Origin of the sequence: Nocardia sp. 348MFTsu5.1, from assembly GCF_000383535.1 — a bacterium.
In the GTDB taxonomy this organism is placed as follows: Bacteria; Actinomycetota; Actinomycetes; order Mycobacteriales; family Mycobacteriaceae; genus Williamsia; species Williamsia faeni.
In genome coordinates this window covers 173,015-288,357 of record NZ_KB911515.1, presented here as the reverse complement: position 1 = coordinate 288,357, position 115,343 = coordinate 173,015, and the positions used below count along the sequence as shown (strand labels likewise).

Genomic DNA, 115,343 nt, shown 5'->3' with positions numbered 1-115,343 from the left:
AACTGGCATTCGGGAGACGGCTGCAGCCCGTTGCCGGCCTCCCGACTGCCGATTTCCGAGCATGGAGGTGCGCATGACCGACGAGCAGATCTACACCACAACCGATGCCGGTGCCCCGGTGGCCAGCGACGAACACTCGTTGACTGTTGGTGCCGGCGGCCCGATCGTGTTGCATGACCACTACCTGATCGAGCAGATGGCACAGTTCAACCGGGAGCGTATTCCGGAACGGCAGCCGCACGCCAAGGGCAGTGGCGCATTCGGTGTCTTCGAAGTCACGGCTGATGTGTCTGCCTACACGTGCGCATCGGTGTTTCAGCCCGGTGTGACCACCGAGATGGCAGCACGATTCTCGACTGTCGCCGGTGAACGTGGGAGCCCCGACACCTGGCGTGATCCCCGTGGCTTTGCGCTGAAGTTCTACACCAGCGAGGGCGTGTACGACATGGTCGGCAACAACACCCCGGTGTTCTTCATCAAGGATCCACTCAAGTTCCAGCACTTCATCCGCTCGCAGAAGAGGCGAGCGGACAACAACCTTCGTGACCACGACATGCAGTGGGACTTCTGGAGTCTGTCCCCGGAGTCCGCGCACCAGGTGACATGGCTGATGGGGGACCGGGGCATCCCTCGGACTTGGCGGCACATGAACGGGTACAGCTCCCACACCTACCTCTGGGCCAACAGTGAGGGTGTCAAGCACTGGGTTAAGTACCACTTCATCACCGACCAGGGCCACGAGTTCTTCACGCAGGATGAAGCCGATCAGATGGCCGCGATCGATACGGACTATCACACGCGAGATCTGTTCGAGCACATCGCCGATGGCGAATTCCCGTCGTGGACGTTGAAGGTGCAGTTGATGCCGTTCGACGACGCGGCCGCGTACAGGTTCAATCCTTTTGACCTGACCAAGGTCTGGCCACACGGGGACTATCCGCTCCATGAAGTCGGACGGATGACGCTGAACCAGAATCCAACCGACCATCACACACAGATCGAGCAGTTGGCATTCGAACCGAACAATCTGGTGCCGGGGATCGGCCTGAGCCCGGACCGGATGCTGCTGGCTCGTGGCTTCGCATACTCAGATGCGCACCGTGCCAGGATCGGCGGGAACTACCGGCAGATTCCTGTCAATGCTTCCAAGTACCCGGTGCATTCGTACTCCAAGGACGGCGCGATGCGGGTGATCAATGCGGTCGATCCGGTGTACGCGCCCAACTCCAAGGGCGGTCCGGCGGCCGCGACTGGCTTCCAGATCGAACCGGGGTGGGCAGCAAGCGGAGAGATCGTCAGGTCCGCATACGTTGATCATCCCGAGGACGACGACTTCGGGCAGGCCGGGACGATGGTGCGTGAGGTCCTCGACGACGCCGCGCGAGAGCGGCTGACCGACAACATCGTTGGCCACCTTCTGAACGGTGTCAGCGAACCGGTGCTGGCCCGGGCTTTCGAGTACTGGAGGCGGGTCGATCCGGACCTGGGAAGCGCGGTCGAAGCCGGTGTGCGCGCCAAGGAGAACGAACTCGATCCGAAGGCTGCAGAGCAGAGCAATCCGGCGCGGACCGGCGCTCAGCACAAGGCGTAGTGAGGTGGTGGACGGGGGCGGGAGTGGTCGGGTGAAAGACGGGCAGATCGCAATCCTGTTCGACATCGACGGCACGCTTGTCGACTCCGTCTACACCCACGTTGTGGCCTGGCATGAAGCGTTCTGCCAGGCGGGGCTGACGGTTCCGCTCTGGGAGGTCCATCGACGCATCGGCATGGATGGTGGGCTCTTGGTTGACGAACTGCTGACGCTCGCCGGTGTCGAGGACAGCGATCCCAAGCGATCCGAACTGGCCGACGACATGTCGGAAGGACACAGTCGGATCTATCGAGCGGCTGCTCAGAGATCACTGCGGGTGCTGCCCGGTGCACGCGAGGTCGTCGAGAGAGCGAAGACGTTGGGGTTTGTGGTGGTGCTTGCATCATCGGCACCGCCGGACGAACTCGAGCTGACGCGTGGTCTGCTGGATATCGAGGAACATGTTGATGCCGTCACTTCCGGCGAGGACGTCGACACCGCGAAACCCGATGCGACACTGGTCAAGATCGCGATAGAGCGTGCGGGTGTGACCCCGTCCAACGCGATCATGGTCGGGGATGCGACGTGGGATGCAATTGCAGCCACGAAGGCCGGTGCCCGGCCGGTCGGGGTGCTGACCGGCGGCGTCAGCGCTTGTGCATTGCGCGATGCCGGCGCGAGTCTGGTGTTTCAGGATTGTCGGGACCTGGCCCTTGACCTGGAGAATGCGGTGCAGAGCCTTACCTCCGATTCGGGAGGTGGGGTGTGATGGCAGCCGCGAGACCACGACCGGAGAGCATTGTTGTCGTCGTTCCTGCCCACAACGAGATGGATGTCCTGCCTGCCTGTTTGAGCTCGATCGATGTTGCTGCCGAAATGGTGGATGTACCGGTCCGGGTGGTGGTTGTGCTCGATGACTGCACGGACGAAACGGCGGCCTGCGTCCCTGACGGTATGGAGTCGATAGCGGTGAGCGGGCGATCTGTCGGTCAAGCCCGCAAAGCGGGTTTTGACCACGGTTTCTGGGATGACCACACCTGGTTTGCCACCACAGACGCAGATTCGGTGGTGCCGCCGAACTGGCTGAGCGAGCAGCTGTCGGCCGCCGCCGACGGATGGGATGCCTTCGTCGGCACGATCGCCGTGCGCACTTGGCCGGATTGGCCACCCGAGGTCGCCGCGAAGTTCTCGGCCGAATACCAGCCCGCAGAAGGCCACCGTCACGTCCACGGCGCAAATCTGGGGATGTGGGCGTCGGTGTACTTCGGTGTCGGTGGGTTTGCGCTCATCGACCATGACGAGGATGTGGATCTCGTGGCGCGCCTGCGGCTTGCGGGAGTTCGCATACGTTGGAGCGCTCGGGCGCCGGTGCTGACATCGACTCGACGGGATGGCCGGGCAACCGGCGGCTTCGCCGACTATCTGGTCGGCCTCCTCGACACCGGAGAGGCGTCGTGAGTTCGGGAGCGATCACTCGAGCGTTCGGCATCGTGTCAGCGTCCGAGTTCGGTCTCCCGCTGCCGGGAGAAGGAGACACGATCGGGCGGTTCCGGCAGTTGGCCGATCTCACCCGCAGCGATATCGCGGTGGGACGCATGGTGGAAGCGCACTGTGATGCCGCCGCAATTCTCCACGAACTCGACGGGCCGCCGATGGGGCCCGGGGAGCTGTGGGGTGTCTGGGCCGCGGAACCACCGGCACCGCTGGTGACGGCACAAATCGAGTCGGGTATCTGGACACTGACCGGGACCAAGGTCTGGTGTTCGGGCGCCTCGGGGTGCACACACGCGTTGGTGACGGCGAGGGCTGATGGATGTCGACGGTTGTTCGCCGTTGATCTTCGGCAGAGCGGCGTGCATCCGTCGGCGGTCGAGTGGTGCAACCGCGGAATGGCCGAAACGAATACTGCAGCGGTCGAATTCGTGGACGTCGAGGCCCGGCCCGTGGGAGAGCCCGGAGGATATCTTGACAGGGCCGGCTTCTGGCACGGCGGTGTCGGGGTTGCCGCGTGCTGGTTCGGCGGTGCGGCCAAGGTGGCACAGGCCTTGTACCGCAAGACCCGTTCCGACAGTGACGACATCACCCTGATGCACCTGGGTGCGGTCGATGCCCAACTGGCCACCGGTTGGGCGGAGCTGGCTCAGGCCGCTGCCGACATCGACAAGAAGCCCGGTGATCTCGCTGACGCACGTCGTCGAGCCTTCAGAGTGCGCTGGTCGATCGAGCAGATCGCCGCCGGTGTACTCGATCGGGTGGCACGCGCACTCGGGCCGGCTCCCCTTGTCGGAAACCCGGATCACGCGCAGGCGGTCGCAGATCTGAGCATCTACATCAGACAGTCCCACGCGGACCGCGATCTGGTGGAACTCGGGCGGCTCGCAGCGGGAGAAGATGCCCGATGAGGTCGTCTGAGCGGTTCAGTGCCGTACCCATCGATGAGCGGGGGACCACGGAAGAGCAGTGGCAGAGCTGGCTGTCGACACGCGAGTGGCCGCAGCTCGAAGTGAAGGTGGATCGGCTGATCGTGCTCGCCGCCCACCCTGACGACGAGGTGCTGGGCGCCGCAGGCATGATGATCGCCGCCGCGGCAGCTGGGATCGAGGTGGTGCCGGTGTGTTTCTCCGACGGAGCGGGTTCCCATCCCGGATCGCCGACCTTGTCGCCCGAAGAACTTGCCACCCGACGGCAGGAGGAACTCGATGTCGCCACGAAGGTGTTGGGAATCAGCAGGTCTCGCTGGTTCGGCCTGCCCGACGGAGGTCTCGATCGCGAGCACGATGCGATGACATCGATCATCAACGACATCTGCGACGAATGGCCGGAGGAAACCCTGGCTGTACTTGCGGTGTGGGAACACGACGGCCATCCAGATCATGAAGCGGTTGGCCGATGCGCGCGTGAGGTCGCTGCAGACCGTGGCATCGAATTGTGGCAATACCCGATTTGGATGTGGCACTGGGCAACTCCGGGTGAATCGAAGATTCCCTGGGAAGACATGCGACGGCATCAGCTCTCGAATACGGCGCTCGCCACCAAACGAATCGCGATCACCGCGTTCGACACGCAGATCAACCCGTTGTCGCCGGATGCCGCCGACCGACCGGTGCTCCTGCCACACATCCTCGATCGGCTGACCCGCACACACGAGTACGTCTTCGGCTGAGGAGCGTTGTTGGACAACAAGTATTTTGACGAGATGTATCGCGACAGCGATGATCCCTGGGGTTTCACCACCCGCTGGTACGAGGAAAGAAAGTATCGGCTGACATTGGCGTCATTGCCAAAACAGCGCTACCGCAATGCCTTCGAAGCCGGTTGTTCGATAGGTGTGTTCACCGAACTACTCGCGGACAGATGCGATAAATTGTTGGCCGTTGACCTCAGCGAGCGGGCGACCGCGATCGCCGCCGGGCGACTCGCATCGGTGGCCGACCGGGTGCAGGTTCAGGCCCGCGACTTCGTCGACGACTGGCCGAATGGGACGTTCGACCTGATCGTGCTGAGCGAGGTGCTCTACTACCTTGATCCGGCACAGTTCGAGACGGTGCTCGAACGATCTCTGGAGACCCTCACCGATGATGGCGATCTGGTTGCCGTTCACTGGCGTCGTCAGGTGGACGAATATCCGACGAGCGGTGATCATGTCCATCACCGGCTGTCGCAGACCGATCTGACGCATGTCGCGGGTTACGCCGATTGCGACTTCCGACTCGACATCTTTCGCAAGACACCAGGGCACACGGTCGCCGAACTCGAGGGACTTGTCTGAGCCGGGCTCAACGATCTTCGGGCCCGGCGTCGACCACACGCTGTGCCACATCGACCAGTTTCACATTGGAATCCTGCGACAGCTTCGCCAGCAACCGAAACGCCGCAGTCGAATCGAGGTGGTAGCGCTCCATGATCATGCCCTTGGCCTGACCGATCAGATCCCGGCTGTTGAGAGCGGTGCGTAGTTGTTCTTTTTCGCGCACGCTCGACAGCGCGACGCTGGCGTGATCGGCGAAGAGTTGCCCGATGGAGCGTGCTTCGTCGTCGAAAATCGAGGGGGTGGTGCTGTGGAGGTTCAATGCGCTGAACTGGTCGCCCTCGACGTACAAACTGAAGCAGATCATCGAGGCGATACCCAGTGCATCGGCGGCAGCGGCAAAACGGGGCCAGCGTGCCTCGTCCCGCATGTCGTCGATCCACACAGTCTTTTCGCCGATGGCCGACCGGATACAGGGCCCTTCGCCCAGTTCCTGTTGCAGCGCATCGGATCTGCCCGCGAGATCGCCGATCGCCACCGGTGTCTCGACCCGAGATTTACCGGTGACCAGGGTGACACTCGCGTATTCGGTGCCTGGGATCGAATCGATCGCCGCCTTCGAAATCGCACGTAGAACGGTTTCGATGTCATCGCTTTCGGCACGCAAACTCCTGGCCACATCGGCCATTCGTCGAGACAGCTCCAGTTGTGACGTTTGCATCGACGCGCCCCCTTTCGAGTGACAGATAAGACTTCCTACCATAGACCGCAGAGCATCCTAGGAGATTCGGTTGCGACGGTTTTCGGGGGTATCTGTCATGGCGTCGATAGCTGCTTCAAGAGTCGTGTAGATGGTCATCGCCTGGTCCAGGCCGACCAGTCGCATCGGCCGAGCAGTCGACGGGCCGTCGGCCACAACGCCGAACCATCCGGACGGAGCGATTGCTTCCTGCGCGGCGATCAGCACAGTCATGCCGGCGGACGACAAGAAGTCCGCAGAAGTCAGATCGATGATGAGGCCGGGGGGCTGTTTGGAGAGCGCCTCGCCGACAGCCTCGGACAACGCAGGCGCGGTCAAGACGTCCAGGCTGCCCGCAACAGTGAGAATGGCCAGCTCCCCGTGATGAGAAGTGACCACCGACACCGCAGCACTTCCAGCATGGGTTCCACTGGTGTCAACGAATTTCGAGTTCTCTGGGTGCTGCACAGCTGCGAGTCCTTTCGACCACGACGAAATAGAGAACGATCGCGGTGAAAATGGTTCCGGATCGGATCTCGCGGCTGCTGTCTCGACCGGTTCTTCTAGTTTGTCACACCTCAGACCCAATCGTGGCATCTGTATGGGCACAGGCACGATCTCTGGATAGTGAACATTAAGCAGTGTTGATCAGGGCCGATGCCTAATGATTGCGGAGCTCATCGATGAGGTCACCCTTATTCAGTTTCGAGTACCCGCGGAGCCCGAGTTCTTTCGCCCGGCTCTTGAGTTCGTCGACGGTCCACTCGTCGTATGAACCGGACTTGCCGCCTTTTCTGCCCACGCTGCTGCGTCCCCGCTTCGCTGCGGCATTCGAGATACGTGCAGCCTTCTCTTTGGATGCCCCTTGCTCGCGCAGATCTTCGTAGAACTTCTCGTCTTTGAGCTGAGGCTGCGAACTCTTGGTAGCCATGTCTCCATCCCTCCGTCAACGCCCGATTTGTGATCACAAACCACAGTCGGCACATGCCTTCAGTTGCCCCCCCGCGAGTACCCACTCCCCGGAACCCACACACCTGGTCAGGTGTGCGCGGCAACGGAATGTGTTCGGAATGTGTTTAAGCCGTTGCAGTCTGGGTAATCGGACAAAACGGGGTTTACGGCACGCCCGTGCTGAAACAGTCAAGGACCCCGCGAGTGGAGACGGACGAGTTCTCGTCCATCCAGTCCCACCGCATGTCAGTCTGGAGTTCATGTGATCATCATCGGCGCAATACTGCTCATCCTTGGACTGCTCTTGGGCATCCAAATTCTGTGGATCGTCGGCGCGGTCCTGCTGGTAGTCGGTGCGGTGCTCTGGATCCTCGGTAGCACCGGACGCAAGGTGGGCGGGCGAGCTCACTATTACTGATCGACTGCTACTGAGTCGACAACTGCTGACTTGACTCCACTAACCGCACCATCCTCGAGGACTGCCTCGAGGATGGTGCGGTCAGTCCACTGGGTCGTTTGACCCACATTAATTCGCCGGCCGGGTTAATATTCCGGCCATGTCCAACCACGAACCCTTCAGCGCTGGTCACCGCCCACTGACCGGAGTGCCGATGACGCGTCGGCGACTCCTGGGCGGTGCCGCGCTGGGGGCCATTGGACTCTCTGTCGGCGGCACTCTCCTGGGCACTGCGACGTCCTCGGCGTCGACGAATGGTGCACCGGGGGGCGCCCCTGGGACAGAGACGTATGACGCGGTGGTCGTCGGAGGCGGGTTGTCGGGGCTCGCTGCCGCAAAACAGATCGCCGCATCCGGTAGATCGGTCCTCGTTCTCGAGGCCCGTGAGCGTGCCGGCGGGCGGGTGCACAACATCTCCACTCCGAAGTTGGGTGTGACCCTGGACGCCGGAGCCGAATTCATCGGACCGACCCAAAACCACATCGCCACGCTCGCCCGCGAATACGGCATCGCCACACTCCCGACATACAACGAGGGTGACAGCGTCTACTGGAACAGCGGACAGCGTTCCACTATGCCCAGCGCGCTCGGCCTCCCGATCGATCCGGCCACGCCGGAGGCGGCGCTTGCGCTGGCACAGGTAGAACTGCAAGCATTTCTGAACTTTCCGGTGGGTGAACCCTGGAAACATCCCGATGCCGCATATCTGGATTCGGTGACCTGGGAGCAGTGGCTGGAAAGCCGGACGATGTCGCCGACCGCGCGCATGCTGCTCGGTCTGGCGAGTTCTGCCGCCTTGTCAGTGGAAGCGCACGAATTGTCGGCTCTCTACTTCTTCAACTACGTGGCAGCCGCCGGTGATGAGGCCAATCCGGGCAGCCTGATCCGCTTGCTGAGCACTTCCGGGGGCGCGCAAGAACAGTTGTTTGTCGGTGGGGCAGCGCTGATTCCGCTTGCGATGGCCGCCGAACTCGGGGACCGGATCGTCTACAACGCCGCAGTCCGTTCGATCGGGTGGGCAGATGGCGTCGCCACCGTGTGCAGCGATGTCGGAACTGTCAAGGCGCGCAAGGTGATTGTTGCCATGTCACCGGCCATCAGCGGCGACATCGAGTATCTGCAAGGCTTGTCCACGGAGCGTCAGGGACTGCACGCCGGCTACCGGATGGGCGCGATCAGCAAGTTTGCCGCGGTGTACAGCACGCCGTTCTGGCGGGCGAAGGGTCTGTCGGGTCAGGTGATCGGCAATGGTGAACCGATCGACGTCTGCTTCGAGAACTATGCCGAGGGCAATCACGTCCTGATGGGCTTCATATCCGGTGATGCAATGCGGCGCCTGGACCACGCTCCCGAGGAACAGATCGTCGCCGAGTGCACCCAGAACTTTGTCGACTACTTCGGTCCCGAAGCACGCGACCACCTGGACTACGGCATCTTCAAATGGGACCTCGAGCCCTGGTCACAAGGCGGACCGGTGGCGGTCAGCCGTCCCGGCACTCTCACCCGATACGGGACGGCGTTGCGCGCGCCCGTCGGTCCGATCCACTGGGCGGGCACCGAGACGTCCGACTACTGGACCGGATACATGGATGGGGCTGTGCGGTCCGGGCAACGGGCTGCCGCTGAAGTGTTGCGCAGCCTGAAGTAGGAGTCGCTGAAGTATCGGGCAGCCCGATGAGGTGATCCTTTTCTCGGAATTAGCCGTTCGACGACTCCAGCGGCTATTCTGGTCAGCGGCCATTCGGCCATTCCAACGAAACTACATAGCGTGAATCCATCGATTCTGCGGTCTTCGCAGGTGGTGTGATCGTGGCGAAGAGGCAGACGTGAACGACCGACCTATCGGCAACGGCAGTGGTAACAGCCGAGGCAATTCCAACAGCGGACGGCCCTCCGATCGCCGTGGTGGATCAGACCGTGGCGGATCAGACCGTGGTGGATCTGATCGCGGCGGCCGTAACTTCCGGAACGACTCGAACGCTCGCCGCGGCACCGGCTCGGCCAACCGCCCACCCGAGCCCCCGCTTCCCGAAGATGTTCTCCCGCAAGACCTCGACACCGAGGTTCGTCGCGATCTGCTCAGCCTCGACCGGGTGAACGCAGACGCGGTTTCGCGCCACTTGATCATGACGTTCCGCCTGCTGGACGAAGATCCACCCTTGGCTCTGGAACATGCCCGTGCGGCACGACGCCGTGCCGGACGCATCGCCATGGTTCGCGAAGCCGCCGGGCTGGCCGCCTACAACGCTCAGGAATGGGCCGAGGCACTTTCCGAACTGCGCGCTGCAAAGCGGATGTCGGCCGGTAACGCACTGCTGCCGATGATCGCGGACTGCGAACGCGGCCTGGGCCGTCCCGAGCGAGCGATCGACGTGGCACGCAGCGACGACGGTCGGGCGCTGACCGGTGAGGTTGCCGCTGAGATGCGGATCGTCGAATCCGGCGCACGCCTGGACCTCGGCGATTTCGACAAGGCCATCGTCACACTTCAGACCAGTGATCTGGATCCGTCGCGGGTCGGCACCGAAGCTGCCCGCTACTTCTACGCCTACGCCGCAGCCCTGCTGGCCGGCGGGCGTCGCGACGAAGCGATCACCTGGTTCATGAATGCGGCCTCGGCCGACGAGGACGACATCACCGACGCCGAAGAGCGCTTGATGGAGCTGTCGGAGCCCGAAACCGAGCCCGAGACCGAGCCCGAGACCGAAGCCGGGACCAAAGCGGAGCCCGGGGCCGCGGATCTGCCATCCGAGGTGCAGGCACCGGTCCGCTCCGAGGCCCGCGCTGCCCAAGTCGCCCCGGTTGCTGTTGCCGAACCGGTCCGGCCCACGCTCGTTCCGGCGGCGCCGGCCGCGGCCGGTGATCGTTTGCGCGATGCCTACGATGCCCTGTTGCTTGATCTCGACGGCACGGTCTACGCCGGCAAGCTGGAGATCCCGGGTGCAAAGGACGCGCTCGACCGAGGTGACCAGAAGAACTACTACATCACCAACAACGCGAGCCGTTCGCCGGAGACCGTCGCAGAACATCTGCGCGACTTGGGATTTGCGGCAGATCCCGACGAGATCGTCACCAGCGCGCAGACCGCTGCGCGGTTGTTGTCGGAGCGTTTGCCGATGGGTTCGCGAGTGCTGGTTGTCGGCACCGAGGCGCTGGTCCACGAGGTCCGCTCGGTGGGACTCGGCGTGACCCGCAGCGCGGATGATCGTCCGGCCGCTGTGGTGCAAGGACATTCGACCGAGACCGGCTGGGAGATCCTCTCCGAGGCCGCTCTCGCCCTGCGTGCCGGAGCTCTCTGGGTGGCCTGCAATGTCGACGCCACGGTGCCGACCGAGCGTGGGCTGCAGGTGGGCAACGGTTCGATGGTCGCCGCAGTTGCCCATGCCACCGGCCGACAGCCGCTGGTCGCCGGTAAACCTGCCGCGCCGTTGATGATCGATGCCGTGAACCGCAGTGGCGCCAAGACCCCGCTGGTCGTCGGTGATCGTCTCGACACCGACATCGAAGGTGCCAACGCGATCGAGGCCGACAGCCTGTTCGTCCTGACCGGTGTCAACAACGTTGCCGACGCGCTCAATGCGCCCGAGGCGCAGCGCCCGACGTTCGTCTCCGCCGATCTGAGTGGACTCAATGCCACCGCCGACGACATCATCGTCGGACCTCGTGCGGGCTGGCACGTCAGTGCACTCGACAGCACCTTGACCGTGGTGGCCACCGACGACGACGCCGACCCGGCAGCAGCGCTCTACGCGGTTCTGCACGCCGGCTGGTCGAACGAACGCACCGCAGCGACGTGGACTGTCGAAGCCGCCGAAGAGAAAGCGCAGAACGCGCTGAAGAGTGCAGGTCTGCTCGCCTGATCCGGTTGGCCTCGGGGTGACTTCAGTTTCTGGAGAACTCCGAGGCAGCGGCGACCTGCGCGTCGGTGGGTCGCACTCCGGTGTAGAGCACGAACTGCTCTGCGGCCTGGAGCGCGATCACCTGCGCACCGGTGATCACCGGCTTACCGGTTGCGGCGGTGATGAGCGGTGTCTGTGAGGGCATCGCCACCACGTCGAACACCGCCTGCGCTGCCCCGACCGCCGCAGCGGAGAAAGGCATGCCCTCGACGTCGGGGCCGCCCGCCATCCCGATGGGTGTGGCGTTGACCAGCAGGTCCGGTGTCTGGGTTCCGAGCTCGGGTTGCCAGGTGAAGCCGTATCGATCCGCCAGTGCCCGCCCCGCCGATTTGTTGCGGGCGACCACGACGGTGTCCGCAAATCCCTCGTCGCGTAGCGCGGCGACCACTGCTTTGGCCATACCTCCGCTGCCTGCGATAGCCACTGAGCTGCCGGTGGAGATTCCGCTGTCGCGCAACAGATTTGCCGCAGCCTGGTAGTCGGTGTTGTAGGCGTGGAGCGTTCCGCCGTCGTTGACGATCGTGTTCACCGAGTCGATCGCGGCCGCTGAATCGTGCATCACGTCCACCAGATCGATGACCGCCTCCTTGAACGGCATCGAGATTCCGGCTCCCCGGATGTCGAGCCCCCGGATCCCGGCGATCGCGGACGGCAGATCCGTTGTGCTGAAGGCCTTGTAGACGTAGTCGAGATCGAGCACGTTGTAGAGGTAGTTGTGGAATTTGGTGCCGATATTGCTCGGCCGTCCCGACAACGATATGCACAGCCTGGTGTCGCGGCGCAGGACTCGAGCGTCGGGTGCAGTCGGATCCGGGTGCGGTCGCGTGGTCGAGGTCATCACTCGACGCTAACAATCGAATAGCCCCCGAGATCGACTAACCTTGGCAGGCGATGAACCAACCCCTTCCCGGCCCCAGACCCACACCCGGCCCCACTCCGGGATCCCGACCGACCCCGGGCCCCGTCCCGGGCGCGGTCCCACCCACCGCTGCCGTCGATCCCGACTCGATCCGGCGTGAGGTTGCCGCGTTGCTCGAACAGGCCGACAACGTGGCCGTGACAGGCAACGACACCGTCGGCGACGAGAGCGCGGGCGACGTCGTGACCGGTGGTGAGTCGCTGATCCAGCTGGCCAAGCAGGCGCATCTCCTCGAACAGGCGCATACGGTGATCACCGACGCCCTGGAGAAGGTCGACCGTGTCTGACGTTGTTCTCGGGGTCGTTTCCGGCCGTGTGCGCCATGGCGCGTAGGGCTCGCCTCGATGCCGAGCTGGTCCGGCGGGGGGAGGCCCGATCTCGGGAACATGCCCGGGAGCTCATCGAAGCGGGTCTGGTCAAGGTCAACGGCACCGTAGCCGGCAAGCCGGCCACCAACGTCGATCTCGGCGCGCCGATCGTGGTGGCGGCGAACAACGATGAGGGCTGGGCGTCACGTGGTGCCCACAAACTGCTCGGTGCGCTGGCTGCGTTCGAGCCACACGGTGTTTCCGTCACCGGAAAACGGTGCCTCGATGCGGGTGCCTCCACCGGCGGTTTCACCGACGTCCTGCTTCGCCGGGAGGCCGCAGAGGTCGTTGCCGTCGACGTCGGCTACGGCCAGCTGATCTGGCGTATTCAGAACGATGACCGGGTCCACGTGCATGATCGCACCAACGTCCGCAGCCTGACCGCCGAGCAGATCGGTGGTCCGGTGGATCTGGTGGTGGCCGATTTGTCGTTCATCTCCCTCAATCTCGTCCTCGCCGCGTTCGCCGATTGCGCCAAGCCCGGTGCCGACCTCCTTCCGATGGTCAAACCTCAGTTCGAGGTGGGCAAGGACCGCGTGGGATCAGGCGGAGTGGTGCGCAGTGCCGAGCTGCGCGCAGAAGCAGTGACCGATGTGGCCGAGACCGCGGCGAGCCACGGCCTGCAGACGCTCGCTGTCGTGGCGAGCCCGTTGCCGGGTCCGTCGGGCAATGTTGAATACTTCCTCTGGCTGCGTAAACAGAGCGAACCCGCTGTCGTAGATGACAATGTGCGTATGGCAATTGCCGAGGCGATCGAGAAAGGGCCCCAGTGAGTGATGTGGTGGGTGTCCCCGCTGTAGAGGTTGTGGAGGCGGGTCCGCACGAACGTGAGTTCCTGGTTGTTGCCCACACCGGCCGCGACAACGTGCAGGAGACCATGGCGGTCATCGCGAAACGCTGCGCCGATGCCGGTATCGGATTGCGGGTCGTCGATCACGACATCATGTCCAGCCATCCCGAGCAACGGTATGTGAGCGCGGTTTATCCGCTCGATCCCAACGAACTGCGCGAGATCGGTGCCGACGTTGCCGTGACAGCCGGCGACGACCAGTCGGCCGTCGGTTGTGAGGTCGTCATCGTGCTCGGTGGCGACGGCACATTCTTGCGGGCCGCCGAACTCGCACACCCGGTGTCGGTGCCGGTACTCGGAATCAACCTGGGGCACATCGGGTTTCTCGCCGAAGCGGAAGCGAATCGCATCGACGAGGTGATGGCGAAACTCGTCGACCGCGACTATGAGATCGAAGACCGGATGACGCTCGACATCAGCGTCCGGGTCGACGGAAAGGTCATCGCGCAGACCTGGGCCCTGAACGAGGTGAGCATTCAGAACCTGTCGCGGCAGGGTGTTCTGGAGCTGATCACCGAGGTCGACGGACGCCCGGTCTCGGCGTTCGGTGCCGACGGCATCCTGGTGTCGACACCGACGGGTTCCACCGCCTACGCGTTCTCCGCAGGGGGACCGGTCATGTGGCCCGACCTGGAGGCCATCCTGCTCGTTCCCTCGAACGCGCACGCACTGTTCGCCCGGCCGATGGTGACGAGCCCCCGCTCGCTGGTCGCGGTCGAGGTGATGGCTCGTGGGCAGGATGCTCTTGTTTCCTGCGACGGGCGACGCAACATCGACGTACCGGCCGGCGGCCGCATCGAGGTCATCCGTGGAGCCAAGCCGGTGCACTGGATCCGGATCGACTCCGATCCATTCGCCGACCGGCTCGTGCGCAAGTTCGAATTGCCGGTCACGGGGTGGAGGGGAAGGCAAACCTAGTGCTCGAAGAAATCTCGATCAGCGGTCTGGGCGTCATCGACAAGGCCGGCGCCGAGTTTCATGAAGGCCTGACCGTGCTCACCGGCGAGACCGGTGCGGGTAAGACGATGGTGGTCACCAGCCTGCATCTGCTGTCCGGTGCCCGGGCCGATGCCGGCCGCGTCCGTACCGGCCAGAGCCGGGCAGTGGTGGAAGGCCGTTTCCGGATCACCGGCACCGAGGCCGCGGAAGTGCTCGATTCATCGGGTGCCGAATTGGACGACGACGGCACGGTGATCGCGGTCCGAACGGTCAACGCCGACGGCCGATCCCGGGCTCACCTCGGTGGCCGGTCCGTCCCGGTTGGACTGCTCGGGCAGTTCACCAGCGGCCAGTTGGCGATCCACGGACAGAACGACCAGTTGCGGTTGCTGCGCGCGGAACATCAGCGCGATGCACTCGACCGATTTGCCGCCGATGCCGTGACCAAACCGCTCAAGGCTTACCGCGAAGCACGCGACCGGTGGGTCACACTGGCCGATCAGCTCCGGGAACGACAGGCCAACTCCCGCGAGATCGCGCAGGAGGCCGACCGACTCCGGTTCGGCCTCGACGAGATCGACAAGGTCGCGCCGCAGGCCCGCGAAGACGAAGAGATCGCGATGACGGTGCGCCGGCTCGGTGATCTGGAAACTGTCCGCGCTGCCGCGGCCGCCGCGCTGGTGGCGGTCACCGGCGCCGACCCGAACCACGATGGACAGCTCGGCGGCTCGGTCCTCGACGGGCTGGGCGTTGCACGGACGAGTGTGAGCACGATCAACGACGAGACCCTGCGTGGTCTGCTGCCGCGGATCGAGGAAGCGCTGAATGTCGTGGGCGACATCGGTGAGGAGCTCAGCGGTTTCCTGTCCGGTCTGCCCGCAGATGCGGCCGAGCTCGAGCAGTTGCTGCAGCGTCAGTCCGAACTCAAGTCACTGGTCCGCAAGTACGCCCCGGACATCGATGGTGTGATCGCCTGGGCCGACGCCGCCCGCTCACGGCTCACCGAGATCGGCGACTCGTCGGAATCGCTCGAAGACCTCTCGGCCCGGGTCACCGCTGCCCGCGACGACGTGGGTGTGGCTGCAGGCAAGCTCACCAAGGTGCGCGTGAAGGCGGCAAAGTCGCTGGCGACGAAAGTCAGTTCCGAACTGACCGGTCTGGCGATGGGAGATGCGCAACTGGAGGTCATCGTCACTCCAGACCCGGCAACCGACAACGATCGCCGGTCGCTCGAGATCGCGGGCCGTCAGGTCCATGCCGGCCCCGACGGTACGGACAGGGTGGAGTTCGGACTGGTGGCCCACGCGGGCGCGCCCGTCCGGCCGATCGCCAAATCGGCGTCGGGAGGTGAGCTCTCCCGCGTGATGCTGGCGCTGGAGGTGGTCCTGGCCGGTCCCGGTGGCGGATCGACGATGGTGTTCGACGAGGTCGACGCCGGTGTCGGCGGTCGCGCTGCGGTCGAGATCGGTCGGAGGCTGGCCCGCTTGGCGCAGGCGCATCAGGTCATCGTGGTCACGCACCTGCCGCAAGTTGCGGCATTTGCCGACAATCACCTTCTGATCGGAAAACAGACCTCGGCGGGTTCAAAATCGGCCAGGGGTGCGTCGGTGACGAGTTCTGTGGCAGTTCTCGACCGTGAGGAGCGCGTGGCTGAACTGGCCAGAATGCTTGCCGGACTTGGTGATTCGGATACCGGGCGGGCTCATGCCGAGGAGCTCCTGGGCACTGCGGAGCAAGAGAAAGCGGCATTCTGAGCGCGATACACGTGTTACTCGTGTGACAAAAGAGGCGTGTGTTACGGCGCGCCTCCGACAAAAGTATCGAGTTGTGGTTCAGTGTTTTCCGCATGAGGATGCCTGCCCTGCTATCACGCACAACCGAAACTCTGCCTGGGATCAGCGGTATCGCCAGGATCGACAAGAACACCAAACGACTGCTGTCCAGAGTCGGCCCCGGGGACATCGTGATCCTCGACGAGGTCGACCTGGACCGCATCACGGCCGACGCACTCGTCGCCGCTGATGTGCTGGCCGTCGTGAACGCTTCGACGTCCATCTCCGGTCGTTTCCCCAACCTCGGACCCGAGCTGCTGGCAGCTTCGGGCATCACCCTGATCGACGACGTCGGAGTCGAGGTCTTCCAGCGGATCAAGGACGGCGCCAAGATCCGCGTCGACGAAGGTGGCCTGTACTCGGGTGAGCGCCGGCTCGCCAAGGGCACCGAACTCGGTGAGCGTGAGATCGCCGACCTGATGATCGATGCCAAGGCCGGTCTGGTCGATCACCTCGAAGCCTTCTCGGGCAACACCATCGAATTCATCCGGAGCGAGTCGCCGCTGCTGATCGACGGTGTCGGTGTCCCGGATGTCGACGTGCGCATCGAGGGCCGGCACGTGGTGGTCGTCGCCGACGGACCCGATCACGCCCTGGATCTCAAGCGCCTCAAGCCGTTCATCAAGGAATACCAGCCGATCATGGTCGGTGTTGATGGCGGCGCCGACACCCTGATGGCGATGGGCTACCGACCAGACCTCATCGTCGGTGATCCCGAAGGAATGAAGTCCGCCACGCTCAAGTCCGGCGCCCAGGTTGTCCTGCCTGCCGACCCCGATGGCCACGCCCCGGGACTCGAGCGGATCCAGGACCTCGGAATCGGCGCGATGACGTTCCCGGCCGCCGGATCGGCAGCCGACCTCGCGCTGTTGCTCGTCGACCATCACGACGCCGCACTCATCGTCACGGTGGGCCACCCCGCCTCGATCGACGAGTTCTTCGACCGCAGCCTGCGTGAATCGAACCCCTCGACCTTCCTCACCCGGCTCAAGGTCGGTGCCAAACTCGTCGACGCCAAAGCAGTTGCGACCCTGTATCGTTCGCGGGTTTCCGGCGTTGCCATCGCACTGCTGATCCTGGCCGCACTGGTGGCCGTCGTCGTCGCGGTGATGATGTCGAGCAGCGGCAACGAAGTGGCCGACTGGATCGTCGACCAATGGAACCGCCTCACCGACTGGGCTGCGCGCGTGTGGAATGAATGATCGCCGCCGGTGACCTCTGGGCGTCGTTGCCTCTGAGGGTTCTTCGGCTGGTCCGATCTAATACTCCTGGAATGAGATTTTTGTGATTTCGCTTCGCCAGCACGCTATTTCGCTGGTCGCGGTGTTCCTCGCCCTCGCTGTCGGTGTGGTGCTGGGATCCGGATTTGTTGCTGACACGTTCGGATCGGCCAGTGGCGCCGAAGACAATCATGAGCAGGAACTGCGCGACGAGAATCAGCAGCTGACCAACAATGTCAACTCCGCCAACAACTTCGACACCGCGATCGCGGGTCGCCTGTTGGCCGACTCCCTCACCGACCGTCCGGTGCTGATCATCACCGCTCCGGGCGCCGACGAGGGTGATGTCGCGACCGTCAAAGACAACCTGAACAAATCGGGAGCCATCGTCAGCGGACAGCTGGCACTCACAGACAGCTTCGTGAGCGATCAGAATGCGGAGAAGATGCGTTCGATCGTCGACCAGTCGATTCCGCCCGGCAGTACCTTGAAGACCGAATTGACCGACTCCGGCGGTCGGGCCGGTGATCTGTTGGGGCTGCTGCTCAACTTGTCGCCGGAGGATGCGGAACCGCAGGTGGACGCCGCTGCCACCGAGGCCGGCCTGGCCGCACTCAAGCAGGGTGGGTTCATCGACTACGCCGACGGTGCGGTGGCTCCCTCTCAGCTCTCGATCATCGTGACGGGCAACAAGTTTGCCGACGACTCCGGTGCCCGCGGACCGGTGATCGCCCGCTTTGCGTCGGCTTTCTCCGAACGCGGTGCCGGCACCGTCCTGGTCGGCCGGACCGGATCTGCGGACGGCTCGTCACCGATCGCGGTGGTCCGCGCCGATCCGAGTCTGAACGCAAAGGTCTCCACCGTCGACAACGTCAATCAGACCACCGGCAACATCACCGCCGTACTGGCGCTGATCGACGAGCTGGGCAACAAGAACGGTGCCTACGGCACCGGACCCGGTGCGACGGCAATTGCGCCGGAGAGCTGATCGAACTCGCCCGACCGCTCTGAAAGTCTGACTGCGATGCCACGTGTCATCTGCGCCACATTGGCGTGCGGCTCGTGGCGTTCGTGTCTGTGACGTCTGGTTCTGAGGAATCGCCGAGTTGTGTCAACAGTAGGAAATCTGTCCATTGGTGTTACCGTGGAGTCCCGTAGGTAGGCAAGGATTTCTTGCCGCAGTACTGACAAGTCGAGCTTTGTGTTCGGCTTCGTCTTACAACCGGCGGGCCGAACGATGAGTTCGGCTCCGTCGCACGCCGAAACGGGAGAAGCGTTGCGTCCACTACGTCATGTGCGGTCAGGCACAAAGCACATCTTCGTGACCGGGGGCGTCGCATCGTCACTCGGCAAAGGTCTGACGGCTTCGAGCCTCGGCCAGTTGCTCACCGCGCGCGGTCTGCGGGTCACCATGCAGAAGCTGGATCCGTACCTCAACGTTGATCCCGGAACGATGAACCCGTTCCAGCATGGCGAGGTGTTCGTCACCGAAGACGGCGCCGAGACCGATCTCGATGTGGGCCACTACGAGCGCTTCCTCGATCGTGATCTCTCGGGTTTCGCGAATGTGACCACCGGACAGGTGTATTCCACCGTCATCGCCAAAGAACGCCGCGGCGAGTATCTCGGCGACACGGTGCAGGTCATCCCTCATATCACCGATGAGATCAAGAGCCGCATCCTGGCGATGAGCCAGGCGGACAACGACGGCGAGATCCCCGACGTGGTCATCACCGAAATCGGTGGCACGGTCGGCGACATCGAATCGCAGCCGTTCATCGAGGCCGCGCGCCAGATCCGTCACGACGTGGGTCGCGACAACGTCTTCTTCCTGCACGTGTCGCTGGTTCCGTACCTCGCGCCGTCGGGCGAGCTCAAAACCAAGCCCACCCAGCACTCGGTGGCCGCGCTGCGCAGCATCGGTATCCAGCCTGACGCGCTGATCCTGCGCTGTGATCGCGACGTGCCGGAGGGCCTGAAGAACAAGATCGCACTCATGTGTGACGTCGACGTCGAAGGTGTCATCTCGACGCCGGACGCTCCGTCGATCTACGACATCCCCAAGGTGCTGCACTCCGAACAGCTCGATGCCTACGTAGTCCGCAAGCTCGGTCTGCCATTCCGGGACGTCGACTGGACTGTGTGGGGCGAGCTGCTCAAGCGCGTCCACGAGCCTCGCGAAGAGGTCACGATCGCGCTGGTCGGAAAATATGTCGAGTTGCCCGATGCGTACCTGTCGGTCACCGAGGCCATTCGCGCCGGCGGTTTTGCCCATCGGGCCCGCGTGAACCTGGTGTGGGTGCAGTCGGATGACTGCGCCGAGGACGCCGGTGCCCAGGCCGTGCTCGCCCAGGCAGACGGCATCCTGATCCCCGGTGGATTCGGCATCCGCGGCATCGAGGGCAAGGTCGGCGCGATCCGGTATGCCCGCACGCACAACGTCCCGCTCTTGGGACTGTGCCTGGGCCTGCAATGCATCGTCATCGAGGCCGCACGCGTCGCTGGACTCGCCGACGCGAGCTCCACCGAGTTCGATCCCGACACGCCTTACCCGGTGATCTCGACGATGGCCGATCAGGAAGATGCCGTCGCCGGTGACGCCGATCTCGGCGGGACAATGCGATTGGGCGCCTACCCGGCGAAGCTGGAACGCGGCTCTGTCGTGGCGAATGCCTATGGCTCCGTTGATGTTTCCGAACGCCACCGCCATCGCTTCGAGGTCAACAACAGCTACCGCGACAAGATCGCCGAAAGTGGGCTGGTGTTCTCGGGTACCTCGCCGGACGGTCACCTGGTCGAGTTCGTCGAGTACCCGCGTGAGGTGCACCCGTTCCTGGTCGGAACCCAGGCCCACCCTGAGCTGAAAAGCCGGCCGACGCGTCCGCACCCGTTGTTCAGTGCATTCGTGCGGGCGTCGCTGCGGTACAAGATGGCCGAGCGGTTGCCGGTGAACGTCCACGGTGACGACGATCCCGATCCTGATCTCGATTCCGATCTCGATCAGGCTCTCGACGTGACCGCTGCAGAGGCGGGCGCGAAAGAGGCCGGCATTTGAGCGAGCGTCATGAGTTCCGGACCCTCGGAACCGACGTTCGGTACGACGGGGCGATTCTGGCGCTCCGCGTCGACGAGGTCGCGATGCCCGGAGGGGGTTCCGCCAAACGCGAAGTGGTCGAACACCACGGCGCCGTTGCGGTCGTGGCCGTCAACGATCGGGACGAGATCGCGCTGGTGCTGCAGTACCGCCATCCGATCGGACGGCGCCTGCTCGAACTACCGGCGGGGCTTCTCGACGGGGGACCGCAGGAGAGCCCGGTCGACGCGGCCCGCCGTGAACTGCTCGAGGAAACCGGTCTTGCCGCCGAGCGGTGGCAGGTGCTGGTCGACGTCGACGTCTCACCCGGATTCACCGACGAGGCGCTGCGGATTTATCTCGCCACCGGGATAACCGAAGTGCCACAACCGGATCCGGAACACGAGGAAGCCGACATGACATTGCACTGGGTTGCTCTCGGCGATGCGGTCCAGAAGGTCCTCGCCGGTGAGATCGTCAATGCGACGGCGGTGGCCGGCATCTTGGCACTGGGTGCCTCGCGCGCGCAAGCGGTTCCGTTGCGCGATGTCGATGCTCCGTGGACCGACCGGCCCGTGGCGTTCGCCGAACGTCGAGCCGCCCGATCATGACCACGCGCCGAACCTCATGACGCTCGCAGACCAGGTGCAGATCTACCTGGATCACCTGGAGGTCGAACGAGGTTCGGCGCGAAACACTTTGCAGTCCTATGCCCGCGACCTCCGCCGCTATCAGGACTACCTGGCCGCGCGGGGGATCGATACGCTCGCCGACGTCACCGAAGCAGACATTCGCGAGTTCCTGGTCGCACTGCGCCGCGGTGACGCAGACAACGGCAAACCGCCGCTGGCCGACAGTTCGATCGCGCGAACCCTGGTGGCCACGAGAGGTTTTCACAAATTTGCCGCGGTCGAAGGGTTCGTGCAGGCCGACGTCGCACACGCTGTGGCTCCGCCCAAGGCTCCCCGGAGACTTCCGAAGAGCCTGCCGGTCGACGAGGTTCTCGCGATTCTCACCGCCAGCGGGGGAGAGGACGCCGCCGACGACTCGAGGTCGTTGCGGAACCGGGCACTGCTCGAACTGCTGTACAGCTGCGGGGCCCGCATCTCGGAAGCCGTCACACTCGACGTCGACGACATCGACACCGAGTCGCGGTCTGTTGTGCTGCGCGGCAAGGGCGGAAAAGAGCGGATCGTCCCGGTGGGGCGACCGGCGATCGCCGCACTCGACGCCTACCTCGTGCGTGGCCGGCCCGCGCTGGTCTCCAAGTTCAACCCGGCACTGTTCCTCAACACCCGAGGCGGCCGGCTGAGCCGCCAGAGCGCGTGGCAGGTACTGGTCGACGCATCCGAGCGGGCCGGACTGGACAAGGCGGTCTCGCCGCACACCCTGCGGCACAGCTTTGCGACCCATCTGCTCGACGGCGGTGCGGATGTCCGTGTGGTGCAGGAATTACTCGGCCACGCGTCGGTCACGACCACGCAGGTGTACACACTCGTGACGGTCGGAACCATGCGTGAGGTGTACGCACTCGCACATCCCCGAGCCCGGTGAGACCCGAAAAGAGCAGGTGCGGACCCGCTTCGCGGTGAGCCTCCGCGTTGCCAGGGCAGTGACCCACTAGGCTCGTGGTGTGACAACGCCGCAGCCACCTGAATACGGGCGCGGGCGTGATGCGAATCAGTTGATGCTCTCGACGCCGCACCGCGGCACCGAGGAATTCGACCGCGAAAAGCCCAGCGCACCCGGAGAGCTCGGGCCGACCGGTCGTGAGCTGCGTCCGGTCCCCGAACCGTTGCCGCTCGATCGGCACGGTCCCGCCACGGTGGTCGCTGTCTGCAATCAAAAGGGTGGCGTCGGTAAAACCACATCGACCATCAACCTGGGTGCGGCCCTGGCCGAGTGCGGTCGTCGGGTACTGCTTGTCGATCTCGACCCCCAAGGTGCGTTGTCCGCGGGTCTCGGAGTGCCCCACCACGAACTCGATCTGACCGTTCACAACATGCTGGTCCCGCCTCAGGTCTCTGCGGACGACGTCCTGATGCGGACGCGGGTCGACGGCATGGACCTGTTGCCGTCCAACATCGACCTGTCGGCAGCCGAGATCCAGCTGGTCAACGAGGTGGGCCGCGAGCACACACTCGGACGTGCGCTGCATCCGCTGCTCGACCGCTACGACTACGTCCTCATCGATTGCCAGCCGTCGCTGGGGTTGCTCACCGTCAACGCGCTTGCCTGCGCCGACACCGTTGTGATCCCGATGGAGTGCGAGTACTTCAGCCTGCGCGGTCTGGCGTTGCTCAACGACACCATCGACAAGGTCCGCGACCGACTCAACCCCCGGCTGACGCTCGGCGGAATCCTGGTCACGATGTTCGACGCCCGCACCCTGCATTCCCGAGAGGTGATGCAGCGCGTCGTCGAGGTCTTCGGAGACAAGGTCTACGACACCGTCATCAGCCGGACCGTGCGGTTCCCGGAAACCAGTGTCGCCGGTGAACCCATCACCTCGTGGGCACCGAAATCAGGCGGCGCCAGGGCATATCGGGCGCTGGCTCGCGAAGTCATTTACCGCACGCGCTAGATGACCGAGCCGCAGTCACCGACGCCGACGCCGGAACCCGAGGTTGTCGGGAAGTCGCGGTTTCAGGTCAAGCTGACCAACTTCGAGGGCCCGTTCGATCTGCTGCTCAACCTCATCGGCCAGCATCGGCTCGACGTCACCGAGGTGGCGTTGCATGAGGTGACCGACGACTTCATCGCGTACACCAAAGCACTCGGTGCCGAGATGGAACTCGATCAGACCACGGAGTTCCTGGTGGTGGCCGCGACATTGCTCGACCTCAAAGCGGCCAGGCTGCTGCCCTCTGGTGAAGTCGAGAACGACGAGGATCTGGCGCTGCTCGAAGCCCGAGACCTCCTGTTTGCGCGTCTCCTCCAGTACCGGGCCTACAAGCAGGTCGCGATGTTATTCGCGGAGCTGGAAGCGGCAGCGCTGCAACGCTATCCGCGCGGGGTATCGCTGGAACCGCGGTTCGAGTCGTTGCTTCCGGAGGTGACCATCGGCGTGAGTCCGGCGGTGTTCGCCGAGGTGGCGGTGTCGGCGATGACCCCCAAACCGGTCCCCAAGGTGGGGCTCGGGCACTTGCACATCGAGAAGGTGTCGGTACCCCAGCACGCGGTGCGGGTGGGGGAGATCTTGCGGAACGCCGGAGCGGGCGCCTGGGTCAGCTTCACCGACCTGGTCGTCGAATGCGAGAACGGCCTCGAGGTGGTCGCGCGGTTCTTGGCACTGTTGGAGTTGTACCGCGAACGGGCTGTCGCCTTCGAGCAGCCCGAGGCCCTCGGATCGTTGTTGGTGAGCTGGACGGGCGAGCTCGAAGACGCTCAGGTGATTGTCGAGAAGGGCGAGGACTATGGCTGATGACACGCCGGCTGACGAGACGCCGGCTGGAGAGACGCACGAGGTTCCTGGGACGGACACCGACGAGGTGACCGACGTGCGGGCCGACGCTCTGTTCGAAGACGACGCCGACAGTGACGCGTCGGACGCCGACCTCCCGGTGGAAGACCTCCTCGCGGACGACGAACTTCGTTCGGCGCTCGAAGCGATGCTGCTCGTCACCGATACACCGGCTGCCACCGACCAACTGGCGTCCGTGCTGGAAGAAAAGGCATCGCGGGTCGAGGCGATGTTGCGGCAAATGTCGAATGAACTGACCGACCGCAACAGCGGCATGGACCTTCGCTATGCCGGTGACGGCTGGCGGCTCTACACGCGCAATGAGTACGCGCCGTATGTCGAGCGACTTCTCCTCGACGGTGCCCGGACCAAACTGACCAGAGCCGCGCTCGAAACCCTGGCCGTGGTGGCCTACCGGCAACCGGTCAGCAGGTCGCGGGTGAGTGCGGTGCGTGGGGTCAACGTGGACGGTGTTGTACGCACCTTGCTGGCTCGTGGGTTGATCGCCGAAGTCGGAACCGACCCGGATTCGGGTGCAGTGACGTACGGCACGACGGAACTATTTTTGGAACGTCTGGGGTTGGCTTCTTTGGGCGAGCTACCGGATCTCGCGCCGTTGCTCCCCGACGTGGACGTCATCGATGCCCTCGGAGATGAGCTACACCGCGACCCGCGATTCGCCAAACTGGCAGGTAACCCGTCAGACTTGAAGAACAAAACCAACAACATCACCGTTGATGACGACTGATCCGCGTGCTGCGGACCGATCGATTCAATGGGAATTAGGGATAGAGAATGGCACCCGCTAGCCGAGACGGCAGACCGGACAGAGACAAAAACAAAGGCAATAGGCGCACACCGCGTGAGGACGGACATTCGTTCGACAACCGCGACGCCAAGCCCTATTCAGAGCGCGGAGGCCGGCCGACCGGAGAGCGCGGAGGCAGGCCGACCGGAGAGCGCGGAGGCAGGCCGACCGGAGAGCGCGGAGGCAGGCCGACCAGTGATCGTGGTGGACGCCCCAGTGCTGAACGTGGTGGACGTCCCGCGAGTGATCGTGGTGGACGTCCCAGCGTCGAGCGTGGCGGCAGGCCGACCGGCGAACGCGGCGGACGCCCCAGCGGCGAGCGTGGCGGCAGGCCGACCGGCGAACGCGGCGGACGCCCCAGCAGCGAACGCGGTGGCCGGCCCACCGGAGATCGTCGCGAATACTCATCCGGCGACCGCCGCGAGCATTCGTCCGGCGACCGCCGCGAATACTCATCCGGCGACCGCCGCGGAAACCCGTCCCACGATCGTGGCTCCCGCCCCACCGGAGAACATGCCGATCGGCCGACCGGAGACCGTTCGACGAAACCGGGTGGAAAGCCGACTGGTGGCAAGCCCGCTGGTGGCAAGCCCGCTGGTGGAAAGCCCACGAAGGGTGCAGCAGAGGCGCGTTTCAAGAAGACTCACCGCAAGGGCTTCAATCCCGAGCGCGGACCGCGTTCGGCACCGGATGTCAAGAGCGGTCAGGTTCGTCTGAACAACGCCAAGCCGGCACGCGACCAGAATCCGCTTGACGCCGCCAATGACGGGGCAACGTATGTCGAGGGCGGATTGCGCCTGCAGAAGGTGCTGGCTCAGGCCGGCGTGGCTTCGCGACGCGGCGCCGAGGAACTGATCGCTGCCGGCCGTGTTGAGGTCGACGGTGAGATCGTCCTAGAGCAGGGTCTGCGCATCAACCCGGAGACCGCAGTGGTCCGGGTTGACGGCCTCCGCGTGGTCATCAACGAGGAGCATCAGTACCTCGCCTTGAACAAGCCGAAGGGCTGGCAGTCGACGATGTCCGACGAGTTCGGACGTCCGTGCATCGGTGACCTGGTCGCCGAGCGGGTCATGTCCGGGCAACGGCTCTTTCACGTCGGACGTCTCGACGCCGACACCGAAGGCTTGATTCTGCTGACCAACGACGGTGAGCTGGCGCATCGCCTGATGCACCCGTCGTTCGAGGTTCCCAAGACGTACATGGTGACCGTGAAGGGCGAAGTCCATCGCAACCTGGGTCGCACCCTGCGCGATGGCATCGAACTCGATGACGGTCCGGCAAAAGTTGACAAGTTCGCATTGCTGGACGTCAACCAGGGCATCTCGTTGCTGCGTCTGACGCTGCACGAAGGCCGCAAGCGCATCGTCCGTCGTCTTCTCGCCGAGGCAGGCTACCCGGTTATTCGCCTGGTACGCACCGACATTGGCGCTGTCAACGTCGGTGAACAGCGTCCCGGAACCTTGCGGGTCATGGGCAACGATGAGGTCGGCGCGCTCTACAAGGCGGTGGGAATGTGACCACGCTTGGTGTGATCGCCATCGATGGTCCGGCGGGAACCGGTAAATCGAGTGTGTCGCGCCGCGTGGCCGCCGCGTTGGGTGCCAACTACATCGACACCGGAGCCATGTATCGGGTTGCGACCCTGCGTGCACTGCGGGCCGGTGTGGCATTGGACGATCCGGAAGCGATCGACAAAGCCACTGAAGGCGTGCGTATCTCGGTCACCAACGATGCTGAGAAGCAGGTCGTGCTGATGGACGACGACGACGTCTCTGACGAGATTCGACGCGACGAGGTCACTCGCGCGGTATCGGCCGTGTCGGCTGTGCCCGCCGTGCGTGCTCGTCTGGTGCAGGCCCAGCGTGATCAAGCGCAGACCGGGCTCAGCGTGCTCGAGGGCCGCGACATCGGAACCGTTGTGTTCCCCGATGCCGAGCTCAAGGTGTACCTGACCGCGACGCCGGAGGCTCGCGCGCAGCGGCGACATGAACAGAACATCGCCGCAGGTATGGACAGTGATTACCAGACGGTGCTCGCGGACGTGATCCGCCGGGACCATCTGGATTCGACACGGTCGACGTCGCCCTTGCGACCGGCCGATGATGCAGTACAGGTCGACACCACAGACCTGGGCATCGAAGAGGTGATCGCCAAGCTGGTCGAGTTGGCGCGCAACCGGATTGGGGTAGAGGCATGAGTGACAACTTTGATGGGGCGGCAATTTCGTCCGACGGAATGTGGACGGACGAATCCGACTTCGAGCTCGTGGAGCTCGCCGACCTCGGGGTCGATGGTGCGCCGTTGGCGGTGCCCACCGTTGCGATCGTCGGACGCCCGAACGTGGGCAAGTCGTCGCTGGTGAACCGAATCCTGGGACGCCGCGAAGCGGTGGTCGAGGACATCCCCGGTGTGACCCGTGACCGCGTCTCGTACGAGGCATCGTGGGCCGGACGTCGATTCATGGTGCAGGACACCGGTGGTTGGGAACCCGACGCCAAGGGCCTGCAGCAGTCCGTGGCCCGCCAGGCCGAGATTGCGATGAAGACCGCCGACGCAATCGTGTTGGTTGTCGACACGACCGTGGGCGCCACGGCCACCGATGAAGCAGTCGCCAAGGTCTTGCGTCGCTCGAAGACTCCGGTCTTGTTGGCCGCCAACAAGGTTGACGACGAGCGGCTGGAAGCGGAAGCTGCGTCGCTGTGGTCGCTGGGTCTGGGGGAACCGTTCACGGTGTCCGCCGCCCACGGTCGCGGTACCGGTGATCTGCTCGACCGGATCCTCGAAGCACTACCCGAAACGCCGCGTGAATCCACTCTGACGGGTGGCCCGCGTCGAGTTGCGTTGGTGGGCAAGCCCAATGTGGGCAAGAGCTCGCTGATGAACAAGCTCACCGGTGAAGACCGAGCTGTGGTCGACAACGTCGCCGGCACGACCGTCGACCCTGTCGATGAACTCGTCGAACTCGGTGGACGGGTGTGGAACTTCGTCGACACCGCAGGTTTGCGCAAGAAGGTGTCGCAGTCGAGCGGTCATGAGTTCTACGCGTCGTTGCGTACCCGGTCGGCCATCGAGGCCGCCGAGGTCGCGGTGCTGCTGATCGATGCGTCGGAGCCGATCACCGAGCAGGACCAGCGTGTTCTGACGATGATCATCGAGGCCGGCCGCGCATTGGTGATTGCGTTCAACAAGTGGGACCTCGTCGATGAGGATCGCCGGCTGCAGTTGGCCAAGGAAGTCGACCGCGACCTGTCGCGGGTGCCCTGGGCGCGCACGGTCAACATTTCGGCGCATACCGGTCGGGCAGTGGCAAAGCTTGTGCCCGCACTGGATACGTCGTTGGCATCGTGGGACAAGCGAGTGTCGACGGGGCAGCTCAACACCTGGCTCAAGGAAGTCATCGCCGAGACTCCGCCGCCGATGCGTGGTGGACGCCTGCCGCGGGTGATGTTCGCGACCCAGGCAGCTACTCGGCCGCCGACGTTTGTCTTCTTCACTACGGGCTTCCTGGAGGCCGGTTACCGTCGGTTCTTGGAGCGAAAACTGCGCGAGGCCTTCAACTTCGACGGCTCGCCGGTTCGGGTGAACGTCCGAGTGCGCGAGAAGCGCGAGCGTAAGAAGTAGCAGCAACAGTCAGTGTGCGACCTGCCCCGATCAACAACAGTTGGTCGGGGCAGGTTCGTTCAGGCAGCGTGATACTTGGCACGGCGCCATCCGAAGTCGACCTTGTACACCGGTGCCTCGGCTGCCTTCTTCTCGAATGCCGCGCGGGCGCGTTGTTTGAACCATTCGGCGTCGGCGTCGCTGTCCGGGTTCCACATCTCCGGATTCGTGAAGTAATTCTCCGGGAAGTGAGTGTTGTTGGGCCGCGGCGGATCCAGGGTTCCGCGTTGGCGCCACCCGACCCGACCCTGCCAGCCGGGTGGGCCGGTGCCGTCGTTGATGATCTCGGTGATCCAGCCGGTGTCGCCGTCGTGGATGTGGCCGTGATCGGGTCCGCAGACCAGGGTCAGGACGGTGATGTCGGTGCGTCCACCTTTGGAGTACTCGACCATGTGATGGACCGCTGTTTCCGTCGCGGGCGCATCACAGCCGGGCCGGGAGCAGCCCCGTTCGGCGGCGATCAGCGCCAGGCGTTGATACGCGGTCGCCAAACGTTTTTCACGACCCAGGAACAGGGGGCGATGTTTGTCGTCGAGCAGTGCCAGGAACTTACGACTCACACCGGCCAGGCGCAGGGCATCGCGGACCGGCACCACGCCACCGGAGGCGGTGGTCGCCAGACCGGCTTCGGCCTCGAGTTGCTCCAGGGTCATCGTGACGATCACCTGAGCCGGTAGCCCACGGTGCTGACCGAGGATGCCTTGACCGACCACCATTTCCATCAACCGTTTGAACGCGTCATGATTGCGTTGTCCTGGCGTGCGGGTGTCGCGCTTGGCTGCGGCCTTGAGCGTTTCGGCGTCCGCTTTGTCGGCACTTCCGGTAGGTGAGTCCGGATCGTCCGGGTTGTTCATTCCTTGCGCGGCCCATTTCGCGGCCACGATGTCCCACAACGCTTTGGTCGTCGGATCCAAAGTGCCTTTGATCCCCGCCATATGGTCGGCACCCTGCTTGGACACTTTCAGGTCGCGTTTTTGCGCCCGGTCGACGTCATCGAACTCACCATCCGGGTTCAGGTACGCATCCAGATGCAGACCCACCCTTTTCAACTCGTCCGGATCCATCGTCCGGGCGGCTTCGGCCATCAGGCGTTCACCCTCGGACCACGACGCCAGGTCACTACGAATAGTGCCCGGCAGCGCCCGCAGCACTTCATCGATCACGTTGTAGTGGGCGATCCCGATCGCACCGTCCCGCAACGCCAGCCAAGTCGTGGGATACACCGGCGACGTGATCTCACCTGATGGTGTGTGCCATTCACCCACGCGTTCAGCGCGTTTCGACCGCGCACTGGCCTGGGTCGCCGAGATGCGTAGCTGGTGACGCAAGAACTTGTTGTGCTTGAGACCCTGCTTCGCGGCCACCGACCGCTCCCGCAACTCCACCGCTATCCGGACCTTCACGGCTTCATCACGACGGCTCTGCATCTCCACAACTTGCGCGAGTTCGACGGTTTCTTTGTCCGACAACATCGCCAGCGATACATCAACGAGTCTGCGGGACAATGTCTCCCGGACAGCAACGATCTCCTCCGCATCAAGAGCCATGCCCTCGATACGGTCGATCAGATCTGCCACCCCCGAACCCATGGAATATTTCTATCAGCACCCTAAGACAAATCCGTTACCAGCGGTTTTTGCGTCAAACCTGGCTCACGTCAGCCGATCCGAGCGTGTACGTCATCGATCGATTCGATGAACCACACGTGGCGGCCGCGATTGGATTCGCGCACAAAGGCTGCCAACGATTCGCTGCGCGCGATCTCGATCGAAATGTCTCCGATGATCGCGATCACGATTTGGTAGGTCACCATCTTCTGCAAATACTCGCCCGCGACACCGGTGCGGAGGTCCAGGAAGCCGTCAGGCAGTCGAGTGAGGGGTATGATCACAGCCGCCACCCGTCGGCCCCACGTGGCTCCGACGGCGTCCAGGGCGGCGATGGACTCTCCGGTCTCGCCGTAGACCATCAGTTCTTCGCCGTTCGAGGTTTGCTGGAATGTAGTCACGAGAAATTCCCTCCTTCGGTGATGTCGCGGAGCAGAGTGAGTACGTCGGTGGTATCGCTGATGCTGCCCTGTGCAATGACTTTCAACGATCGGCGGGTCCGGTCTGGCGCTGCGGTGAGGCGTAGGGGAGTGACGCCACTCCGTCCACCCACCGCGCCGTTGAGCACTGTGATGATGCGGTCGGAGTCGTCGGCGCCGATGTTGTCGAAGTCGATGACAACGGTGCTGTGTGCGGTCAGGCCGCCCTCGGTCTGCGGCGCTGGAATCTGGACGGTCGGGTTGGGCTCAACACCCGTCACAAATGCCTCCAGGTCTGGTCTCGTGATCCGGTACTGCTTGCCCACCCGTGCGGCGCGTAGGCGTCCATCGCGGATGTATGCGCGGATGGTCCGCACATGGAGCCCGAGTTCGTCGGCCACCTCTTCGGCGGATAGGAAATTCGCAGTGGTCACAATAGGGAAATATACGTGATTATAGGGAAGTATGCGGAAGGATTGCGTATCCGGCGGGGAGAGACGTGGTGAACGTCTGCGAGCGCCCGTTTGCCGCCTGTGTCGTGTGCAAATTGGGCTTCTACCAGCCGATTTTCGTTGGGGGTGGTGCCTGAGGTAATCTCATTCAGCACCCTTCGCAGGGAGTGCCACGGGCTGTGGCGCAGCTTGGTAGCGTACTTGACTGGGGGTCAAGTGGTCGCAGGTTCAAATCCTGTCAGCCCGACAAAGAAAAGCCTGGTCAGAGATCATCTGACCAGGCTTTTTTGGTTCTGCGATGGTATCCGGTGCTGTCGCGTAGTCGCGGGTGATCGGGCGACAGAACCGCTGCTCAGGGTTGTTCGATCGGCACGCAATCGTGCAGGCAGTTCGGGTTCGTCGACGGCGACTCCGCAGTCGCCTTCCGGTGCAGCACCGCGCGCGTCGGAACAACCTCCAGCGTTTCGGCGGAGAGGCGGGCCGTGCCATCGACGATCAACGTGTAGCCCCCGGGTTCGCGCGGTGGCCAGATGACCGTGACGTCGCCGTGGCTCGACACGTTGGTGCGTGTGGTTCGTCCGATCGTGCCGAGGTCGAGGGCGCCATCGGCGAGCACCGGGTCCACGGCGACGGTATGCGCGCGGAAGTCGTCGCCGACGGTCACCAGATACGCAAAGGCGAAGTCGGCAAGGGTATCGGCCAGCTGATCGAGATCTACCTTGACGCTCATGACGCCATTCTATGTTCGCCGTCGCTGTCGACCCAACGGCCGCATTTCCGCGGGCACCGACAATCCGCTAACCCAGCTTGACCGGGCCCAGCGCCGAATTGATCGCCGCCGTGTATGCCTTGTAGCCGTTGATGTTTGGGTGGAAGGGAGCCGGATCGAACGGCCCCAGGATCCAGGCAGCCGGCGCGTTGACGCCGTGGCCGTCGAAGCGCGACGCGACGTCGACGAATTGGAAGCCGGCCCTGTCCGCCGCAGCCTTGATCATGGTGTTGAGCAGGTTGGCGCCGGCGTTGAGCGCGTCTTGCTCGTCAGGGGACGCACCGAGGAAGGCGCCGAACTTCGGCGAGAAGAGCCGCGGGTAGCCGGTCACCACCACGTGCGCGTTCGGCGCCGCCGCGGAGACCTGGGCGTAGACCGTGTCGAGCAGGACTGGCAGTTGGTTCGTGATGCGAGCGCTGACAAGTGCGGTGGCGCCGGCGCACTGCGCGTCGGTGCCACCGAGGCAGGCGGTCACCGCCTGCGACCAGCCGATGTCGTTTCCGCCGATGGTGAGCGTGACCAGGTCTGTGTCGGCGTCGAGTGCGGTGAGCTGTCCGCCCGAGACCAGCGAGACTGTGGTGGCACCGGCGCACGCGACGAAATCATCGAGCGCGATCTTCTGCCGGCCGTCGAGCTGAACGGCGTATGCCGAGGACGAGCGACCGCAGGGCCCGTAGGGCGGCACGCCGTAACCGGACGCGTAAGAGTCTCCTAGCGCGTCGTACACCGCGTCCGGTGGTGGAGCGGCAGTGGCCGTCGGCGACGCGATGGTCCCACCGATTAGGAGGAGGAGCACGAGGAGGAAGGCGGACGACCATGTCCGAAGGTAGTGCATCATAGTGTGACCATAGTCACACTTATGCTCGGTGCGCCAGCATCGCTTCGAATGCCATCGCCGCCGGAGGGCAGGTCGCACGACATCGATGCGCGAGTGCACGGGAAAGCGGTAGGGCGAGCAGGCTCTTCGAGCACTGGCCATTCATCCGGTCGCCGTAGCGCGAACGCTTGAAATCCCTCAAAAGCCCTCTCGCGCTTGGGCGAAATGGCTCAAGCGTTTGCGGCAAGCGATACCGTCGTCGTACGCCGCCCGCTTCTCGATCAAGCGGCTCCAAGAGGGTCGAACCAGCCAAGGGGCAACAGATGAACAAGAAGATGACTACGATTCTCTGTGGCTCAGCAGTCGGGTTTGCGTTGCTGGCGACCCCAATCGCCAACGCCGGCCCGGCCACGGGACCCAATTGGGGTCAAACAGTCAAGGAATGCAACTTGAACTCGTGTTACCCGAACGGCGAAAGCCGCGGTGCATTCGTGTCGGGTGTAGCTCAGACCAACCCGAATGGATACGCCACAAACATCCATGACCCGAAGCTGAATGCGACTCCGGGCAACTCCCAGGCCGGTCTGGCGAAGGGGAAGTCACCCTTCTCCTGACCCGTTCGCAACCGGGACGCTATTCGGAACACAACTTCTGTATCAGTCCACCTCGAGTGAGCTAGGTTCGAGCCATGTCATTCGACGTGGCGCCTGACGACTACACCAGGTTCATGGGCCGCTACTCCGAACCTCTGGGTGCATTGTTCGCTGACGCAGCCGGAGTTTCTGGTGGACAGCGTGTTCTCGATGTCGGATGTGGACCGGGTGCCCTGACCAGTCATCTCGTGGCGCGCGTCGGAGTCGACCGTGTGAGCGCAGTCGACCCGTCGTCGTCCTTCGTTGACGGCACGAGAGCAAGGTTTCCGGGTATCGACGCACGCCAGGGCGTAGCCGAGGACTTGCCGTATGAATCCGATTCGTTCGATGTCGCGCTGGCTCAGTTGGTGGTGCATTTCATGACTGATGCCGATCGAGGGGTGGCTGAAATGGCCCGCGTGACCCGGTCGGGCGGCACCGTCGGGGCATGCGTCTGGGATCTCGGACCAAACGAGCGGGGGCCTATTTCGTTGCTGTGGCGGATGGTTCGCGAACTCGACCCCGAAGCCCAAGACGAATCCCAGCTGGCCGGTGTCCGGGAAGACGAGTTGGTGACACTGTTCACCAACGCCGGACTCGGTGATATCGACTCCAGTGAACTCACCGTCCGGGTGGCGTATACGTGTTTCGAAGAATGGTGGGAGCCCAATACGTTCGGTATCGGCCCGGCAGGGATCTACGTCGCCAGTCTTTCACCCGAGCGACGGGCCGCACTGCGTGAGCGCTGTGCCGCGGAACTCCCGGACGGACGGTTCGAACTCGAGGCAACCGCATGGTGTGCGGTGGGCCGGTCCTGACAATCGGTCCTGACAATATTTGGGGCCTTCACTTGTCGACGGCTGTGCCGAACCACCGGGGCAGATGATGAATCAGATCCTGCTGGTCCTCACCGACCCAGGCCACATGGCCGTCGGGCCTCAGTAGGACCGCAGGAACATCCAGTTCGTCGCTCACCTCGACGACGTGTTCGATCCGATCTCCCCAGCCCTCCACCGAGAGTTGAGCAGTCTGGTCGAGCAGTAGCCCACGGCCGCTGTGCATGCGCTCGTAGAGTCGACCGTTCTGCAACACCACGTCGCGCAACCGCCGGCCGAGAAGTTCGTGACCGTCACCGAAGTCGTAGCGGATCCCGGTGGCAGTGATGATCTCGGTGACATGGGTGTTCACCTCATCGAACTCCATCAATTCCGAGAACAGTGCCCGCAGCGCTCTGGAGCCGGGATCGGTTGCCATGAGCGCCATCTGGGCGCGGGTATTCCGCAAAACTCGAGCACCCACCGGATGCCGTTCGGTGTGGTAACTGTCCAGCAGGCCGCTTGGTGCCCACCCGGCGATCTCGGCGGCCAATTTCCATCCGAGGTTGAATGAGTCCTGGATGCCGAGGTTGAGGCCCTGTCCACCGGTGGGCGGATGGATGTGCGCGGCGTCGCCGGCCAACAGCACGCGGCCGACCCGGTAGCGCTCGGCTTGTCGGGTGGCGTCGCCGAATCTGGACAACCAGCGTGGTGAGTGCACACCGAAGTCGGTACCGGCGGTCGCTATCAGTTGCTGTCTGAACTCGTCCATCGTCGGCGGGTCCCTGCGGTCGTCGGAGACTCCTGCCGCGGGAACGACGACGCGGTAGAAGCCGTCACCGAGCGGCATGGCGCCGAACCGCAGCTGGATCTTCCTGACCTCCGCCGTCACGGCGTTCAGCACGTCGGGTCCTGCAGTCAGCCTCATCTCGCCCAATAGTGTGTCTGCGCTGGAAGGTTCGCCGGGAAAACCGACGCCGATGAGCTTTCGTATCGTGCTGCGTCCACCATCGCAGCCGACGACATATCTCGAGCGCATTGAATTGCCGTCGGCCAATTCGACAGTCACTGCGTCGTCGTCCTGGTTCAGTCCGACCAGCTCACATCCGCGCCGGATTTCGGCGCCGAGATCGGTGGCGCGTTCGGCCAGCAGCCGGTCGGTCACGGGCTGCGGGATCCCGAGGACGTATGGGTGCGTGGTGTCGAGGTGCTCGGGTGGAGGTTTCGGGATGGCGGCAAAGAACCCGCCGACCGGATACTGCTGACCGAGCTTCAGAAACTGTTCGAGCGCACCGCGCTGATCAAGGATCTCGATGCTGCGCGCATGAAGGCCAAGTGCGCGAACAACCTTCGTGGGCTCAGGTTCCTTCTCCACGACCACCGTGTGCACACCGTGCAGGCGCAACTCGGCGGCCAGCATCAAGCCCGTCGGTCCGCCCCCGGCGATGATCACATCAATCATGAATCCCCTTCGACCACCAATGGAGCGGGTTCAGTCATCATGTTAGACATCCGCGGCGCCATCGGTTCCGAACCTGAGGTGACTGAAATACGCACCCCGAGCGAACGAGGTATGCATGACCGACGATCTGGTGGTCTTGGCCGACTCCGATGGGCGACCGTGTGGAACCGCCGACCGGACGACAGTGCACACCACGGACACACCCCTGCACTTTGCGTTTTCCTGCCATCTGGTCGACGCCGACCGCCTCCTGATGACGCGACGGGCGTTGAGCAAGCGCACGTGGCCCGGTGTGTGGACCAACTCGTTCTGTGGCCATCCACGCCCCGGTGAATCGGTCGAGGATGCCATTCACCGATATGCGGGGCGTGAGCTGGGTATCGACATTCAGGGACTGCGGTGTGTGCTTCCGGACTTCCGCTACCGAGCGATCGACGCCAGTGGTGTGGTCGAGAACGAGATCTGCCCGGTGTACGTCGCGAGTCCGGTCGGAGTGCTGCATCCGGATCCCGACGAGGTTGCGGAATACGCCTGGTCCGACATTTCCGATGTGTGGGCGCTCGCTGAACGCACTCCCTGGGCAGTGAGCCCCTGGTTCGTTGAACAGGTCCGCTCATTGCCGGGACCAGATCCATACGGACTTGCTGCCTCGTGAGCCCCATCCGGATCGCCTGCCGGCCCGAATAGAGGGCAGTAGGTGACCGAGGCAGGCGAACCGAGGGTGAGGACTGGTCATGGTACAAACACGGAGGCGCGCAGACGCCTTGCAGCCCTATCTGCGGTACGACGCGGCGGCAGACGCCAGTGCAGCGTTGGTGATCCGTTGGTACTCATCATCTTTCGGTCTCGCGACGCGGATGCTCGGCGGGCAGGTCCGCCAAGATGTGTGCAACATCTACGCGTTGGTACGGGTGGCCGACGAGGTCGTAGACGCACCTCGGCCCGGTCAGGGCAGCGTTGACCGGTTGATCGAACTCGACAAGCTCGAACAAGAGACATATACGACGTTGGAGACCGGGTCGAGCACGAACCTTGTTGTTCACGCGTTCGCACGCAGTGCGCGTCGGGTCGGTATCGGAGAAGAACTGATCGCTCCTTTCTTCGCGGCGATGCGCACCGACCTCCGGCGCACCGACCATGACTTTGCGAGCCTCGCGGCCTACATCTATGGCTCTGCCGAGGTGGTCGGCCTGATGTGCCTGCGTGCCTTCGTCGCCGGTGAGGCGAACCCGTCGCAACGCTACGACGAGCTCGCTCAAGGGGCCGCGCGACTCGGCGCGGCGTTTCAAAAGATCAACTTTCTGCGAGATTTCGGCGACGACAGCGACGGACTCGGGCGGCGCTACCTCGTCGGACTCCAGCCGGATGACCTCGATGACGTGATCTGGAACAACTGGCTCGATGACATCGAAATGGACCTGGATGCGGCCGCCGAGGCCATTCCCCAACTACCGCGCAACTGCCGTGTGGCAGTGTGCACCGCCCACGATCTGTTCGCCGAACTGACTCGCCGTCTGCGGGCGACTGCGCCCGCCGAGGTGCGGTACTGCAGAGTGCGTGTGCCCACGCCAGAGAAAGTACGCATCGCTGCCTCGGCCGCACTTCGCCGCGGTCGACCTCTCAATGTCGACAAGGGGCACCACCTGCCGTGACGGCCGCACCGAAAAAAGTAGTCATCATCGGCGGTGGTGTTGCCGGGTTGGCGACTGCCGCCCTACTCGCGCACGACGGACACGATGTCGACCTGGTCGAGAAGAACGACGACCTCGGTGGGCGCGCCGGCTCGTGGGCACACGAGGGATTCCGCTTCGACACCGGTCCTTCCTGGTGGTTGATGCCGGACGTGTTCGACCACTTCTTCGAACTGCTGGGAACCTCGACAGCGGAACAGGTCAACCTGGTCCGGCTCGAACCGGGATATCGCGTGTTCTTCGAAGGTGTGGACGAGCAGATCGACATCGTGGGTGACGAACAACGCAATCGCGCAGTGTTCGAAAGTGTTGAGCCGGGCGCGGGTTCGGCATTGAGCGCCTACCTCGACTCCGCTCGCGAGGCATACGACGTCGCCGTCAGGCACTTCCTGTACACCAGTTTCGACTCTCCTCGCGCTTTTCTCAATCGTGAGGTGCTGCGCAACGCTCCGACCCTGGCGGTGTTGCTGACCCGATCCCTGGAAAAGTTTGTCTCGCAACGGTTTTCCGACCGTCGACTGAAACAGGTGCTCGGCTATCCCGCGGTATTCCTCGGCTCATCGCCGGAGCGCACTCCGGCGATCTATCACCTGATGAGCTGGCTCGACCTGGCCGACGGGGTCCGCTATCCCGATGGCGGCTTCACCACGTTTGTCGACGCGTTGTCCAGGCTCGCAACAGAACACGGTGTCCGGGTACACGCCGGAACGTCGGCGACCGAGATCCTGACTCGTCCGCGACGTGGAGGTCGTGGCAACGGTCGTCACCTCGGGCGTCGGCGCAATGAGGTTGTCGGGGTCAGGGTGCACGATCGCCGTGGCACCGAACGCATCATCGCCGCCGACATCGTAGTCGGGGCCGCGGACCTGCACCACGTTGAGACCCGACTGCTGCCGAGAGATCTGCAGACGTTTCCCCAACAATGGTGGGACAAGGCAACATCGGGGCCCGGCGCGGTCCTGGCATATCTCGGCGTGCGTGGCGATTTGCCTGAACTGTCCCATCATTCGCTGTTCTTCGCCGAGAACTGGACGACCAACTTCGATGCAATCTTCGAAACACCAACCCACATACCCGATCCGGCATCGTTGTACGTGTGTCGGCCGTCGGCGACGGACGACTCGGTGGCACCGGCCGATCACGAGAACATCTTCATCTTGGTGCCGGTGCCCCCGGACCCGGACCTCGGGCACGGAGGAATGGACGGCACCGGTGATCCCGACATCGAGAAGGTCGTCGACCGCGCGATCGCGACGGTGGCGCAGTGGGCCCGAATCCCGGATCTTGCCGAGCGGATCGTGGTCCGCCGCACCGTGGGACCGGCCGACTTCGTCGACGACGTCAACTCGTGGTCGGGTGGTGCGCTCGGACCGGCACACACGTTGCGCCAGAGCGCATTTCTTCGCGCCACCAACCGGTCGCGGAAAGTCGAGGGCCTGTATTACGCCGGATCGAGCACGCGTCCGGGGATCGGCCTGCCGATGTGCCTCATCAGCGCCGAACTGATCCGCAAGAGACTGCGGGGCGACCGGTCGGTGGGACCGTCCACCTGAGTCACTCGGCCGTCACGATGTGCGCGACACGCATCGTTCGACCAGACCGGTCAACGCGGTCCGGGTGATCTCATCGACGGGCAGCGACTCCACGATCCGTAGCGCTTCGGCGGTCAGCTCGCCGATCCTCTCCTCGATGGCCTGGTCGGCGCCGGTTGCGATGAGCACGGACCGGAGCGCCTCGACTTCCGCATCCTCAACCGCGGGGTTACCCAGACAATGTGCGAGTAGTTCCCGTTGCGACCGGTTGGCCCGTGATTCGGCCTCGGCCATCAACAGGGTGCGTTTGCCTTCGCGGATGTCGTCGTTCGCCGGCTTCCCGGTGACCAGGGGATTGCCGAAGACACCCAGGAGGTCGTCGCGGAGCTGGAATGCCTCACCGGCGGTCAGTCCGATCTGGTCGTAGAGATGCAGGAGTGCGCCGTCAGCTCGCGCGATGGTGCCGCCGAGGCGGAGCGGATGGCTGATGGTGTACTTGGCGCTCTTCAGTCGGAGGATGAGGTCGGTGCGGGACCGGGACGTGGTGGCCTCGGTTTGACTGAGCATGTCCAGATACTGGCCCGCGTAGGCCTCGTCGCGCATCTGCGTCCACATGGCCCGGACCGCACGACGCGAGTGGAGGTCGAGGTCGTCCGTCGCCATGGCGGCCAGATCGTCGGACCAGGACAGGCACATGTCGCCGACGAGAATTGCGACCGCCGAACCATGATTGTTGCTGTCTCCCAAACGTTGCTCTCGGACGTGTTCATCGGTGAACTGCCGATGCATGGTGGGGAGCCCGCGACGGGTGTCGCTGTTGTCCATGATGTCGTCGTGGATCAGTGCTGCGAAGTGGAAGAGTTCGATCGCTGCGGCCATCTCCGGGATCCCTGTCACCAGATCACCACCGCTCGCGCCGTAGGCGCCCCACAGACAAAACTGTGCCCGGATCCGCTTTCCGCGCGCGAGGGTGTCCGTGATCGCGGTGGTCATGGGAGCGACTTCGGGGCTCAAACCACGCAAGAAGTCAGAGTGTTCGGCCACGTGAGCGGTCAGAACATCGTTCACAACCGCAATGGTCTTGCGCTGGCGTCGGCGGACAAGATCGTCCACGATCGGAGCCTCGGTCTGTTGCATGATCGACTGCATGTGGCGTTCTCCGTGTCCGGGCGTCAGTTCAGCTGTTACTGGGTGCACTGAACGTTCGGAACAGATCGTGGGTTCGGATGGGTGCAGACCACGATGGAGATGGCGACAGTGATGTCGGACCGACTGCTTGGGCGCAACGACGTATGGGCGCCGCCACCATGAACATGAGTTCAAGGTGGCGACGCCCATACCGGCCGGTGAATTGCCGGCGAAATCCTTAGGAGCTCAGCGCCTTGGCTTTGAGTTGTTCGAATTCGGCGTCGGTGATCGTTCCGTCGGTGTGCAGTGCCTTGGCAGCTGCGATTTGATCAGTCGCCGAAGCACCGGCCACCTGGCGGATGTACGTGTCGGACTGTTCCTTCGCCACCTTCTGTGCTTCCACGGTGCGCTCTGCCATCCCGCGGCCCCGTGCGATGAGGTAAACGAAAAGTGTGATGTACGGCACGATGATGAGGAAGAAGATCCAAACACCCTTGAGCCACCCTGATGTGCTGCGATCACGGAAGAGATCGGCAAGCACATAGAACAGGATCATCAGGTACGCCACGAAGGCGAAGATCACAATCGAATACCAGATGAAGTCCCAAAACGAATCCCACATTGATGAATCTCTCTTCTCAGTTGTTGGCAGACCCGACGGGATGGATGGCAGATCCGTCGGATGATGCTTCGAAAATGTGTCGCTCCGAGGAGTTTGCACTACTCGCCCAGTGTGCGCAGTGTGAATTGCAGATGTTCCTGCACACGAGATGACGGCGACGCCAACAGATCCTACGGCGAGGGCATCGTCAGCGGTTGGTCAGGTCTGATCGGCCGGTGGTTTGCTGTTCAGGAAGATGTCGGCCCACCGGGTTGCCGGGTCGATGTCGACGAGGAACGCCTTCGCCATCAGCGTCAACGGAACCGCGAGTATCGCGCCGAGTGGACCGAGCACCCACGTCCAGAAGATCAGCGACAGAAATGTGAGTGTCACCGACAGTCCAACGGCGTCGCCGACGAACTTGGGTTGGATCACTGACTGGATGACCACGTTGAGGACGCAGTAGACCGCGATCACCGCGAGCATCAGTTCCGGTCCGCCTTCGAGGAGACCGAGCAGAGCGGGCGGAATCAGACCCAGAACGAAGCCGATGTTCGGGATGTAGTTGGTGATGAAGGAGAGCGCCCCCCACAGGAGTGGCAACGGAACGCCCAAGGCCCACAGTGCCGCAGTGTCGAGGACGGCGACGATCAGACCGAACACGGTCGTCACGACCAGGTAGCGGCGGGTACCTGTGGCGAACGACGATACTGCAGAGGCGATATCGGCCCGCGATTGTCGGAGTGACTCGAGCCGAGGTGAGTAAGACATCCCATCGACGGCCATGAACAGCAGCAACGTCACAATGAAGACGAGGTTTGTGATCTTGCCCAGAAAGCCCTTGACGAGGTCTTCGACGAATCCGAAAACCTTGGTCGAATCCACGTCCGCGAGCATGTTGTTCACCTGATCGGGGTGCACCCCACCGGCCTGCAGCGCGTCTTTGGCATTTGCCACCAGGTCGTTGAACTCGTCGGTGTACGTGGGCAGCAGGTCCGCGAGCTGTGAGATCGAGACCACCAAGGACCCGACGAGCGCGAAGACCACTGCGTAGACGGTTATCAACGCCACGATGAGCGCCAGAATGCGTGGCATCCCTTTGCTTCGCAGCCAGTCCGGCAAAGGATGAACAGCCACCGTCAACATCAGGGCCAGCATGACCGGGGCGACGATCTCGGCGAACGACTTGATTCCGGCAACGGTGACGATCAAACCGGCCGTCCCCAACAACACGATCACTCCGCGGGGTAGCAACCAGGCGGGGGGTAGACCGATGTTGTCATTGGTGGTGCGTGGCATTGGCGGCTCTCCCTCGACCGGAACAGCGCAAACCTATAACAACTCCTGTCACACCAGCACGGTTGGGCAGCTTTTCGTCAACGAATCGACGTTGTCTGTTCAGCGTGTCGACTCACTGAAGTTGGTATAGTTGCGCAAGTACGCACGTATTGGTGTTGCCGATGCCGGGCGAGGCGGTCGAATGTGTTTGAAGTCTTGGCAGTACGGACGTTTCGCACGCTGTTCGCTGCGCAGGTGGTCGCCCTGCTGGGCACGGGTTTACTGACGGTCGCCCTCGGTTTGCTGGCGTACGACGTGGCCGGCGGCGGTGCCGGTGCCGTGTTGGGGACCGCTCTGGCGATAAAGATGGTCGCCTACGTCTTCGGTGCGCCGGTGATGTCCGTGGTCACGGCCAGGGTTCCACGCCGGACCCTGTTGGTTTCTGCTGATGGCGTGCGGGCTGCGATCGCGGCACTGCTCCCGTTTGTCGATCAACCGTGGCAGATCTATGTCCTGATTTTTGTTTTGCAGGCGGCATCGGCGACGTTCACGCCGGCGTTCCAGTCGATAATTCCGTCGGTGTTGCCCAGGGAACGGGACTACACACGGGCGTTGTCGTTGTCGCGGTTGGCATATGACCTGGAATCGTTGGCGAGTCCGGTGCTCGCGGCGATGTTGTTGACGGTGATCAGCTACAACTCACTGTTCGTGGGCACGGCACTTGGATTCGTACTGTCGGCCGGTCTGGTGGCCACCACGATTCTTCCGCGGGTGCCGGTGCCGGACTCGTCGGGATCGATGGTGCAAAGGATTGCCCTGGGGTCGCGAATCATGTTGGCAGATCCGGTCTTACGTGCATTGTTGGCATTGAACATGGCGGTGGCCGGCGCGTCGGCGGTCGTCCTGGTGAACACGATTGTCTATGTGCCCGGGCTCCTCGGTGGTTCCAGCGCAGGAATAGCGCTTGCGCTGGCCTGCTTCGGCGCCGGATCGATGGCGGCGGCGCTCTGGGTACCCCGACTGTTGAACACGTATGCGGAGCGACAGGTGATGCTGTGTGGCGCGGCGACGTTGCCGGTGGGTTTGGGAGTGACTGTGCTGCTGTTGGTCTCATCGCCCGCGATGGCGGTCGGATGGACGGTTCTCGGCACCGCGTGGGTGCTGTTGGGTGCCGGTACTTCGCTGGTGAACACTCCGGCGGCACGATTGATTCGCGATGGGTCGACGCAGCAGGACCGGCCGCAGGTCTTCGCAGCCCAGTTCTCGTTGTCGCACGCGTGTTTTCTGCTGACCTACTTGATCGCGGGCTGGGTAGGAGCACAGGTGAGTCAGGTCGCTGCCGCAGTTGCGCTGACCGTGATCGCTACACTTGCCACCACTGTCGCCGCACTGACGTGGCCGACGGCGGTGATCCGGAGCGGGGCGTGGAATCCTGCCCCGCGCACGCAGTGGCACGGAGCGAGAGGACGATGACTGCGATGGCCAAGAAATCGTCGGCAGCACAGGGTCTTCCAGCAAGCCTGGCGCATCCGGTTGCTCCGGATCAGGCCCGACTCGATGCCGCGACCAGTACCTTTCGCATGCTCTCTGACCCAACTCGTCTGCACATCTTGTGGTTGTTGACCCACGGTGAGGCCGACGTCACGGCCCTCATCGAGTCCTGCGGAGCATCGCGCACGGCGGTCAGCCAGCATCTGGCGAAGCTGCGGTTCACCGGGTTGGTCGACACCCGCAAGGACGGCCGACGTGTCATCTACCGGATCCGCGATGGTCACCTGGCCCGTCTTGTCGGCGAAGGTATCAACCACGCCGATCACGTCGTCACCGGCGAGCCCCCTCACGAGTAGATACGCCGACAGGTCATTGGTCTCGACCCGCGAGTGTGTGCGTGGCACGATTGGACGCGTGACCAGCGCGCCGAACCACACGCAGAAGCTCACCGACCTTGCTCTGCTGCGCCGCGTTCGCGACCGTATCGACCGCGAGCATGCGCAGCCGTTGAATGTGGGAGAACTCGCGCGCGGCGTGAACATGTCAGCCGGTCATCTCAGCCGTGAGTTCAAGCGGGCTTACGGCGAATCGCCGTACTCGTACTTGATGACCCGACGGATCGAGCGTGCGATGGCGCTGCTGCGCCGCGGGGACATGAGCGTGACCGATGTCTGTTTCCAGGTCGGATGCTCATCGCTCGGCACGTTCAGCACGCGGTTCACGGAGTTGGTCGGCGTGCCGCCGAGCGTCTATCGGCGCGAGGCGGCGAATGCCTCCGCCGGTGTGCCGTCATGTGTGGAAAAACAGGTGACCAGACCGATCAGGAATCGAGAAGCACGTACCGCTTACCCGCAACTAGCGTGAATGCCATGGACATCACCATTCACTCAAGTTTTCTCCCGCACAACGACGCCGAAGCCGCGCTCGCGTTCTACCGCGACACTCTCGGCTTCGAGGTCCGTAACGACGTCGGCTACAACGGCCTGCGCTGGATCACCGTCGGCCCGGTCGGTCAGCCCGAGGTGAACATCGTTCTGGCCCCGCCCGGCGTCGATCCAGGAACGACCGACGAAGAGCGGCGCACCATCGAAGAGATGATGGCCAAAGGCACGTACGCAAGTGTGTTGCTCGCGACAAGAGATCTCGATGCCACCTTCGAAAAGGTGCAGGCCGGCGGCACCGAGATCGTCCAGGAGCCGACCGAACAACCCTACGGAGTTCGTGACTGCGCGTTGCGTGACCCGTCGGGAAACATGGTGCGGATCCAGGAACTGCGCTGAACTCCGGGTGCCGCGCCACCGACTTCAGCTGATGGCGACCGGCATCGGGACCTGGACGTCGGCCCCGCCTTCCTCGGTGATGCGTGCACCCATCTGGGTGAACGTCGGGGTATTGATGAACCCGCCAGCGAACAGCGCCTGTCCTTGCCGGAACTCGGGGGACTCGGCGAGCATGTGTTCGGGCACGAACCCGAACACATCGGCGAGCTCCGCGAGGTCGCGGGGAGCGTTCATGCGCATCAGGCACAGGTTGTCGCACTGGGACAGCACATTCGGGTGAATTTTCGTCGGCCGCTGCGTCGACAGGAGCAACCACAGTCCGAACTTGCGTCCTTCCGCGGCGATCTGGACGATCTGATCGATCAGGGCCTTCTCGACAGCAGAGTTGGCGACCGGCGGACAGATGTTGTGCGCTTCGTCGATGACGATCAGGATCGGACGCCGTTCTTCACGGTGTGCCCACAATTGCTCGAGCACGCTGAGCGCAGCCACTTTTGGCGCTGCGGAGTGCGGGAAGCCGCCGAGGTCGAGGACGGTCGCGCGGGGCCGCGAGGCGACGATGTCGGTGGCCGGTACGGCACCTCGGGACCACAGGTCCCACTCGAGCACCTCCAGGTTTTCGATGCGGGTGGCCAGTCGTTGTTTACCGGGATCACCGGAGTCGCGCAATGAGGTCAGCAACGATTGCTCATCAACGACTCGGGCGGCACCTGCAGCGGCATGCAGCAGGACGTTGTACTCATCGGCATCCGCAATCGGATCGATCTGGAGTACAGCCGCTTTGGCCGCCGACGACAATCCCAGGAACCGTGTTCGAAGCTGCTCACCCTCTTTGTCGATGGAGTGCAGGACCCGAATGTCGGAGTCGGTGATCTTGCGGGCGGCGTCCGGCGGACCCGTCGCGGATGTCCCGCAGGCGGGTGAAATCTGCGTTCGGGTCAAGGATGAGAAGCGGCGTTGTGCCCTTTCTCCAACCGTGTACCGCATCGATATGCCCTTGGGTTCCCTCGTCGAGGTTTCGTAGGACCGACAATGCGGCGTCACCGCAAATACTGTTGGCCTGGGCAGTCGTCGGGCACCATGGTCCATATCCTCACATAGCGCCATCCCCACGTGGTGCCGAACAGTCGCAGCGTCGCTTGACCGCAGAGATGGAGACTTGAACGATCATGGCCACCAGGACGCAAACGGAGACACCGGAATTGCACGTCGCAGACAGCCACGACCTGATCCGCGTGCAGGGCGCGCGGGTCAACAATCTGAAAGACATCAGCGTCGAGATTCCGAAACGCCGGCTGACGGTGTTCACCGGAGTGTCCGGATCGGGCAAGAGTTCGCTCGTGTTCGGCACCATCGCTGCCGAGTCCCAGCGGATGATCAACGAGACCTACAGCGCATTCGTGCAGGGCTTCATGCCGACTCTTGCGAGGCCTGAGGTCGACGTCCTCGATGGGCTGACCACCGCGATCATCGTCGACCAGCAACGGATGGGCGCCGATCCGCGGTCGACGGTCGGCACCGCCACCGATGCATACGCGATGCTGCGAATCCTCTTCAGCCGAATCGGTAAGCCGCACATCGGTTCACCCCAGGCGTTCTCGTTCAACGTTGCCTCGATCTCCGGCGCGGGTGCGGTCACCATCGAGCGTGGTGGCCGCGAGACGAAGGAACGAAAGAGCTTTTCGATCACGGGCGGGATGTGCCCACGGTGTGAGGGCCGCGGATCGGTGTCCGACATCGACCTGACCGCACTGTATGACGAGACGAAGTCACTGAACGAAAGTGCCATTACCATCCCGGGCTACAGCATGACGGGTTGGTACGGCCGAATCTTCCGTGGGTGTGGGTACTTCGATCCGGACAAGCCGATCAGCAAGTTCACCAAGAAGCAGCTGAACGACCTGCTCTACCGGGAGCCGACCCGGATCAAGATCGACGGGATCAACCTCACCTACTCGGGTTTGATCCCGCAGATCCAGAAGTCGTTCCTGTCCAAGGACGTTGACGCGATGCAGCCGCATATCCGGGCGTTCGTAGAGCGAGCAGTCACCTTCGCCATCTGTCCCGACTGCGATGGCACCCGACTCAACGAAGGTGCGCGCTCGTCCAAGATCAACAAAGTCAACATCGCTGACGCCTGTTCCATGCAGATCAGCGACCTCGCCGAGTGGGTGCGTGGCCTCGATGAACCGTCGGTTGCGCCGCTGTTGAGATCAATACAGCGGACGCTCGACTCGTTTGTCGAGATCGGACTCGGATACCTCTCGCTGAATCGGCCGTCGGGCACATTGTCCGGTGGTGAAGCCCAGCGCACCAAGATGATTCGTCATCTCGGGTCATCGCTCACCGACGTCACCTATGTCTTCGACGAGCCGTCGATCGGTTTGCACCCACATGACATCGAGCGGATGAACGCCCTGCTGTTGCATTTGCGGGACAAGGGAAACACGGTGCTGGTGGTCGAGCACAAGCCGGAGACCATCTTCATCGGTGACCACGTGATCGACCTCGGTCCGCGCGCAGGAAGCGAGGGCGGCCAGGTGATGTATGAGGGCACCGTCGAGGGATTGCGGGCCAGCGACACGATCACCGGTCACCACCTCGATGACCGGGCCCAACTCAAATCCGAGGTGCGTACGGGCTCCGGCGTATTGGAGGTGCGCGGTGCCGACACCAACAACTTGCGCAACGTCGATGTAGACATCCCGCTGGGAGTGCTGGTCGTGTTCACCGGTGTGGCGGGTTCGGGTAAGAGTTCACTGATCAATGGATCCGTCGTGGACAAGGAAGGCGTCGTGACGGTCGATCAGGCCGAGATCCGTGGTTCGCGGCGCAGCAACCCGGCGACGTACACCGGACTCCTCGACCCCATCCGTAAGGCATTTGCCAAGGCCAACAAGGTGAAGCCGGCACTGTTCAGTGCGAACTCGGAAGGTGCCTGCCCCAACTGCAAGGGCGCGGGAGTCATCTACTCCGATCTGGCGATGATGGCCGGCGTGGCGACCCTCTGTGAAGAGTGCGAGGGCAAGCGTTTCCAGGCCGCCGTCCTCGACTACCACCTCGGGGGCCGAGATATCAGCCAGGTGCTGGAGATGTCGGTGGCCGAAGCCGAGGAGTTCTTCAACGACGGTGAGTCGAAAATACCTGCGGCACACAAGATTCTGCATCGACTGGTGGATGTCGGGCTCGGCTACATCAAGCTCGGGCAACCGCTCCCGACGTTATCCGGTGGTGAACGGCAGCGGCTCAAGCTGGCCACCCAGATGGCCGGCAAGGGCAGTGTCTATGTGCTCGACGAGCCGACTACCGGTCTGCATCTCGCCGACGTCGAGAACTTGCTCGGTCTGCTCGACCGCCTGGTCGACTCCGGTAAGTCGGTCATCGTCATCGAACACCACCAGGCGGTCATGGCCCACGCCGACTGGATCATCGACCTCGGCCCCGGTGCCGGTCACGCTGGCGGCACGATCGTCTTCGAAGGCCCACCGGCCGACCTCATCGCCGACCGGTCGACGTTGACCGGCCAGCACCTCGCGGCGTACGTGCAGAGTTGAGCGGTCCGCCCTGACCGGCGAGTGCCGGCGTGATTCAATCGCGCTATGCGTAGAGGCCTTCTTGTTGTGGTACTGATCGGCGTCTGGCTACTCGCCGGGGCTGTGCCGGCAACAGCAGCCGGTCCGACGTGGTCCGGCGACTACTCGTTGAAACGGTTTGCCGCCACCAAGTGGGGGTCGAGTTTGGCTGCAACGCAATGGGAACCGGATTTCGCCGATACCTACCGATTTGTGGTGAGCTGCGGCGGCCCCTGCACGGCGACCGTGGTGGACGGGCCGACCCCGGCCAATCCCACGCTGCCGCAGCCGCCGCGATACACCTGGGACGGAACCCGCTGGGTTCACGAGTACGACTGGCAATGGGACTGCTGGCAAGGCGAAGGAGTACCCAAAGTGTGGGCGCCGGCTCATTCCGTCGCCTACTACACACCGCAGATAGATGGCACGCTGACCGGTGTGTGGCGCACCGATATCGACAGCGGTCCGTGCCAGGGGACCGTCTTCATGAATGTTGCCGCATACCCGGTCGGACCGCCGCCGGGGACGTTCGGCAGCAGCTGACTAGTGTTGTAGGGAGTTCGAGCGCCGGCCTATCGGGGAGTTTCTGAAGTGAACAACGAAGTGCCGGGCGATCGTGTCCCCAGCAAGTGGGAAGAAATCACGGCTGCAGATCCGACCCATTCGGAGCGCTACGCGCAGCGTTTCCGGTCGATGGCGGCGAGCGGGCACGACATCGTCGGTGAGGCGCGGCTGATCGACGCCATGGTCGGCCGCGGCGCCCGCGTCCTGGATGCGGGTTGCGGACCGGGCCGCCTCGGCGGGCATCTGCACACGACCGGGCATGAGGTTGTCGGGGTCGATGTCGATCCGGTGCTCATCGCGGCGGCGGAAGCGGACTATCCGGGCCCGACGTGGGTTGTCGGCGATCTGGCCGAACTCGACCTGCCGGCCCAGGGGATCACCGCAGACTTCGATGTAATCGTGTGTGCGGGCAACGTCGTGACGTTCGTGGCACCGTCCACCCGGCGTGCGGTGATCGGCGGGTTCGCGCGACATCTGGCTCCGAATGGCCGGGTTGTCGTCGGCTTCGGTGCCGGTCGCGACTACGAGTTCTCCGACTTCCTCGCCGACGCGAACGCGAGTGGTTTGGTGGTCGATGTGTTGCTCTCGACCTGGGACCTACGTCCATTCACCGAGGACTCCGACTTCCTGGTGGCGGTGTTCTCGAAAGCGGAGTGACCGGCAACGCTATGTGGGGCACTTCCCGCTGTACTTGTTGAGCCCAAGCCCCTTGAAGGCCTTCTTGCTACGGCCTTTTGGCCCGTCGGCGGGCGAACGCACCCACTTGCTGTTCGAATCCAGTCCGGGCATCTTCTCGCTTCCGATCCGGCTGTAGCGGGTCTCGCCGTCGACCGTCAGAACACCGTCTTGGACGTCGATGTGTGCGACGGTCGCCCAGTACGAGTTCTTGCTGTTGCCGACATATACGAGGATCTCGTCGGCGTCCGCGTCGGGAAGACCACCTTTGCCGGGACGGCCGTAGCGAATGGCCACGCGGGGTCGACCGAACTTGTCGATGGCGCCGCCACCGTTGTCGACGCTTTGATAGATGTTGACGAGGAGGTCGCCGTTTTCGTTGGGGATGACCCGAACCTGTTCTGTAGCAGGCTTGTTGCCGTTACCCGGCCCTTTGCTGTCTCCGTAGTGGTGCATGAACGGCCACTCCTTCAGGTTTCCCTGATGGCCCTTGTCGCCGCTGATGACCTTGTAGTCGTTGGTGACTTCGTTCCGGCAGAAGAAATACACATCGAGGTCGCCTGTGCCGTACTTCTTGACGTTGCCGTTCCTGTCGTAGGTCGCGCCCCGGCCATCCCACTCGAGTCCGACTGTGAGCACCCAGCTGGTGTCTCCCTGGGCTTTTCGGAGGTCGATCGTCGCGATCTTGCTGGGGGAGTCCTTGGTGAGCGCGACCTTCACCTTGTCGAATGAAATCGTCGAAGGTGCTGTCGGCCGCTGCGGTTCTGCGGAGCCGGACACCACAGGCGGGACCACATCAACCGCTGTTGGTTGTTCGACTTCGCCGGGTGAATCGACCTCGATGCCGTGCTCGATGGCCAGGGCAGAGAGGCCCTGGCTGTATCCCTGTCCGATCGCATCGATCCGCCACCCTGGCCCGCGACGATAGAGCGCGACGACCTGAAGGACGGTCTCGGTGGTCAGGTTCGGAGGGGCGAAGCGAAACTGTTGTGAACTGCCGGCCACCTCGACCGAGAGCCCTTGAACCGCACCGAAATCGGTGTTCTGGGCCTCGGTGCTGGCCGTGAGGAGGACGCGGTGGACGTCACCTGGGATCGCTGCGAGATCGACAGAGATGCTGTCGTCCGACGTCAGTGCAACGCCGAGTGCGGTCGGGTTGTTGAAGAACACGAAGTCATCGTCCGTGCGCACTTTGCCGCTGTCGGCGAGCAATACCGCGGCAAGGTCGACCAGGCCGGATTTCCCGGGTGTGGAAATCCGGACGGTGTATCGATCGTCGACCAGATCTGTTCTCGAGCCCTTTGCCATTTCCCGCACAGTCAATCCCGTTCCGTGTGTCGCTGCCGGCCGTTCGTCGGCCTTGTCATGTTGGCACACCGCCGTCGGCCGCCGTCAGGTTGCTTCGGTAGGGTTCACGGGGTGATATCGAGCCCAGCTGTGAAGTCCGTGAACGCCCGTATTGCCGACGAACTGGCTGTTCGGGAAGAACAAGTGGCGGCAGCGGTGAAGCTGCTGGATGAGGGTTCGACGGTGCCGTTCATCGCCCGGTACCGCAAAGAGGCCACCGGCAGCCTCGATGACGCCCAGCTCCGTACCCTCGACGAACGTCTGCGCTACCTCCGTGAGCTCGACGAGCGGCGCAGCGCAGTCATCGCGTCCATCGAGGAACAGGGCAAGCTCACCGATGAGCTCAGGGCCGCGTTGAACGCTGCCGAGACCAAGTCGCGGGTCGAGGACATCTATCTGCCGTATAAGCCCAAGCGGCGGACCAAAGCCCAGATCGCCCGCGAGAACGGGCTGGCGCCGCTGGCCGAGCAACTTCTGGCCGATCCGTCGTTGGTGCCCGAAGAGGTCGCTGCCGGATTCGTCTCCGAGAACGTTGCCGACGCCGCAGCTGCCCTCGAAGGCGCACGCCACATCCTGATCGAACAGGTCTCCGAAGACGCTGAACTCGTCGGTGCCGTTCGCGAGAAGTTCTGGAACGAAGGTTCCCTGCGGACCACCGCCAAGTCGGAGGCCGTGGCGAATACCCCTGCGGCACAGAAGTTCCGCGACTACTTCGAGTACGGCGAACCTCTCGACAAGATGCCGTCGCATCGTGTCCTCGCTGTCATGCGCGGCGAGAAGGAAGAGGCGCTCTCCCTCACCCTCGACGGAGGTGAGGACGACGGCTACCAGGCGATGGCGGCCGCCGCCCTCGGCGTCGACGTGGCGAACTCCGGTCCGGCAACGCCGTGGCTCATCGGAACGGCCCGACTGGCGTGGCGCACCAAGCTCATGATCACCGCGATGGTCGACGCCCGCGTGCGGCTCCGTCGCGCCGCCGAAGAAGATGCGGTCGCTGTGTTCGCCCGCAACCTCGGTGACCTGCTCCTGGCCGCACCCGCCGGCGCGCGCACAACCCTGGGCCTCGACCCGGGCTTCCGGACCGGCGTGAAGGTCGCCGTGGTCGACGGCACCGGCAAGGTTCTCGACACCTGTGCGATCTTCCCGCACCAGCCGCAAAACCAATGGGACAAGTCCAAGGCCACACTGGCGGCGCTGGTCGCCCGGCACGGCATCGAGCTGATCGCGGTGGGCAACGGAACCGCCTCTCGCGAGACCGATGCGCTGGCCGGTGAGCTGATCACCGAGATCACGAAGGCCACCGGCAAGGCCCCCGCCAAGGCGATGGTGTCCGAGGCCGGCGCTTCGGTGTATTCGGCGTCCGAATACGCCTCACACGAACTGCCTGACATGGACGTCTCGTTGCGCGGCGCGGTGTCGATCGCCCGCCGGCTTCAAGACCCGCTGGCAGAACTGGTGAAGATCGAGCCGAAGTCGATCGGTGTCGGTCAGTACCAGCACGACGTGACGCCGGGCATCCTCGCCCGCAGCCTGAACGCCGTCGTCGAAGATGCCGTGAACGCGGTGGGCGTCGACCTCAACACCGCTTCGGTGCCGCTGCTCTCGCGGGTGTCCGGTGTGACCAACACATTGGCCGAGGCGATCGTCGCTCATCGGGATGCCACCGGACCGTTCCAGAGCCGCAAGGGCCTGCTGAAGGTTCCGCGTCTGGGGCCCAAGGCATTTGAGCAGTGCGCCGGCTTCCTCCGGATCCGTGAGGGGGACGACCCGCTGGATGCCTCGGGTGTACACCCGGAGGCGTACCCGGTGGTGCGAAAGATCCTCGATCGCGCGGGTGTCACCCTGGCCGAACTGATCGGCAACGAACGCACGCTGCGATCGCTGCGTCCGGCGGAATTCGCCGACGAACGTTTCGGCGTGCCGACGGTGACCGATATTCTCGCCGAACTCGAAAAGCCGGGTCGTGACCCGCGTCCCGCGTTCACCACCGCAACCTTTGCCGCCGGAGTCGAGAAAGTCGCCGACCTCAAGCCGGGCATGGTGCTCGAGGGTGTTGTCACCAACGTGGCCGCATTTGGGGCGTTCGTCGACGTGGGCGTTCACCAGGACGGCCTGGTCCACGTTTCCGCGATGGCCGACAAGTTCGTGTCCGACCCGCACGAAGTGGTCAAGTCCGGACAGGTTGTTCGCGTCAAGGTGATGGAGGTCGATGTCGACCGTCAGCGGATCGGTCTGTCGCTGCGTCTGAACGACGAGCCCGGTGCCGGTAAGTCCAAGCCGCAGCAGCGCGGCGGCAGCCAGGGTGGTGGCAATCAGGGCGGCGGCCAACGCCGCGGGCCGCGCCCCGATCAGCGTGGCAATGCCAAGCGCGACAACAACTCCGGACGGAAGTCTGCCACACCGGTCCCGGCGAACGGATCGCTCGCCCAGGCGCTGCGCGACGCGGGGTTCGGTAACAAGTAGTCGCGACCACGGTTCTACCAGCGGAGCGAGTCGCCGGGCTCCAATTCGGTTGCACGCAATCCGGTCTCGGTGGCGAGTCGTACGAACTCGCCGCCGGGTCCGAAGAACCTTTCGGGCCGGACTCTGCCCAAACCGATCGGCCACAGGGTGCCGAAATGGATGGGCACCACCCGGCGGGCCGACACGATCTCCGCAGCGCGCACGGCCCGTGCCGGATCCATGTGTCCCGCACCCAAAGTCGGCCCCCAACCCCCGACCGGGAGCAGAGCCAGGTCGATGTCGGTGACCCAGTCGGCCAGTGCCGGATAGAGGTCGGTGTCGCCGGCGAAGTATGTCCTCTGGTCGCCGGTGATCACGTATCCCAGCGCCGGAATGCGCCGTGGGCCCCGTCGCCACCGTCGGCCGTCGTGATCCGCGGGTACCGCCTGGATCGAGACCTCACCGATCGACACCGTGTCACCGGGTTGCACCTCGATCAGACGGTCGCCGACGTCGCGAAGAGCCGGGAGCGCATCGGGCGCACCCGCCGGGACCACGACCGGCACGTCCTCGGACAGCTGTCGCAGCGACGGTAGATGCGTGTGGTCGGCGTGCAGGTGGGAGAGCAGGACAACATCCGGATTGAGCACCGCGGGACCGGAGGGCACGGGACCCCGTCTGCGTCGCAGATGCGCGACCCGCGAGGTGAGTACCGGATCGGTCATCACAACCGTGCCGCGGTCCTCGATCACGGTGCTCGCGTGGCCGAGCCAGCGAAGTGATCGACCGATACGACCCACGTCGTCTGCACCCGATGTCGCACCCACACACACTACGATTCCAGAGATCAGGCGAAAGGGATGCTCTATGCGCACTACAGCTCGACTGATCGGTCTCATCATCGAGTTCGTAGTGTTGTGGCTGTCGTCCGCGGTGGCGATCCTGGTGCTCGACGCGGTATTCGACGGAATCACCCTGGATCCAGTGGACTACGGGATCCCGGCGTTGTCCCGGCTGCCGTCGGCGTTGCTGGTGGCGCTGGTTTTCGGACTGCTCAGCGCGGTGTTGTGGCCGTTGTTCGTCCGGTTGATGTCGTGGATCGGGCCGGCGCTGCTTTTCTTGCTCGTCTTCTTCGCCGGCGGCGCGATCATGTTGCTGACACTGCACATCGTCCCGGTGGCGTCGGTCGACAAGCTGTGGGATGCAGTACTGATGGCGATGCTCCTGTCGTTGTTCACGTCGTTTGTCGGCGGGGCGATCGCGTCTCGCTCGAACACCGCCTATCGATTGATGCAGGTGCGCCGTCAGCGGCTGAAGCGCAATCACGAGCCCGTCGCCGATACCCCCGGATTGCTGTGTATTCAGATCGACGGTCTGGGCCACGATGTTCTGCGCCGTGCGATCGCGGACGGTGTCACTCCCGGGCTGGCCGCGTTGGTGCGTGAGAGCCACACGTTGATCCCGTGGCACACGGACTGGAGCAGTCAGACCGGGGCGAGCCAGCTCGGCATCTTGCACGGGTCGAACCACAACGTGCCCGCGTTTCGCTGGTACGACAAGAACACCGGCAAGGTCGCGGTCTTCAGCAATCCGCGAGACAACGAGGATCGCGAGATCGAACGTGCCGACCTGACGGCACTTTTGGCCGTCGACGGTGCCAGCCGCGGCAACCTGTTCACCGGTGGCGCGGAGGACAACGTCCTCGTCGTCAGCCGGATGCACGGCGCCCGTCTGGGTGGTGGTTCGGGATATTCGTCGTATTTCCTTGATCTTTCGAGTGCGCTGCGCACAGTGATCCGGATGGTGGCCGAGGTGAACCGGGAGTTGCGCCAGGCGTGGCACCAGCGTCGCGCCGACATTCGGCCCCGAGTACACCGCGGCGGAAGCTATCCGCTGGTGCGGGCGTTCACCACGGTGCTGGCCACGGATGTCACTGTGGCGGCTGTTGTCCGCGACCTCATCCAGGGTCGGAGCATCATCTACGCCGACCTCATCGGCTACGACGAGGTGTCGCATCACTCGGGGATTTCCCGCCCCGAGACATTGAAGGTGCTGACGAAGATCGACGAAGAGATCCAGCTCCTCCTTGCGGTTGTCGCGCAGGCCGATCGGCCGTACCACGTTGCGATCCTGTCGGATCACGGCCAAAGTCAGGGCGCGACGTTCCTGCAGCGCTACGGAATGGACCTGCAACAGTTTGTCTTGCGCCTGTGTGGGGAAGCAGCACCCAGCGCGTCGCTCGGCAAGCACACCGGTGCCGAGGGAGCCGACTATGCGGCGGCAAGCGTGCGCTCACCGAAAAGCTCGGAGTCACCGACGCCAGACGAGGGGTTGCCGGTGGTACTCGGCTCGGGCAATCTCGGCTTGATCAGCTTTCCCCGGATTCCCGGACGTGCGGATGTAGACACGATCGAGGCCGCCCACCCGGGTCTCCTCGACGGGCTGCGCTCCCATCCCGGCGTCGGATTCCTGCTTGTCTCCCGGTCATCCGGCGGATCGGTTGTCCTGGGTGCCGGCGGCACCGTGGATGTCGCCACAGGCACCGTCGAGGGCATCGACCCGTTGCTGCACTTCGGACCCGACGCGCTCGAAAAGATCCGCCGGACTGACGCATTCGACAACGTTGCCGACATCATGGTGGGTGGCGCGTATTGGCCGGAGACCGATGAGGTTGCCGCGTTCGAAGAGCAGGTGGGCTCACACGGTGGGATGGGCGGTCCTCAGAGCACGCCATTCCTGCTGTGGCCGAGCGTCTTACCGCCGCCGCCGGATCATCTGCACGGCGCCGAAGCCGTCCATCGCGTGCTGGCCGGCTGGCGGGATCTGTGACATGACGATGTCGGTCGACGGGAACGTGCATGTGGTGGCGGAATGTCCGCCGGCGATCGGTGCGGCCCTGCCCGCGCTGGCCGAACCGGCGCAGGTTCGGACTGTAATCGACCGTGTCGGAACACAATTGCGCAATAACGGCCTCTACGTCATCGGGGGCTGCGGAGTCGGTGCAGTGTTAGGTGCGACGACGGGTCTCGGCGTGGCCCGGGGAGCGTTGGTCGGGACGACCACGGGGGCGGTGTTCGCGATACGGGCAGTTCGAGTCCGGCTGCGCCCGCAAGTCGTGGCAGTGGGGGCAGGCTCGGTGCCGGCAGTCACTCCGGTCGCGACGGAAACGTTGCGCGTGATGGAGTTCAACGTGCACGGCGGCATGGGCGGACCGGGGAAGTACTTTGCCACGCCCGCCAAACTCGATCTGCTGGCCGAGACGATCAGGCAGGAACGGCCCGACATCGTGCTGCTCCAGGAGCTCGACAACTGTGCAGTGCGGTCGAACTTCGTCGACACATTGCGCCGGCTCGTGAAGCGGCTACAACCCACCGGCGCCGTGATGACCCCGGCGATCGAAAAGGTCAACGGCCGGCGTGAGGGCACCGGGGTGATGACCTTCAATGGCGCCACGATCACCGCTGCCCGAGGTCTGCGAATCGGAGATGCACTCGGCGACAACACCGCTCGACGGTTCCGGGCGACCGCTGATGCCTGGGCCGGTGTGGTGGGCGGCAAGCTGGGACGGACGTGGCTGCCGTTCGGGGGTATGAAGGAGTATCAGCCGCGCGTGGCAACCGACGCGATGGTGCATACTGCCGGCGGCAATCACGTCCGGGTGCTGTCCGGGCACTTCAGTCCGCCGCAACACGGGATCGACGAACCGAAACGTCAGATCGAACCGGTGGTCGCAACTATCGGAACCTGGCAGGGGCCAACGATATTCGGTGCCGACTTCAACATCCGCGACGGCTCGCCGGAGTTCGTCAGGGAGCACGAGGTATATGCCGCCGCCGGATTGAGCGAAGCCACCGCAGGGGCACCGCCGGGCAGTGATCGCGTGTACACGTCGACCCACTTCACGGCGGCGAATCCACAGAAGTTGGTCCTCCCGCAGGGAGCGGTCCGGGCCAGCGACCACTATCCCGTTGTTGTGGATCTGACCCTTCGCCAGTGACAGATCAACCGGTTGCGCCTGGGAGCACCGATTGGGACAGGTTGACCCAGTAGGTGGCATGCGCTTCTCCGACTGCGCGTGCGGAATCGATATCGCCGGTGGTCGCCAATTCCGTGGCGGCCGCTTCGGCGGTTTCGGTCGCACCCAGCAGCAACCATTCGGGGGCCTGGAAGACCACCGCCGACCCCGCATTGATTCCCTCGACGGCGGCGACCTGCGAGTCGGTGGTGGCGATGGCAGTAGATGGCGGGTTCGGCGTGATCGGCGCGTTGAGGGCATCGAGAATCCGGGTGCGCCCGGTGTCGAGATCCTGCCCACCCGCAGTCTTCATTGCTTCGACCACGGCGACAGCGAGCGCGTTCTGTGCGCGGGGGAGCACCTTTATCAGGTCGTTCACGATGATCCCCGTCGTAGCCGCGTATGCGGGATGGGTCACCGAATGGGCTGCGACACCGAACGAGGTCGGAACCGAACCCGTCGCGCCGTACGCGGAGACAAAGACTCCGGGGGATTGGACGGCCGCAATCGGGACGGTGGTCGCGAACTGTAGGAAGTACGGACAGATGATGCTGCAATACAGGAACTGGTTCGAAATCACGGTCAGCGGTATCTCGCCGGTGATCACTGCCGCGGGTCGGACCTCGTGCGATACCGACGGGAGGGATCGGTCGGTATCTGGCGCCGCGATGCCTCCGAACGTGACTGCGCCGACGGCTGCGAGCGTCGCGGCGAGACTTGTGAATGCGCGAACTGTCGTGTGCATGTCCGACCCCCAGATGGATTGACGGCAGATGCTGGACTGCACTGAAATTTACTCTCGTGGCAGAGCGCTCACCTCGTATCGCAAGTATCCGGAGAGGGCGAGAATTGCGTCGGCGATTCTTGGGCCTTCCGATTGCATCCGTCGATGGTCGCAGTCCGATAGCGTGGATCCCGAAACTCCAACGCCACGATGTGAAAGAGGGTCAAAGGATGGACGTCACCGATTCCACCCTGGAAGTGCTCTCAGACAAGCACCTGGCCCTGGCGCATGACGACGCTCATGGACGAAGTGCCGACATGCTTGTGCACGACGGGCCACTGAGGCAGACCCTCGTGGCAATGGTCTCGGGTTCTGAACTCCGGGAACATAACTCACCTCCTGCTGCCAGTCTGTTGATCCTTCGTGGTTCTGTCAGGGTGGTTGCTGCGCAAGAGGATGTTGTCCTGAAATCAGGGGAATTCCGTGGGCTGCCTCATCACCGGCACAGCGTCACCGCGCTCGAAGATTCCGTCTTCATTCTGACCACGGTCACCGGGACCGGCGAACCGTCCCGCCGGTGACCAATACTGAGCCCTTGCGCTAAGTATGGAGATTTGATACTTTTCCTTATGGCTCAGTATCAACAGGAATTGAACAGCGTGTTCCAAGCCCTGGCCGACCCGACCCGCCGGGCGGTGCTGGGCCGACTGGGCCAGGGGCCGGCGAGTATCAGCGAGCTCGCCGAACCGTTCGACATGGCGTTGCCGTCGTTCATGAAGCACATTCGTCTGCTCGAAGCGAGTGGATGGATTCGTACGAACAAAGCGGGGCGAGTGCGAACCTGCGCGATCGAGAAAGAGCAGTTCGCGGTCGCCGAAAGCTGGTTGGCGGAGCAACGCGCGGTCTGGGAAGGCCGCACCGACAGGCTCGAACAATTTGTCACGTCCGACCACCACAACACGTCTGATAACAACAAGGAGACTGGATCATGACCACCACCGATACCGACCTCGACCTCACGGTGTCCCGAATCATCAAGGCACCGCGTGACGTCGTGTGGTCTGCCTGGGCCGACCCCGCGAAGTTCGAGCAATGGTGGGTGCCGTCGCCCACGACATGCAAGGTCGTACAGATGGATTTGCGCCCGGGTGGCGCGTTCGAGACGGAGATGAGTGAGGACGGCGGCGACTTCGGTCCGCAAATCAACGGCTGCTTTCTCGCTGTCGACAACCTCGAACGCATCGTGTTCACCACCGCCCTGGTCGCCGGGTGGCGGCCGGCGCGCGAACCGTTCATCACCGCGGTCATCACGTTCGCCGATCATCCAGAGGGCACCGAGTATGTCGCCACCGCGATGCACAAGGACGGCGCGGAACGAGATAGGCACATCGACCTGGGTTTCCACGACGGGTGGGGAACAGTTACCCGCCAGCTCGCAGAACTTGTCGAGCGAGGAGCCTGACGGATTCATCCAATGAATGTGTGCCGGAAGGTTCTGTGCGCGTTGGCCAAATAACGCTCCCGGGCCGGGTCTTCCGCGATGGCGTAGGCGAAGTCCTCGATCCACTTGCACCTCGCCAAGAATGCGGCGCGCTCGAGAAGGCCGGGTTCGGCGACCTCGGCGCCACGTGCCACCGCGGTTGCAGCGTCGGGTCCGAGGTCGCGGTAGATCAACGCGATATCGCGAGCCGGGTCCGTCAGTGCGGCATCGGTCCAGTCGATGATGCCGATCAAGGCTCCTGATGTCGGGTCGATAAGGAGGTGCTCTGCGCCGAGGTCGTTGTGGCACAGAGTGTTAGAGGTGACATTCGCCGGCGGAGGTGTGGCGAGGAACCGTCGGATGTGAGCACGTTGGTCCGCCGGAAGGCTGGGCTCGATCCGGGTCGCGGTGGCTGTCGCCTCGACGAGCCAATATTCGATCCGATGGTGGTCGTGGGGGAGATCGACTTCGTCGGACAGGCGGTGCAATGTGCGGACGAGCTTGCCGAGATCGCGTGTCATCACCATCGGATCATGGCGCGGGGCAAGAAGGTACGGCAGTCCCGGCAACTTTCGGTAGATGACCACGCCGGAGAGTTCGTCGACGGCGAGGAACTTCGGTACCGCTACGTCGAGTTCGGGATGCAGACGTTCGAGAAGTCTGAACTCGGTCGCCACGGCGACTGACCGATGGGGCTGCGCTTGCACATTGACGCGGACGATGAACTCGTCGGCGACGTCGACCACCAGATTCTCGTCGCCACGCGAGCGAACCCGAAAACGGGCGTCGGTGGCCCACAAGCGATGCTCAGTGCACAGCCTGCTGACGAGGAGAGCGATCTCTCCGGCTGGCGTGGCATTGGACATCATCCATTCAAATTTAGCGCTTCATTCGTCGACTTCGATGTGAGCGGGCCATTCAATCGAGAACACTGCGCGGCCCGAGAACCTGCGCACCGAGTGCTGTCACACGATTCTGCAACTCACGGTCGGCGGTGACGACCGTACAGAGGTGATCTATCTGGGCTGCAACAAGTTCGACGATCTGATCGTCGCCGGAACCAGGGGCGTTCACCACTTCGACGGTCGGTGACGACTCGATCCCGCGGGCTTGCCCCTCGACCACGAGAATGACGTGGGGTTTCTCCCCATCGACAAGTTCGCGCTCGGAAAGGTGTGCGAGGTTGTCGCGGAGTCGCTCGGTCGCACCTTTGCGATCGCGCCACCACCCGTCAGGTTTGGACCCGACCACATTTGCTGCATCGATCACGATGATTGATCGATGTTCCGCGTCTTCGTGGTTGTTCGGCATCCGACCATTGTGGGCGCATGTCAGTGGGCGCATGTGATCTCCGCGCACATTTGAACCTCGGGAGTGCCAGGAGCGCCGGATCGTGTTTGCTGGTTAGGATCGGGGGATGCGATTCGGATTGTTTGTTCCCCAGGGTTGGCGTTTGGATCTGGTCGGTATCGACCCTGCAGAGCAGTGGGCGGTGATGCGCGATCTGGCTGTTCGCGCCGACCAGGGTGACTGGGATTCGCTGTGGGTCTACGACCACTTCCATACCGTTCCGGCTCCCACCGACGAGGCGACGCACGAGGCCTGGACGCTGATGGCGGCCCTGGCCGCATCGACATCCCGGATCCGCCTCGGCCAGATGTGCACCGCGATGAGCTACCGCAACCCGGCATACCTCGCCAAAGTGGCAGCCACCACCGACCTCATCTCCGGAGGCCGGGTCGAAATGGGCATCGGCGGCGGTTGGTACGAACATGAATGGCGCGCCTACGGCTATGGATTCCCTTCAGCCGGAGAGCGTTTGGGCCGCCTCGACGAGGGCGTCCAGATCATGAAGCAGGCCTGGACCACCGGGTCGTCCACGTTCGACGGCAAGCACTATCAGGTCGACGGTGCCATATGTCGCCCACTTCCGTTGCAGGACGGCGGCATTCCGCTGTGGATCGCCGGTGGTGGCGAGAAGGTGACGCTCAAGATTGCCGCGAAGTACGCGCAATACACCAACTTCGACGGCACACCGGAGGGGTTCGAGCAGAAGTCTGCCCTCCTGCGTAAGCATTGCGACAACGTCGGAACGGACTTCGACGCCATCGTGCGTTCGTCGAACTACAACATCGCAATCGGCAAGACCGAAGCCGAAGTGGAGCAGCGGCTGGCCACATTGGTCGAACGTCAGACGCCGTACGTTGGCCGGGAGAAGGCCGAAGCCTCGCTCGGTGCGTTCCGGGACATGCCGGGTGTGGGCACGCCGGAACAGATCATCGAGAAACTCGGCGCCCTCAAGGATCAGGGCATGTCGTACGGCATCTGCTACTTCCCGGAAGCCGCTTACGACTTGTCGGGGATCGAACTGTTCGAGAAGGAAGTGGTTCCCGCGCTCCGATAGCCCGCGCTTCGATAACCCCGGGGGCCGACAGCCGCTAGGCCTCGGGGACTTCGGTTCCGAGATAGAAAGCAGTGGTGCGCATCTCGGACGCGCGCGCGAGTTCCTCCGGAGTTCCCGCGCCGATCGAGGCGTCGGCCCAGCGGCGGCTGCTGTCGGACATGAACGTCTGGGCCTGGTCGGTCTGCGCCCAGGCGGTGTCCTGAGCAGGTGCAGCGCCGCTGTTGGCGACGTGATGTGCCAGACCGAGGAGGCCGAGATCCCAACCGATGCCGACGGCGCCCGGGCCGAACGCCTGCCACCGACCGGGATCGACGTCGGCGCTGTGTTCAAGGACCAGCCGTGAGCTGTTGGAGCTCAATGCTTCGAGGTGAACGGACAGTTCGCTGACCTCGCCGCCGAACTCCCAGGAGACGGAGAACCCGGTCGGTGCGTCGCAGGTCTTGATGGTGCCGCCCGCGTTGCCCTCGATCTGGTAGGTGCCACCGAGGCGCAGGTCTCCGTTGACCGGGGCAAACCATCGCACCAAACGCTCCGGACTGGTGCAGGCATCCCACAGATCGTCGATGCCGGTGGCGTAGTCCTGGCGCAACGCCGCGACTGTCCTGACGGTCGATCCGTTGTCGCTGATGGTGACCGTCCGCGTCACGGCGTCGATCTGTCCCTGCGCGGTGGTGGCGAGGTCCGTGTCCGTCATGTCTGCTCCTCAGGGGTTGGTGCGATCGTGTCCATTGTCCGATGCGACGGTTGTCGTCGACAAAGGAGGTCGGCCGGGAGAATTTTTGTGAGAATGGCCTGGTGACCGACTTCCATCCCGACCGGCACCGCTACGGAGACGCAGCCGCGCCGGTCCGCATCGTCGAATACGGCGACTTCCAATGCCCGGGCTGCAAGATGCTGGCACCCGTCCTCAAGGAGTTGGTCGACGAGTCCGGCGGCCGGATCTGCCTGGTGTTCCGGCATTTTCCGGTCTTCGAGGTGCATCCCTTCGCGCTCACGGCAGCACTCGCGGCCGAAGCCTCCGGCTCCCGGTTCTGGGAAATGCACGAACAGCTCTTCGCCCATCAGGACAATCTCGACGACGAGAGTCTCGCCGAGTGCGCACGTCGCGCCGGTGTGGTCGGTGCGGTGACGGGTCTCGAGGCGCAGCAATACAAGGCGGGTGTCTCGGCCGACTACACGCTCGGAATCGAAGAAGGAGTCCGCGCGACACCTGGACTGTTCATCAACGGCTCCCGGTACGAGGGGACGTTCGCGCTCAAGGCCTTACGTGAGGCCACAGCCGATCGCTGATCGGATACGGCCCCGGGGAGCGGGGCGGGTGTCAGCGTCCGGTGGGATCGAGCCACGGGCCGTCGGGAAGACTCGGCGGATTGTCGATGTCGTCGACGCTGCACAGCGGAAGTCGCTCCCCGAGATAGCGGAGGAGTAGCGAGCCGAGGATCGCCGCGATCGCCGAGCCGGCCAGGACTCCGATCTTGGCGTCTTGCCGGAGTCCGGGGTCGGTGAAGGCGAGATCGGTGATGAACAGCGAGATCGTGAACCCGATCCCGGCCAGTACCGCGCCACCGATCAGGTGCCCGTAGCGGACCTGACCGGGTAGCCGCCCCAAACCCAACTTGAGTGCGAACCCGGCCGCCACCGAGATGCCGATCCCGTTGCCCACCACCAGCGCCACGATGATGCCGATGGTCACCGACGACGAGGCGGCCGCGGACAGTGCATCTGCGTTGAGAAGCACACCGGCGTTCGCCAGACCGAACAACGGCACGACAACCAATGCACTCACCGGGTGCAGTGCGTCTTGCAGTCGTTCATTGGCCGGAACGGTGGCGCGCACCGCCGTCGCGGCGAGTCTGGCTCGCCGGGCATCGGCCCGTTGCATTACCAGTCGTCCGTAGACCCTGACCCGGATCTGCTGTTCGGGTTCGACGGCCGCAGTCGGGATGAGCACCCCCAACAGGACGCCGGCCAACGTGGGATGAAGCCCGGACTCGTACACCGCCGCCCACAACACGAGACCGACCAGGATGTACGGACGCAGCCTCCACACTCCGGCCCACCGCATCACGGCCAATACCGCGACCGCAACGACCACCACGGCCAATGCGGTGAACGAGACGTCGTCGGTGTAGAACACCGCCAGCACCGTGATGGCACCGATGTCGTCGACGATGGCGAGCGTGAGTAGGAAGAGCCGGATCTGGTCGGGACAGCGCGGACCGAACAGCGCCAATATTCCGAGCAGGAAGGCGGTATCGGTGGAGATCGGGATGCCCCATCCGGCCGCCTCCGGACCGGTGGGCTGGAAAGCGAGGTAGATCAGCGCCGGCAGGATCAGGCCGCCGAGGGCGCCGAGCACCGGGATGACGACGGTGCTGCGATCACGTAGATCGCCGACGGACACCTCCCGGCTGATCTCCAAGCCCACGACCAGGAAGAAGATCGCCATGGCGGCGTCGTTGATGATGTGCTGCAGATCCATTTCGGTGGACCAGCTTCCGACCTGCAGGACCACCTCGGTGTGCCAGAACGAGAAGTAGCTGCCGTCGGGCAGATTCGCCCACACCAGTGCGATGACGGTGGCCGCGAGCAGAAGCCCCGCGCTGCCCGATTCTTTGGAGAGGAACTCCGTGGTGCGGGGGGAGATCGGACGCCTCGACGACCTGAGCCGGGTCGTGGGACCCGGACCAACCGGTAGTGCCGTTGTCGCACGGTTGTCGCTGGGCATGATGGACATTGTGCGCCAGCCCGCTGCTTTGCACCGGCTATCCCCTCCGAAATCACCTACTGTGGCCAGAGCGCGCAACCCAACGCCGGGCGGAGTACTCAGAGATGACCGATGATCCCACCGTGGTCGAGACCAGGAATGGTCCGGTTCGCGGACTCGACGACGGAATCACCAAGTCGTGGCGCGGAATCCGTTACGCCGCACCGCCGGTAGGTGAATTGCGGTGGCGTGCGCCCATCCCTCCACAACCGTGGACGGATGTTGCTGATGCGACGGTGTTCGGCCCAGTGGCACCGCAACCGGGTAACCCGGTGATCCGGCTCGGCCCGGACGTCGTCCAGGACGAGGACTGCCTGAGCCTCAATATCTGGTCCGCGTCGACCGTTGAGCACGGCGATCGGCGGCCGGTGATGGTGTGGCTTCATGGCGGTGCCTATGTGTTCGGTTCATCCAGTCAGCCGCTGTACGACGGCCGGGCCCTGGTCTCCGACGGCGACGTGGTGCTGGTCGCCGTCAACTATCGGCTAGGTGCCCTGGGATTTCTGGACCTGTCCTCATGCAGTACCGATCAACGCAGGTTCGACTCGAACCTGGCGCTGCGCGACATCATCCTGGCGCTGGACTGGGTGCGTGACAACATCGAGGCGTTTGGTGGCGACCCTGATCGGGTGACGCTGTTCGGAGAATCGGCCGGCGGCTCGTTGGTCACGACGTTGCTCACCATTCCGTCCGCGGGTGGGCTCTTTGCCAGGGCGATCGCTCAGAGTTCACCGGCGACGTCGGTGTACGACAGCGCCCGCGCGGCTCGGGTGGCGGGGATGTTTCTGGAGAAGGTCGGGATCGCGGCCGCCGATGTCGCAGCGCTGGCGAATCTGGAGGTGGACAAGATTGTCGCCGCCGGCCAGGCATTGTTCAGCGAGGTACCCGCCACGTCACCCGGAACACTGGCCTTCGCGCCGACGGTTGATCGTGATCTGCTGCCGGACTATCCGCTGGAGACCTATCGCGCGGGGAAGTCGCATCCGGTACCGCTGATCATCGGCACCAACAAAGATGAAGCGTCCCTGTTCAAGTGGATGAAGTCGCCGCTGATGCCGATCACCCCGGCCGCGATCCGGTCGATGTTCGCCGAGATCGCCAGTGAGCAGCCGGAGTTGAATCTGCCGAGCGAGGCCGAGATCGGATCGGCCTATACCGGTATGAAACTCAAGGCCGCCGGCCTCGCCGTGGCGCGAGACATCGGTTTTCGGATGCCGACGTTGTGGCTGGCCGACGGGCACAGCGCGGTCGCACCGGTGTACCTCTACCGATTCGACTGGGCGACACCGATGTTGCGTGCACTGCGGGTCGGTGCCACCCACGCGGCCGAATTGCCTTACGTGTGGGGCAATCTGGTGGTCGGCAGCAAAGACATCACTTTCAAGCTGGGTGGTATGAAAGTGGGCAAGGCGCTCTCTGCCCGCATGCAGAACCGCTGGATCGCGTTTGCCGTCGACGGACATCCGCAGGGACTGCCCGGCGATCCGGAGTGGCTGCCCTACGAGAGCGGCAGGCGCTCGACGCTGGTCTTCGATCGCCAGGATTCGGCTGTCGATGACCTCGACAAAGAATTGCGCGAGGCCTGGGGCAACGACGTCCTGAATTTTCGCTAGCGTGCAATGCGGCCGTCTCCGCGGTGGTCCCGGCTGCCGGCTATTTCGTCAGCTGAGCGCGACCAGTGATTCGAGGTAGGTGGCGACGCCGTGGTGGTCGTTGCTGGGCAGGATCGTGTCGGCGACCGCCAGGGTGTCGGCGGCGGCATTCGCCGGACACAATGCATGCCCGGCCCACAGCAGCATGGGCAGATCATTGATGGCGTCGCCACACGCGGCGACCTCGGACGGATCGATACCCCACTGCGTGCACAACCGCGACAACCCGCTGGCCTTCGAGACCCCGTCCGCCGCCATCTCCAGATACGGGGCACCGGAATGGGTTGGCGTCACTTGCGGCATGCCCGCGGCCGCAACCGTGCGGAACAGATTCTCACTCGTCACCTCGGGGTGCCGGGCCACGATCTTCACGATCGGTTCGGTGTCGAGTACCGAGGAATCCGACAGCTCCATGGTTGCCGGATCGCGGTGATGGTCGGTGAACTCGCACAGCGCTGCGTAGTCGGGATCGGCGACGAACCGCGTGGGACCGACGGCGGCAAACACCGTTCCCGGGACCAGCGCACGAACCCGCGACATCGCGTCGTATGCGATGCTTGCCGGAAATGGGTGTACGTCAATGACTTTCGGTGTTCCGTCGGCGAGATCGAGGAGGACGGCCCCGTTGGCGGCCACGGCGAACCCTCGAAAGCCGCAGGACGCGGCGAGGGTGTGAACGGAGTGCTGGGCACGGGCGGTCGCCCACACCACAACGATGCCCGCGTCGGCTGCCGCGGCCATCGCTGTCGCGGTCCTCGCGCTCACTGCCCGGTCGGAGTTGAGAAGGGTTCCGTCGAGGTCGGTTGCCACCAGGCGAATGCTCACTCGTACATGATGCCAATACCGCTGATCAGGTCCAGTGACACCGGACCTGATGTCGGTGGCGATCGCTACGGTGGGTAGGTGTTGTTCGCAGAGGTGGTGTCCACGAGTGCAGCTGTGGCCGGCACGCGGTCGCGGAAATCCAAGTCCGCTGCACTTGCTGCACTGATCGAGGCATGTGCGCCTGACGAGGTCCCGATTGTGGTGGCGTGGTTGTCGGGCGAGGTGCCGCAGGGACGTCTGGGCATCGGATGGCGGACGCTGGTCGATGCGCGGCCAGAACCTTCCGCTACCGCGTCCTGGACCGTCGCCGACGTGAATCAGCTCCTCGCTGAGCTGGCGGTGACGTCCGGGGCCGGATCGGTGGCCCGCCGTAAAGAGCTGTTGACGCGACTGATGTCCGGCGCCACCGATGACGAGCAGACCTTCCTCATCCGACTGCTCACCGGCGACATGAGGCAGGGCGCCGGCGAAGGCGTGATGACCGACGCCATCGCGGTCGCAGCGGGCTTGCCCGTCGATGTGGTGCGGCGGGCCTTCATGCTGTCCGGTGAATTGCCGGTGACCGCTGCTGCCGCGATCAGCGGTGGTGCGGCGGCGCTGCAGGAGTTCGCGCTGCAGGTCGGTCGTCCGATCCGGCCGATGCTGGCGTCACCGGCGACCTCACTCGCCGACGCCCACACAGCGCTCGGTGGTGCGGTTAGTGTCGAATACAAACTCGATGGCGCGCGAATTCAAGTGCACCGCAAGGGCGAAGACGTGTCCATCTACACCCGCACTCTCAACGACATCACCGATCGCGTGCCGGAGCTGGTCGCACTGATTCGCGAATTGCCGTGCGAATCAGTGGTTCTCGACGGTGAAACGCTGGCGCTCAACGACTCCGGTCGTCCGCGTCCGTTTCAGGAGACGATGAGCCGTTTCGGTGCCACGTCCAAGCGCGAACTCCTGTTGCAGCCCTACTTCTTCGATTGCCTGCACCTCGACGGTGCCGACCTGCTCGACGAGCCGTTGTCCGGTCGTCTCGAGGCGTTGGACCGCGTTGCGTCCCGGCATCGCATCCCGTCGTTGGTCGCACCAGATCTCGAAGCGACCGAGATGCACCTCGAGGCCGCGTTGTCTGCGGGGCACGAGGGGATCATGATCAAGTCCCTCGACTCGGTCTATGCCGCCGGTCGCCGTGGAAAGACCTGGCAGAAGGTCAAGCCGGAACACACCCTTGACCTCGTGGTGCTCGGCGCCGAATGGGGCTACGGCCGGCGCACCGGATTCCTGTCCAATCTGCATCTCGGTGCGAGAGATCCGGACGGTGGCGACGCGATCATGGTCGGCAAGACGTTCAAGGGCTTGACCGACGAGTTATTGCGTTGGCAGACAGATGAATTCCCGAAACATGAACGGGACCGTGACGACCACACCGTGTATCTGGAGCCCGATCTGGTCGTCGAGATCGAACTCGATGGAGTGCAGGTCAGCTCCCGCTATCCGGGTGGGGTGGCACTGCGATTCGCCAGAGTGCTCCGCTACCGGCCCGACAAAACCGCGGCGCAGGCCGATTCCATCGATGCGGTCCGATCGCTGCTGCCCGGCGCGGGGTCGACCGATCAGATGTGACGCGCGAGTTCGACCACCCTGTCCCGGGCATCGGCAGCAGAGGCGGTGGACTGCTCGGTGAACGGATCCAGCGCCGGGATCCGTCCGACGAGGGTCAGATCTGAGGTCACCACATCAACTTTCATTCCCAGAGCCGCGCCGAGGACCTGAACGAGTGGGGGAACGGTGTGGTCGAGCCCCTCGTCCTTCGAACCGGGCCCGTAGGTCAGGCCACGTGAGGAGATGACCACCACCGGAATCCCGGCAAAAGGCTGGTCTGGAGTGTCGTACGGTGCGGTGGTTCCGAGCACGTGGATGTGATCGATCCAGGCCTTGAGCGTCGACGGGATGGACCAGTTGTACATGGGCGCGCCGATGACAACGGCATCCGCCGCCGCAACCTCGGCGATCAGTTCCGCCTGCAGTGCTTCTGCTGCGGGATCCGGGGCTTCGACATCGACCCGGAGTCGCGGCGCGTAATGCAGTCCGGCATCGGAGATGTGCGGCACCGGATCAGCATGCAGATCCCGATACGTCACCGTCCGGTCTTCGCCGACCGCGAGCCACGTGGTGGCGAAGAGTCGGGTCAGTTCGCGCGAGACCGATGTCTTCGGGTTGGCGGATGAATCGATGTGCAACAGGGTGGGCATGGCCGGCCTACAGCTCTGCGGCCAGGTTGGCCAGGCGGGGTAGGACTTCGTCGCGCCAACCGGGCCCCATGCGCTCGTAGGCCGCGGCCATGCGCGCATCGTCGAGATCGAATCCGGAATGCTCGAGGAAGAGTCGGGTGCCGTCGCCTTCTGCCGACAACGTCCAGGTGAGTGTCCAGTTCGTGGTGAACGTGTAGACGAGGCGCGAAGGTTCTGCGACCTCGAGGACGCGGCAGGGCTGCCGGCCGAAACCCGGCATGTCCACGGTGAACTCGTGATCTACGACCGGGCGGATGTCGCCCTGCGCCCACCACTGTTCGACCAGCTCCGGCTCGGTCAGCGTTCTCCAGACATTCGCCGGGTCGGTGGCGATGAATTGGTCGACGGAGATCACCGCGTCCCGGTCAGTGGACAAGGGCGAGTCGGTCATTCGAGCTCCTCTGCGATGTGGGCGATGCCGGACAGGCGGTCACGGTCGGGCTAGGGGGTGAGGCTCTCCCGCAGAAGACTCTCGAGGGTCTTGAAGTGGCGTTCGTCGGCGTCGGCGCGGTAGGAGGCCATGTCGGACATCGTGAAACCATGTGGCGCATCGGGGTACACCTCGGAGGTGTACAGCAGACCGGCCGCGTCGAAGGCCTTCTCCAGGATCTCGATCTTCTCGAGCGGCATCGACCGGTCGTTGTCGGCATGTCCCAGATACAGGCGTGCCCGCGCGTTCTTTGCGACGAGGTGGGGGCTGTCGGGGGCGTCGGTCGCCAGGTTACTGCCGTGGAACCCGGCAGCGGCCTTGACCTGATCCGGCCGGGCGCCGGCGGTACGCAGTGCCATGGCCGAACCCATGCAATAACCGGTCACACCCACTCCGTCGCCGGAGACCTCGGGGAGTTCGAGCAGGCGATCAACGTATTCGCCCACGTCGGCTGTGGCCAGCCCGGAACCCAGGGAACGAACCCGGCCCATGGCACCGGCGATGAACTCGTCACGGTAGGTGGGATCGCTCAGGTCACCCTGCGCCGCGAGGTCTTCCACGGTGCCGTGCCGGTAGAACGTGTTGGGAGCCATCACCACAAAACCCCAGGCGGCAATCCGGTCGGCCATCTCGTAGATGCGGGGGCGGAGGCCGAAGGCGTCCATGTACAACAGGACGCCGGGATGAGCACTCTCATCTGGTCGGGTCACATAGGCTTCCGCGACGCCGTGTCCGGCCTCGATCTCGATGGTGGTGCTCAACATGAGCACAACGCTACCGGGGCCTCCCGCGCAGGTTTCGAGGGGTCAGGACCTTGTCGGTCGCTACTTACGGTACGACGAACTCGGGTTGGTCGAGTAGTCGCAACCAGCTACCGTCCGGTTGCCTGCGCACCACCTGGGCGCGAGCACCGGCACCGTCTCGTGGTGGGGTCGAGGTGAGGGCGATATCGCCGCCGACCAGTGTCGGCAACGGTTCTTCGGCCTCGAAATGAGGCTTGTGCGACAGTACTTCGGCCCACAGTTCCCGGATGGCGGCGCGTCCCACCGTCTGCTTTCCGGGCGGATACGCCAGCACCGCATTCTCTTCGTAGAGGAGTGCGACGCCCTCGGCATCGCCGGCGTTGGAACGCTCCACAAAGAGTCGGGTCAGGTCCTCGGGGGTCTGGGCGGTCTCGCGCGGTGACATCGTTCATCCTTTCGTCGGTGTGATTCCAGCCTCCTTCGACACTGACGAGAAGTCCAATAGATTGTTCTGTCAGATACTAGAATCTGCAGTCATGGAACTGAGGCAGTTGGAGTACTTCATCGCGGTGGCCGAAGAGGCCAACTTTACGCGTGCGGCCGAACGGGTTCGGATCAGCCAGTCCGGCGTCAGTGCTCAGATCCGGCAACTCGAACGCGAACTCGGCGCGGAGTTGTTCGATCGGTCGAGCCGGATCGCCCGGCTCACCCCCGCAGGAGTGGCGGCGATCGGTCCGGCGCGGAGCGCGCTCGCGGCGGTCGGGGCGGTTGGTCAGGCGGTGGACGACGTGGGTGGGCTGGTCCGCGGAAGATTGTCGATCGGGATGGTCATCGGTTGCACGATCACGCCGCTCTTTGCAGCGATCGAGAAGTTCCGCATCTCCTACCCCGGCATCGAGATCTCTGTCCAGGAGGCGAACTCGGATCAGCTGGCCGACGATGTGCTCGGTGGCGACTTGGATGTGGCCATCGTGGGCACCGCAGGGCCGGTCGGCGACGAATTACGGGCGTCGGTGATCGTCAGTGAAGGTCTGGTGGCGCTGGTGCCTCCGGGGCACCACCTGGCAGATCGAGGGCACATCGAAGTGTCGGATCTGGCGGGTGAGGCCATCGTTGCCATGCCGATCGGAACGGGAATCCGGGCTGTCCTCGACACCGCCTGTGCCGCAGCCGATTTCTCGCCTCACGTGGCGATCGAGGCGAGCGCTCCAGACGCCGTACTGGAGTGTTCGGCGCGCGGGTTGGGAATCGGGATCCTGAGCGAGTCGATGGGTTCGGATCATCGGGGACGAGTGAAGGTGATCCCGATCGTGGGCGTGGACATCGCGGCTCAGTTGTCTGCGGTGTGGTCGACGCCGACCAGTCCCGCGGTCCAGGCCTTCATCCCGCTGCTCAGCCAGGCATTCGACCTGTGACGGACAACCACGCATTCACCGAGACGGAGCGTGCGGCTGTCTACCGTGCCATCGCCGAACGCCGTGACATGCGCACATTTGTTGCCGGCGCGAGCGTGCCTCCTGAGGTCCTCGTGCGACTGCTACAAGCGGCCCATGCCGCGCCCAATGTTGGCCTGATGCAACCGTGGCGCTTCATAAGGATCACTGATCCGTTGCTGCGGAAGCAGATTCACGGCCATGTGGACGACGAACGCTGCCGCACGGCACATGCACTCGGTGAACGTTCCGACGAGTTCATGGCCCTCAAGGTCGAAGGCATTCTCGAATGCGCCGAACTCTTGGTCGTTGCGCTACGAGATGGCCGTGAACGTCATGTGTTCGGACGTCGGACCATGCCGCAGATGGACCTCGCATCAGTGTCCTGTGCGATCCAGAACATCTGGCTCGCAGCGCGATCCGAAGGCCTGGGCATGGGCTGGGTGTCGTTGTTCGAACCGGAGGTGCTGGCGGAGATCCTGTCGTTGCCGCCCGGGTCCGAAGCAGTGGCCGTGTTGTGCCTCGGTCCGGTTCCGGACTTTCCGAAACGCCCGGTTCTGGAGATCGAAGGTTGGGCAACCGGCCGTCCGTTGAATGAATTCGTGGGCGAGAACGGCTGGTGATGTGTGACGATCAACTATCGGACCCGAGGTGTCCGCGAGGCCGGAGATCACATCGGGAGAGGTCTGTGGACCTGCCCATGGCTCATCAACCCCAGTAACGAGAAGGAGCAGTCATGGTCACACAACGTTTGGTCCTGACCTTGGAAGACGCGGATGCCATATTGGCGGCGGCTCGTGCCAAGGCAGTCGAGATCAATGTTCCGATGGCGCTGACCGTCCTCGACCACGCAGGTCAGACGATCGCCTTCATCAAGATGAATGGCAGCCCACTGATGTCGGAATCGGCAGCAAAAGGCAAGGCCTACACGGCTGTTGGCATGGGACGACCCACCTCGAGGTGGGAAGACGCCGGGGCCGCGAGCCCCTCGTTTGCGGCATCGATCACCAGTATCCCGGGCTTCACACCATTCGGTGGCGGGCTTCCGCTCCTGGTGGACGGAACACTTGTCGGCGCTGTCGGAGTGAGTGGGGGGAGCACAGATGACGACATTTTGGTGGCCACTGCGGGCGCGCAGGCCCTCACATAGAGCAGCGGTCGCACCACACAACGAACCGCCGTACCCCCAGGGGTGTACGGCGGTTCGTCTGCGTTCACAGCTGGTGAGATCGGTTGATCGTCAGAGGATGTAGAGCATCTCCTGGTATGTCGGCAGCGGCCAGAGATCGTCCGCGACAACACTTTCGAGGGTGTCGGCTGCGGTCCGGACCAGGGCCATGGCAGGCAGCAGGGTGTCGCGTGCGTACTTGGCCTCCTCGAGGCTGCCCTCGACGTGAACGTCCAGTGCCGACTTCAGGGCCGCCAAGGCCGTGGTCAGCTCCGCCATCGGCTCGCTGACCATCTTCAGCAGCGTGGTGTCGGGTTCGATACCGGCTCCCTTGAGAGCCGTCACGTTGGTGGCGATCTCGGTCTGGTAGCGAACTGCGGCGGGCAAGACCAGCGTCGAACCGACCTCCAGGGTCAGCTTGGCCTCGACCGCGATGGTCAGGATGTATTGCTCCAGGCCGATCTCGTAGCGGCTGTGCATCTCCCGATCGTTGAAAACGCCGTACTTGGAGAACAATTCGATCGACGACTCGGAGATCAGCTCAGGCAGTGCGTCGACGGTGGTCTTCAGGTTCGGCAGGCCACGCGACTCGGCTTCGATCGGCCAGTTGTCGGAGTAGCCGTCACCGTTGAACACCACCGCTCCGTGCTCGGTGATGATGTCGGTGAGCAGCGTCTGTACAGCGAAGTCGAAGTCGACGCCCTCGGCGAGGGCCGTCTCCAGGGTGGTGGCGCAGTAGTCGAGGGAATCGGCCATGATCGTGTTGAGTACCACCATCGGCTCGCTGACGGTCTGCATCGAACCGGGAGCCCGGAACTCGAAGCGGTTGCCGGTGAAGGCAAACGAACTGGTCCGGTTGCGGTCGCCGGGATCGGTGGGCAGTATCGGGAGGGTATCGACACCGATGAGCATGGTGCCCTTGCCCTTTGACGAGGTTGCAGCGCCCTTCGCGATCTGTTCGAAGACGTCGGCCAGCTGTTCTCCGAGGAAGATCGAGACGATTGCCGGAGGAGCCTCGTTGGCGCCGAGGCGATGATCGTTGGTCGCCGATGCCACGGACACGCGAAGCAGTCCGGCGTGCAGATGTACCGCCCGGATCACGGCCGCGCAGAACACCAGGAACTGTGCGTTCTCGTGCGGGGTGTCGCCGGGTACAAGCAGGCTGCCGAACTTGTCGTTGCCGAACGAGAAGTTGACGTGCTTGCCGGAGCCGTTGACGCCGTCAAAAGGCTTCTCGTGGAACAGACACTCCATACCGTGCTTCTTGGCAACGGTCTTGAACGTCGTCATCAGGAGCTGCTGGTGGTCGGCCGCGATATTGCCGCGCTCGAACATCGGCGCGATCTCGAACTGGCCGGGTGCGACCTCGTTATGACGGGTTTTGGCCGGGATACCGAGCTTGAAGAGTTCACGTTCGGTGTCCATCATGAAGCCGAGGACGCGCTCGGGGATCGCACCGAAGTAGTGGTCGTCGAACTCCTGGCCCTTGGGCGGCTTGGTCCCGAACAGGGTCCGCCCGGCGTTCAGCAGGTCAGGACGTGCCAGGAAGAAGTGTCGATCGACCAGGAAGTACTCCTGCTCGGGTCCACAGAAGGCCACCACATTGCCGGGATCGCTGTGCCCGAACAGTTTCAGCACGCGCTCGGCATGCTTGCCCATCGCCTGCTGCGAACGCAGCATCGGGGTCTTGTGATCGAGTGCTTCACCGGTCATCGACACGAACACGGTCGGGATGCACAGGGTGTTGCCGTTGGGATTCTCGAGCACGTATGCGGGGCTGGTGACGTCCCAGCCGGTGTAGCCACGGGCCTCGAATGTGTTGCGGAGTCCGCCGTTCGGGAAGCTGGAGGCGTCGGGCTCACCCTGGATGAGGGTCTTGCCCTGGAACTCGGCGAGCGTGGATCCGTCGCTCGCGGGTTCGAGAAAGCTGTCGTGCTTTTCTGCGGTGAGTCCGGTGAGCGGATAGAAGACGTGCGCGTAGTGGGTTGCACCCTTCTCGAGCGCCCAGTCCTTCATCGCGGACGCGACCGCATCGGCGACGGCGGGGTCGAGTTTGCTGCCCTGTTCGATGGTGTCGATGACCGACTTGTAGACGTTCTTCGGTAGCCGTTTCATCATGACCGACTTGTTGAACACGTTTGCGCCGAAGATGTCTCCCGGCGCCTCGGTGATATCGAAACTGACCGGAGGCGGCGTGTACGCCTCGACTGCGGTGATGGCAGCAAGCCGGATATTGTTTCCACTCATTCGTTCATTACCCTTCTCGCGGGTCTCACTGGTACTGAAAGCCCTGACCTGCGAACTCTACGAATGGCCGGTAACGGACTCATTGCGTCGCAGTGACGATGGAAATCGGAGTTGACCGGGTGTTACGTATTGGTTGCGCCTGGTCCGAAATGTCCGACTCTCGGGTCAACGACCGGATGGCCGATCGATACGGAAGAGGTGATGCTGACCGTCGTCGATCGGGTTGTCCGGTTTGAGGTAGCCGGTGGCGACCTGCGTGAAGCCCGCGGACAACAGCGCCCGCCACGATGCCGGATTGGCGACGGCAACCGGGACGATGATCGTGTCGGTCTTCGGGTGATCAACCCAGCAACTCTCGACCATATTGCGGATCATCTGTGTTCCGAAACCGCGGCCGGTCATCTCGACGTCGCCGATGAAATAGTCGATGGACATCGCGAATGCGGGCACCCTGAGCAGGGTTTCGATCTCGGCCAGGTCCTCGGGGTAGGCGGACAAGAGGTACCGCTGGATCAGTCCGATGGGCTGTTCGTCGTACAGGACGATGAAGTCCTCGCAGGGTTCTGTGCCGTCGATGCTTCCACCGAAGTCGCGCTCGACGGCCTCGTCGGATGTGTCGTGATTCCAGAAGCGCGCGACATGGGGAGTAGCCAACCACTTCTTGATCAGGATGAGATCGTCGCGCTCGGTACGCCGAAACCGCATGCATTCACTGTCCGCGCCGAGCTCGCGGAGGTCAATCGTTTCGGCGGCTGGGGTTTGCGTCCCGGAGTGCGGGGAAGATGTGATCGCGCAGGAGCGGTGCGAGCTGCGGCGATGTGTCCGACTGGCTGTACCAGCGCAATTCCGCGATCTCTCCCGCCGGCTTCGGCTCGCCGGTGAGTTCTGCGCAGAAGATGTGGCCGGACACCGAGGTGTCGGGTTCATTGGCGGCCGCAGCGGTGAAGGTTCCGAGTGCCGTCAGGTCGCGGGGCGTGATCGCGATGCCGATTTCCTCGAGCACTTCACGTACGGCGGCCTCGATCGGACTCTCTCCGGGTTCGAGCTTTCCGCCGGGGAGCATGAAGGCCGTGGTACCGGACTTTCGCACCGTCAGCACCTGCGACGCCGCGTTGTGGAAGCAGACGGCGGAGACCGTCAGGTGCTGCGGTGTGCGTTCGGTACCCGTGCTCATGGGAGAGATGATGCCGGGTGTGCCCGGCACGCGGGTGAGCGGAGTACTTCCGCGAATCTGTAACACGTTCTAGTCTGGTCGACATGACTGTTTCTGCGGACGCGACCACTGAATTCGATCACCTGCGCGGCGGCACCCACCTCGGTCATCTGATGGTGGCGGCCCTCAAGCGACATCGCAATGAACCTGTTCTATTTTTGGGCGACACGACCCTGACCGGCGGGCAGATGGAGGCCGAGGTCAGTACCTACGTCCAGGCCTTCGAATCCCTGGGTGCGGGTTCCGGCACCGCGGTGGGGCTGCTGGCGCTCAACCGGCCAGAGGTCCTGTTTGTCATCGGTGCGGGGCAGACACAGGGTTGGCGCCGGACCGCACTGCATCCACTCGGTTCACTCGACGACCACGCGTACGTCCTGGGCGACGCGCAGATCGCCACGCTGGTCATCGACCCGGTGCCGATGTTCGTCGAACGCGCGGTGGCACTGCTCGAACGGGTCGACAGCCTCAAACAGGTACTGACGCTCGGTCCGGTGCCGCCGGAGCTCGCCGACGTTGCGCGTGATGTGACAGCCGAGGCCAAGCGATTCGAGGCGAGGCCGCTGGTGGCTGCGGATCTGGCCCCGGACCACATCGTCTCGATCACCTACACCGGTGGCACGACCGGAAAACCCAAGGGCGTCATCGGAACTGCGTCGGCGATGTCGACGATGACGCAGATCCAGCTGGCCGAATGGGAATGGCCGGAGCACCCGCGCTTTCTCATGTGCACACCGTTGTCGCACGCGGGCGCAGCGTTTTTTGTACCCACCCTGATGAAGGGCGGGTCGATGGTGGTGCTGGCCAAGTTCGATCCCGCGGAGGTGCTCCGGACGATCGAGGAGCAGAAGATCACGGCCACCATGCTGGTCCCGTCGATGCTGTACGCACTACTGGATCACCCGGACTCGCGTACTCGCGACCTCTCGTCGCTGGAGACCGTCTACTACGGCGCCTCCGCGATCAACCCGGTCCGGCTGGCCGAGGCCATCGAGCGTTTCGGCCCGATATTTGCGCAGTACTACGGCCAGTCCGAGGCACCGATGGTGATCAGCTACCTGCCCAAGGGTGCGCACGATGAAAAGCGGCTCTCGAGCTGTGGACGTCCGTCGGCATTCCTGCGGACGGCTCTGGTCGGTGACGACGGTAAGCCGGTGCCGGTGGGGGAACCCGGTGAGATCTGTGTAGCCGGTCCACTTCTCGCCGGCGGCTACTGGGGACTTCCGGAGGCGACCGCGGAGGCCTTCCGCGACGGTTGGCTGCGGACCGGGGACGTGGCCCGCGAAGACGAGGACGGGTTCTGGTTCATCGTCGATCGCACCAAGGACATGATCGTCACCGGCGGTTTCAATGTCTTCCCCCGAGAGGTCGAAGACGTTGTGGCCGAACATCCTTCGGTTGCGCAAGTCGGTGTGATCGGTGTCCCGGACGAGAAGTGGGGTGAGGCGGTGACCGCGATTGTCGTGCTACGCGCGGATGCTGCGCGTGATGAGGCCTCGATCGAGACGATGATCTCGGAGATCCAGGATGCGGTGAAGGATCGCAAGGGTGCGGTGCAATCGCCGAAGCGGGTCATCGTGGCCGATGCACTGCCACTGACCGCCCTGGGCAAACCGGACAAGAAGGCACTGCGCAAACAGTATTGGAGTGAGAACGACAGGGCTGTCGGCTGAGGTCGTCCGATGTCATAGTGGTGGTCGTGGCCAGCGTGCCGACAACCCGCCATCTGTTGCGAGCCAGGGATCTGATCGACGTCGAGTACTCGGCGGCTTTGACCGTCGATCAGATCGCAGCCGCGGCCGGGTTGTCGCGTGCGCATTTCACCCGGGCATTCACCAAGGCGTTCGGTCAATCGCCCCACCTGTATCTGCAAACGCGTCGGCTCGAACGGGCTGCGGCCCTCCTCCGCAACACGGACTACTCAGTGGCCGATGTCTGTGTGGCCGTGGGTCTTCGGAGTGTCGGGTCGTTCACGACGAGTTTCAAGAGAACGTTTGGCGAAACGCCGGCGCACTATCGCGCCAGTCGTCCGCCGGCCGCCCAGCGGATCATGGTCCCGGCTTGCGTGGTGCGTGCTTTCGGCCGGCCGTACCCGGACAGTCGTGTCAAAGAGAGCACAGGGGGAGAAGACCGGGCCTGGTCTGCGGCGTTAGGTTCGAATCACTGATTCGAACACCTACCCGACAGGAGAGCACCATGTTGAAAATCGCCAGCGCACAGGTTTGGGTCCATGACCAGGACGAGGCACTGAAGTTCTACACCGACAAACTCGGGATGGAAGTCCGCGCCGATGTGACGATGCCCGAGATGGATGACTTCCGGTGGCTGACCGTGTCGCCGCCGGGACAAGACGACATCAGCATCGTGTTGATGGACGTCCCCGGTCCACCGATGCTGACCGACGCCGGACGCAACGAGATCCTCGAACTGGTCTCGAAAGGACTGTGCACGGCGGTCTTCCTGACCACCGAAAACTGCCAGGCCGAGTACGAACGGCTGGCAGCGAAGGGTGTCGAGTTCACCGAACTACCCGAGCAGCGGCCCTACGGCATCGATGCCGGTTTCCGTGATCCGTCGGGCAACAGCTTCCGTCTGACCCAGCTGATCGAGTTGGATGACGCCTGAAGCGGCGAAAACCGCTGTGGGGCATTCTGATGTGGTTCGGCGGCCTGGGTAGCCTTTGGTGATGATGACCGGTCGTCGCGCCAGGCCGCTGAAGCCGCACCTTGCCACGCGGTTGCGCGGCGTGGCGTTCAGCTATCCGGAGATCGGCGAGACCCGGCAGGAGCTTCCGGACGGATATCACCACGTCCACCGGGAAGTGGTTGTCGGATCCGGACGGCGGCGCTTTGTCGAGATCGCCGATGCGATCGCAACCTGGCAGGTACAGCTAGGCGCCGGTCTGCGGGTCGACGCGTCGTCGGAGACCATCGAGGCCGGCACCGTCGCGCGGGTCGGGATCGGCGTGGGACCGCTGCGTCTGAAGGCGCCGGTCCGGGTTGTATACGTCATCGAGGAGGCCGATCGCCGTGGCTTCGCGTACGGAACGCTCGTCGGCCACCCGGTGTCGGGCGAGGAATTGTTCTGTGTTGAATTGCGGGACAACAACACTGTCGTATTTGTGGTCACCGCATTCTCGCGGCCGCGCACCCGCTTGGCCCGGATGGCGGGACCGGTGGGCAGACTGGGTCAGCGGGCGATCACCGCCCGGTATCTCAGGGCGATGCGCACGTGGGTACTTCGCACCTGACCCCGCATTTGCTCAACTGCGGTCAGCCGAAAGAGACATTCCCGTCGGCATCGACCTGCCAGCCCGGATTGTGTGCTATCTCCCAGATGAGGTTGTTGGGATCGAGGACATGTCCATGGAAGGTGCCGCCAAAGGCACTGTCCCGCGCGGACTTCAGGACACGGCCGCCGGCATGCACCATGGCCGCCATCAGATCTTCCACCTCGGTTCGGCTGCTGACGTTGTGAGCCAGCGTGACTCCACGGGCCGACCTGCTCCGGAGGTCGGCGGGAAGTTCGTCGCCCAGGTCGTCGACGAACTTGTCACTGTCGAAGAATCCCAGGGTCATCCGGGGCGCGATCTGGAAGAAGATGATCTCACCGGGAACGTCGAGCAAGGGCGTCCAGCCCAGGCCGTCCCGATAGAACCGGCGGACTGCATCGAGGTCCTCGGTGGCGAAGGTGAGGAAATTGATCTCTTGGTCCATCAGGTTTCGATGTCACCCATCAGCTCGGCTACGTGGTTCGGGACGTAGGTGCTGATCTCACGGGAGGGACGCCGGTAGGTTCCGGTGTCGATAGGACGTTCGGGCAGTTCGACTCTCGGCTTCTCGACGTCGGTGTAGGCGATCGTCGACAACAGGTGCGACATCATGTTGAGCCGCGCGTGCTTCTTGACGTCGGACTCGACGATGTACCAGGGACTGTTGGGGGTGTCCGTGTGGACCATCATCTCGTCTTTGGCGCGGGAATAGTCTTCCCATCGGTAGACGGATTCGAGGTCCATCGGACTCAGTTTCCACTGGCGCACCGGATCGCCGAGTCGGGACCGGAACCGCCGGAGCTGCTCGCCGTCGGACACCGAGAACCAGTACTTCCGCAAGAGGATCCCGTCGTCGAGAATCATCTGCTCGAACACCGGTGTCTGGCGCAGGAAGAGCGAATGTTCTTGTGGCGTACAGAAACCCATGACCTTCTCGACGCCTGCCCGGTTGTACCAGGAGCGGTCGAAAAGGGTGATCTCACCGGGCGCCGGCAGGTGGGCGATATACCGCTGGTAGTACCACTGACCGCGCTCGCGGTCGGTGGGTGCGGGCAGAGCAGCCACCCGGACAACGCGAGGGGAGAGATATTCGGTGATCCGCTTGATCGTGCCACCCTTGCCGGCGGCATCACGCCCTTCGAAGACGACAACCACCCGGGCCCGGGTCTCCTTGACCCACTCCTGCAGTTTGACGAACTCCGTTTGCAGACGGAAGAGTTCGGCCTCGTAGATGTCATCGGGGATCTTCTTCGGCTTCGGGTTCTTCGCCTTGCTCGACGTCTTCTTCTTGCCGGCGCTCTTACCCGTGGACCCTGTCTTTCCCATTGAAGAAGCCTACTGGCTCACCGGGCGAACTTCGGGGCGAAACTCTCGATGCGTTGCAGAAGTGTTGTCGACTCCTGGTTGCGGGCCACATGGCGCGCTTTCGAGTACGTGGTCCGTGCGGATTCCCGATCACCGATGGCGTCCTGATGGCGGGCGATGGTGAGGTACAGATGCGGTTCTGCGTACCGCTGACCGAAGGTCAGCAGGTGTTGCTGCGCGGCCGCGAGCAACTCTGCCGCGTCATCGAGGCGGCCTGCGGTCAACGCGGCCTCGGCGTAGAGGCCGTAGTACGCCGAGCCGCCGGTGTTCGGTCCGGACTCCACGGCCGGGCGCAACTCGCGCAGACGGTCCAGGCCTCGCTCGTGGTCGCCGAGCATCACCTCGGCACACCGGAACATTGATTCGCTGAATGCGCGTAGGAAGTCGAAGGGTCCGTCCGCCACCGACACCAGCCACACTCGGCCGATGTCGGCCGTCCACTGTGGCTGGGCAGACAACGCTCCGGCAAGCATCGCAAAACTACAGGCAGCATTGCGTCCGTATGCGTCCGGTGTCCTGCGGATGAAGCGTTGGAAATAGTCCCGTCCGGGTTCGAAACCGACATGCATGGTGGTCATCCAGGCGAAAAATGCCTGGCCGAGCAGGTCCCAGTCGTGCTGTAGTCCGTGCATCGAGGTCCGGTCCAGGCGTTTGCGGATCTCCTGGGCGTGGGCGAGCGATCGGTGGGAACTGCCGATCTTGCCCCGGTCCCATTCATTCACGCCCCACGCCTGATATCCGATGATCTCAATCGCCGGATCTTCCGATTCCATTGCCGCGTGGTACATCTCGACCGCGAGCTCTTGGGCGCGGTCGAGCGCCAGTGACTGTGAACAGGATGCCCAGCGGGAGTAGCGGAAATTCGCAACGTTACGGAGGTCTCCGATCGACGCGGCGAGTTGCTCACCGCGGTCGAAGTACTCGGTGGCCGCGGCCAGATACCCGTCACGGGCGCCGATCACCGCAACCAGGAGACCGATCGCCTCGAGTTCGAGCCTCTCGTCACCGTCGGCCCGGGCCAGCGAGATACATGCCTCGAGTTGTGACTGCGCGGATTCGTAGGAGAAGCCCATCAACGATTCCTGCGCGGCGGCCAGGAGAGCGCGCGCGGTGACCTGACGCTCGGACAGCGGACCGGCCGACCACAGATGATGGGCCAGCTCTCCGAGTCGCGAGCTCGCTCCGGTCCGGGTGAGATGCCCGGCGATCTTCATGTGCAGGCGACGGGCACGAAGGGGCGGAATGCTCTCGACAATTGCTTCGCGAACGAGGTCGTGCGCAAAGTAGACCGTGTACGGGTCGTTGTCGCCGGTCTCGATCACCGAGTGTTCCTCGGCAGATTCGAGGGTGTCCAGGACGGTACCGATCGGCATAGATGCTGCGCCGGCGAGTAATTCGAGATCCACCCGCTTGCCGATCAGCGCGGCGACCTCGAGCAGTTCCATCGTCTCGGTCGGCATCTGGTCCAGGCGACCGCGGACCACGTCTCGCACCCCGGCGGGAACACTGCCGGGTGCAGCAGCGGAGAGTAGTGCGAGTTCGCCGTCGTCGGTCAGGGTGCGGGCGAGTTCGCGGGCAAAGAAAGCGTTCCCCTTGGTGCGCCTGCTCACCGACTCGACAACCTGGGGGATGGGACGCCGGCCCGTTTCGCGAAGGATGAGTTCGCCGATGTCGTTGTCGCCGAGGGGGCCCACGGCGATACGCAGCTGGGACGGTAGACGACTGAGTTCGGCGAGTGTGTTCCGGACCGTTTCGCGGGCGCGTCCGTCGCCGGAGCGGATCGCACAGATGACGACCACATGAGCGAGCTGCGCCTTTCCCACATGTGAGACGAGTTCGAGTGAAGCACTGTCGGCCCACTGGATGTCGTCGAGGACAACGATCAGTGGGATGCGGTTGGACAACTGCGCCAGGAGTGCTGTGACCTGCGTGTGGAGTCTGAATCTGGCTGCCGTATCCGGGACCTCGGGCTGCTGTGAGACCGCGTCCCGGCCATCGATGAGCTCACCGAGTTCGTTGCCGGACAACATCTCTCGTTCGGCGTCCGTCAGCTGTGGCACCAGCTCGCTCACAATCTTGATCCACGGCCACATCGCCGGTGCGGCGCCACCTTCCAGGCAATGTCCCCACACTGTGAGGGTGTGGTCGGAACTCCGTGGGTGGTGGGTGGCGGCGTCGATCAGCGAGGTCTTGCCTGCCCCGGCCTCGCCCTCCACGATGATGACAGAGCCGGCGCCGCCGGATGCGGCGGAGATCGCGCTGCTGATCCGGGCGAGCTCGTCGACTCTGCCGACGAGCGTCAGGTCGGTGTGCGGTGCCGACGGTGTGTCCTGGGTGTCCCGGGGGTTGGTGACGCTCGGTTCTGCGGCCACCGGTGCCGACCCGGCCGTGTTCTGACGCGCGTTCTGACGCGGGTTCAGATGTGGGGCCTGGGCGAGGATGTCTTTCTCGAGAGCGCGCAGGGTGGGGCCGGGGTCGACGCCGATCTGATCCGAGAGGATCCGGCGGGCATCGGCAACCGCGGCGAGGGCATCGGACTGACGACCCATCCGGTAACGGGATATCGCGAGCAGCGCCCAGAGACCCTCATTGAGAGGCTGTGTCCTCAGTGCCTGTTCCAGGTCTGTCGCCAGCAGCTGGGTCTCGCCGAGGTCGAGGCGGATCTCGTACGACAACTCGAGCGCGGCAGCGTGAAGGCGGGTGACGTGCTGCGCGGCCTCGTCCCGGAAGGACAAGCCTTCGAACTCGGGGAGCAGCGGTGCATACATGGCGAGCGCGGACCGCAATATGGCTGCCGCAGTGTCTGATTCATGGTGGGCGTGCAGATCGCGGGCGCGCTCGACGGCGCGGGTGAAGCGGCTCAGGTCCACGTCGTCATCTGTGGTGACCAGGGCGTATCCAGAGCCCCTGGTGACCAGTACGCTCGGCTGGGCGCGAGGGGCACGCTCGGGTTCGAGGATCCGGCGCAGGCCGGAGACGTATGCCTGAAGGGAGGCCTCGGCGCGATCTGGTGCGGCATCACCCCAGATCCCGTCGATCAGCCGGTCGCTGGTGACAACGCGTCCGGCGGCAAGGATCAATTGCGCGAGAACTGCCCGTTGTTTGCGCGTGCCCACAGCGGCATCGGCGCCATCGATCGTGGCCGACAGGCCTCCGAACAGCGAATATCGGCGCACACTCACCCGGGTAGTTTAAGCACCGGCAGGGACATTCGGGGTGTTCAGCGGCCATGTCGCCGGCCCGGGTGGGTAAAATCCTGTCCACATCGTTGCCCGTCGAGCGCAGCGGACCTCGGGGAAGGCACGACGTGGCGAGCAGAACAGGTCCGGTATCGGTCACCTGTCGAACCGAATACCGGCGACCGGTCCATCATCGTCTGGCCACCTTGGCGAGCGCGCTGGCGATAACCGCGATGCTCGAACTGGTTGTGCTGACCATCGCCGACGTGGACCCGAAGATCACCGGTGCCGCGGTCATCGCCACCTTGGGCCTGGGTTTGCTGGTCGCAGCGCTCGGGCGGGTGATCGATCTCCCTGCAGTCAGCCTGACGGTCGACGACACGGCGGTGCACCTCGGCAACGCCGGCGTGGCGATCAACTCGTTCCCGTTGGATGATCTCTTGTCGGTCAAGCAGAGCACCGAACTATCCGCCGACACATCGATGTCGCGGTCGAGCCGCACCGACCAATTCCGAATCAAAGGTTGCCGCTACCTACAACTCCGGTTCGCGAACAATCCCGATCAGGAGTGGCAGGTCGCCGTCATCGAATCCGATCCGGCGGCCGCGGAGGTGCTCGCCCGGTTGCGTGTGCACCGGCCTTCCAAACGGAAAGTGTTGATCGGCAACGGAAGTGACGTCACGGCTGCCGGCGATCTGGCTGTACCTGCGGCCGCCCAGCCCGGCTATCGTCCGGCGGACGCCGGCCTGGGTCGCACGGTTCCCCGTATTGCCAACGCAGGCAGCAAGGAAGCAGCGCAGCGGTTGTGGCAGGCCGCTTGCCGCCGGCACGACGCGATACTTGTCGACTACGCCCAATACGAACTCGAACCCGAGTTGGTGCTGCGATATCCGGCTGTCACCGACGTCTCCGTCGAATCGGTCGCCAACTTCCACACCGCGCTGGCCAGGGCGCAGGATCTGCGGACCGATGAGTTTCCGAAGAATTTCGATCGTGCCGATGAGTATCAGCAATCAGTCGTCGATGCCGGCAAGGCGTGGGCCGAGTGTGAGAGATATGGCCGCGCAATCGGTTCCGGACTTCTTGGTTCTGGTGATCAGGAGGAACTCTCGACCGCGCTGTCGCTGCTCGACAACGCGCGAGCCTCGCAGGGCGGTGAACAGGCCGACTATCTCGACCAGATCCACCGGATCGTCACCGGCCTGGCGGCCCGGGGGAGCGTGCACCCACAGCAGCAGGCCTTCGACGAGATCGAGGCCGGCCGACGGCGGGCGCTCGAGGCCGAATGACGCTCCACCCTTGGGAACTCAACCGTCGCTGAGGAACTCTCAATCGTCGCTGAGGAACTCTCAATCTTCGCCGAGGAACTGCCCGTCGAGGGTGTAGTACGCGATGGGATCGTCGGGACCGACCTGCACCATCATCGTGGTCTGATAATCCTGCAGCACGTACTGATACGAGGTCTGGATATCGACGGCGGCGCGGTCGAATGCGTCGACCTGATAGCGGCGCATGTAGTCGTCGCGGACCGCGTCGAAGGTGTCCGCGGACAGGTCGTCGAAAGCCACCGATCCTTCCCTCGTCCCGCCGGAAGTGTTGTCCGAGGATCGCATTGTCGGGAAGAAGCCGGGGACGATGCTCAACGATCCGGTGCGGTCCGGGGCGGTGAAGTCGATCAGCACGCCACCGGAGTTCTGGATCTCCCCGGCCCGCATGATCGGTGTTCCCGAGACCGTTCCGCGGATCTCGAACCGGTCGATGATCGGAAGGTCGGTGGGCAGACCGGCTTTGGTCATCGTCTCCTGTGCGAGCGTCATCGCGGCCCCGAAGTCGGCGGGGTCGAACCAGACCGCGATGTTCCCGTCGGTATCAGCCTGGATCTCGAGTTCGTCGGGGTAGCTCTCACCGAACGTCGCGGTCGCCAAGACGGGTAGATCGTCCCCGCTGCGGGCGATCTCCATCGACTGGAAATCGCGGGATTTCTCGGGTAGCGCCGCGCCCATCCGGTCGACGATGGTGGTGAATTGCATCTTGGACAGCTCGTCGGCCCGGAAGGTACGCGGCGTCCGCCACGGGGTACTGGATCGGCTCGGTCCGTACCAGCTGTCGCTGCTCGATGAGTAGTTCATGCTGATCGACTCTCCGGTGGCCGGATCATAGATCTGGATCCGGTCGTTGCCATCGGTGCCGAGACTCAAGGTGAAGATGTTGTTCGACGCGCCGGGTCCCAGTTTCCCGACCTCGGCCAGCATGGCATCGACCCGTTCCTGTGGCGGGCGAACCGACTCGTCGCCGGAACCGATGGACGAGATCCCGGTGTCGGGCAACGAGACCGAGACGTGCCAGCCGGTGCCCACACCGAAGAACAAGGCCGCGGCGACACCGATGGTGAGCACCGGGAGGAGAACGGTTGATTTGGCCGGGTGATCGCCGAACTCGATGTCCGGCGTGGGCGCCGGGTCGCTCTCGTCCGTCAACGCCACATTCGGTCGCTCCGGGATGAAGCTCGACGGTAGGCGGTTGTCGGCGTCGTGCAGGAGATTGGCGACCATGCCTTTCGGCATCGCCGACAACCACCGGGCCCGGTACTCGGTGTCGTTGGGCGGAGAGATGGTCGCGGTGACCAGCGTCGGCTGGACATTGGAGGCGTCCAGACTCGATCGGGTCACCGCCTCGACCGACACGGGGATGTTGACGGCGGAATGACCACCGGTCACCAGCCCGTCGATGCGGCGTGGGCGGGGCGCCACAACAATCGCGGCCACGGCCAGCGGAACGCCGACCACCAAGGCGACCACCCAATGGTTGTAGGCGCCGAGGCCCACACCGCAGCCCAGCATTGCACCAGCGAGCGTCGCTCGAGCTGCCTGTCGAAACACCGGGGACCTCACTGGGCCGCGAGTTGTGCCCATGGAGACCTCCGGCTCGAATTCTGTTGTCTGTCGCATCCTATTGGCACTGTGACCAGCACGGTAGTGGAAGGAGCCCGGGCCAGCGTCCAACCTCGCCGCGTACGGTTATTGCGAAACGTCTTCCGCGTACGGTGGAGGACGGCAGTTTTGTCATAGCAACACGTCATGTGGACTAAGGAGTACGGCTCGGTGGGAAAGCTCACGAACAACATGTGGCGGCTGCTGGGAGCACAATCCTCGCGCAATCAGTCGAAGTCCCTGACGCTCATCAAGAAGGCCGACTCCCACGACAAGTGGGCCACGGGCCTCGATGACAAGGAATTCGCCGCGGCTGCGGAAAAACTCGATATCACCGATCCCGAAGGCGAAGACCGGGCACGTTTCCTGGCACTGGTTCGTGAGGCCGGTGAGCGGACACTCGACATGCGTCCCTTCGACGTCCAGCTGCAAGGCGCGCTACGTCTGCTCGAGGGTGACGTCATCGAGATGGCCACCGGTGAGGGCAAGACCCTGGCCGGTGCCATCGCAGCGGTCGGGTTCGTGTTGCAGGGCCATCGGATCCACGTCATCTCGGTGAACGACTACCTCGCCACCCGTGACGCCGCGTGGATGAAGCCACTGTTCGACCTCTTCGACATCACCTCGGATTCGGTGTCCGAGAAGTCGACTCGCGATGAGCGCAAAGTCGCCTACGACGCCGACATCGTCTACGGATCGGTCAACGAGATCGGGTTCGACGTGCTGCGCGACCAACTCGTCACCCGGCCCGAAGATCTCGTGTCTCCGAAGCCGGATGTCGCGATCATCGACGAGGCCGACTCGGTGCTCGTCGACGAGGCGCTGGTGCCATTGATCCTGGCCGGTTCGGCGATCGGTGAAGTGCCGGACAAGCCGATCCACGACGCCGTCGGCAAGCTCAAGAAGAACCACTACGACATCGACCCCGAGGGCCGCAACGTCTACCTGACCGACGAAGGTGCCGCTTTCATCGAGGGTGAGCTCGGCGGGATCAACCTGTACGACGAAGAGCATGTGGGCACCACGCTCGTGCATGTCAATGTCGCAATGCACGCCCACATCCTCGTCGAGCGCGATGTGCACTACATCGTCCGCGACGGCGGTGTCCACCTGATCAACGCCTCCCGTGGTCGCGTGGCGCAGCTCCAGCGCTGGCCCGATGGACTCCAGGCCGCAGTCGAGTTGAAAGAGGGCCTCGCGCAGACAGATTCGGGCGAGGTCATCGACACGATCACGGTGCAGGCGCTGATCGGCCGATACCCGAAGGTTTGTGGGATGACCGGTACCGCGGTCGCGGCCGGCGAGCAACTGAGGCAGTTCTATCAGCTCGCGGTGTCGCAGATCCCGCCGAACACCAAGAACATCCGCGTCGACGAGACCGACCGGGTATTCGACAACAAGGCGAACAAGGCCGAGGCCGTCGTCGAGTTCGTCAAGGAGATCCACGAGACCGGACAGCCGGTCCTCATCGGCACACACGATGTCGCCGAATCAGAAGAACTCGCCCACCTGCTCGGCCGCGCCGGTGTGGAGTCCGTGGTCCTCAACGCGAAGAACGATGCCGAAGAGGCCAAGATCATCGCCGAGGCGGGTGCCAAGGACGCGGTGACGGTGTCGACGCAGATGGCCGGCCGCGGCACCGACATCAAGTTGGGTGGGTCGGCGGGTCAGAAGGATGCCGGCGAATCGAGCCCCGAGCGCGACGAGGTCGTCGAACTCGGGGGCCTGTGTGTGGTCGGGACCGGTCGTCACGACACCGAGCGCCTCGACAACCAGCTCCGTGGCCGCGCGGGACGCCAGGGCGACCCCGGTCGGTCCGTGTTCTTCTCGAGCGTCGAAGATCCCGTCGTCACCCGGAACCTCACGCTCAAGCGTGATCCGGTCAGTTCCTCCGAGGACGGATCCCTGGGGTCGAAGGGTGTCGACATCATCGAGCAGGCCCAGCGGATCGCCGAGGGCGTGATGCTCGAACTGCACGCAAACACCTGGCGGTACAACGAGCTGGTGAACCAGCAGCGCGAGATCATCATCAGACGCCGCACGAGCCTCCTGACCACTGACGCCGCGCTGGAGGAGTTCAAAGAAACCGAGCCCGACCGCTACCGCGAACTGACCGGCGAGGCCGTCGAGGCCGACAAGGACGAGACCGAAGAGAAGGCCGAGACGGCCGAAAAGACCGAGGAAGCCACGAATTCGGATACGGAGTCCACGGAGACCACCGACGCCGTCGCCACGACGCCGGTGCCGCCCGCCGAGCCCATCCCGCACGAGGTGCTCGAGCAGGCTGCCCGCGAGATCATGCTGTTCCATCTCGACCGGGCGTGGGCTGATCATCTGGCATACGTCTCCGACGTACGCGCCAGCATCCACCTGCGATCCATCGGCCGTGAATCTCCGCTCGACGAGTTCCACAAGCTGATCCTCGCCGAGTTCAGCAGATTGCCGGGCGACGCAGTCGACAACGCGCGCAAGACGTTCCGCGAAGCCGTCATCACCGTAGACGGCGTCGACCTGGACCAGGCCGACCTGCGTCGTTCGACCACCACCTGGACGTACATGGTCCACGACAGCCCGTTCTCGTCCGGTGGCGCCAAGGCGCTGCAGGGCATCGTCGGAATTTTCCGGTAACGCACGGGGCGGCGAACCCCGCGCGGCAGGTATGACAGGCTTGTCGGCATGGAGGAGACCGATCCGGATCCGGTCGTAGAGTCGGATCGGGTATTCACTGTTCCCAACCTGCTCAGCGGGTTGCGGCTGGTACTCATACCGGTTTTCTTGTGGGTACTGCTGGTCGAAGAGGCCGACGGCTGGGCGTTCGCGATCCTGTTCTTCGCGGGTCTGTCCGATTGGGCGGACGGCAAGATCGCCCGGCTGATGAACCAGTCGTCGAGGCTGGGGGCATTGCTCGATCCGGCCGCCGATCGCCTGTACATGCTCGCGGTTCCGCTCGGGCTCGCGATCCGCGGAATGATCCCGTGGTGGTTGCTCGGGATCCTGGTGGGGCGAGATCTGTTGTTGCTGGCGTCGGCGCCCCTGCTGCGGAGCCGGGGGATCACCGCACTCCCGACGATCTACATCGGCAAGGCGGCCACGTTCGCATTGATGTACGGATTTCCGATGATCCTTGCCGGGCAATTGGATTCGATCATCGGCGACATCATCTACCCCTGCGGCTGGGCATTTCTGATCTGGGGTACCGGAATGTACGTGTGGTCGTTCGTTCTGTACTGGGTGCAAGCTGTGCTGGTTGTTCGCGCACTGCCCGCGGTGCGCTAGATTCTCACAACAAACGATGTTTCATGCGTAGAGGCGAAAGGCAGCACACGTGACCCAGAAGCAGGCTCCTGACGATCTGCGCTACACCACCGAGCACGAGTGGGTGCAGAAGGTGTCCGACCGGACCGTTCGGATCGGGATCACCGACTACGCGCAGGACCAGTTGGGCGACGTCGTGTTCGTCCAGCTGCCGGCGGTCGATGATGTCGTCGAGGTCGGCGAATCGTTTGCCGAGGTCGAATCGACGAAGAGCGTGTCCGACATCTTCGGGCCCCTGAGCGGTGTGATCTCGGCGGTCAACGAGGAACTGGAAGCGAGTCCCGACCTCGTCAATTCGGCGCCCTACGCGGCCGGCTGGCTGGTCGAGATCACAGTCGGTGCCGACGACGACCTCGACGAACTGGTGGGCGAAATGCTCGATGCCGGTGGCTACGGCGCGATCACGTCCGGATAGGCAGTCGGCGACTCTTGACCCGGGCACACCGTATGCAGCGGGTTTATGCATCGTTGGCCTGTGGCAGGGTACGGTCTAAGTCACGGGTAATGCCCCAATCCACTCGATGAGGCCGGATTCGGCGTGTGAGTAGTTTGACCGCCGAACGCCGCCGCAATCACCGTGGAAATACATGGCTCGAATCCGGGCCGCGGGGACAATTACGAAGAAGGAGAATTGGTGAGCGACAACGAGAAGGACATCGAAGCTCCGGTAGAGACCACGTCGGTCTTCCGGGCCGATTTCATCAAAGAGATGGAATCGACCGGTGGTTCTGCAAGCACGTCCGCGGACAGCGGTGTGGAGCGGCTGTCGGCGGGCACCGCGTTGCTCGTGGTCAAGCGCGGCCCCAACGCCGGCTCTCGTTTTCTGCTCGATCAGGCAACCACATCGGCAGGTCGGCATCCTGACAGTGACATCTTCCTGGACGACGTCACCGTGAGCCGTCGGCATGCCGAGTTCCGGTTGGGCGCCAACGAGTTCCAGGTTGTTGATGTCGGCAGCCTGAACGGCACGTACGTCAACCGTGAGCCGGTGGATTCCGCCGTGCTGGCCAATGGCGACGAAGTTCAGATCGGCAAGTTCCGGTTGGTGTTCCTGACCGGCCCCAGTGGTGACGAAGGTTCCGCGGACGCGTGACCTCACCGGCGGCGGGGCAGCATTCTGAAGGATCGATGTCGATCGGCTCGGTCCTGGATCAGCTGCGCGGTGAATTCCCCGACGTGACGATTTCGAAGATCCGATTCCTCGAATCCGAGGGTCTGGTCACCCCTGAGCGGTCGCCGTCCGGCTATCGCCGGTTCAGCAGAGCTGATTGTGAACGGCTCCGGTTTGTCCTGACCGCTCAGCGCGATCGTTACCTGCCGCTCAAAGTCATCAAGGAACAGCTCGACGAGATCGACCGCGGTACCCGTCCAGAAGCATCGGCGGGTACCCGGTTGTTGTCGTCGGCGAAGAACTGGGTGGCTCCGGCCACCGATTTCTCACAGGACGGTGGCGGTCGTCTGAGCCGCGATTCCCTGCTCGAACGGACCGGGGTCGATTCGGCTTTCGTGACCGAACTCGTCGACAACGGGCTCCTGGTTCCCGGGCCGCGCGGATTCTTCGACGAAGACGCCGTAAGGCTGGTGACGGCTGCATCCGCACTCGCCAACTTCGGTGTTCAGGCGCGCCACCTTCGCGCCTTCAAGGTGTCGGCCGATCGTGAGGCGGGTCTCGTCGCGCAGATTGCCAACCCCATCGCCAAGGGCAAGGGGACCGGCGCGCGCGATCGCGCCGAAGAGATGGTGCGTGAGATCGCCGCACTGTCGGTCACCCTGCACACCCAGCTCGTGAAGCAAGCGGTGCGCGAAGTTCTCGACTGAAGTCCCTTTCTCCGGACCAGTCCGGGGTTTCTCGGTCGTCCCGCGGGCATCCTTGCCATAGGATTAGAGCGGTGAAGCATTTGCCCCACACAAGCTTGGGAGGGCCGGCCGCATGAGTGAGATGCGCGTAGTAGGTATCCGTGTGGAACCTCCACAGAGTCAACCGGTACTGCTCCTGCAGGAAACCACCGGTGAACGATTCCTGCCGATCTGGATCGGTCAGAGCGAAGCGGCGTCAATCGCCTTGCGGCAAAAGGGTGTTGAACCTCCCCGTCCTCTGACCCACGACCTGATCGTGAACCTGATCAGTGCGCTGGGCCACGAACTTCTCGAGGTTCGGATCGTGGACATGCAGGAGGGCACGTTCTACGCCGACCTGGTGTTCGCCGGGGATCTGCGGATCTCGGCGCGGCCGTCGGACTCGGTGGCGATCGCCATGCGTGCCGAGGTCCCTATTTTTGCCGAAGAATCCGTACTGGCCGAAGCCGGCCTGCTGATGCCCTCGGACGAACCGGAAGAAGCGGAAGACGCCGAGCCGGCGGCCGAGGTCAAGGAAGACGAGGTCGAGAAGTTCAAGGAGTTCCTCGACTCGGTGTCGCCGGACGACTTCAAAGCATCCGGTGGGGCGTAGCCAACATCTCGGTAACGCACGAATCCGTTCCGGGAGTCGGCATTTCACCCTGGCGAGTCTGGTCACGGAACGGAAACTGCTGGGTCACGAATCGCCTAAAGCTCAACTTTAGGTTCAGGGTTAGGGCGAGTCGCGTTGATCCGAACCCGCTGCGGCCATACGGTCTTCACATGACCGCGAAAGTTGCGGAGATGTGATTTTGATCAGTCAGTGCGCGTAAACTTGGCCCGTCGGAGCCAAGATCCGCACTGGCAGGTCACCGACCAGCACGCGAGGAGAACCCAGTGGGCGATCAGCCACACGACGGTGAGAACGGCGACAGCGGGGCGCACGACGCGACCCCCGAGGCACACACCCCGATCAGCGGCCCGAACAGGCTCGGTCAGGGCTCACTGGAGGACATCGCGCCCGGCCTGTTCCCGAACGACACCGTTCCGGACGAACTCGTCGGCTATCGCGTCCCCAGCGCATGCCAAATCGCCGGGATCACCTACCGGCAGCTCGACTACTGGGCCCGTACCTCGCTGGTCGTGCCGTCGATTCGCGGCGCTGCCGGATCCGGCAGCCAGCGGCTCTATTCCTTCAAGGACATCCTGGTCCTTAAGATCGTCAAGCGTCTCCTCGACACCGGCATCTCTCTGCAGAACATCCGGGTCGCGGTCGACCATCTGCGCAAGCGTGGCGTCGAAGATCTGGCCCGCATCACCCTGTTCTCGGACGGCACCACGGTCTACGAGTGCACCTCGGCCGAAGAGGTTGTCGACCTACTCCAAGGCGGTCAGGGCGTGTTCGGTATCGCTGTCAGCGGGGCAATGCGTGAACTCACCGGAACCATCGCCGACTTCCCGGCCGAACGTGCCGATGGTGGCGTGACGGAAGCCGCACCCGAAGACGAATTGGCGTCGCGTCGCAAGAGCCGCGCCCGTCGCACCGGCTAGTACCTGAAGCCGTACACTGGGACTGCGTCGCAGCGACACGGGAGAGAGTCATCTTCGAGATGACCGCCGAAGGAGCAATACCTCTCCGTCAAACTCTCAGGCATCAAGGACCGTGTCGACGTCGGCGTCTCTGGAGAGTGACGGCACGAGCCGTCCGCCCATGGTGAAAGGCCGCGCCACGCGCGGCTGAATCTCTCAGGCGTTCCGCGGGCACAGACCTTGCGGGATAGGACAGAGGGGGAGGACCGGCGTCCGGCCGACAGGTCGGCACTACAAGTGGTCGGCCTTCGTGGCGGACCCCGCGGAGGTCCTATCCATGACCGGCACACCCTTCACCGACCGCCATATCGGCCCTGACGCAGGTGAACTCGACCGCATCCTGGCACTTGTCGGCGCCTCCTCGCTCGATGACCTCGCTCGGCAGGTCGTGCCCTCCGGGATTCTCGACACCCCGGAAGACAACGGTCTCGACATCCTGCCGCCGGCGATCTCCGAACACGAGGTCCTCGCGGAACTCGCTGCGCTCGCCGGTGAGAACACCGTCGCCACATCAATGATCGGTCTCGGCTACTACGACACGCTGACCCCGCCCGTCCTCATCCGCAACATCATCGAAAACCCGGCCTGGTACACGGCGTACACCCCGTACCAGCCGGAGATCAGCCAGGGCCGCCTCGAGGCGCTGCTGAACTTCCAGACCATGGTCTCCGACCTGACCGGTATGGAGGTGGCCAACGCGTCCATGCTCGATGAGTCCACCGCCGCTGCCGAGGCCATGACACTCCTGCGCCGCGCCGGCAAGAGCAAGTCACCGCGATTCCTCGTCGATGCGGACCTCTTCCCGCAGACCGCCGCCGTGATCGCCACCCGCGCGCGGCCGCTCGGAATCGAGATCGTGACCGCTGATCTGACGGCTGGACTGCCGGACGGCGAGTTCTTCGGCGTCCTGGCCCAGACACCCACCGCCACCGGTCGGGTCATCGACAGCGCTGCACTCATCGAGGCAGCCCACGAACGTGGCGCCCTGGTGGCAGTTGGTGCCGATCTGCTGGCCATGACGCTGATCACGCCTCCCGGTGAACTCGGCGCGGACGTCTGCTTCGGCACCACACAACGCTTCGGCGTCCCGATGGGATTCGGCGGACCGCACGCGGGATACCTCGCGGTCCATTCCAAGCACGCCCGTCAGCTTCCCGGACGACTCGTGGGCGTCTCCAAGGACGCCGACGGCAACCTCGCATACCGATTGTCGCTGCAGACCCGCGAACAGCACATCCGACGCGAGAAGGCGACCAGCAACATCTGCACGGCGCAGGTCCTGCTGGCCATCCTGGCGGCGATGTACGCCAGCTACCACGGCGGCGACGGACTGCGTGCGATCGCCCGGCGCGTCCACGGACACGCCGAGACCATCGCATCCGCACTCGGGGACAAAGTCGTCCACGCCAAGTACTTCGACACCGTGCTGGCCCATGTCCCCGGACAGGCTGAATCCGTGGTCGCGGCCGCCCGAACACGCGGTGTCAACCTTCGACTGGTCGACACCGATCACGTGTCGATTGCCTGCGACGAGGCGACAACGGATGCGCATGTGGCACTGGTGCTCGAGGCGTTCGGGGCGACGGCCACCGAAACCGTCCCTGCCGGCGTCATCAACCGGACCTCCGACTTCCTCACGCATCCGGCGTTCAACCGCTACCGGACAGAGACGGCGATGATGCGCTACTTGCGGACACTCGCCGACAAGGACATCGCGTTGGACCGCAGCATGATCCCGCTGGGTTCCTGCACGATGAAGCTCAACGCCGCCGCCGAGATGGAGGCCATCACCTGGCCGACGATCGCCCGGCTGCACCCGTTTGCGCCTGCTGATCAGGTAACCGGGATGCGCAAGATCATCGCGACGCTCGAAGAGTGGCTGGTCGCGATCACCGGGTACGACCGGGTGAGCCTGCAGCCGAACGCCGGCTCACAGGGTGAGTACGCCGGGTTGCTCGCGATCCGCGAATACCACCGCAGCCGCGGCGACGACAACCGCACCGTCTGCCTGATCCCGTCGAGCGCCCACGGCACCAACGCGGCGTCGGCCGTCATGGCCGGGATGCGGGTCGTCGTCGTGGCCTGCCGTGAGAACGGCGACGTCGATGTGGATGACCTGCGCGCCAAGATCGCGGCGAACGCCGCGGAACTGTCGGCGATCATGATCACCTACCCGTCCACCCACGGAGTCTTCGAACACGAGATCGGCGACATCTGCGCCGCGGTCCACGACGCCGGAGGTCAGGTCTACGTCGACGGAGCGAACCTCAATGCGCTTGTCGGAGTGGCCCGGCCGGGCCGGTTCGGCGGCGACGTCAGTCACCTCAACCTGCACAAGACCTTCTGCATCCCGCACGGCGGCGGCGGACCGGGTGTCGGACCGATCGGTGTGCGCGAGCACCTGGCGCCGTTCCTGCCCGGACATCCACTGGCCGACGAGTTGCCCGGTGAGCTGACGATCTCCGCGGCCCCATACGGGTCCGCATCGATTCTGCCGATCACCTACGCCTACATCCGGATGATGGGCGCCGAGGGACTGCGCCAGGCCACCCTGACCGCGATCGCTTCGGCGAACTACATCGCCGCCCGGCTCCGCGAGCACTTCCCGGTGCTCTACACCGGCGAGGGTGACCGCGTGGCCCACGAATGCATCATCGATCTGCGCCCGCTGACCAAGAGTAGCGGTGTCACCGTCGACGACGTCGCAAAGCGGTTGGCAGACTACGGTTTCCACGCGCCGACGATGAGCTTCCCGGTGGCCGGAACCCTGATGATCGAGCCCACCGAGAGCGAAAATCTCGACGAGATCGATGCGTTCTGCGACGCGATGATCTCGATCCGCGCCGAGATCAGCAAGGTTGAATCCGGCGACTGGTCAGTCGACGACAACCCGTTGCGCGGGGCACCCCACACCGCCGAATGTCTGGTCGGGGAGTGGGACCACGGATACGACCGCATGGTCGCCGTCTACCCGAACGGGCTGCCGTCGGCCGGTGGCCGGGCGAAGGTCTGGCCGAGTGTGCGCCGGATCGACGGTGCGTTCGGAGACCGGAACCTGGTGTGCAGCTGCCCGCCGATCGAGGCCTTCGCCTGATCCGGACGGGACGTCAGGTGCGACGCGTGAGCGTCTCGGTGATGGCGTTCTGAGCCTCTGCCGGTGGCGGGGGCATCGGGGACGGCGTCACCGGGAAGTCCACGGCGGTGGTCGGCGGCGGTAGCGCGCCGCCACCACGGAAGCCCAACTGGGTGATCGCCGTGATGTTTTCGGGCGCGTGGACGTAGCTGATGAACGTATTGACGGCGTCGCGCGAAGCGACATCGACCTGCTCGCCGGTCAACGCGATCACCGGGAAGTCGGCCATCGGTGTCGGGCCGGTCGGCAGCAGCGACACCACGCCCGCGTTGGCCCCGTCCTTGGTGAGTTTGTAGAGCTGTTGCTCGGTGATCGGCACCGCGTGGATGGAGCCGGCCGCCGGGTTCGGCTGCGCCGCGATCATCTCCACGCCGCTCTCCGACGACCCGAGGTCGGTCGGTGGCGCCTGGGACTGCATCGCCTGCAGGGTCGATGTCACCAGAGGTGAGGTCGCGTCCTCGACGGACAAGGCACCGCTCGGGGTCCGGGAGACCTCCATCGCGATGGCCTGGGCGGCGAGTGCTGTCGCATCGGATTGCGGACCCGTCGGCATTGCCATCTTCAGCGATCCCCACCCCGGCAACCCCAGCTGTCTCATCGCGGGCTCGGACCGCTGCAGGGTGGGTAGTTCGATCCAGCCGACGTTGCCGTCCATGGCTTCCTTCGCCGCCGCCGGAATTGCCAGGACCACGGGCGAGGTGACCAGCGACGACGGCGTGCCGTCGACGATCTCGGGTTTGGCGACCGTCAGCTGTGAACTCCAGACCGACGACTGCGGGATCCAGGCTGCCGGATACTGTCCGCGCGACGCCGGATCCCACGTTCCGGTCAGACCTTCGAGAGTCACTTTCGCATCGGCCGGGCGCACATCGATGGTGATGCACCAGTCGCGGCTGATCGGTTTGGTGGCGTTGTATTCGGTGGCGAGGGACTTCAGGGGTTCGGCCAGCGCCGGATCGCTGATGACCGCGACCGTGAGATCGCCTTCCACGCAGCGCTTTGCGGCATCCTGACCCTGCTTGGTGACCCGATCACCGAGCATCGACCAGAGAAAGCCCACGGCCACAAGCACCACGACGACGGCAACCAGGACCAGAAGGCCGCGGCTGATACCCCTGCTGCCACCGGCTCTGCGATGCTCGCCCACAAACCCCCCGATCCACGAAAGACGTGACAACCCGGACCTGCGCCTTCCGGACCGGTGGTCGTCCACCGGTCCGGAAGGGCGTGAGCTGTCGTGGGGCAGTCTATGCGGTGCGCTGTATGTGCGTTCGGGAGGTCACACCGCGCAGCCGTCAGGCGTTGGCGGCCTTGTACTCGCGGCGACGACGATGCAGGATCGGCTCGGTGTATCCGTTCGGCTGCTTGCCGCCTTCGATGATGAGTTCCTTGGCTGCACCGAACGCGATGTTGGAGGCGAAGTCGGGAGCCATCGGCCGGTAGGTCGGGTCGCCGGCGTTCTGCTGATCGACCACCGGTGCCATCCGCTCGAGTGCGGCCACGACATCGGACTCGGTGACGATGCCGTGGTGCAGCCAGTTGGCCAGCAGCTGACTCGAGATCCGCAGGGTGGCGCGGTCTTCCATGAGTGCGACGTCGTGGATGTCGGGCACCTTCGAACAACCGACGCCGGCGTCGATCCAGCGGACGACGTAGCCCAGGATCGACTGGCAGTTGTTGTCGAGCTCTTCGAGCTTCTCTTCGTCGGACCAGTTGGTGTTCGGTGCGAGCGGGATGGTCAAGATGTCGTCGACCGAGGCCGGTTCCCGCTTGGCCAGTTCGTTCTGCCGCTTGAACACGTCGACCTGGTGGTAGTGCAGGGCGTGCAGGGTCGCGGCGGTCGGGGACGGCACCCAGGCGGTGTTGGCGCCGGCCTTGGGGTGTCCGATCTTCGTCTCGAGCATGTCGGCCATCAGGTCGGGCATGGCCCACATGCCTTTACCGATCTGCGCCTTGTGCTGCAGACCCGCGTGCAGGCCGGTGTCGACGTTGAAGTCCTCGTAGGCCTTGATCCAGGTCTGCGACTTCATCTCGGCCTTGCGCACCACGGCGCCGGCCTCCATGGAGGTGTGGATCTCGTCGCCGGTGCGGTCGAGGAAGCCGGTGTTGATGAACACCACGCGGTCCTCGGCGGCCTTGATGCAGGCCTTGAGGTTCACCGTGGTGCGGCGTTCCTCGTCCATGATGCCGACCTTCAGTGTGTTCGTCGGCAGGCCCAGGACTTCCTCGACGCGGCCGAACAACTCCACGGTGAACGCGACCTCATCGGGACCGTGCATCTTGGGCTTGACGATGTAGATCGAGCCGCTGCGCGAGTTCTGCAGACCGTGGACCTCGAGGCCGTGCTTGCCGATGAGCGAGGTGAACAGGGCATCGAGGATGCCTTCGGGAACCGCGTCGCCCTCGGCGGTGACGATGGCGTCGTTGGTCATCAGGTGCCCGACGTTGCGCACGAACAGCAGCGAACGGCCGTGCAGCAGAAGACCGGAACCGTCGGGTGCGGTGTATTCGCGGTCCGGATTCAGGACCCGGGTGAAGGTCTTGCCGCCCTTGCTGACCTCTTCGGCCAGATCGCCCTTGTTCAGGCCGAGCCAGTTGCGGTAGCCGGTCACCTTGTCCTCGGCGTCCACCGCGGACACCGAGTCCTCGAAGTCCATGATGGTGGTGATCGCCGATTCGACCAGGACGTCTTTGACGCCGGCAGCATCTGTTGCACCGATCGGGGAGTCGGCGTCGATCTGGATTTCCAGGTGCAGACCGTTGTGGCGCAGCAGGATCCCGGTGGGCGCTGTGGCGTCACCGGTGTAACCGGCGAACGCGGCCGGGTCGGCGAATCCGGTGGTCGAACCGTCGGCGAGGGTGACGACCACGGCGGCTTCGTCGACGACGTACGACGTGGCATCGGCGTGCTTGCCGCTTTCCAGGGGCGTGGCGTCGTCGAGGAAGTTCTTGGCGAACGCGATGACCTTGTCGCCGCGGACCTTGTTGTAGGACTTGCCCTTTTCCGCGCCGTCGGCCTCGGAGATGGCGTCGGTTCCGTAGAGGGCGTCATACAGCGATCCCCAGCGCGCGTTGGATGCGTTGAGCGCAAACCGGGCGTTGAGGATCGGGACCACGAGCTGAGGTCCGGCGGTGCTGGTGATCTCGGTGTCGACGCCGGTGGTGCTGATCTGGAAATCGGCGGGAACCTCGGCGAGGTAACCGATCTCGGTCAGGAAGGCCTTGTAGGCGGCGAAGTCGAAGTCGGCCGGCGTGGCTGCCTTGTTGTCGCGGTGCCACTGGTCGATCTTGGCCTGCAGGTCGTCACGAACCGCCAGGAGTTCGGCATTTCGGGGGCTCAGATCGTTGATCACTGCCGCTGCACCCGACCAGAACGCGTCCTGGTCTACTCCGGTGCCCGGCAGGGCCTCGTTGTTGATGAAGTCGTACAGAACCGACGCAACCTGCAAGCCGCCGTCCACGGTGACGCGCTGAGCCATAACCGGCCTCACTCTCTTTCGATCAAGGGCACTGATGCCACCTATGTTACTCGGGGGTAGGTAGCGGGGTCAGCCGGGGAAGGGTCTACCTGTCCGCCAGGTCAGGTGCCGGTTGACCGTCAGGGCAGGCGGCGGCATCGGTCGATGAGTTCGGTCCGTAGGGACTGAGCGCGGCGGCCCAACTCCGACTGCATCCGGACATATTCGGCCCGACCCGTCGGCCCCTCGATCGCGATCGGTGCCAGTCCGAACCCGGACAGGTCGTACGGGCTGGCCCGCATGTCGATCTCACGGTGTTGCAGTGCCAGGTCGAAGGCGTCGGCAATCAATTCCGACGGCAGCAGCGGTGCCAGTTTGTACGCCCATTTGTAGAGGTCCATGCCGGCGTGCAAGCAGCCCGGTTGTTCGAACTCCGGCTGCGAATCGCGATCCAGCACGGTGAGATTCAACGGCCGCGCCGGCTGAGTGAAGAACCGGAAGGCATCGAAGTGGGTGCAGCGCGGTGGCTGGGACCGGACCACGTCGTCGGTCTCGGCGGGGCTCAGGCGCAGTGGCACACCGGCGTGACGGATCTGCTCGGGTGATGCCTGAAAGACCATCGCCCACTCGTGCATCCCAAAACAGTTCAGTCGAGGAGGCCGGCCCGCGGTGGCCTCGAGCAGATCGATGATGTAGTCGAGGGTGTCGCGGCGTTTGTCGAGGTGGTCGCGGCCGACGGTCACCAGTTGACCGCTGCGAACATATCCCCGGTAGTCGAGATAGCGCCGGGCGGCCGCACCCTGTAATCCGACCCCGTATCCGGGATGCCAGCGCCGCAGCTGCGCCGGCCGAAAGCTGTAGTAGGTGAACAGGAAACCCCACACCGGATGCACCACATCACCGGCATCGGGGTGGGTGTACCGGGGCGGATGGCGTTGCAGGAGTTCATCGATCCGCCGGTGATGCTCCGTCGCCGCGCCCTGCCACTCCGACTCGACGAGTCGGTCCACGAGCGCACCGGGGGACGTCATACGCGGTGGGTTTCGTCGCGCACCGTCCCCACGAATTCCTCGACCAGGTCTTCGAGCGCAACCACGGCAACCGTGCGGCCGTTGAGGTCGACCACCGCGGCCAGATGCGAGCTGGTGCGGCGCATGGCGTTGGTGGCCTCGTCGAGCGCGGTGGTGTCGGCGAGGACGGGTAGCGGGTGGATCTTGTCGACACCGATGATGCTGTCGGGGCCCACGGCCTCGTCGAGGATCTCGTCGAGAACGTCCTTCAGATGCAGATACCCGGTGTAGGTGCCATCGGTGCCACGGACCGGGTAGCGACTGAACCCGGTGTCGATGACGGCCTGCTCGATCGAACCGAGCGTCGGGCCGACGCGGCCGGTCACCGGGTCGGCGGTGACCTGGACGCTGCGGAGCGAGGTGAGCGGTATCGCGACCTCGAGCACGGTCCGGCCCGATGTCTGGAGGGCGCGGGTGAGGCGCGTGTGTTCCTCTTCGTCGATCAGGCCTTCGCGCCGGGATTCGCCGAGCATCTGCGCGAGTTCATTGGCCGAGACCGTCGAGTCGAGTTCGTCTTTCGGTTCGACCCGCAGCAGTCGCAACGACAGATTGGCCATCAAGTTGTAGAACGCGATCACCGGCCGCGCGAGCTTGATGAACAGGAGATGTGTCGGGACCAGGAGCATGGCCGATCGCTCCGGGCCGGCCAGCGCGAGATTCTTGGGGACCATCTCGCCGAGCAGAATGTGGAGCACCACGACCAGCGACAGCGCCAGGGTAAACGAGATCGGATGCAGAAGTTCGTGGGGGACGTGCGCGAGTTCCAGCGGCTTCTCGATCAGGTGGGCGATCGCCGGTTCGCCGACCCGGCCCAGCAGGATCGAACAGATGGTGATGCCGAGCTGCGCCGCGGCCAGCATCAGCGATAGGTGCTCGCCGGCTTCGATGACCGTGCGGGCCCGGCGCTTGCCCTGGTGTTCCAGAGCTTCCAGACGGTCGCGGCGAGCCGAGATCAGGGAGAACTCGGCGGCGACGAAAAAGGCGTTGCCGGCGAGCAACAACACCGCGAGCACCACGCCCCACAGGTCACCCATCGGTGGCCTCCGCGTCGTCGGATCCGGGTTGCGGAATCAGGGCCACGGCGTCGATCCGGCGTCCGTCCATCCGAACCACCCGGGCACGCCAACGTTGTTCGGGCACGTCGTCGGAGGAGTCGTCCTCGTCGTCGGCACCGGAATAGCGGACCGGCAGATCGACGATGTCACCTTCGCGGGCGATCCGGCCGAGTTCGAACATCAGGAGACCACCAAGGGTGTCGTATTGGCCCTCGGGGGCGCGATAGCCGATCGCCTCGAGGAGTTCGTCGATACGCAGCAACCCGTTGAGGAGGTAGCCGTCGCCGTCTTGCTGGACGTCGGCCTGTTCGTCATCGTGTTCGTCGGTGACATCGCCGACGATCTCCTCGATGAGGTCCTCGGTGGTGACGATCCCGGCAGTGCCGCCGTACTCGTCGACGACCACGACAACCTGTAGGCCGTCGGCGCGGATCTGTTCCATCAGGGCATCACCGTCGAGGCTGGCCGGGACAACCGAGACCGAGCGGGCGAGTGTGTGCAGTTCGGTGGTGCTGCGCTGCGACATCGGGACGGTGAACGCCTGTTTGACGTGGACGACACCGCTGATGTTGTCGAGGTCGCCGCCGTCGAGAACCGGGAACCGGGAGTAGCCCGTCCGCGACGACGCCAGGATCAGATCGCGCACGGTGTCGTGGATGTCGAGGGATTCGACGGTGACACGTGGCGTCATCAGGTCTTCCGCCGTGAGTGTCCCGAACTGCAACGATCGATCCACCAGTGCCGCGGTCCCCGGGTCGAGCGCTCCCTGACGTGCGGAATTGCGCACCAGAGATCCGAGTTCCTGGGGTGATCGAGCCGACCGCAATTCTTCGGCAGGCTCGACCCCCATTCGACGGACCACCCAGTTGGCGGTGCCGTTGAGTGCGTTGATCAACCATCGGAACGTCGCCGAGAACATGCTCATGGTTCCGGCGGTGGCGCGTGCGGTCGGAAGCGGTTTGGAGATCGCCAGGTTCTTGGGGATGAGCTCACCGAGCACCATCGACAGCGAGGTGGCGATGACCAGCGCGAGGATCAATGAGATCGCCGAGGCTGCGCTGTCGGGGACACCGAGGGCGTCAAACATCGGCTCGAACAGCTGCGCCAGCACCGGTTCGGCGATGTAGCCGGTGACCAGGGTCGTGATGGTGATTCCGAGCTGAGCACCCGAGAGCTGGAATGACAGTGTTTTGTGGGCCCGGCTGACCTGGTGTGAACGTATATCGTCCCTGGTCCGGACGTCGTTCTCGACGGTGGACCGTTCGAGCGCCGTGAGAGAGAATTCGGCCGCGACAAATAGCGCGGTGCCCAATGTGAGGGCGATGAAGCCGAGCAGACTGCCGATCAGAATCAGTGCTTGCATCAACGATCACCACAGTGGGTGACGTCTTGAGGTGCCATGGGCACCAATCCAGCCTCCATGTTCAGGGGAATCAGGCGAGGGGATGTCGCCTGGGATGTTGGGTCGATCGTATCGGGTTACCAGCCGGTTGGTAGCGGGCGTCCTTCGGCGAAGCCCGCGGCGGACTGCACACCCAGGATCGCTTTCTCGTGCAGTTCCTCGAGTGATCGCGCGCCGACGTACGTCGCGGTGGACCGAACGCCCGAACAAATGTGGTCGATCAGGTCCTCGACGCCCGGCCGTTCAGGGTCCAGGGCGATGCGCGACGACGAGATACCTTCTTCGAACAATGCTTTACGGGCGCGGTCGAAAGAGCTGTCGGTCGCGGTACGCGCGGCGACCGCCCGCTTCGAGGCCATCCCGAAGCTTTCCTTGTACGGCTTACCCGCCCGGTCCCACTTCAGGTCGCCCGGACTTTCGTAGGTACCGGCGAACCACGAACCGACCATCACATTCGAGGCTCCGGCGGCCACGGCGAGGGCGACATCGCGCGGATGTCGCACACCACCGTCGGCCCAGACATGGGCGTTCGATTCCTTTGCCGCAGCGGCACATTCGGCAACCGCCGAGAACTGCGGACGGCCCACGCCGGTCATCATGCGGGTGGTACACATCGCGCCCGGCCCGACACCGACCTTGACGATGTCGGCACCGGCGGAGATCAGGTCCCGGGTGCCCTGCGCCGACACCACGTTGCCCGCGCAGATCGGAACCCCGAGGTTGGCATCGGCGATCTGCTCGAGGACCGCGAGCATCTTCTCCTGATGTCCGTGCGCGGTGTCGACGACGATCAGGTCGGCGCCGGCCTGCACCAGCGCGATCGCCTTGCCGCGGGCGTCACCGTTGACGCCGACCGCAGCGGCGACCCGCAACCGGCCGTTCGCGTCGAGGTTGGGTTGGTAGATACCGGCGCGGACTGCTCCGACCCGGGTCAGCACGCCCGCGAGTGAACCGTCGGCTTCGGTCAGGACCGCGAGGTCGGCGTGCGTGCCATCGAGCAGTTCGAACAGCTCACGTGCAGGTGTGCCGACCGGGGCCGACACGAAGTCGGGGTCGAGGACCTCGGTCAGCCGGGCGAACCGGTCGACGTCTGCGCACGCGGCTTCGGTGACCACGCCGATCGGGGTCGCGGCATCGGAATCGAGCACTACCAGGGCACCGTGGGCGCGCTTGGGCAGCAACGCCACGGCATCGGAGACAGCTGCCTCTCCACCGAGGACAACGGGGGTGTCTGCGACGAGGTGGCGTCCTTTGACAAACGCGATCATCTCGGCGGCAGCGGTGATCGGCAGGTCCTGCGGGAGCACCACCAGGCCGCCCCGGCGGGCCACCGTTTCGGCCATCCGACGTCCGGCCACAGCCGTCATGTTGGCAACGACCAGCGGAATAGTTGTGCCGGAGCCGTCGGCGGATGAGAGATCGACGTCGAAACGAGATGTGACGTCGGTGCGACCAGGCACCAGAAATACGTCGTCGTAGGTCAGGTCTTGGCTCGGGAAATGATCATCGAGGAATCGCACGTAGGTCGATACTACTCGTCGGCGAGATCAGGAGACAAAACGGTAAACGCGCCACCCAATACGAAAGACGCTCCACAAAGTTCTTGTGGAGCGTCTTCGCAGAAGCGGGCATTGGCCGCAAGGCGCAGCCCGCCGGTGGAAGGTCAGGCCTGGACTTCGGTGCGGCCTTCGCTCCAGAGAGTGTGGAAAGCACCTTCTTTGTCGACGCGCTGGTAGGTGTGCGCACCGAAGAAGTCGCGCAGTCCCTGGGTCAGGGCGGCGGGCAGTCGCTCGGCGCGCAGGGCGTCGTAGTACGACAGCGACGAGGAGAAGGCCGGGACCGGGATGCCCATGGTGGTCGCGGTGGCGACGACCTCACGCCAGCTGTCGACGGCGTTCTCGACGGCGGCGCGGAAATACGGGGCCAGCAGCAGGCTGGGGAGCTCCGGGTTCTCGGCGTAGGCCTCGCGGATGCGGTTGAGGAACTTGGCCCGGATGATGCAGCCGCCGCGCCAGATGGTGGCGAGGTCGCCTGGGTGCACATTCCAGCCGTATTCGTTGCTGCCCGCGGCGATCTGATCGAACCCCTGGGCGTAGGCGACAACCTTCGAGGCATAGAGCGCCTTGTTGATGGCGTCGACGAACTTCGCCTTGTCGGTGGGGGAGGCGGCGAGGGTTCCCGAGGCCAGTCCCTGCGCCTGCTTGCGCTGGTCGGTCGCGCTCGACAGGGCCCGCGCGAAGACGGCCTCGGCGATACCGGTGGTCGGGATACCCAGATCGAGTGCCGACTTCACGGTCCAGCGGCCGGTGCCCTTCTGACCGGCGGCGTCGACGATGACGTCGACCAGCGGCTTGCCGGTTTCGGCATCGACCTGGCTGAGCACCTCCGCGGTGATCTCGACGAGGTAGCTGTCGAGGTCACCGGAGTTCCACTCGCGGAAGACGTCGGCGATTTCGCTGACCGGCATGTCGAGCGCTTTGCGCATGAGGTCGTAGGCCTCGCCGATGAGCTGCATGTCGGCGTATTCGATGCCGTTGTGGACCATCTTTACGAAGTGGCCCGAGCCGTCGGGCCCGATGTGGGTACAGCAGGGTTCGCCGTCGACGTGGGCAGAAATCGATTCGAGGAGCGGTCCGAGCGACTTGTACGACTCGACCGGTCCACCCGGCATGATCGACGGGCCGTTGAGCGCGCCTTCCTCGCCACCGGAGATGCCGGCGCCGACGAAGTTCAGGCCGCGCTTGGACATGGCGGCTTCGCGTCGGATGGTGTCGGTGTAGAGCGAGTTACCACCATCGATGATGATGTCGCCGGTTTCCATCAGGTCGGCGAGCTCTTCGATCACGGCATCGGTGGGATCGCCGGCCTTGACCATGATCAGCACGCGGCGCGGCTTCTGCAGCGCGCCGACGAACTCGGCCATCGTCTCGGTGCGGACGAAATCACCTTCGGTGCCGTACTTCTCGACGAGCGCATCGGTTTTCGCGATGCTGCGGTTGTGTAGGGCCACGGTGTGACCGTGACGGGCGAAGTTGCGGGCGATGTTGGAACCCATCACCGCAAGTCCGGTGACTCCGATCTGGGCGCGAGCAGCTGAATCAGTCATTGCTACACCATATGACGTGGGTAGAGATGACGAAGTTCGGAGGTCGGTGTCAGGTGCTGATCAGGCGATGGAGTTCGTTGAGCCAGGGGATTGCGACGGCGAGGGTCGGGATGACCAGGATCGCGGCGGCGGCGGTATAGGCCAGTGTCGAGATCAGCATCGTCGGCCGGGTGTCCGAGAGGCGTTTGACCCGCGCGAGTGTGCTCGGCCCACCGATTGCCATGGCACCGCTGGGAGCCACGGAATCTGCGCAGGCGACGAGTGCCCGGCCGAGGTGGGTTCGGCCGCTGGTTCGGATGGCGGTGTCGTCGGCGAGCAACTCCACCAGCAGCTGCACCGCACCCAGGGCCGACCGGCTGCGGACAAACCGTGGGAATGCGTCGTGGACTGCGATGAACGCTTCGAGGATCAGGTCATGGCGGGCTCGCAGATGTGCACGTTCATGACTGATGACGGCTTCGAGCTCGTCGCGGGTCAGACGTGCCACAGTGCCCTCACTCAGCACAACCCGCTGACGGAGGCCGGGCAAACAGTAGGCCATCGGCTGATCGACCTCGAGCATGCGAACATCGCGGGCGCTCAGCGGGCTGTCGGGCGCGGACCTGTCCATCCGGTCGAGGAGGTCGACCAGCTGACGATGGGCCGACCGGCGGGCCCGGGTGCGCATTGAGACGCGAATCACGCTGTAGATGAGGCGAGCACCGACAAAGAGGGTCAGCAGAAAGACCGTGATGTACGCGGTCCAGCGCACGATACCCAGAGTGGCCACTTCTTCGAGCGGGTTGGCGACGGGGCGACCCTGTTCGTCGAGGGTCAGCATGTTGGAGGCGATGGACAGCCCGCAGCTGAACGCCGACAGCACGGCCGCGAGAGCGATCGATTGCCACAGGGCCATGGCGGCGCGGGGTGCCCGAAGTGGCCACTGGGCACTGGCCAGCCAGCTCGGGGCCGGCCATACCAGGATCACAGCGACGATCCCGAACACAAACGCGGTCACGGCAAGGTGTTCCTAAGGCTCATTGATGCGGTGAGGCTCGCGGGTGGTTCCACGAGCCGATTCCAGTTCATCGAGGGCGCGTCGCAACGCCGCTGCTTCGTCGGCGCCGACTCGTCCCACAAAGGATACAAGTGCCGCCTGTCGTGAACCTGCTTCGTCGGCTTCGCTGAGCGCATCGACCATCAGGCTGGCAACGAGGTGCTCTCGTGGATGCGTCGCGGAGTAGCGGTGCGCGCGATCGTCGCGAATTTGCGTGACCAGATGCTTCTTGGCCAGACGCTGCAGCACCGTCATCACCGTCGTGTAGGCCAACTCGCGGTTGGCAGAGACCGCGGCGTGTACCTGTCGCACCGTTTGAGGCTCGTCGGAGGACCATAAATTGTCCATCACGACGCGCTCGAGTTCACCCAAGCCGTTCATTCTTCTCACTTTACTTTTCTTCTCATCAAGTAGCTCAACGCGCATCGTGATTATTTTTCTCCGTGACGGTTGACACCATGGTAAGGCTAGCCTACATTCTTAGTACGAGGACCGCGCGAGAGTCCTGAGGGCTGCAGAGACCCCCGGTCCACGCCACGGCAGGCCCCACCTTCCAGGTGGGGCCTGCTGAGTTTTCTGGGCATGATCTGCTCGATTCGATCCGGCGAAGAACCCTCCGGCACGGCCGAACCCAAACTTTGACAAACTGGCTGCAACGCCACGTCGTCGAAGTGTGGCCCGTCGTAGAGGAGGCCTGTCGGTGACCGAGTCAACCGATTTCAGCTCGTTTGATCCGACTACCTGGACGGCCCGAGGGTTCGATTCCGAAATCGGTCTGTCGTACGACGCGGCGACCACGGACGGCGTTTCGGCGAGGTTCACGATCACCGACAAGCTGCTGCAGCCGTTCGGCATCGTCCACGGGGGTGTCTATTGCGCTGTCATCGAATCCGTGGCGAGCATGTCGGGGCAGGTGTGGCTCAATGCGAATGTCTCCGCGCAGGGCCACGTCGTCGGCGTCAACAACAGCACCGACTTCTTGCGTGCGGTCACAACCGGTGAGATGGTCGCGCAGTCGAAGCCCATCCACCGGGGCCGGCGCCAGCAGTTGTGGGAAGTGGACATCGCCGATGAGAACGGCAAGCTGATCGCGCAGGGGCGGGTCCGGCTCCAGAACATCACCGAAGGTTGACGTGACCACCTCCGAGGGGAGCCGGCCGGACCACATCGGGATGTCACTGCCGGCGCGCGAACGCATCGATGCGGTGCTCGCCGCGGTCGATGCCGAACTGGATCGGGACTTTCCCGGCGACCGCACCCAGCAGCAGCCGGTTCACACCGTCTACGTCAGTGCGTCGGACGCTGATGTCGACACCCCCGCGGCATGGGGGCTGGAGTCACTCCGGATCGCCGAGAGTGCGCAGCAGACACTGGACGATCTCGATGGCGGGCGCGTCCTGCCGCTGGTGCTCGACCGGCTGGCGGTCCGGCCGATCGAGGATCTGCGCATCGACCTCGAGGACGGTTACGGGTGGCGGTCCGATGAGGTCGAGGACCGGCATGCCAGCGCTGCGGGACAAACGCTCGCGCGCTGGGCAGCTGCGGGAGACGCCGCACCCCGGGTCTTCGGTGTGCGATGCAAGGGCCTCGGTGCGGCCGAGCGGGCCCGTGGCCTCCGGTCTCTCGAGCTCGTCCTCGACGGCGCCGGCGGTGTTCCGTCGGGATTTGTTTTCACCGTGCCGAAGTTGCGGCACGCGACGCAGGTCGATGCCGTCCTGATGATCTGTGACGAACTCGAGCGGGCGCACGGGCTGCCCACCGGCCTTCTCCGGTTCGAGTTGCAGATCGAAAGTCCGCAGGCGGTCCTGGGTGCCGACGGCCGGGCGACCGTGGCAGACGCGATCCACCGAGGTGGCGAGCGGTTGACCGGATTGCACTACGGGACTTACGACTACAGCGCGGCCTGTGGGATCGTCTCGGCCCAGCAGTCGCTGGAACATCCAGTCGCCGATCATGCCAAGGCGGTCATGTTGGTGGCCGCGGCTCAGACGGGTGTATGGATTTCCGATGGCTCCACCCAGGTCGCGCCCGTCGGTTCGCCGGAGGTGATCGACGCGGCTCTACGCCGGCATCACCGCCTCGTGACCCGCAGTCTGGAACAGGGCATCTACCAGGGCTGGGATATGCACCCCGGTCACCTGGTGACCCGATGGCTCGCGGTCTTCTCATTTTTCCGTCAGGCGATGCCACCCGCCGCGACGCGCCTGCAGGCCTATTTCGACCGCCAGAGCTCCGAGTTCATCGACGAACCCGCGACAGCGCAGTCTCTCGCTCTGGTGATCTTGCGTGGGCTTGCCGCCGGAGCCTTCACCGAAGCCGACGTTCTTGCGGTCGGCTCACAGTGCTCGGCCGACGCGCTGGTCGCACTGCGGGGAAGCGGCGGCGTGCTGCGCTGAGCCGCACACTATGTCGGAGAGGAGTCCTGATGGCGTCGATGCATTGCTGCGACGCGAGACACCTTCTGCAATTCGAATGGAGAGCATGATGCGCACACAGAGCGGTTCCGGTCAGACCTTTCAACTCGACCGTCCCTGGCAAGCGTTGGCACCCTTCCTCTTTGCGACCCGTCACGTCGACAACTATCCGAAGGCCACGGCGGAGATGACGCCGGATGCGTCGCTCGCCGGCCACGCATTGGGCAGCGACTTCGGCAATCCCGAGGGTTGGAGCATGTATCACGGCCAGAGCGTGCCCGGATTCCCCGCGCACCCGCATCGGGGTTTCGAGACGATCACCATCGTCACGCGGGGGTTTGTCGATCACGCCGACTCCACCGGTGCGGCGGCCCGCTACGGCGTGGGCGACGTCCAATGGCTGACGGCCGGCAACGGCGTGTCGCACTCGGAGATGTTCCCGCTGCTCGACGAGGACCACGACAACCCCTTTGAGCTTTTTCAGATCTGGCTCAACCTCGCTGCCGTCGACAAGAAAGCCGCGCCCGAATTCACAATGCTGTGGAATGAGGACATTCCCGTCGTGGAAGTGACCGGACCGGACGGCGGCAAAGCGCGGATCAAGGTCATCGCCGGTCGGTTCGGGGACACCGAACCTCTTGCAGCGCCGTCGAGTTCGTGGGCGTCGCGGACGGAGTCGGACGTTGCGGTGTGGATGCTAGATCTCGACCCACATGCCCGGGTTGAAACTCCCGGCCGCGACGCGCGGCGACGCACGTCGGGTCCTTTACGTCTACGGTGACGACTCTGCGGCGGTCATCGACGGAAACGACGTGGCCGACGGTGTCGGATATGCGCAAACATCGCCCGGCACAACTGTTGTCGAGACAGATGACTCCTCCGCCCGGCTGTTGTTGTTGCAGGCGGTGCCCATCGGTGAGCCGGTGGCGCAGCACGGTCCGTTCGTGATGAACACTCGTGAGGAAATCGTCGAGACCTACGACGATTACCAGCGAACACAATTCGGTGGCTGGCCCTGGGACCGGACAGATGTTGTCCACCCGAAATCCGAAACCCGGTTTGCGCGGCATACCGACGGGCGGCTGGAACGTCCCGAACCCCAAGCCTTCTGACCCAACTGACTGCCCCTGTGGCATTCTTTAGCTTTTCTACGAATATTGAAAAGAATCTGCCTTACGAAAATTGAAAGAATTCCGACGACTTGAATTAAACGGGTATACGATCCGCTGAGGTCCTCATTCGCCGACGTCGGGAGTCCGCAGTGCGAGTTCGGTATGTGGTGAGGGGCGGATTGGGAGTGGCACTGGGGGCGGGTGCTGCGTTCCTCATTTCGTGTGGTGTGGCGTCGGCCGATACAGGTTCGCCAGCGCCCGGCCCCACCCCGGCCGTCGGTCCTGTAACGCCTGGCCCCACCGGGATCATCGACCCGACTGCGATCTACAACGTGTGGATCAACAGCGACATCGGCACCGCTGTCGAGGGTTTCATCAACGCGCAGGCTGCACTTGACCCCGGCTCGTCCGGCTCCGGCTCCTCCGACCTGATCGGCCCCAGTTTCGGTCTCATCGGCGACGGCATCGACGCCGCCCCCGACTGCACCGGCGATGCCTGCAACGGCGGCGACGGCGGGCTGCTCTGGGGCGACGGCGGCGATGGCGCCAATGGCGGCGCAGGCGGCGACGCCGGGCTCTACGGCAAGGGTGGCGCCGGTGGCGATGCCGGCGCGGTCATCACCACAGGTACTGAGGCAGCGGTCGGTGATGACGGTGGAGCAGGCGGGAGCGGCGGCCTGCTGTTCGGGTCCGGCGGCCAAGGCGGCAGCGGCGGCGACGCCACCAGTGTTGAGGGCGACGCGACCGGCGGCGGCGGCGGTGGCGGCGGTACGGGCGGCTTTTTCGGCGGCGGCGGAGGGGCAGCCGGCGTGGGCGGAAACGCCATCTCCACCGGTGGGGACCCTGTTACAACCACTGTCGTCAGCAAGGGGGACACCACCACCAGCACAGTCGGTCCCATTTTTGGGCTGACCACCAAAATCGACAGCACACCTGTCACCACCACCACGGCCACCGGCCCGAATGCAGGCATTGCCACTGGCGGCGCCGGCGGCACAGGCGGGACAGTCGCACTCTTCGGTTTCGGACTGGGCAAGGGCGGCGCCGGCGGGGCGGGCGGCGACGGAACCACGGTGTCGGCCGTCGAGTTCGGCACAGGTGGGGCGGGCGGTGGAGGCGGCGCAGGCGGCTTCCTCTCCGGTGGCGGCGGTGACGGCGGTGGCGGCGGCAACGGTGTCAACAACGGCGCCCTTTCCACTACCAGCGTCAAAACCGACACCGTCACGGTCACGAAGACTTACAACAGCAAAGGGAATCAAGTCGGGCAAACCATCACCACCACAATTCCAGGGCTGCCCTCTACCAGCGAGACCATCGCAGCGGGGCCCGCACTCGGCGGCCTCGCCGGCAACGGCGGCAATAGCGGCCTAGTCGGCACGGGCGGTGGCGGCGGTGGGGGCGGCGGGGGAATCACCGTGTCCAAGAACGCGCCCGGCACCGGTGGCGGCGGCGGCCTGGGCGGCGTGGGCGGGCCCATCATCGGTAGCGGCGGCGCCGGTGGTGCCGGCGGTGACGGAACGAGCCAGTTCGAAGGCTTCGGCGGAGCCGGCGGAGGCGGAGGTACAACGAGCTTCGGGGGCTTCGGCGGCACCGGCGGCGGCGGTGGTACCGGTACCGGTACCGGCCCTGTCACCGGAGGCCTTTCGAGCGTCGCCGGTCCCACCGGCACGGGCGGGGCCGGCGGACTCGGCGGCGCCGGTCAACTGTTCGGCGGCCGGGGCGGACTCGGGGGCGAAGGAACCGGCAGCGCTGCGGGCACTGGTGGCGTTGGAGCCGCCGGTGGCACCGGCATCGTATTCGGCGGCAACGGCGGTACGGGCGGAGCCGGCAACGCGACCGGAGAAGGGACCTTCACGTTTGTTGGCCCCAAGGGCACAGGCGCGGTCGGCGGAGTCGGCGGCAGTGGTCTGTTCGGCGGTCTGTTCGGCGGCCGGGGCGGTGACGGCGGCGACGCGACCGGCTTCTCCGCCACCGCCGGCAACGGTGCGGCCGGCGGTAATGGCGCTCTGGGCGGTGGTGGTGGCGGTGACGGCGGTAACAGGACCTACACCAGTCTGCTGGATGGCCTTGCCGCCGTGACAGCCGCGACCAAGGGAGACGACACCGGCGACGCCAAGGGTGGCACTGGCGGTGGTGGTCTGTTCGGCGGCGCGGGCGGTACCGGCGGCACCGGCAATGTCGACCTGGGCGGTCTACCCATCACCATCCCCGGTCTTCCGGAACTCAGTGGTCTCATCACCACCGCGGGTACTGGCGGAGACGGTGGTGGCGGCACCCTGATCGGTGGCCGCGGCGGCAGCGGCGGCTCAGCAGGCGAGCTCGACCGGTTCCTGCCCACATCCATTGTGGCTTTTGGTGGCAGTGGCGGAAAGGGCGGAGACGGTGGCGCCTTCGGCGGTGGCGGCGGGACCGGTGGCCGCGCGGTGGCTCTCGGAATCGGGGCCGGTGGCGCCGGCGGCGACGCCGGTAGCGGCAGTCTGGTCGGTGGCGCCGGCGGTCGTGGTGGCTGGGTGTTCTCGGTCGCTATCGGTACCGGCGGCAAGGGCGGTACGGGCGGTGCGAGCCCCGTGTTCAGCGGGTCCGGCGGTGGCGGTGGCAGCGTGGTCGCCGGCGTTGCGGGTACAGGCGGTTCCGGCGGGGACGCCGCTGACGGCGGTGTCGTCGGCGGTACCGGCGGCCGCGGTGGCTGGGTCTTTACCCTGGTTTCGGGGACCGGCGGCAACGGTGGGGCAGGCGGGGACGCCAGCGCGATCGGTGGTATCGGCGGGACCGGCGGCACCGTTTTTGCAGGCACTACAGGCGCCGGCGGCGACGGCGGTTCCGGCGGTTCCGGTCCTATCGCTGGGGCAGGCCGCAGAGGCGGCTTCAGCTTTGTTCTCACCGGCGCCAGCACCGGGGGCGACGGCGGGACCGGCGGCAACGGCACCGGCACCGGTGGACTGTTCACGGGCGACGGCGCCGGCGGCGGTACTGGCGGCTGGGGTGTCAGCATTATTTCCGGTGACGCCACCGGCGGAAACGGCGGAAATGGCGGAAACGGCCTCGTCGACCAGAGGGGCGGCAGGGGTGGAGACGGCGGTCGAGGCCTCGCCTTCTTCAACGGCACGAGCACCGGTGGCACCGGCGGCCTTGGCGGGACCCCCGACGGCAACGATGGCAGCGACGGTCGCGACGGTCGCGAATAACGGCAGCGCCCACACCGGAATCGAGACGTGTCACCCAGAGGTCTCCACGCCGCTACGGTGTTTGGCGGAGTTCGGTGTCGCCGGCGCGCAACAACTTCATCGCTTCCAGCCGCTGGGGTGTCGCATCGACGTATTCACCTGCGGCATCACGTAATTCGGCCTCCTCAGTCAGATGTCTACCATCGCGATGGAACCGGATCACGTCCTTGCGGAGGAGGAGAAGTAGTTCCTGAACCAGGGCCTCGCGATCTCGCGTGCCGTCCAGCAGTGGCAGCAGATGGCGATCCACCGGCGGAAGCAGCACTGACTCGTGCCATACGTTGAAGATATAAGGGTCCTCATCGCCACGCACCCCCTCCGCGATGCGCCTCATGGCCTCGGGCAGTTGTAGCGGGCTGCGCGCCGGTTCCGGCAACACCGGTTCGAGCCGGCAACGCGC

107 protein-coding genes, 1 tRNA gene, 2 pseudogenes and 1 riboswitch (1 of these 111 cut by a window edge) are annotated in these 115,343 nt (G+C 64.3%); of the genes and pseudogenes, 67 read left to right on the top strand and 43 right to left on the bottom strand.

What is annotated here, in order from left to right:
* Positions 1-73: 73 nt before the first annotated feature.
* Genes H290_RS0115655 through H290_RS0115630 form a run of 6 tightly spaced genes read left to right on the top strand, consistent with a single transcriptional unit; the run spans position 74 to position 5,339 of the window.
* Positions 74-1,591, top strand: a complete 1,518-nt coding sequence (locus tag H290_RS0115655; protein WP_028463253.1) for a catalase — start codon at positions 74-76, stop codon at positions 1,589-1,591.
* A 31-nt stretch (positions 1,592-1,622) separates the two neighbouring features.
* Positions 1,623-2,339: an HAD family hydrolase gene (locus tag H290_RS0115650; RefSeq protein ID WP_028463252.1), complete on the top strand. Its 717-nt coding sequence runs from the start codon at positions 1,623-1,625 to the stop codon at positions 2,337-2,339.
* Positions 2,339-3,028 carry a glycosyltransferase family 2 protein gene (locus tag H290_RS0115645; protein WP_020107761.1) on the top strand — a complete coding sequence of 230 codons (690 nt, stop codon included), beginning with the start codon at positions 2,339-2,341 and terminating at the stop codon, positions 3,026-3,028. The genes H290_RS0115650 and H290_RS0115645 overlap by 1 nt, the downstream gene beginning before the upstream one ends.
* The gene (locus H290_RS0115640; protein WP_020107760.1) at positions 3,025-3,972 is read left to right on the top strand and encodes a hypothetical protein; all 948 of its coding nucleotides are present in this window, start codon (positions 3,025-3,027) and stop codon (positions 3,970-3,972) included. The genes H290_RS0115645 and H290_RS0115640 overlap by 4 nt, the downstream gene beginning before the upstream one ends.
* A complete protein-coding gene (locus H290_RS0115635) occupies positions 3,969-4,733 on the top strand; it encodes a PIG-L deacetylase family protein (protein ID WP_020107759.1) in 765 nt (254 codons plus the stop codon). The genes H290_RS0115640 and H290_RS0115635 overlap by 4 nt, the downstream gene beginning before the upstream one ends.
* Positions 4,734-4,742: 9 nt before the next feature.
* On the top strand, positions 4,743-5,339 hold the full coding sequence (locus H290_RS0115630; protein ID WP_020107758.1) for a class I SAM-dependent methyltransferase: 597 nt from the start codon (positions 4,743-4,745) through the stop codon (positions 5,337-5,339).
* Positions 5,340-5,346: 7 nt separating this feature from the next.
* Here H290_RS0115630 and H290_RS0115625 read toward each other — a convergent pair whose 3' ends face one another.
* The 3 genes from H290_RS0115625 to H290_RS0115615 all read right to left on the bottom strand — a co-directional run bounded on the left by H290_RS0115625 (position 5,347) and on the right by H290_RS0115615 (position 6,988).
* Positions 5,347-6,039, bottom strand: coding sequence for a GAF and ANTAR domain-containing protein (locus H290_RS0115625; protein WP_036519103.1), 693 nt, complete (start codon positions 6,037-6,039; stop codon positions 5,347-5,349).
* A gap of 57 nt (positions 6,040-6,096) precedes the next feature.
* A complete protein-coding gene (locus H290_RS0115620) occupies positions 6,097-6,525 on the bottom strand; it encodes an STAS domain-containing protein (protein ID WP_020107756.1) in 429 nt (142 codons plus the stop codon).
* A gap of 193 nt (positions 6,526-6,718) precedes the next feature.
* Positions 6,719-6,988: a Rho termination factor N-terminal domain-containing protein gene (locus H290_RS0115615; RefSeq protein ID WP_020107755.1), complete on the bottom strand. Its 270-nt coding sequence runs from the start codon at positions 6,986-6,988 to the stop codon at positions 6,719-6,721.
* A 282-nt stretch (positions 6,989-7,270) separates the two neighbouring features.
* Here H290_RS0115615 and H290_RS31465 point away from each other — a divergent pair, with 282 nt between their 5' ends.
* From H290_RS31465 to H290_RS0115600, 3 genes are all read left to right on the top strand, one after another.
* A complete protein-coding gene (locus H290_RS31465; protein WP_020107754.1) occupies positions 7,271-7,426 on the top strand; it encodes a DUF6131 family protein in 156 nt (51 codons plus the stop codon).
* A 139-nt stretch (positions 7,427-7,565) separates the two neighbouring features.
* The gene (locus H290_RS0115605) at positions 7,566-9,113 is read left to right on the top strand and encodes an FAD-dependent oxidoreductase (protein ID WP_020107753.1); all 1,548 of its coding nucleotides are present in this window, start codon (positions 7,566-7,568) and stop codon (positions 9,111-9,113) included.
* Positions 9,114-9,291: 178 nt separating this feature from the next.
* Positions 9,292-11,325, top strand: a complete 2,034-nt coding sequence (locus H290_RS0115600) for an HAD-IIA family hydrolase (RefSeq protein WP_020107752.1) — start codon at positions 9,292-9,294, stop codon at positions 11,323-11,325.
* A gap of 22 nt (positions 11,326-11,347) precedes the next feature.
* Here H290_RS0115600 and H290_RS0115595 read toward each other — a convergent pair whose 3' ends face one another.
* Positions 11,348-12,202: a shikimate 5-dehydrogenase gene (locus H290_RS0115595; protein ID WP_020107751.1), complete on the bottom strand. Its 855-nt coding sequence runs from the start codon at positions 12,200-12,202 to the stop codon at positions 11,348-11,350.
* A 53-nt stretch (positions 12,203-12,255) separates the two neighbouring features.
* On the opposite strand from H290_RS0115595, the gene H290_RS0115590 reads away from it, so the two are divergent.
* From H290_RS0115590 to der, 15 genes and pseudogenes are all read left to right on the top strand, one after another.
* Positions 12,256-12,570 carry a hypothetical protein gene (locus tag H290_RS0115590; protein WP_020107750.1) on the top strand — a complete coding sequence of 105 codons (315 nt, stop codon included), beginning with the start codon at positions 12,256-12,258 and terminating at the stop codon, positions 12,568-12,570.
* Positions 12,571-12,605: 35 nt separating this feature from the next.
* Positions 12,606-13,424, top strand: coding sequence for a TlyA family RNA methyltransferase (locus H290_RS0115585; RefSeq protein WP_020107749.1), 819 nt, complete (start codon positions 12,606-12,608; stop codon positions 13,422-13,424).
* A complete protein-coding gene (locus H290_RS0115580; RefSeq protein WP_020107748.1) occupies positions 13,421-14,419 on the top strand; it encodes an NAD kinase in 999 nt (332 codons plus the stop codon). Before H290_RS0115585 ends, H290_RS0115580 begins: the two co-directional genes overlap by 4 nt.
* Entirely contained in the window at positions 14,419-16,194 is a 1,776-nt protein-coding gene (gene recN, locus H290_RS0115575) for a DNA repair protein RecN (protein ID WP_020107747.1), read from the top strand. The genes H290_RS0115580 and recN overlap by 1 nt, the downstream gene beginning before the upstream one ends.
* A gap of 92 nt (positions 16,195-16,286) precedes the next feature.
* Positions 16,287-17,474 (top strand): putative cytokinetic ring protein SteA, encoded by a 1,188-nt coding sequence (gene steA, locus H290_RS0115570; RefSeq protein ID WP_036519100.1) that lies wholly within the window; start codon positions 16,287-16,289, stop codon positions 17,472-17,474.
* Between the two features lie 82 nt (positions 17,475-17,556).
* The gene (locus H290_RS0115565) at positions 17,557-18,480 is read left to right on the top strand and encodes a copper transporter (protein WP_020107745.1); all 924 of its coding nucleotides are present in this window, start codon (positions 17,557-17,559) and stop codon (positions 18,478-18,480) included.
* Positions 18,481-18,768: 288 nt separating this feature from the next.
* Positions 18,769-20,547, top strand: coding sequence for a CTP synthase (locus tag H290_RS0115560; protein WP_036519195.1), 1,779 nt, complete (start codon positions 18,769-18,771; stop codon positions 20,545-20,547).
* A complete protein-coding gene (locus H290_RS0115555) occupies positions 20,544-21,176 on the top strand; it encodes an NUDIX hydrolase (RefSeq protein ID WP_020107743.1) in 633 nt (210 codons plus the stop codon). Before H290_RS0115560 ends, H290_RS0115555 begins: the two co-directional genes overlap by 4 nt.
* 16 nt (positions 21,177-21,192) lie before the next feature.
* Positions 21,193-22,119, top strand: a complete 927-nt coding sequence (gene xerD, locus H290_RS0115550) for a site-specific tyrosine recombinase XerD (RefSeq protein WP_028463245.1) — start codon at positions 21,193-21,195, stop codon at positions 22,117-22,119.
* Between the two features lie 133 nt (positions 22,120-22,252).
* A complete protein-coding gene (locus tag H290_RS0115545; RefSeq protein WP_020107741.1) occupies positions 22,253-23,149 on the top strand; it encodes a ParA family protein in 897 nt (298 codons plus the stop codon).
* A complete protein-coding gene (locus H290_RS0115540) occupies positions 23,150-23,989 on the top strand; it encodes a ScpA family protein (RefSeq protein WP_020107740.1) in 840 nt (279 codons plus the stop codon).
* The gene (scpB, locus tag H290_RS0115535; protein WP_020107739.1) at positions 23,982-24,776 is read left to right on the top strand and encodes an SMC-Scp complex subunit ScpB; all 795 of its coding nucleotides are present in this window, start codon (positions 23,982-23,984) and stop codon (positions 24,774-24,776) included. The genes H290_RS0115540 and scpB overlap by 8 nt, the downstream gene beginning before the upstream one ends.
* 479 nt (positions 24,777-25,255) lie before the next feature.
* Positions 25,256-26,353: pseudogene (locus H290_RS31665) on the top strand (pseudouridine synthase); the annotation flags it as partial.
* An 11-nt stretch (positions 26,354-26,364) separates the two neighbouring features.
* A complete protein-coding gene (gene cmk / locus H290_RS0115525; protein WP_028463244.1) occupies positions 26,365-27,033 on the top strand; it encodes a (d)CMP kinase in 669 nt (222 codons plus the stop codon).
* Complete coding sequence (gene der / locus H290_RS0115520) at positions 27,030-28,457, top strand: ribosome biogenesis GTPase Der (protein WP_028463243.1); 1,428 nt, start codon at positions 27,030-27,032, stop codon at positions 28,455-28,457. The genes cmk and der overlap by 4 nt, the downstream gene beginning before the upstream one ends.
* A 59-nt stretch (positions 28,458-28,516) precedes the next feature.
* On the opposite strand, the gene H290_RS28695 is transcribed toward der, so the two are convergent.
* The 3 genes from H290_RS28695 to H290_RS28690 form a co-directional block, all read right to left on the bottom strand.
* On the bottom strand, positions 28,517-30,085 hold the full coding sequence (locus H290_RS28695; protein WP_051122060.1) for an HNH endonuclease signature motif containing protein: 1,569 nt from the start codon (positions 30,083-30,085) through the stop codon (positions 28,517-28,519).
* A 68-nt stretch (positions 30,086-30,153) separates the two neighbouring features.
* On the bottom strand, positions 30,154-30,504 hold the full coding sequence (locus tag H290_RS0115510) for a DUF4180 domain-containing protein (protein ID WP_020107735.1): 351 nt from the start codon (positions 30,502-30,504) through the stop codon (positions 30,154-30,156).
* Complete coding sequence (locus H290_RS28690) at positions 30,501-30,956, bottom strand: helix-turn-helix domain-containing protein (protein ID WP_020107734.1); 456 nt, start codon at positions 30,954-30,956, stop codon at positions 30,501-30,503. Before H290_RS28690 ends, H290_RS0115510 begins: the two co-directional genes overlap by 4 nt.
* A 191-nt stretch (positions 30,957-31,147) precedes the next feature.
* On the opposite strand from H290_RS28690, the gene H290_RS0115500 reads away from it, so the two are divergent.
* Positions 31,148-31,221, top strand: a tRNA-Pro gene (locus H290_RS0115500).
* A 105-nt stretch (positions 31,222-31,326) separates the two neighbouring features.
* Here H290_RS0115500 and H290_RS0115495 read toward each other — a convergent pair.
* On the bottom strand, positions 31,327-31,704 hold the full coding sequence (locus H290_RS0115495) for a hypothetical protein (RefSeq protein WP_020107733.1): 378 nt from the start codon (positions 31,702-31,704) through the stop codon (positions 31,327-31,329).
* Between the two features lie 67 nt (positions 31,705-31,771).
* Positions 31,772-32,581 (bottom strand): SGNH/GDSL hydrolase family protein, encoded by an 810-nt coding sequence (locus H290_RS0115490; RefSeq protein ID WP_020107732.1) that lies wholly within the window; start codon positions 32,579-32,581, stop codon positions 31,772-31,774.
* Between the two features lie 667 nt (positions 32,582-33,248).
* Here H290_RS0115490 and H290_RS0115480 point away from each other — a divergent pair.
* Positions 33,249-34,010 (top strand): class I SAM-dependent methyltransferase, encoded by a 762-nt coding sequence (locus H290_RS0115480; RefSeq protein ID WP_020107730.1) that lies wholly within the window; start codon positions 33,249-33,251, stop codon positions 34,008-34,010.
* Positions 34,011-34,038: 28 nt separating this feature from the next.
* Here H290_RS0115480 and rox read toward each other — a convergent pair whose 3' ends face one another.
* On the bottom strand, positions 34,039-35,469 hold the full coding sequence (gene rox / locus H290_RS0115475) for a rifampin monooxygenase (protein WP_020107729.1): 1,431 nt from the start codon (positions 35,467-35,469) through the stop codon (positions 34,039-34,041).
* A 115-nt stretch (positions 35,470-35,584) separates the two neighbouring features.
* Between rox and idi the strand changes: the two genes are divergently transcribed.
* From idi to crtI, 3 genes are all read left to right on the top strand, one after another.
* On the top strand, positions 35,585-36,124 hold the full coding sequence (gene idi, locus H290_RS0115470) for an isopentenyl-diphosphate Delta-isomerase (RefSeq protein WP_020107728.1): 540 nt from the start codon (positions 35,585-35,587) through the stop codon (positions 36,122-36,124).
* Positions 36,125-36,203: 79 nt separating this feature from the next.
* Positions 36,204-37,121, top strand: a complete 918-nt coding sequence (locus H290_RS0115465; RefSeq protein ID WP_028463241.1) for a phytoene/squalene synthase family protein — start codon at positions 36,204-36,206, stop codon at positions 37,119-37,121.
* A complete protein-coding gene (crtI, locus tag H290_RS0115460; RefSeq protein ID WP_020107726.1) occupies positions 37,118-38,713 on the top strand; it encodes a phytoene desaturase family protein in 1,596 nt (531 codons plus the stop codon). Before H290_RS0115465 ends, crtI begins: the two co-directional genes overlap by 4 nt.
* Before the next feature lie 12 nt (positions 38,714-38,725).
* Here crtI and H290_RS0115455 read toward each other — a convergent pair whose 3' ends face one another.
* From H290_RS0115455 to H290_RS0115445, 3 genes are all read right to left on the bottom strand, one after another.
* The gene (locus H290_RS0115455) at positions 38,726-39,841 is read right to left on the bottom strand and encodes a polyprenyl synthetase family protein (RefSeq protein WP_020107725.1); all 1,116 of its coding nucleotides are present in this window, start codon (positions 39,839-39,841) and stop codon (positions 38,726-38,728) included.
* 217 nt (positions 39,842-40,058) lie between these two features.
* Positions 40,059-40,442, bottom strand: a complete 384-nt coding sequence (locus tag H290_RS0115450) for an SHOCT domain-containing protein (protein WP_020107724.1) — start codon at positions 40,440-40,442, stop codon at positions 40,059-40,061.
* A 198-nt stretch (positions 40,443-40,640) separates the two neighbouring features.
* On the bottom strand, positions 40,641-41,720 hold the full coding sequence (locus H290_RS0115445; protein WP_020107722.1) for an AI-2E family transporter: 1,080 nt from the start codon (positions 41,718-41,720) through the stop codon (positions 40,641-40,643).
* Between the two features lie 183 nt (positions 41,721-41,903).
* Between H290_RS0115445 and H290_RS0115440 the strand changes: the two genes are divergently transcribed.
* Genes H290_RS0115440 through H290_RS0115425 form a run of 4 tightly spaced genes read left to right on the top strand, consistent with a single transcriptional unit; the run spans position 41,904 to position 44,470 of the window.
* Complete coding sequence (locus tag H290_RS0115440; protein WP_020107721.1) at positions 41,904-43,172, top strand: MFS transporter; 1,269 nt, start codon at positions 41,904-41,906, stop codon at positions 43,170-43,172.
* Entirely contained in the window at positions 43,169-43,546 is a 378-nt protein-coding gene (locus H290_RS0115435; RefSeq protein ID WP_020107720.1) for a helix-turn-helix domain-containing protein, read from the top strand. The genes H290_RS0115440 and H290_RS0115435 overlap by 4 nt, the downstream gene beginning before the upstream one ends.
* 58 nt (positions 43,547-43,604) lie before the next feature.
* On the top strand, positions 43,605-44,054 hold the full coding sequence (locus tag H290_RS0115430; RefSeq protein WP_020107719.1) for a helix-turn-helix transcriptional regulator: 450 nt from the start codon (positions 43,605-43,607) through the stop codon (positions 44,052-44,054).
* Between the two features lie 5 nt (positions 44,055-44,059).
* On the top strand, positions 44,060-44,470 hold the full coding sequence (locus H290_RS0115425) for a VOC family protein (RefSeq protein WP_028463240.1): 411 nt from the start codon (positions 44,060-44,062) through the stop codon (positions 44,468-44,470).
* A 24-nt stretch (positions 44,471-44,494) separates the two neighbouring features.
* On the opposite strand, the pseudogene H290_RS28685 reads toward H290_RS0115425, so the two are convergent.
* A pseudogene (locus H290_RS28685) lies at positions 44,495-45,425 on the bottom strand (ATP-binding protein); the annotation flags it as partial.
* Positions 45,426-45,639: 214 nt separating this feature from the next.
* Here H290_RS28685 and H290_RS0115415 point away from each other — a divergent pair.
* The 3 genes from H290_RS0115415 to H290_RS0115405 are packed head-to-tail and all read left to right on the top strand — an operon-like array spanning position 45,640 to position 49,263.
* Positions 45,640-48,024 (top strand): excinuclease ABC subunit UvrA, encoded by a 2,385-nt coding sequence (locus H290_RS0115415; protein WP_020107717.1) that lies wholly within the window; start codon positions 45,640-45,642, stop codon positions 48,022-48,024.
* Positions 48,025-48,069: 45 nt separating this feature from the next.
* Complete coding sequence (locus H290_RS0115410; protein WP_028463238.1) at positions 48,070-48,585, top strand: hypothetical protein; 516 nt, start codon at positions 48,070-48,072, stop codon at positions 48,583-48,585.
* Positions 48,586-48,633: 48 nt separating this feature from the next.
* Positions 48,634-49,263 carry a bifunctional 2-polyprenyl-6-hydroxyphenol methylase/3-demethylubiquinol 3-O-methyltransferase UbiG gene (locus H290_RS0115405; RefSeq protein ID WP_020107715.1) on the top strand — a complete coding sequence of 210 codons (630 nt, stop codon included), beginning with the start codon at positions 48,634-48,636 and terminating at the stop codon, positions 49,261-49,263.
* 9 nt (positions 49,264-49,272) lie between these two features.
* Here the strand turns inward: H290_RS0115405 and H290_RS0115400 are convergent, their stop codons facing one another.
* Positions 49,273-50,589, bottom strand: coding sequence for a TerD family protein (locus H290_RS0115400; protein WP_020107714.1), 1,317 nt, complete (start codon positions 50,587-50,589; stop codon positions 49,273-49,275).
* Between the two features lie 57 nt (positions 50,590-50,646).
* On the opposite strand from H290_RS0115400, the gene H290_RS0115395 reads away from it, so the two are divergent.
* Entirely contained in the window at positions 50,647-53,091 is a 2,445-nt protein-coding gene (locus tag H290_RS0115395; RefSeq protein WP_155976858.1) for a Tex family protein, read from the top strand.
* A 14-nt stretch (positions 53,092-53,105) separates the two neighbouring features.
* Here the strand turns inward: H290_RS0115395 and H290_RS0115390 are convergent, their stop codons facing one another.
* Complete coding sequence (locus H290_RS0115390; RefSeq protein WP_020107712.1) at positions 53,106-53,897, bottom strand: MBL fold metallo-hydrolase; 792 nt, start codon at positions 53,895-53,897, stop codon at positions 53,106-53,108.
* A 40-nt stretch (positions 53,898-53,937) separates the two neighbouring features.
* On the opposite strand from H290_RS0115390, the gene H290_RS0115385 reads away from it, so the two are divergent.
* Together H290_RS0115385 and H290_RS0115380 are read left to right on the top strand one after the other, a co-directional pair.
* Positions 53,938-55,899: a phage holin family protein gene (locus H290_RS0115385; protein ID WP_020107711.1), complete on the top strand. Its 1,962-nt coding sequence runs from the start codon at positions 53,938-53,940 to the stop codon at positions 55,897-55,899.
* Position 55,900: 1 nt separating this feature from the next.
* Entirely contained in the window at positions 55,901-57,067 is a 1,167-nt protein-coding gene (locus H290_RS0115380) for an endonuclease/exonuclease/phosphatase family protein (protein WP_020107710.1), read from the top strand.
* Positions 57,068-57,071: 4 nt separating this feature from the next.
* Here H290_RS0115380 and H290_RS28680 read toward each other — a convergent pair whose 3' ends face one another.
* Positions 57,072-57,830, bottom strand: a complete 759-nt coding sequence (locus tag H290_RS28680; RefSeq protein WP_020107709.1) for a hypothetical protein — start codon at positions 57,828-57,830, stop codon at positions 57,072-57,074.
* 209 nt (positions 57,831-58,039) lie between these two features.
* On the opposite strand from H290_RS28680, the gene H290_RS0115370 reads away from it, so the two are divergent.
* The 3 genes from H290_RS0115370 to H290_RS0115360 are packed head-to-tail and all read left to right on the top strand — an operon-like array spanning position 58,040 to position 59,271.
* The gene (locus H290_RS0115370; RefSeq protein ID WP_020107708.1) at positions 58,040-58,390 is read left to right on the top strand and encodes a hypothetical protein; all 351 of its coding nucleotides are present in this window, start codon (positions 58,040-58,042) and stop codon (positions 58,388-58,390) included.
* 48 nt (positions 58,391-58,438) lie between these two features.
* Positions 58,439-58,801 (top strand): helix-turn-helix transcriptional regulator, encoded by a 363-nt coding sequence (locus tag H290_RS0115365; protein ID WP_020107707.1) that lies wholly within the window; start codon positions 58,439-58,441, stop codon positions 58,799-58,801.
* The gene (locus tag H290_RS0115360; RefSeq protein WP_020107706.1) at positions 58,798-59,271 is read left to right on the top strand and encodes an SRPBCC family protein; all 474 of its coding nucleotides are present in this window, start codon (positions 58,798-58,800) and stop codon (positions 59,269-59,271) included. The genes H290_RS0115365 and H290_RS0115360 overlap by 4 nt, the downstream gene beginning before the upstream one ends.
* Positions 59,272-59,276: 5 nt before the next feature.
* On the opposite strand, the gene H290_RS30220 is transcribed toward H290_RS0115360, so the two are convergent.
* Positions 59,277-60,158 (bottom strand): phosphotransferase family protein, encoded by an 882-nt coding sequence (locus H290_RS30220; RefSeq protein ID WP_020107705.1) that lies wholly within the window; start codon positions 60,156-60,158, stop codon positions 59,277-59,279.
* 49 nt (positions 60,159-60,207) lie between these two features.
* Positions 60,208-60,600 carry a hypothetical protein gene (locus H290_RS0115350; protein WP_020107704.1) on the bottom strand — a complete coding sequence of 131 codons (393 nt, stop codon included), beginning with the start codon at positions 60,598-60,600 and terminating at the stop codon, positions 60,208-60,210.
* Between the two features lie 106 nt (positions 60,601-60,706).
* Here H290_RS0115350 and H290_RS0115345 point away from each other — a divergent pair, with 106 nt between their 5' ends.
* Positions 60,707-61,693, top strand: a complete 987-nt coding sequence (locus H290_RS0115345) for an LLM class F420-dependent oxidoreductase (protein WP_020107703.1) — start codon at positions 60,707-60,709, stop codon at positions 61,691-61,693.
* Between the two features lie 34 nt (positions 61,694-61,727).
* On the opposite strand, the gene H290_RS0115340 is transcribed toward H290_RS0115345, so the two are convergent.
* Positions 61,728-62,387 carry an SRPBCC family protein gene (locus tag H290_RS0115340; protein ID WP_020107702.1) on the bottom strand — a complete coding sequence of 220 codons (660 nt, stop codon included), beginning with the start codon at positions 62,385-62,387 and terminating at the stop codon, positions 61,728-61,730.
* 101 nt (positions 62,388-62,488) lie between these two features.
* Between H290_RS0115340 and H290_RS0115335 the strand changes: the two genes are divergently transcribed.
* Positions 62,489-62,983 carry a DsbA family protein gene (locus H290_RS0115335; protein WP_196809549.1) on the top strand — a complete coding sequence of 165 codons (495 nt, stop codon included), beginning with the start codon at positions 62,489-62,491 and terminating at the stop codon, positions 62,981-62,983.
* A gap of 31 nt (positions 62,984-63,014) precedes the next feature.
* Here the strand turns inward: H290_RS0115335 and nhaA are convergent, their stop codons facing one another.
* Positions 63,015-64,421 (bottom strand): Na+/H+ antiporter NhaA, encoded by a 1,407-nt coding sequence (gene nhaA, locus H290_RS0115330; protein ID WP_036519177.1) that lies wholly within the window; start codon positions 64,419-64,421, stop codon positions 63,015-63,017.
* A 104-nt stretch (positions 64,422-64,525) separates the two neighbouring features.
* On the opposite strand from nhaA, the gene H290_RS0115325 reads away from it, so the two are divergent.
* Positions 64,526-66,073 carry a carboxylesterase/lipase family protein gene (locus tag H290_RS0115325; RefSeq protein WP_020107699.1) on the top strand — a complete coding sequence of 516 codons (1,548 nt, stop codon included), beginning with the start codon at positions 64,526-64,528 and terminating at the stop codon, positions 66,071-66,073.
* Positions 66,074-66,121: 48 nt separating this feature from the next.
* Here H290_RS0115325 and H290_RS0115320 read toward each other — a convergent pair whose 3' ends face one another.
* Positions 66,122-66,937 (bottom strand): HAD family hydrolase, encoded by an 816-nt coding sequence (locus H290_RS0115320; protein ID WP_020107698.1) that lies wholly within the window; start codon positions 66,935-66,937, stop codon positions 66,122-66,124.
* A 78-nt stretch (positions 66,938-67,015) separates the two neighbouring features.
* On the opposite strand from H290_RS0115320, the gene H290_RS0115315 reads away from it, so the two are divergent.
* Positions 67,016-68,548 (top strand): ATP-dependent DNA ligase, encoded by a 1,533-nt coding sequence (locus H290_RS0115315; protein ID WP_020107697.1) that lies wholly within the window; start codon positions 67,016-67,018, stop codon positions 68,546-68,548.
* On the opposite strand, the gene H290_RS0115310 is transcribed toward H290_RS0115315, so the two are convergent.
* The 4 genes from H290_RS0115310 to H290_RS0115295 all read right to left on the bottom strand — a co-directional run bounded on the left by H290_RS0115310 (position 68,539) and on the right by H290_RS0115295 (position 70,834).
* Positions 68,539-69,177, bottom strand: a complete 639-nt coding sequence (locus tag H290_RS0115310; RefSeq protein ID WP_020107696.1) for an FMN-dependent NADH-azoreductase — start codon at positions 69,175-69,177, stop codon at positions 68,539-68,541. The two genes, H290_RS0115315 and H290_RS0115310, sit on opposite strands and share 10 nt — an antisense overlap.
* Positions 69,178-69,184: 7 nt before the next feature.
* Entirely contained in the window at positions 69,185-69,607 is a 423-nt protein-coding gene (locus H290_RS0115305) for an SRPBCC domain-containing protein (protein ID WP_020107695.1), read from the bottom strand.
* A 50-nt stretch (positions 69,608-69,657) separates the two neighbouring features.
* Complete coding sequence (locus H290_RS0115300; protein ID WP_020107694.1) at positions 69,658-70,410, bottom strand: dienelactone hydrolase family protein; 753 nt, start codon at positions 70,408-70,410, stop codon at positions 69,658-69,660.
* Positions 70,411-70,474: 64 nt separating this feature from the next.
* Positions 70,475-70,834 carry a nuclear transport factor 2 family protein gene (locus tag H290_RS0115295; RefSeq protein ID WP_020107693.1) on the bottom strand — a complete coding sequence of 120 codons (360 nt, stop codon included), beginning with the start codon at positions 70,832-70,834 and terminating at the stop codon, positions 70,475-70,477.
* Between the two features lie 91 nt (positions 70,835-70,925).
* On the opposite strand from H290_RS0115295, the gene H290_RS0115290 reads away from it, so the two are divergent.
* The 3 genes from H290_RS0115290 (at position 70,926) to H290_RS0115280 (ending at position 72,972) form a co-directional block, all read left to right on the top strand.
* Complete coding sequence (locus tag H290_RS0115290) at positions 70,926-71,804, top strand: LysR family transcriptional regulator (protein WP_020107692.1); 879 nt, start codon at positions 70,926-70,928, stop codon at positions 71,802-71,804.
* Positions 71,792-72,445 carry a 5,6-dimethylbenzimidazole synthase gene (gene bluB, locus H290_RS0115285; protein WP_196809552.1) on the top strand — a complete coding sequence of 218 codons (654 nt, stop codon included), beginning with the start codon at positions 71,792-71,794 and terminating at the stop codon, positions 72,443-72,445. The genes H290_RS0115290 and bluB overlap by 13 nt, the downstream gene beginning before the upstream one ends.
* A gap of 113 nt (positions 72,446-72,558) precedes the next feature.
* On the top strand, positions 72,559-72,972 hold the full coding sequence (locus H290_RS0115280) for a heme-binding protein (RefSeq protein WP_020107690.1): 414 nt from the start codon (positions 72,559-72,561) through the stop codon (positions 72,970-72,972).
* Between the two features lie 90 nt (positions 72,973-73,062).
* Here H290_RS0115280 and H290_RS0115275 read toward each other — a convergent pair whose 3' ends face one another.
* The 3 genes from H290_RS0115275 to H290_RS0115265 all read right to left on the bottom strand — a co-directional run bounded on the left by H290_RS0115275 (position 73,063) and on the right by H290_RS0115265 (position 76,411).
* Positions 73,063-75,237: a glutamine synthetase III gene (locus tag H290_RS0115275; protein WP_020107689.1), complete on the bottom strand. Its 2,175-nt coding sequence runs from the start codon at positions 75,235-75,237 to the stop codon at positions 73,063-73,065.
* 165 nt (positions 75,238-75,402) lie between these two features.
* Positions 75,403-75,942: a GNAT family N-acetyltransferase gene (locus H290_RS0115270; protein WP_020107688.1), complete on the bottom strand. Its 540-nt coding sequence runs from the start codon at positions 75,940-75,942 to the stop codon at positions 75,403-75,405.
* Positions 75,943-75,973: 31 nt separating this feature from the next.
* Positions 75,974-76,411, bottom strand: a complete 438-nt coding sequence (locus H290_RS0115265; protein ID WP_028463232.1) for an NUDIX domain-containing protein — start codon at positions 76,409-76,411, stop codon at positions 75,974-75,976.
* Positions 76,412-76,494: 83 nt separating this feature from the next.
* On the opposite strand from H290_RS0115265, the gene fadD8 reads away from it, so the two are divergent.
* The 4 genes from fadD8 to H290_RS0115245 all read left to right on the top strand — a co-directional run bounded on the left by fadD8 (position 76,495) and on the right by H290_RS0115245 (position 79,697).
* Positions 76,495-78,120: a fatty-acid--CoA ligase FadD8 gene (gene fadD8, locus H290_RS0115260; RefSeq protein WP_020107686.1), complete on the top strand. Its 1,626-nt coding sequence runs from the start codon at positions 76,495-76,497 to the stop codon at positions 78,118-78,120.
* 26 nt (positions 78,121-78,146) lie between these two features.
* Entirely contained in the window at positions 78,147-78,614 is a 468-nt protein-coding gene (locus H290_RS0115255) for a helix-turn-helix transcriptional regulator (RefSeq protein WP_036519175.1), read from the top strand.
* A 29-nt stretch (positions 78,615-78,643) separates the two neighbouring features.
* On the top strand, positions 78,644-79,072 hold the full coding sequence (locus H290_RS0115250; protein WP_020107684.1) for a VOC family protein: 429 nt from the start codon (positions 78,644-78,646) through the stop codon (positions 79,070-79,072).
* A 61-nt stretch (positions 79,073-79,133) separates the two neighbouring features.
* Positions 79,134-79,697 carry a DUF1990 domain-containing protein gene (locus tag H290_RS0115245; protein WP_020107683.1) on the top strand — a complete coding sequence of 188 codons (564 nt, stop codon included), beginning with the start codon at positions 79,134-79,136 and terminating at the stop codon, positions 79,695-79,697.
* Between the two features lie 22 nt (positions 79,698-79,719).
* Here H290_RS0115245 and H290_RS0115240 read toward each other — a convergent pair whose 3' ends face one another.
* The 3 genes from H290_RS0115240 to H290_RS0115230 are packed head-to-tail and all read right to left on the bottom strand — an operon-like array spanning position 79,720 to position 84,265.
* Positions 79,720-80,163, bottom strand: coding sequence for a VOC family protein (locus H290_RS0115240; protein ID WP_020107682.1), 444 nt, complete (start codon positions 80,161-80,163; stop codon positions 79,720-79,722).
* Complete coding sequence (gene ppk2, locus H290_RS0115235; RefSeq protein WP_020107681.1) at positions 80,163-81,044, bottom strand: polyphosphate kinase 2; 882 nt, start codon at positions 81,042-81,044, stop codon at positions 80,163-80,165. The genes H290_RS0115240 and ppk2 overlap by 1 nt, the downstream gene beginning before the upstream one ends.
* A 17-nt stretch (positions 81,045-81,061) precedes the next feature.
* Positions 81,062-84,265, bottom strand: coding sequence for a BTAD domain-containing putative transcriptional regulator (locus H290_RS0115230; RefSeq protein ID WP_020107680.1), 3,204 nt, complete (start codon positions 84,263-84,265; stop codon positions 81,062-81,064).
* Positions 84,266-84,390: 125 nt separating this feature from the next.
* Between H290_RS0115230 and H290_RS0115225 the strand changes: the two genes are divergently transcribed.
* Positions 84,391-85,551: a hypothetical protein gene (locus H290_RS0115225; RefSeq protein WP_020107679.1), complete on the top strand. Its 1,161-nt coding sequence runs from the start codon at positions 84,391-84,393 to the stop codon at positions 85,549-85,551.
* Positions 85,552-85,611: 60 nt separating this feature from the next.
* Here H290_RS0115225 and H290_RS0115220 read toward each other — a convergent pair whose 3' ends face one another.
* Complete coding sequence (locus H290_RS0115220) at positions 85,612-87,141, bottom strand: hypothetical protein (protein ID WP_155976857.1); 1,530 nt, start codon at positions 87,139-87,141, stop codon at positions 85,612-85,614.
* A gap of 222 nt (positions 87,142-87,363) precedes the next feature.
* Here H290_RS0115220 and secA2 point away from each other — a divergent pair, with 222 nt between their 5' ends.
* The 8 genes from secA2 to gcvP all read left to right on the top strand — a co-directional run bounded on the left by secA2 (position 87,364) and on the right by gcvP (position 97,027).
* Positions 87,364-89,820 carry an accessory Sec system translocase SecA2 gene (gene secA2 / locus H290_RS0115215; RefSeq protein WP_028463229.1) on the top strand — a complete coding sequence of 819 codons (2,457 nt, stop codon included), beginning with the start codon at positions 87,364-87,366 and terminating at the stop codon, positions 89,818-89,820.
* Positions 89,821-89,868: 48 nt separating this feature from the next.
* Positions 89,869-90,468, top strand: a complete 600-nt coding sequence (locus tag H290_RS0115210) for a CDP-alcohol phosphatidyltransferase family protein (protein ID WP_020107676.1) — start codon at positions 89,869-89,871, stop codon at positions 90,466-90,468.
* A gap of 49 nt (positions 90,469-90,517) precedes the next feature.
* On the top strand, positions 90,518-90,922 hold the full coding sequence (gene gcvH, locus H290_RS0115205) for a glycine cleavage system protein GcvH (RefSeq protein WP_020107675.1): 405 nt from the start codon (positions 90,518-90,520) through the stop codon (positions 90,920-90,922).
* 219 nt (positions 90,923-91,141) lie between these two features.
* Positions 91,142-91,600: a glycogen accumulation regulator GarA gene (gene garA / locus H290_RS0115200; protein WP_028463228.1), complete on the top strand. Its 459-nt coding sequence runs from the start codon at positions 91,142-91,144 to the stop codon at positions 91,598-91,600.
* Positions 91,601-91,635: 35 nt separating this feature from the next.
* A complete protein-coding gene (locus H290_RS0115195) occupies positions 91,636-92,325 on the top strand; it encodes a MerR family transcriptional regulator (protein ID WP_028463227.1) in 690 nt (229 codons plus the stop codon).
* A 112-nt stretch (positions 92,326-92,437) separates the two neighbouring features.
* A complete protein-coding gene (locus tag H290_RS0115190; protein WP_028463226.1) occupies positions 92,438-92,956 on the top strand; it encodes a bifunctional nuclease family protein in 519 nt (172 codons plus the stop codon).
* 284 nt (positions 92,957-93,240) lie between these two features.
* Positions 93,241-93,894, top strand: a complete 654-nt coding sequence (locus tag H290_RS0115185; protein WP_020107671.1) for a MerR family transcriptional regulator — start codon at positions 93,241-93,243, stop codon at positions 93,892-93,894.
* A gap of 28 nt (positions 93,895-93,922) precedes the next feature.
* Positions 93,923-94,017: riboswitch (glycine riboswitch) on the top strand.
* A 193-nt stretch (positions 94,018-94,210) separates the two neighbouring features.
* Positions 94,211-97,027 carry an aminomethyl-transferring glycine dehydrogenase gene (gcvP, locus tag H290_RS0115180; RefSeq protein WP_020107670.1) on the top strand — a complete coding sequence of 939 codons (2,817 nt, stop codon included), beginning with the start codon at positions 94,211-94,213 and terminating at the stop codon, positions 97,025-97,027.
* A gap of 13 nt (positions 97,028-97,040) precedes the next feature.
* Here the strand turns inward: gcvP and H290_RS0115175 are convergent, their stop codons facing one another.
* The 9 genes from H290_RS0115175 to H290_RS0115135 form a co-directional block, all read right to left on the bottom strand.
* On the bottom strand, positions 97,041-98,213 hold the full coding sequence (locus H290_RS0115175; RefSeq protein ID WP_020107669.1) for a substrate-binding domain-containing protein: 1,173 nt from the start codon (positions 98,211-98,213) through the stop codon (positions 97,041-97,043).
* Positions 98,214-98,361: 148 nt separating this feature from the next.
* Entirely contained in the window at positions 98,362-100,545 is a 2,184-nt protein-coding gene (locus H290_RS0115170; protein WP_020107668.1) for a malate synthase G, read from the bottom strand.
* Positions 100,546-100,664: 119 nt separating this feature from the next.
* Positions 100,665-101,555, bottom strand: coding sequence for a hypothetical protein (locus tag H290_RS0115165; RefSeq protein ID WP_020107667.1), 891 nt, complete (start codon positions 101,553-101,555; stop codon positions 100,665-100,667).
* On the bottom strand, positions 101,552-102,628 hold the full coding sequence (locus H290_RS0115160) for a hemolysin family protein (protein ID WP_020107666.1): 1,077 nt from the start codon (positions 102,626-102,628) through the stop codon (positions 101,552-101,554). The genes H290_RS0115165 and H290_RS0115160 overlap by 4 nt, the downstream gene beginning before the upstream one ends.
* Positions 102,621-104,012: a hemolysin family protein gene (locus tag H290_RS0115155; protein WP_020107665.1), complete on the bottom strand. Its 1,392-nt coding sequence runs from the start codon at positions 104,010-104,012 to the stop codon at positions 102,621-102,623. Before H290_RS0115155 ends, H290_RS0115160 begins: the two co-directional genes overlap by 8 nt.
* Positions 104,013-104,128: 116 nt before the next feature.
* Complete coding sequence (locus tag H290_RS0115150; RefSeq protein ID WP_020107664.1) at positions 104,129-105,571, bottom strand: GuaB1 family IMP dehydrogenase-related protein; 1,443 nt, start codon at positions 105,569-105,571, stop codon at positions 104,129-104,131.
* Between the two features lie 143 nt (positions 105,572-105,714).
* Positions 105,715-107,157: an NADP-dependent phosphogluconate dehydrogenase gene (gndA, locus tag H290_RS0115145; protein WP_020107663.1), complete on the bottom strand. Its 1,443-nt coding sequence runs from the start codon at positions 107,155-107,157 to the stop codon at positions 105,715-105,717.
* Positions 107,158-107,206: 49 nt separating this feature from the next.
* Positions 107,207-108,154, bottom strand: a complete 948-nt coding sequence (locus H290_RS0115140) for a M56 family metallopeptidase (RefSeq protein ID WP_020107662.1) — start codon at positions 108,152-108,154, stop codon at positions 107,207-107,209.
* 12 nt (positions 108,155-108,166) lie between these two features.
* Complete coding sequence (locus H290_RS0115135; RefSeq protein ID WP_028463225.1) at positions 108,167-108,583, bottom strand: BlaI/MecI/CopY family transcriptional regulator; 417 nt, start codon at positions 108,581-108,583, stop codon at positions 108,167-108,169.
* A gap of 310 nt (positions 108,584-108,893) precedes the next feature.
* Between H290_RS0115135 and H290_RS0115130 the strand changes: the two genes are divergently transcribed.
* The 5 genes from H290_RS0115130 (at position 108,894) to H290_RS31980 (ending at position 114,904) form a co-directional block, all read left to right on the top strand.
* Positions 108,894-109,325, top strand: a complete 432-nt coding sequence (locus tag H290_RS0115130) for a PaaI family thioesterase (RefSeq protein ID WP_020107660.1) — start codon at positions 108,894-108,896, stop codon at positions 109,323-109,325.
* Positions 109,326-109,365: 40 nt separating this feature from the next.
* A complete protein-coding gene (locus H290_RS0115125) occupies positions 109,366-110,589 on the top strand; it encodes an aldolase/citrate lyase family protein (RefSeq protein WP_036519170.1) in 1,224 nt (407 codons plus the stop codon).
* Positions 110,590-110,677: 88 nt separating this feature from the next.
* Positions 110,678-111,388, top strand: coding sequence for a pirin family protein (locus tag H290_RS28670; protein ID WP_369758825.1), 711 nt, complete (start codon positions 110,678-110,680; stop codon positions 111,386-111,388).
* Positions 111,321-111,719: a pirin-like C-terminal cupin domain-containing protein gene (locus tag H290_RS32030; RefSeq protein WP_020107658.1), complete on the top strand. Its 399-nt coding sequence runs from the start codon at positions 111,321-111,323 to the stop codon at positions 111,717-111,719. The genes H290_RS28670 and H290_RS32030 overlap by 68 nt, the downstream gene beginning before the upstream one ends.
* Positions 111,720-111,904: 185 nt before the next feature.
* On the top strand, positions 111,905-114,904 hold the full coding sequence (locus tag H290_RS31980) for a hypothetical protein (RefSeq protein WP_020107657.1): 3,000 nt from the start codon (positions 111,905-111,907) through the stop codon (positions 114,902-114,904).
* 52 nt (positions 114,905-114,956) lie between these two features.
* Here the strand turns inward: H290_RS31980 and H290_RS28660 are convergent, their stop codons facing one another.
* Positions 114,957-115,343: the end of a class I SAM-dependent methyltransferase gene (locus tag H290_RS28660; protein ID WP_020107656.1), read on the bottom strand. The gene runs 1,236 nt beyond the window's last position; the window shows 387 of its 1,623 coding nt (coding positions 1,237-1,623); its start codon lies beyond the right edge, outside the window — the gene reads right to left on this strand; it ends in the stop codon at positions 114,957-114,959.

Coding starts and splice junctions, on each gene's coding strand:
- H290_RS0115655 (WP_028463253.1), top strand. CDS start 74: ATGACCGACGAGCAGATCTACACCACAACCGATGCCGGTGCCCCGGTG.
- H290_RS0115645 (WP_020107761.1), top strand. CDS start 2,339: ATGGCAGCCGCGAGACCACGACCGGAGAGCATTGTTGTCGTCGTTCCT.
- H290_RS0115635 (WP_020107759.1), top strand. CDS start 3,969: ATGAGGTCGTCTGAGCGGTTCAGTGCCGTACCCATCGATGAGCGGGGG.
- H290_RS0115625 (WP_036519103.1), bottom strand. CDS start 6,039: ATGCAAACGTCACAACTGGAGCTGTCTCGACGAATGGCCGATGTGGCC.
- H290_RS0115615 (WP_020107755.1), bottom strand. CDS start 6,988: ATGGCTACCAAGAGTTCGCAGCCTCAGCTCAAAGACGAGAAGTTCTAC.
- H290_RS0115605 (WP_020107753.1), top strand. CDS start 7,566: ATGTCCAACCACGAACCCTTCAGCGCTGGTCACCGCCCACTGACCGGA.
- H290_RS0115595 (WP_020107751.1), bottom strand. CDS start 12,202: ATGACCTCGACCACGCGACCGCACCCGGATCCGACTGCACCCGACGCT.
- H290_RS0115590 (WP_020107750.1), top strand. CDS start 12,256: ATGAACCAACCCCTTCCCGGCCCCAGACCCACACCCGGCCCCACTCCG.
- H290_RS0115585 (WP_020107749.1), top strand. CDS start 12,606: ATGGCGCGTAGGGCTCGCCTCGATGCCGAGCTGGTCCGGCGGGGGGAG.
- steA (WP_036519100.1), top strand. CDS start 16,287: ATGAGGATGCCTGCCCTGCTATCACGCACAACCGAAACTCTGCCTGGG.
- xerD (WP_028463245.1), top strand. CDS start 21,193: ATGACGCTCGCAGACCAGGTGCAGATCTACCTGGATCACCTGGAGGTC.
- H290_RS0115545 (WP_020107741.1), top strand. CDS start 22,253: ATGCTCTCGACGCCGCACCGCGGCACCGAGGAATTCGACCGCGAAAAG.
- H290_RS0115540 (WP_020107740.1), top strand. CDS start 23,150: ATGACCGAGCCGCAGTCACCGACGCCGACGCCGGAACCCGAGGTTGTC.
- scpB (WP_020107739.1), top strand. CDS start 23,982: ATGGCTGATGACACGCCGGCTGACGAGACGCCGGCTGGAGAGACGCAC.
- der (WP_028463243.1), top strand. CDS start 27,030: ATGAGTGACAACTTTGATGGGGCGGCAATTTCGTCCGACGGAATGTGG.
- H290_RS28695 (WP_051122060.1), bottom strand. CDS start 30,085: ATGGGTTCGGGGGTGGCAGATCTGATCGACCGTATCGAGGGCATGGCT.
- H290_RS0115495 (WP_020107733.1), bottom strand. CDS start 31,704: ATGAGCGTCAAGGTAGATCTCGATCAGCTGGCCGATACCCTTGCCGAC.
- H290_RS0115490 (WP_020107732.1), bottom strand. CDS start 32,581: ATGATGCACTACCTTCGGACATGGTCGTCCGCCTTCCTCCTCGTGCTC.
- H290_RS0115480 (WP_020107730.1), top strand. CDS start 33,249: ATGTCATTCGACGTGGCGCCTGACGACTACACCAGGTTCATGGGCCGC.
- rox (WP_020107729.1), bottom strand. CDS start 35,469: ATGATTGATGTGATCATCGCCGGGGGCGGACCGACGGGCTTGATGCTG.
- idi (WP_020107728.1), top strand. CDS start 35,585: ATGACCGACGATCTGGTGGTCTTGGCCGACTCCGATGGGCGACCGTGT.
- H290_RS0115465 (WP_028463241.1), top strand. CDS start 36,204: ATGGTACAAACACGGAGGCGCGCAGACGCCTTGCAGCCCTATCTGCGG.
- H290_RS0115455 (WP_020107725.1), bottom strand. CDS start 39,841: ATGCAGTCGATCATGCAACAGACCGAGGCTCCGATCGTGGACGATCTT.
- H290_RS0115450 (WP_020107724.1), bottom strand. CDS start 40,442: ATGTGGGATTCGTTTTGGGACTTCATCTGGTATTCGATTGTGATCTTC.
- H290_RS0115445 (WP_020107722.1), bottom strand. CDS start 41,720: ATGCCACGCACCACCAATGACAACATCGGTCTACCCCCCGCCTGGTTG.
- H290_RS0115435 (WP_020107720.1), top strand. CDS start 43,169: ATGACTGCGATGGCCAAGAAATCGTCGGCAGCACAGGGTCTTCCAGCA.
- H290_RS0115425 (WP_028463240.1), top strand. CDS start 44,060: ATGGACATCACCATTCACTCAAGTTTTCTCCCGCACAACGACGCCGAA.
- H290_RS0115415 (WP_020107717.1), top strand. CDS start 45,640: ATGGCCACCAGGACGCAAACGGAGACACCGGAATTGCACGTCGCAGAC.
- H290_RS0115410 (WP_028463238.1), top strand. CDS start 48,070: ATGCGTAGAGGCCTTCTTGTTGTGGTACTGATCGGCGTCTGGCTACTC.
- H290_RS0115400 (WP_020107714.1), bottom strand. CDS start 50,589: ATGGCAAAGGGCTCGAGAACAGATCTGGTCGACGATCGATACACCGTC.
- H290_RS0115395 (WP_155976858.1), top strand. CDS start 50,647: ATGTTGGCACACCGCCGTCGGCCGCCGTCAGGTTGCTTCGGTAGGGTT.
- H290_RS0115385 (WP_020107711.1), top strand. CDS start 53,938: ATGCGCACTACAGCTCGACTGATCGGTCTCATCATCGAGTTCGTAGTG.
- H290_RS0115380 (WP_020107710.1), top strand. CDS start 55,901: ATGACGATGTCGGTCGACGGGAACGTGCATGTGGTGGCGGAATGTCCG.
- H290_RS28680 (WP_020107709.1), bottom strand. CDS start 57,830: ATGCACACGACAGTTCGCGCATTCACAAGTCTCGCCGCGACGCTCGCA.
- H290_RS0115370 (WP_020107708.1), top strand. CDS start 58,040: ATGGACGTCACCGATTCCACCCTGGAAGTGCTCTCAGACAAGCACCTG.
- H290_RS0115365 (WP_020107707.1), top strand. CDS start 58,439: ATGGCTCAGTATCAACAGGAATTGAACAGCGTGTTCCAAGCCCTGGCC.
- H290_RS0115360 (WP_020107706.1), top strand. CDS start 58,798: ATGACCACCACCGATACCGACCTCGACCTCACGGTGTCCCGAATCATC.
- H290_RS30220 (WP_020107705.1), bottom strand. CDS start 60,158: ATGATGTCCAATGCCACGCCAGCCGGAGAGATCGCTCTCCTCGTCAGC.
- H290_RS0115350 (WP_020107704.1), bottom strand. CDS start 60,600: ATGCCGAACAACCACGAAGACGCGGAACATCGATCAATCATCGTGATC.
- H290_RS0115345 (WP_020107703.1), top strand. CDS start 60,707: ATGCGATTCGGATTGTTTGTTCCCCAGGGTTGGCGTTTGGATCTGGTC.
- H290_RS0115340 (WP_020107702.1), bottom strand. CDS start 62,387: ATGACGGACACGGACCTCGCCACCACCGCGCAGGGACAGATCGACGCC.
- nhaA (WP_036519177.1), bottom strand. CDS start 64,421: ATGCCCAGCGACAACCGTGCGACAACGGCACTACCGGTTGGTCCGGGT.
- H290_RS0115325 (WP_020107699.1), top strand. CDS start 64,526: ATGACCGATGATCCCACCGTGGTCGAGACCAGGAATGGTCCGGTTCGC.
- H290_RS0115310 (WP_020107696.1), bottom strand. CDS start 69,177: ATGCCCACCCTGTTGCACATCGATTCATCCGCCAACCCGAAGACATCG.
- H290_RS0115305 (WP_020107695.1), bottom strand. CDS start 69,607: ATGACCGACTCGCCCTTGTCCACTGACCGGGACGCGGTGATCTCCGTC.
- H290_RS0115300 (WP_020107694.1), bottom strand. CDS start 70,410: ATGTTGAGCACCACCATCGAGATCGAGGCCGGACACGGCGTCGCGGAA.
- H290_RS0115295 (WP_020107693.1), bottom strand. CDS start 70,834: ATGTCACCGCGCGAGACCGCCCAGACCCCCGAGGACCTGACCCGACTC.
- H290_RS0115290 (WP_020107692.1), top strand. CDS start 70,926: ATGGAACTGAGGCAGTTGGAGTACTTCATCGCGGTGGCCGAAGAGGCC.
- H290_RS0115280 (WP_020107690.1), top strand. CDS start 72,559: ATGGTCACACAACGTTTGGTCCTGACCTTGGAAGACGCGGATGCCATA.
- H290_RS0115275 (WP_020107689.1), bottom strand. CDS start 75,237: ATGAGTGGAAACAATATCCGGCTTGCTGCCATCACCGCAGTCGAGGCG.
- H290_RS0115270 (WP_020107688.1), bottom strand. CDS start 75,942: ATGCGGTTTCGGCGTACCGAGCGCGACGATCTCATCCTGATCAAGAAG.
- H290_RS0115265 (WP_028463232.1), bottom strand. CDS start 76,411: ATGAGCACGGGTACCGAACGCACACCGCAGCACCTGACGGTCTCCGCC.
- fadD8 (WP_020107686.1), top strand. CDS start 76,495: ATGACTGTTTCTGCGGACGCGACCACTGAATTCGATCACCTGCGCGGC.
- H290_RS0115250 (WP_020107684.1), top strand. CDS start 78,644: ATGTTGAAAATCGCCAGCGCACAGGTTTGGGTCCATGACCAGGACGAG.
- H290_RS0115245 (WP_020107683.1), top strand. CDS start 79,134: ATGATGACCGGTCGTCGCGCCAGGCCGCTGAAGCCGCACCTTGCCACG.
- H290_RS0115240 (WP_020107682.1), bottom strand. CDS start 80,163: ATGGACCAAGAGATCAATTTCCTCACCTTCGCCACCGAGGACCTCGAT.
- ppk2 (WP_020107681.1), bottom strand. CDS start 81,044: ATGGGAAAGACAGGGTCCACGGGTAAGAGCGCCGGCAAGAAGAAGACG.
- H290_RS0115210 (WP_020107676.1), top strand. CDS start 89,869: ATGGAGGAGACCGATCCGGATCCGGTCGTAGAGTCGGATCGGGTATTC.
- H290_RS0115195 (WP_028463227.1), top strand. CDS start 91,636: ATGTCGATCGGCTCGGTCCTGGATCAGCTGCGCGGTGAATTCCCCGAC.
- H290_RS0115190 (WP_028463226.1), top strand. CDS start 92,438: ATGAGTGAGATGCGCGTAGTAGGTATCCGTGTGGAACCTCCACAGAGT.
- gcvP (WP_020107670.1), top strand. CDS start 94,211: ATGACCGGCACACCCTTCACCGACCGCCATATCGGCCCTGACGCAGGT.
- H290_RS0115170 (WP_020107668.1), bottom strand. CDS start 100,545: ATGGCTCAGCGCGTCACCGTGGACGGCGGCTTGCAGGTTGCGTCGGTT.
- H290_RS0115165 (WP_020107667.1), bottom strand. CDS start 101,555: ATGACGTCCCCCGGTGCGCTCGTGGACCGACTCGTCGAGTCGGAGTGG.
- H290_RS0115160 (WP_020107666.1), bottom strand. CDS start 102,628: ATGGGTGACCTGTGGGGCGTGGTGCTCGCGGTGTTGTTGCTCGCCGGC.
- H290_RS0115155 (WP_020107665.1), bottom strand. CDS start 104,012: ATGCAAGCACTGATTCTGATCGGCAGTCTGCTCGGCTTCATCGCCCTC.
- gndA (WP_020107663.1), bottom strand. CDS start 107,157: ATGACTGATTCAGCTGCTCGCGCCCAGATCGGAGTCACCGGACTTGCG.
- H290_RS0115125 (WP_036519170.1), top strand. CDS start 109,366: ATGTCACTGCCGGCGCGCGAACGCATCGATGCGGTGCTCGCCGCGGTC.
- H290_RS28670 (WP_369758825.1), top strand. CDS start 110,678: ATGCGCACACAGAGCGGTTCCGGTCAGACCTTTCAACTCGACCGTCCC.
- H290_RS32030 (WP_020107658.1), top strand. CDS start 111,321: ATGCCCGGGTTGAAACTCCCGGCCGCGACGCGCGGCGACGCACGTCGG.